At 62.7% G+C, this 112832-nt stretch carries 113 protein-coding genes, 2 tRNA genes and 1 pseudogene; 49 read left to right on the top strand and 67 right to left on the bottom strand.

Annotated features, from left to right (window positions below; translation table 11 throughout):
• Positions 1-449: 449 nt before the first annotated feature.
• Positions 450-1601 carry a hypothetical protein gene (locus tag JQ597_RS15640; RefSeq protein ID WP_212265164.1) on the bottom strand — a complete coding sequence of 384 codons (1152 nt, stop codon included), beginning with the start codon at positions 1599-1601 and terminating at the stop codon, positions 450-452.
• A 237-nt stretch (positions 1602-1838) separates the two neighbouring features.
• Between JQ597_RS15640 and JQ597_RS15645 the strand changes: the two genes are divergently transcribed.
• Together JQ597_RS15645 and JQ597_RS15650 are read left to right on the top strand one after the other, a co-directional pair.
• Entirely contained in the window at positions 1839-2516 is a 678-nt protein-coding gene (locus JQ597_RS15645) for a response regulator transcription factor (protein ID WP_212265165.1), read from the top strand.
• Positions 2513-4444, top strand: a complete 1932-nt coding sequence (locus JQ597_RS15650) for a sensor histidine kinase (RefSeq protein WP_349628835.1) — start codon at positions 2513-2515, stop codon at positions 4442-4444. Before JQ597_RS15645 ends, JQ597_RS15650 begins: the two co-directional genes overlap by 4 nt.
• 185 nt (positions 4445-4629) lie before the next feature.
• On the opposite strand, the gene JQ597_RS15655 is transcribed toward JQ597_RS15650, so the two are convergent.
• Positions 4630-4893, bottom strand: coding sequence for a hypothetical protein (locus JQ597_RS15655; protein WP_212265166.1), 264 nt, complete (start codon positions 4891-4893; stop codon positions 4630-4632).
• Between the two features lie 246 nt (positions 4894-5139).
• On the opposite strand from JQ597_RS15655, the gene JQ597_RS15660 reads away from it, so the two are divergent.
• Positions 5140-5394, top strand: a complete 255-nt coding sequence (locus JQ597_RS15660) for a cysteine rich repeat-containing protein (RefSeq protein WP_212265167.1) — start codon at positions 5140-5142, stop codon at positions 5392-5394.
• 86 nt (positions 5395-5480) lie between these two features.
• Here the strand turns inward: JQ597_RS15660 and JQ597_RS15665 are convergent, their stop codons facing one another.
• From JQ597_RS15665 to JQ597_RS15675, 3 genes are all read right to left on the bottom strand, one after another.
• The gene (locus tag JQ597_RS15665) at positions 5481-6149 is read right to left on the bottom strand and encodes a hypothetical protein (protein WP_212265168.1); all 669 of its coding nucleotides are present in this window, start codon (positions 6147-6149) and stop codon (positions 5481-5483) included.
• A 113-nt stretch (positions 6150-6262) separates the two neighbouring features.
• Positions 6263-6934, bottom strand: a complete 672-nt coding sequence (locus JQ597_RS15670; RefSeq protein WP_212265169.1) for a hypothetical protein — start codon at positions 6932-6934, stop codon at positions 6263-6265.
• A 206-nt stretch (positions 6935-7140) separates the two neighbouring features.
• Positions 7141-7386: a hypothetical protein gene (locus JQ597_RS15675; RefSeq protein WP_212265170.1), complete on the bottom strand. Its 246-nt coding sequence runs from the start codon at positions 7384-7386 to the stop codon at positions 7141-7143.
• Between the two features lie 120 nt (positions 7387-7506).
• Between JQ597_RS15675 and JQ597_RS15680 the strand changes: the two genes are divergently transcribed.
• The gene (locus JQ597_RS15680; protein ID WP_212265171.1) at positions 7507-8160 is read left to right on the top strand and encodes a hypothetical protein; all 654 of its coding nucleotides are present in this window, start codon (positions 7507-7509) and stop codon (positions 8158-8160) included.
• On the opposite strand, the gene JQ597_RS15685 is transcribed toward JQ597_RS15680, so the two are convergent.
• On the bottom strand, positions 8157-9137 hold the full coding sequence (locus JQ597_RS15685) for an NAD(P)H-dependent flavin oxidoreductase (RefSeq protein WP_212265172.1): 981 nt from the start codon (positions 9135-9137) through the stop codon (positions 8157-8159). The genes JQ597_RS15680 and JQ597_RS15685 overlap by 4 nt on opposite strands.
• A gap of 157 nt (positions 9138-9294) precedes the next feature.
• Between JQ597_RS15685 and JQ597_RS15690 the strand changes: the two genes are divergently transcribed.
• Positions 9295-10857, top strand: a complete 1563-nt coding sequence (locus JQ597_RS15690; RefSeq protein ID WP_212265173.1) for an AMP-binding protein — start codon at positions 9295-9297, stop codon at positions 10855-10857.
• A gap of 9 nt (positions 10858-10866) precedes the next feature.
• Here the strand turns inward: JQ597_RS15690 and JQ597_RS15695 are convergent, their stop codons facing one another.
• From JQ597_RS15695 to JQ597_RS15730, 8 genes are all read right to left on the bottom strand, one after another.
• Positions 10867-12858: an ATP-binding protein gene (locus JQ597_RS15695; RefSeq protein WP_349628836.1), complete on the bottom strand. Its 1992-nt coding sequence runs from the start codon at positions 12856-12858 to the stop codon at positions 10867-10869.
• 59 nt (positions 12859-12917) lie between these two features.
• Positions 12918-14435, bottom strand: a complete 1518-nt coding sequence (locus tag JQ597_RS15700) for an ATPase domain-containing protein (protein WP_212265175.1) — start codon at positions 14433-14435, stop codon at positions 12918-12920.
• A 214-nt stretch (positions 14436-14649) separates the two neighbouring features.
• A complete protein-coding gene (gene minE / locus JQ597_RS15705) occupies positions 14650-14949 on the bottom strand; it encodes a cell division topological specificity factor MinE (RefSeq protein ID WP_212036347.1) in 300 nt (99 codons plus the stop codon).
• Positions 14946-15761: a septum site-determining protein MinD gene (gene minD / locus JQ597_RS15710; protein WP_192735279.1), complete on the bottom strand. Its 816-nt coding sequence runs from the start codon at positions 15759-15761 to the stop codon at positions 14946-14948. The genes minE and minD overlap by 4 nt, the downstream gene beginning before the upstream one ends.
• Positions 15762-15780: 19 nt before the next feature.
• A complete protein-coding gene (gene minC, locus JQ597_RS15715) occupies positions 15781-16488 on the bottom strand; it encodes a septum site-determining protein MinC (RefSeq protein ID WP_212265176.1) in 708 nt (235 codons plus the stop codon).
• 218 nt (positions 16489-16706) lie between these two features.
• Positions 16707-17480 (bottom strand): thioesterase family protein, encoded by a 774-nt coding sequence (locus tag JQ597_RS15720; RefSeq protein WP_212265177.1) that lies wholly within the window; start codon positions 17478-17480, stop codon positions 16707-16709.
• Between the two features lie 118 nt (positions 17481-17598).
• Positions 17599-18336 carry an SDR family NAD(P)-dependent oxidoreductase gene (locus tag JQ597_RS15725; protein WP_212265178.1) on the bottom strand — a complete coding sequence of 246 codons (738 nt, stop codon included), beginning with the start codon at positions 18334-18336 and terminating at the stop codon, positions 17599-17601.
• 45 nt (positions 18337-18381) lie between these two features.
• On the bottom strand, positions 18382-19470 hold the full coding sequence (locus JQ597_RS15730; protein WP_212265179.1) for a substrate-binding domain-containing protein: 1089 nt from the start codon (positions 19468-19470) through the stop codon (positions 18382-18384).
• 113 nt (positions 19471-19583) lie between these two features.
• Between JQ597_RS15730 and JQ597_RS15735 the strand changes: the two genes are divergently transcribed.
• The gene (locus JQ597_RS15735) at positions 19584-21068 is read left to right on the top strand and encodes an aldehyde dehydrogenase family protein (RefSeq protein ID WP_212265180.1); all 1485 of its coding nucleotides are present in this window, start codon (positions 19584-19586) and stop codon (positions 21066-21068) included.
• A 237-nt stretch (positions 21069-21305) separates the two neighbouring features.
• On the opposite strand, the gene JQ597_RS15740 is transcribed toward JQ597_RS15735, so the two are convergent.
• The 5 genes from JQ597_RS15740 to JQ597_RS15760 all read right to left on the bottom strand — a co-directional run bounded on the left by JQ597_RS15740 (position 21306) and on the right by JQ597_RS15760 (position 24929).
• Positions 21306-22274: an NAD(P)H-dependent flavin oxidoreductase gene (locus tag JQ597_RS15740; RefSeq protein WP_212265181.1), complete on the bottom strand. Its 969-nt coding sequence runs from the start codon at positions 22272-22274 to the stop codon at positions 21306-21308.
• Between the two features lie 330 nt (positions 22275-22604).
• Positions 22605-23204 (bottom strand): hypothetical protein, encoded by a 600-nt coding sequence (locus tag JQ597_RS15745; protein ID WP_249147897.1) that lies wholly within the window; start codon positions 23202-23204, stop codon positions 22605-22607.
• A 68-nt stretch (positions 23205-23272) separates the two neighbouring features.
• Entirely contained in the window at positions 23273-23872 is a 600-nt protein-coding gene (locus JQ597_RS15750) for a YqaA family protein (protein WP_212265182.1), read from the bottom strand.
• A gap of 45 nt (positions 23873-23917) precedes the next feature.
• Complete coding sequence (hisE, locus tag JQ597_RS15755) at positions 23918-24361, bottom strand: phosphoribosyl-ATP diphosphatase (RefSeq protein ID WP_212265183.1); 444 nt, start codon at positions 24359-24361, stop codon at positions 23918-23920.
• A 139-nt stretch (positions 24362-24500) separates the two neighbouring features.
• On the bottom strand, positions 24501-24929 hold the full coding sequence (locus tag JQ597_RS15760; protein ID WP_212265184.1) for a hypothetical protein: 429 nt from the start codon (positions 24927-24929) through the stop codon (positions 24501-24503).
• A gap of 258 nt (positions 24930-25187) precedes the next feature.
• Between JQ597_RS15760 and JQ597_RS15765 the strand changes: the two genes are divergently transcribed.
• The 6 genes from JQ597_RS15765 (at position 25188) to JQ597_RS15790 (ending at position 32984) form a co-directional block, all read left to right on the top strand.
• Entirely contained in the window at positions 25188-26252 is a 1065-nt protein-coding gene (locus JQ597_RS15765; RefSeq protein WP_212265185.1) for an ABC transporter substrate-binding protein, read from the top strand.
• Positions 26253-26344: 92 nt separating this feature from the next.
• Entirely contained in the window at positions 26345-28114 is a 1770-nt protein-coding gene (locus JQ597_RS15770; RefSeq protein ID WP_212265186.1) for a glucan ABC transporter ATP-binding protein/ permease, read from the top strand.
• Between the two features lie 226 nt (positions 28115-28340).
• Positions 28341-29816, top strand: coding sequence for a D-alanyl-D-alanine carboxypeptidase family protein (locus tag JQ597_RS15775; protein WP_212265187.1), 1476 nt, complete (start codon positions 28341-28343; stop codon positions 29814-29816).
• 183 nt (positions 29817-29999) lie between these two features.
• Entirely contained in the window at positions 30000-31682 is a 1683-nt protein-coding gene (locus tag JQ597_RS15780; protein WP_212265188.1) for a long-chain fatty acid--CoA ligase, read from the top strand.
• A gap of 91 nt (positions 31683-31773) precedes the next feature.
• Positions 31774-32328, top strand: a complete 555-nt coding sequence (locus JQ597_RS15785; protein ID WP_212265189.1) for a DUF924 family protein — start codon at positions 31774-31776, stop codon at positions 32326-32328.
• A 170-nt stretch (positions 32329-32498) separates the two neighbouring features.
• Positions 32499-32984: a peroxiredoxin gene (locus tag JQ597_RS15790; RefSeq protein WP_192735294.1), complete on the top strand. Its 486-nt coding sequence runs from the start codon at positions 32499-32501 to the stop codon at positions 32982-32984.
• 284 nt (positions 32985-33268) lie between these two features.
• On the opposite strand, the gene rnhA is transcribed toward JQ597_RS15790, so the two are convergent.
• From rnhA to ispH, 3 genes are read right to left on the bottom strand one after another with little or no spacing between them, the layout of a single operon-like run.
• Positions 33269-33733: a ribonuclease HI gene (rnhA, locus tag JQ597_RS15795; protein ID WP_212265190.1), complete on the bottom strand. Its 465-nt coding sequence runs from the start codon at positions 33731-33733 to the stop codon at positions 33269-33271.
• Positions 33721-34701, bottom strand: a complete 981-nt coding sequence (locus JQ597_RS15800) for a homoserine kinase (RefSeq protein ID WP_212265191.1) — start codon at positions 34699-34701, stop codon at positions 33721-33723. The genes rnhA and JQ597_RS15800 overlap by 13 nt, the downstream gene beginning before the upstream one ends.
• A gap of 12 nt (positions 34702-34713) precedes the next feature.
• Positions 34714-35691, bottom strand: a complete 978-nt coding sequence (gene ispH, locus JQ597_RS15805) for a 4-hydroxy-3-methylbut-2-enyl diphosphate reductase (RefSeq protein WP_212265192.1) — start codon at positions 35689-35691, stop codon at positions 34714-34716.
• A gap of 219 nt (positions 35692-35910) precedes the next feature.
• Here ispH and JQ597_RS15810 point away from each other — a divergent pair, with 219 nt between their 5' ends.
• On the top strand, positions 35911-36609 hold the full coding sequence (locus tag JQ597_RS15810; RefSeq protein ID WP_212265193.1) for a DUF1013 domain-containing protein: 699 nt from the start codon (positions 35911-35913) through the stop codon (positions 36607-36609).
• A 94-nt stretch (positions 36610-36703) separates the two neighbouring features.
• On the opposite strand, the gene JQ597_RS15815 is transcribed toward JQ597_RS15810, so the two are convergent.
• From JQ597_RS15815 to JQ597_RS15845, 7 genes are all read right to left on the bottom strand, one after another.
• Complete coding sequence (locus tag JQ597_RS15815) at positions 36704-36964, bottom strand: SemiSWEET transporter (RefSeq protein ID WP_192735299.1); 261 nt, start codon at positions 36962-36964, stop codon at positions 36704-36706.
• Positions 36965-37018: 54 nt separating this feature from the next.
• Positions 37019-39508, bottom strand: coding sequence for an ATP-binding protein (locus JQ597_RS15820; protein WP_212265194.1), 2490 nt, complete (start codon positions 39506-39508; stop codon positions 37019-37021).
• A 263-nt stretch (positions 39509-39771) separates the two neighbouring features.
• On the bottom strand, positions 39772-39990 hold the full coding sequence (locus JQ597_RS15825; protein WP_212265195.1) for an alkylphosphonate utilization protein: 219 nt from the start codon (positions 39988-39990) through the stop codon (positions 39772-39774).
• A gap of 185 nt (positions 39991-40175) precedes the next feature.
• Positions 40176-40382, bottom strand: coding sequence for a DUF6494 family protein (locus JQ597_RS15830; protein WP_212265196.1), 207 nt, complete (start codon positions 40380-40382; stop codon positions 40176-40178).
• Between the two features lie 13 nt (positions 40383-40395).
• Complete coding sequence (locus tag JQ597_RS15835) at positions 40396-40665, bottom strand: hypothetical protein (RefSeq protein WP_212265197.1); 270 nt, start codon at positions 40663-40665, stop codon at positions 40396-40398.
• A 199-nt stretch (positions 40666-40864) separates the two neighbouring features.
• A complete protein-coding gene (locus JQ597_RS15840; protein ID WP_212265198.1) occupies positions 40865-42775 on the bottom strand; it encodes a propionyl-CoA synthetase in 1911 nt (636 codons plus the stop codon).
• Positions 42776-42987: 212 nt separating this feature from the next.
• A complete protein-coding gene (locus tag JQ597_RS15845; protein WP_212265199.1) occupies positions 42988-43755 on the bottom strand; it encodes a hypothetical protein in 768 nt (255 codons plus the stop codon).
• 192 nt (positions 43756-43947) lie between these two features.
• Here JQ597_RS15845 and JQ597_RS15850 point away from each other — a divergent pair, with 192 nt between their 5' ends.
• Positions 43948-44718: a hypothetical protein gene (locus JQ597_RS15850; RefSeq protein ID WP_212265200.1), complete on the top strand. Its 771-nt coding sequence runs from the start codon at positions 43948-43950 to the stop codon at positions 44716-44718.
• A 24-nt stretch (positions 44719-44742) separates the two neighbouring features.
• Here the strand turns inward: JQ597_RS15850 and JQ597_RS15855 are convergent, their stop codons facing one another.
• Positions 44743-45546, bottom strand: coding sequence for an SDR family NAD(P)-dependent oxidoreductase (locus tag JQ597_RS15855; protein WP_212265201.1), 804 nt, complete (start codon positions 45544-45546; stop codon positions 44743-44745).
• A gap of 253 nt (positions 45547-45799) precedes the next feature.
• On the opposite strand from JQ597_RS15855, the gene JQ597_RS15860 reads away from it, so the two are divergent.
• The 4 genes from JQ597_RS15860 (at position 45800) to JQ597_RS15875 (ending at position 51600) form a co-directional block, all read left to right on the top strand.
• Entirely contained in the window at positions 45800-47806 is a 2007-nt protein-coding gene (locus JQ597_RS15860; protein ID WP_249147903.1) for a TRAP transporter permease, read from the top strand.
• A 31-nt stretch (positions 47807-47837) separates the two neighbouring features.
• On the top strand, positions 47838-48812 hold the full coding sequence (locus tag JQ597_RS15865; protein ID WP_212265203.1) for a TAXI family TRAP transporter solute-binding subunit: 975 nt from the start codon (positions 47838-47840) through the stop codon (positions 48810-48812).
• Positions 48813-49025: 213 nt separating this feature from the next.
• Positions 49026-50033, top strand: a complete 1008-nt coding sequence (locus tag JQ597_RS15870) for a Bug family tripartite tricarboxylate transporter substrate binding protein (RefSeq protein WP_212265204.1) — start codon at positions 49026-49028, stop codon at positions 50031-50033.
• 358 nt (positions 50034-50391) lie between these two features.
• A complete protein-coding gene (locus JQ597_RS15875; RefSeq protein WP_212265205.1) occupies positions 50392-51600 on the top strand; it encodes an EAL domain-containing response regulator in 1209 nt (402 codons plus the stop codon).
• A gap of 53 nt (positions 51601-51653) precedes the next feature.
• Here the strand turns inward: JQ597_RS15875 and JQ597_RS15880 are convergent, their stop codons facing one another.
• Both JQ597_RS15880 and JQ597_RS15885 read right to left on the bottom strand, forming a co-directional pair.
• Positions 51654-52244 carry a GNAT family N-acetyltransferase gene (locus JQ597_RS15880; protein ID WP_349628838.1) on the bottom strand — a complete coding sequence of 197 codons (591 nt, stop codon included), beginning with the start codon at positions 52242-52244 and terminating at the stop codon, positions 51654-51656.
• Positions 52245-52337: 93 nt separating this feature from the next.
• Positions 52338-52817: a hypothetical protein gene (locus JQ597_RS15885; protein WP_212265207.1), complete on the bottom strand. Its 480-nt coding sequence runs from the start codon at positions 52815-52817 to the stop codon at positions 52338-52340.
• A gap of 201 nt (positions 52818-53018) precedes the next feature.
• Here JQ597_RS15885 and JQ597_RS15890 point away from each other — a divergent pair, with 201 nt between their 5' ends.
• Positions 53019-53324, top strand: coding sequence for a hypothetical protein (locus tag JQ597_RS15890; RefSeq protein ID WP_212265208.1), 306 nt, complete (start codon positions 53019-53021; stop codon positions 53322-53324).
• Between the two features lie 63 nt (positions 53325-53387).
• Here JQ597_RS15890 and JQ597_RS15895 read toward each other — a convergent pair whose 3' ends face one another.
• From JQ597_RS15895 to JQ597_RS15905, 3 genes are all read right to left on the bottom strand, one after another.
• Positions 53388-54572 carry a hypothetical protein gene (locus tag JQ597_RS15895; RefSeq protein ID WP_212265209.1) on the bottom strand — a complete coding sequence of 395 codons (1185 nt, stop codon included), beginning with the start codon at positions 54570-54572 and terminating at the stop codon, positions 53388-53390.
• Positions 54573-54633: 61 nt separating this feature from the next.
• Entirely contained in the window at positions 54634-55605 is a 972-nt protein-coding gene (locus JQ597_RS15900) for a Bug family tripartite tricarboxylate transporter substrate binding protein (RefSeq protein WP_212265210.1), read from the bottom strand.
• 135 nt (positions 55606-55740) lie between these two features.
• Positions 55741-56370: an NUDIX hydrolase gene (locus tag JQ597_RS15905; RefSeq protein WP_212265211.1), complete on the bottom strand. Its 630-nt coding sequence runs from the start codon at positions 56368-56370 to the stop codon at positions 55741-55743.
• Between the two features lie 79 nt (positions 56371-56449).
• Here JQ597_RS15905 and JQ597_RS15910 point away from each other — a divergent pair, with 79 nt between their 5' ends.
• The 6 genes from JQ597_RS15910 to JQ597_RS15935 all read left to right on the top strand — a co-directional run bounded on the left by JQ597_RS15910 (position 56450) and on the right by JQ597_RS15935 (position 62575).
• Positions 56450-56878: a PaaI family thioesterase gene (locus JQ597_RS15910; RefSeq protein ID WP_212265339.1), complete on the top strand. Its 429-nt coding sequence runs from the start codon at positions 56450-56452 to the stop codon at positions 56876-56878.
• 116 nt (positions 56879-56994) lie between these two features.
• Positions 56995-58008 (top strand): aldo/keto reductase, encoded by a 1014-nt coding sequence (locus JQ597_RS15915; protein WP_212265212.1) that lies wholly within the window; start codon positions 56995-56997, stop codon positions 58006-58008.
• A 216-nt stretch (positions 58009-58224) separates the two neighbouring features.
• Positions 58225-59361 carry a TRAP transporter substrate-binding protein gene (locus tag JQ597_RS15920; RefSeq protein ID WP_212265213.1) on the top strand — a complete coding sequence of 379 codons (1137 nt, stop codon included), beginning with the start codon at positions 58225-58227 and terminating at the stop codon, positions 59359-59361.
• Positions 59362-59576: 215 nt separating this feature from the next.
• Positions 59577-60245 carry a TRAP transporter small permease subunit gene (locus tag JQ597_RS15925; protein WP_212265214.1) on the top strand — a complete coding sequence of 223 codons (669 nt, stop codon included), beginning with the start codon at positions 59577-59579 and terminating at the stop codon, positions 60243-60245.
• Positions 60242-62110, top strand: a complete 1869-nt coding sequence (locus JQ597_RS15930) for a TRAP transporter large permease (protein WP_212265215.1) — start codon at positions 60242-60244, stop codon at positions 62108-62110. Before JQ597_RS15925 ends, JQ597_RS15930 begins: the two co-directional genes overlap by 4 nt.
• A gap of 204 nt (positions 62111-62314) precedes the next feature.
• Positions 62315-62575, top strand: a complete 261-nt coding sequence (locus JQ597_RS15935; RefSeq protein WP_212265216.1) for a DUF1488 family protein — start codon at positions 62315-62317, stop codon at positions 62573-62575.
• 14 nt (positions 62576-62589) lie between these two features.
• Here the strand turns inward: JQ597_RS15935 and JQ597_RS15940 are convergent, their stop codons facing one another.
• On the bottom strand, positions 62590-62817 hold the full coding sequence (locus tag JQ597_RS15940; RefSeq protein ID WP_212265217.1) for a hypothetical protein: 228 nt from the start codon (positions 62815-62817) through the stop codon (positions 62590-62592).
• Between the two features lie 199 nt (positions 62818-63016).
• Here JQ597_RS15940 and JQ597_RS15945 point away from each other — a divergent pair.
• Positions 63017-63714: pseudogene (locus JQ597_RS15945) on the top strand (hypothetical protein).
• A 4-nt stretch (positions 63715-63718) separates the two neighbouring features.
• Here JQ597_RS15945 and JQ597_RS15950 read toward each other — a convergent pair.
• The gene (locus JQ597_RS15950; protein WP_212265218.1) at positions 63719-64552 is read right to left on the bottom strand and encodes a tetratricopeptide repeat protein; all 834 of its coding nucleotides are present in this window, start codon (positions 64550-64552) and stop codon (positions 63719-63721) included.
• Positions 64553-65372: 820 nt separating this feature from the next.
• On the opposite strand from JQ597_RS15950, the gene JQ597_RS15955 reads away from it, so the two are divergent.
• Positions 65373-65729 carry a hypothetical protein gene (locus tag JQ597_RS15955; RefSeq protein WP_212265219.1) on the top strand — a complete coding sequence of 119 codons (357 nt, stop codon included), beginning with the start codon at positions 65373-65375 and terminating at the stop codon, positions 65727-65729.
• Between the two features lie 112 nt (positions 65730-65841).
• On the opposite strand, the gene JQ597_RS15960 is transcribed toward JQ597_RS15955, so the two are convergent.
• Positions 65842-66498: an FABP family protein gene (locus tag JQ597_RS15960; protein WP_212265220.1), complete on the bottom strand. Its 657-nt coding sequence runs from the start codon at positions 66496-66498 to the stop codon at positions 65842-65844.
• A gap of 13 nt (positions 66499-66511) precedes the next feature.
• Here JQ597_RS15960 and JQ597_RS15965 point away from each other — a divergent pair, with 13 nt between their 5' ends.
• The gene (locus tag JQ597_RS15965; protein ID WP_212265221.1) at positions 66512-66673 is read left to right on the top strand and encodes a hypothetical protein; all 162 of its coding nucleotides are present in this window, start codon (positions 66512-66514) and stop codon (positions 66671-66673) included.
• Positions 66674-66675: 2 nt separating this feature from the next.
• On the top strand, positions 66676-67011 hold the full coding sequence (locus JQ597_RS15970) for a GrlR family regulatory protein (RefSeq protein ID WP_212265222.1): 336 nt from the start codon (positions 66676-66678) through the stop codon (positions 67009-67011).
• 112 nt (positions 67012-67123) lie between these two features.
• Here JQ597_RS15970 and JQ597_RS38290 read toward each other — a convergent pair whose 3' ends face one another.
• A complete protein-coding gene (locus JQ597_RS38290) occupies positions 67124-67777 on the bottom strand; it encodes a DUF4145 domain-containing protein (RefSeq protein ID WP_349628839.1) in 654 nt (217 codons plus the stop codon).
• A 748-nt stretch (positions 67778-68525) separates the two neighbouring features.
• Between JQ597_RS38290 and JQ597_RS15980 the strand changes: the two genes are divergently transcribed.
• Positions 68526-68987, top strand: a complete 462-nt coding sequence (locus tag JQ597_RS15980; protein WP_212265223.1) for a hypothetical protein — start codon at positions 68526-68528, stop codon at positions 68985-68987.
• Positions 68988-69091: 104 nt separating this feature from the next.
• Here JQ597_RS15980 and JQ597_RS15985 read toward each other — a convergent pair whose 3' ends face one another.
• From JQ597_RS15985 to JQ597_RS16060, 16 genes are all read right to left on the bottom strand, one after another.
• Positions 69092-69694, bottom strand: a complete 603-nt coding sequence (locus tag JQ597_RS15985) for a hypothetical protein (protein ID WP_212265224.1) — start codon at positions 69692-69694, stop codon at positions 69092-69094.
• Positions 69691-70197, bottom strand: coding sequence for a hypothetical protein (locus JQ597_RS15990; RefSeq protein ID WP_212265225.1), 507 nt, complete (start codon positions 70195-70197; stop codon positions 69691-69693). The genes JQ597_RS15985 and JQ597_RS15990 overlap by 4 nt, the downstream gene beginning before the upstream one ends.
• Before the next feature lie 381 nt (positions 70198-70578).
• On the bottom strand, positions 70579-73230 hold the full coding sequence (locus JQ597_RS37650; protein ID WP_212265226.1) for a bifunctional diguanylate cyclase/phosphodiesterase: 2652 nt from the start codon (positions 73228-73230) through the stop codon (positions 70579-70581).
• Positions 73231-73653: 423 nt separating this feature from the next.
• Positions 73654-73729: transfer RNA gene (locus JQ597_RS16000), tRNA-Phe, on the bottom strand.
• 156 nt (positions 73730-73885) lie between these two features.
• Positions 73886-74122: a DNA gyrase inhibitor YacG gene (gene yacG, locus JQ597_RS16005; RefSeq protein WP_212265227.1), complete on the bottom strand. Its 237-nt coding sequence runs from the start codon at positions 74120-74122 to the stop codon at positions 73886-73888.
• Positions 74112-74735, bottom strand: coding sequence for a Maf-like protein (locus tag JQ597_RS16010; RefSeq protein ID WP_192735329.1), 624 nt, complete (start codon positions 74733-74735; stop codon positions 74112-74114). The genes yacG and JQ597_RS16010 overlap by 11 nt, the downstream gene beginning before the upstream one ends.
• Positions 74736-75021: 286 nt before the next feature.
• On the bottom strand, positions 75022-75489 hold the full coding sequence (locus JQ597_RS16015) for an arsenate-mycothiol transferase ArsC (RefSeq protein ID WP_212265228.1): 468 nt from the start codon (positions 75487-75489) through the stop codon (positions 75022-75024).
• Positions 75490-75590: 101 nt separating this feature from the next.
• Positions 75591-76094 (bottom strand): UPF0262 family protein, encoded by a 504-nt coding sequence (locus tag JQ597_RS16020; protein WP_212265229.1) that lies wholly within the window; start codon positions 76092-76094, stop codon positions 75591-75593.
• Positions 76091-77386: a histidinol dehydrogenase gene (gene hisD / locus JQ597_RS16025; protein WP_212265230.1), complete on the bottom strand. Its 1296-nt coding sequence runs from the start codon at positions 77384-77386 to the stop codon at positions 76091-76093. Before hisD ends, JQ597_RS16020 begins: the two co-directional genes overlap by 4 nt.
• A 225-nt stretch (positions 77387-77611) precedes the next feature.
• Positions 77612-78067 (bottom strand): DUF2948 family protein, encoded by a 456-nt coding sequence (locus JQ597_RS16030; protein ID WP_212265231.1) that lies wholly within the window; start codon positions 78065-78067, stop codon positions 77612-77614.
• Between the two features lie 97 nt (positions 78068-78164).
• Positions 78165-79454, bottom strand: coding sequence for a UDP-N-acetylglucosamine 1-carboxyvinyltransferase (gene murA, locus JQ597_RS16035; protein WP_212265232.1), 1290 nt, complete (start codon positions 79452-79454; stop codon positions 78165-78167).
• Between the two features lie 296 nt (positions 79455-79750).
• The gene (locus JQ597_RS16040) at positions 79751-80410 is read right to left on the bottom strand and encodes an NAD-dependent epimerase/dehydratase family protein (protein ID WP_212265233.1); all 660 of its coding nucleotides are present in this window, start codon (positions 80408-80410) and stop codon (positions 79751-79753) included.
• Entirely contained in the window at positions 80407-81231 is an 825-nt protein-coding gene (locus tag JQ597_RS16045; protein ID WP_212265234.1) for an alpha/beta fold hydrolase, read from the bottom strand. Before JQ597_RS16045 ends, JQ597_RS16040 begins: the two co-directional genes overlap by 4 nt.
• A gap of 125 nt (positions 81232-81356) precedes the next feature.
• The gene (locus JQ597_RS16050; RefSeq protein ID WP_192735341.1) at positions 81357-81866 is read right to left on the bottom strand and encodes a hypothetical protein; all 510 of its coding nucleotides are present in this window, start codon (positions 81864-81866) and stop codon (positions 81357-81359) included.
• 125 nt (positions 81867-81991) lie between these two features.
• Complete coding sequence (locus JQ597_RS16055) at positions 81992-83725, bottom strand: FAD-dependent oxidoreductase (RefSeq protein WP_212265235.1); 1734 nt, start codon at positions 83723-83725, stop codon at positions 81992-81994.
• A 77-nt stretch (positions 83726-83802) separates the two neighbouring features.
• The gene (locus JQ597_RS16060; RefSeq protein WP_212265236.1) at positions 83803-84006 is read right to left on the bottom strand and encodes a hypothetical protein; all 204 of its coding nucleotides are present in this window, start codon (positions 84004-84006) and stop codon (positions 83803-83805) included.
• A 321-nt stretch (positions 84007-84327) separates the two neighbouring features.
• Between JQ597_RS16060 and JQ597_RS16065 the strand changes: the two genes are divergently transcribed.
• Positions 84328-84402, top strand: a tRNA-Thr gene (locus JQ597_RS16065).
• Between the two features lie 162 nt (positions 84403-84564).
• Here the strand turns inward: JQ597_RS16065 and JQ597_RS16070 are convergent.
• On the bottom strand, positions 84565-85329 hold the full coding sequence (locus JQ597_RS16070; protein ID WP_212265341.1) for a Crp/Fnr family transcriptional regulator: 765 nt from the start codon (positions 85327-85329) through the stop codon (positions 84565-84567).
• Between the two features lie 146 nt (positions 85330-85475).
• A complete protein-coding gene (locus tag JQ597_RS16075; RefSeq protein WP_212265237.1) occupies positions 85476-85850 on the bottom strand; it encodes a hypothetical protein in 375 nt (124 codons plus the stop codon).
• 86 nt (positions 85851-85936) lie between these two features.
• Here JQ597_RS16075 and JQ597_RS16080 point away from each other — a divergent pair, with 86 nt between their 5' ends.
• From JQ597_RS16080 to JQ597_RS16090, 3 genes are all read left to right on the top strand, one after another.
• Positions 85937-86314, top strand: a complete 378-nt coding sequence (locus JQ597_RS16080) for a hypothetical protein (RefSeq protein WP_212265238.1) — start codon at positions 85937-85939, stop codon at positions 86312-86314.
• A 104-nt stretch (positions 86315-86418) separates the two neighbouring features.
• Positions 86419-87390, top strand: coding sequence for a glycoside hydrolase family 16 protein (locus JQ597_RS16085; protein ID WP_502754470.1), 972 nt, complete (start codon positions 86419-86421; stop codon positions 87388-87390).
• Positions 87391-87447: 57 nt separating this feature from the next.
• Positions 87448-88917: a GH1 family beta-glucosidase gene (locus JQ597_RS16090; RefSeq protein WP_212265239.1), complete on the top strand. Its 1470-nt coding sequence runs from the start codon at positions 87448-87450 to the stop codon at positions 88915-88917.
• A gap of 6 nt (positions 88918-88923) precedes the next feature.
• On the opposite strand, the gene JQ597_RS16095 is transcribed toward JQ597_RS16090, so the two are convergent.
• Positions 88924-89160, bottom strand: coding sequence for a hypothetical protein (locus tag JQ597_RS16095; RefSeq protein ID WP_212265240.1), 237 nt, complete (start codon positions 89158-89160; stop codon positions 88924-88926).
• A gap of 101 nt (positions 89161-89261) precedes the next feature.
• Here JQ597_RS16095 and JQ597_RS16100 point away from each other — a divergent pair, with 101 nt between their 5' ends.
• From JQ597_RS16100 to JQ597_RS16140, 9 genes are all read left to right on the top strand, one after another.
• Positions 89262-89582 carry a helix-turn-helix domain-containing protein gene (locus tag JQ597_RS16100; RefSeq protein WP_212265241.1) on the top strand — a complete coding sequence of 107 codons (321 nt, stop codon included), beginning with the start codon at positions 89262-89264 and terminating at the stop codon, positions 89580-89582.
• A 246-nt stretch (positions 89583-89828) separates the two neighbouring features.
• Positions 89829-90545: an outer membrane protein gene (locus tag JQ597_RS16105; protein ID WP_212265242.1), complete on the top strand. Its 717-nt coding sequence runs from the start codon at positions 89829-89831 to the stop codon at positions 90543-90545.
• A gap of 237 nt (positions 90546-90782) precedes the next feature.
• Positions 90783-92927 (top strand): methyl-accepting chemotaxis protein, encoded by a 2145-nt coding sequence (locus JQ597_RS16110; RefSeq protein ID WP_212265243.1) that lies wholly within the window; start codon positions 90783-90785, stop codon positions 92925-92927.
• A gap of 137 nt (positions 92928-93064) precedes the next feature.
• Positions 93065-94126: an MBL fold metallo-hydrolase gene (locus tag JQ597_RS16115; RefSeq protein WP_212265244.1), complete on the top strand. Its 1062-nt coding sequence runs from the start codon at positions 93065-93067 to the stop codon at positions 94124-94126.
• A 129-nt stretch (positions 94127-94255) separates the two neighbouring features.
• Positions 94256-94504, top strand: a complete 249-nt coding sequence (locus tag JQ597_RS16120; RefSeq protein ID WP_212265245.1) for a hypothetical protein — start codon at positions 94256-94258, stop codon at positions 94502-94504.
• Positions 94505-94571: 67 nt separating this feature from the next.
• Positions 94572-94868, top strand: coding sequence for a hypothetical protein (locus JQ597_RS16125; protein ID WP_212265246.1), 297 nt, complete (start codon positions 94572-94574; stop codon positions 94866-94868).
• Between the two features lie 26 nt (positions 94869-94894).
• Positions 94895-95095, top strand: a complete 201-nt coding sequence (locus JQ597_RS16130; RefSeq protein WP_192735352.1) for a hypothetical protein — start codon at positions 94895-94897, stop codon at positions 95093-95095.
• A gap of 221 nt (positions 95096-95316) precedes the next feature.
• On the top strand, positions 95317-96546 hold the full coding sequence (hemA, locus tag JQ597_RS16135) for a 5-aminolevulinate synthase (RefSeq protein WP_212265247.1): 1230 nt from the start codon (positions 95317-95319) through the stop codon (positions 96544-96546).
• Between the two features lie 139 nt (positions 96547-96685).
• Positions 96686-100195, top strand: a complete 3510-nt coding sequence (locus JQ597_RS16140) for a PAS domain-containing hybrid sensor histidine kinase/response regulator (protein WP_212265248.1) — start codon at positions 96686-96688, stop codon at positions 100193-100195.
• 32 nt (positions 100196-100227) lie between these two features.
• Here JQ597_RS16140 and JQ597_RS16145 read toward each other — a convergent pair whose 3' ends face one another.
• The gene (locus tag JQ597_RS16145; protein ID WP_212265249.1) at positions 100228-100902 is read right to left on the bottom strand and encodes an HAD family hydrolase; all 675 of its coding nucleotides are present in this window, start codon (positions 100900-100902) and stop codon (positions 100228-100230) included.
• Between the two features lie 14 nt (positions 100903-100916).
• On the bottom strand, positions 100917-101591 hold the full coding sequence (locus tag JQ597_RS16150; protein WP_212038440.1) for a response regulator: 675 nt from the start codon (positions 101589-101591) through the stop codon (positions 100917-100919).
• A 367-nt stretch (positions 101592-101958) separates the two neighbouring features.
• On the opposite strand from JQ597_RS16150, the gene JQ597_RS16155 reads away from it, so the two are divergent.
• Positions 101959-103602: an MFS transporter gene (locus JQ597_RS16155; protein ID WP_212265250.1), complete on the top strand. Its 1644-nt coding sequence runs from the start codon at positions 101959-101961 to the stop codon at positions 103600-103602.
• Positions 103603-103695: 93 nt separating this feature from the next.
• On the opposite strand, the gene JQ597_RS16160 is transcribed toward JQ597_RS16155, so the two are convergent.
• From JQ597_RS16160 to JQ597_RS16170, 3 genes are all read right to left on the bottom strand, one after another.
• Positions 103696-104169, bottom strand: a complete 474-nt coding sequence (locus JQ597_RS16160; protein WP_212265251.1) for a secondary thiamine-phosphate synthase enzyme YjbQ — start codon at positions 104167-104169, stop codon at positions 103696-103698.
• Positions 104170-104346: 177 nt separating this feature from the next.
• On the bottom strand, positions 104347-104895 hold the full coding sequence (locus JQ597_RS16165; RefSeq protein WP_249147905.1) for a hypothetical protein: 549 nt from the start codon (positions 104893-104895) through the stop codon (positions 104347-104349).
• A 64-nt stretch (positions 104896-104959) separates the two neighbouring features.
• Positions 104960-105595 (bottom strand): 2-hydroxychromene-2-carboxylate isomerase, encoded by a 636-nt coding sequence (locus tag JQ597_RS16170; RefSeq protein ID WP_212265252.1) that lies wholly within the window; start codon positions 105593-105595, stop codon positions 104960-104962.
• A 339-nt stretch (positions 105596-105934) separates the two neighbouring features.
• Here JQ597_RS16170 and JQ597_RS16175 point away from each other — a divergent pair, with 339 nt between their 5' ends.
• The 5 genes from JQ597_RS16175 (at position 105935) to JQ597_RS16195 (ending at position 108536) form a co-directional block, all read left to right on the top strand.
• Positions 105935-106306, top strand: a complete 372-nt coding sequence (locus tag JQ597_RS16175; protein WP_192735360.1) for an AtpZ/AtpI family protein — start codon at positions 105935-105937, stop codon at positions 106304-106306.
• A 73-nt stretch (positions 106307-106379) separates the two neighbouring features.
• Positions 106380-107129, top strand: a complete 750-nt coding sequence (locus JQ597_RS16180) for a F0F1 ATP synthase subunit A (RefSeq protein ID WP_192735361.1) — start codon at positions 106380-106382, stop codon at positions 107127-107129.
• Between the two features lie 57 nt (positions 107130-107186).
• Entirely contained in the window at positions 107187-107417 is a 231-nt protein-coding gene (locus JQ597_RS16185) for a F0F1 ATP synthase subunit C (protein ID WP_192735362.1), read from the top strand.
• Between the two features lie 57 nt (positions 107418-107474).
• Positions 107475-108047 (top strand): F0F1 ATP synthase subunit B family protein, encoded by a 573-nt coding sequence (locus tag JQ597_RS16190; protein WP_192735363.1) that lies wholly within the window; start codon positions 107475-107477, stop codon positions 108045-108047.
• A 3-nt stretch (positions 108048-108050) separates the two neighbouring features.
• Positions 108051-108536, top strand: coding sequence for a F0F1 ATP synthase subunit B family protein (locus tag JQ597_RS16195; RefSeq protein ID WP_212265253.1), 486 nt, complete (start codon positions 108051-108053; stop codon positions 108534-108536).
• Between the two features lie 52 nt (positions 108537-108588).
• Here JQ597_RS16195 and JQ597_RS16200 read toward each other — a convergent pair whose 3' ends face one another.
• The 4 genes from JQ597_RS16200 to thrC form a co-directional block, all read right to left on the bottom strand.
• The gene (locus tag JQ597_RS16200) at positions 108589-109239 is read right to left on the bottom strand and encodes a hypothetical protein (protein ID WP_212265254.1); all 651 of its coding nucleotides are present in this window, start codon (positions 109237-109239) and stop codon (positions 108589-108591) included.
• Positions 109240-109369: 130 nt separating this feature from the next.
• Positions 109370-109957 (bottom strand): GNAT family N-acetyltransferase, encoded by a 588-nt coding sequence (locus JQ597_RS16205; RefSeq protein WP_192735366.1) that lies wholly within the window; start codon positions 109955-109957, stop codon positions 109370-109372.
• Positions 109958-109982: 25 nt separating this feature from the next.
• Positions 109983-111272 carry a M16 family metallopeptidase gene (locus tag JQ597_RS16210; protein WP_212265255.1) on the bottom strand — a complete coding sequence of 430 codons (1290 nt, stop codon included), beginning with the start codon at positions 111270-111272 and terminating at the stop codon, positions 109983-109985.
• Positions 111269-112687: a threonine synthase gene (gene thrC / locus JQ597_RS16215; protein ID WP_212265256.1), complete on the bottom strand. Its 1419-nt coding sequence runs from the start codon at positions 112685-112687 to the stop codon at positions 111269-111271. The genes JQ597_RS16210 and thrC overlap by 4 nt, the downstream gene beginning before the upstream one ends.
• Positions 112688-112832 lie beyond the last annotated feature (145 nt).

Below are 112832 nucleotides of genomic sequence, written 5' to 3' on the forward strand. Positions count from 1 at the left end.
GCACTAAGTAGGCTGCACACGAGCATACAGGGCAGCGGAGAACACCCGGCCTTCCCTGCGCAATGGCTTTACGGCTTATGCCGTGCTCTCCCCGGAGACGAGTTCTTGGTTGACTCCGTCGCTGCCGTTCAGCTCTCGCCTACCCGACAGCTTGACACCTGCAACGGGTGCCAGGACCACACGGTTTTGCCGTACGCTTAGTCCACGCCGTCGTCTCAGCGTAAACCAGCGTCCACCGCAACCCGTCCAACGTCCGTGACGACGGCCGACGCCCTCTGAGAGGGACGGGATGGCGATATATGTGCACCTGATTTTCCTTCTGGTAAACAGAAATATTTTTTATTTCGGGGCTTGACACGAATTCCGGAAACCAGAATTGATTTGACCGTCGGGTCAGAATGTCGCGGGTGCATCGATGCTGATGGGTCCGCGGGAGGGATCAGCCCATCCTACCTCTGCCCAAGCCCGATCAAATTGCGTCCCTTCTGCACCAGGAACGCCAGTCCCACCGGCTCGGCGTGATGACGATGCAGCGTGTGCGATTCAAGGACGTGGTGGAGATTTCCCGGCAGGGACTGCAGCTCAGCCTTCAAATCGGACGCTACCGCGGCCATCACGGCGTCGAGCTTTCGTCCCCAATCGGTCTGGTCGATGCGATCGATCGAGGTCCGCAGCACGTGTTCGATATCGTAGACGTCGGTGAGAATGTCCCTGGCGATCGAAATGCGGTTGCGCTTCAAAGCGTGGCTCAGCTTTATTCGTTGGTCGTCGAGATGGTCGAGCACCATGGCGATGCTGATCGCATAGCGGGTCGCCGCGATCTCGGCGGCATTCTTGCTGCGCGCCGACCTGGTCGCGAGACGGGCCAGTTGCCATGGCACCTTGAGGTGCTTCGTCACCATGGTCAGGGCAAACGGCATCGCTTCGGGATGTTTCGCCGCGAACGTGTCGAGATGACCGCGTATCCTGGAAAGCGCCTCGCCGTCGAAATCATCCACCTTGGCTGGCAGCGCTTCATTGAAGGCGACGATGGCGTCGCGGAGCCGCAAGGCCAGCAGGATCTTCTTGAGATCGTCAAAGCTGGCGCGGGAGCCGGTATACTGGCCAAGAGCTCTTCGTACGTCGGCAACGCCCTGCTCGGAGCCGAGAAGCCCCTCGATCGTCTTGACTACCTTGGACTGGAAGCCGGCGACGATCAGCTTGGCTTCGTCCGGATTGTCCTTCACGATCAGCTGCTTCATCTGCTCGCAATAATCGCGCGCCATCGACGGCAGCTGATCCTGGTTGATCCATTCCCTGATCGCCGACAGCGACCCGCGCGATATCTGGCCGGAATTGGCGCGCTCGGGCGAGCGGTCGACGAACAACGCTTCGATCGGCTTGAAGAAGTAGCGCGACGGATTGCCGATCCGGTTGTGCGTCTCGCCGCTCTTGCGAAACTCGGCGCGCAGTTCTGCCAGGATGATTTCGAAGCCCGAAATGTCCTCGTCATACATCTGCATCCGCTCGATTTCGACGAGCAGGCTGCTGCGCGCATGCGACGTCAAATGACCGAGGTATTTTCGGATCCGATCGGCCTGGATTTCATTTTTGGGCGTCACGTGGAAAGGATCCCTGATCCGGTCCCTGATGAGCTGCCTCGAAGTGTGGGGCGCGTTCCTTGCAACCGGATTACTTTTTTATCCCGCAACTTAACGGTTTGGCCCCGCAGGTTCACCGGGGAGGGGTATGGTCCCTCCCCTATGTGACCTCCCCCATAAACATGGCTGTCCCAAATCCCCCTCGAACGGTTAAACTGGCGCAGGGCCGCGCGGGGACAGGCGGCCGGAGCCAATTCCATGACGCCGTTGAGCGACGAACCGCTTTCGCAGGCCATTTCCGTTTTGCTGGTCGAAGACGACGCGCCGACGTTGTGGCGGCTGCAGGATGCGCTGACCAAGGCCGGCTATCAGGTGCGCGCGGCGGCGACGCTGGCCGAGGCCAGGGCCGGCCTGGCGCAGGGCGCGCCAAAGGTGCTGCTGACCGATCTGCAATTGCCTGACGGGCATGGCATCGATCTGATCCGAGAGACGCGCCAGCGCTTTCCCGACACCGAAATCATGGTGATATCGATCCTCGGCGACGAGGAGAGCGTGATCTCGGCGATCACCGTCGGCGCCACCGGCTATTTGCTCAAGGACGCGTTTCCGACCGACATCGCGGCCACCGTCCGCGACCTCGTGGCCGGGCATTCGCCGATCTCGGCCTCGATCGCGCGTTTCATCGTGCGCCGGACCCAGAACAATCCGGAGCCGCCGCCCGGCCCGCCACTCAACACCGCCAAATTGACCCCGCGCGAGATCGATATCCTCTGGGGCATCGCCAAGGGTTTTAGCTACGCCGAAATCGCGGGCCATCTCGGCCTGTCGCGGCAGACCGTGCCCGGGCACATCAAGAGCATCTATCGCAAGCTCGAAGTGCACACCCGGGGCGAAGCGGTGTTCGAGGCGGTGCAGCAAGGCCTGATCCGGCTGTGACCGAGGACGCCGCAATCGAGGCGCCTCCCGGCGAGGTGCGCCGGCGGCTGCAGGTCTCCCGCCTGCTGCAATATGTGCTGCTGCAGGTGCTGATCGCCGCCGCCTGCGGCTTCATCCTGCGACAGCCGCTGCCCGCGCCGCCTGAAAATTATGCCGTGACCGAGTTCAGGCTGAGGCAAGGCGACACCGAGCGGTCCGTCACGTCGCCGCACTTCGCCAGCGCGCGGTCGCCCGCCGACGATCAGCCAACCTATTCCGGCCGGTTCACATTTCCGGCCGAGCAACCGCCACGCGCCTGGTCGATCTATCTGCCGCGCTTCACCAATGCCGCCGAAGTCGCCGTCAACGGCGTCGTGGTGCTGGACACGAGGCGCGATCCGGTCGCCAACCGGCCTGACCGCTCCACGCCGCAGATCGCCGTGATTCCGTCAGCGCTGCTGCACGGCGGTTCGAACGAACTCACCATTCGCGTGCTGGTGTGGGGCCCGATCTCGGCGTTTCTCGACACGCCCTACGTTGGACCTGACGATGTCGTTCGTCCCTATTACGACCGGCGGGCGCTGCTGTTCGTCACTTTGCCGATCGTGTTTTCGGCCTGGCAAGCGATCCTCGCGGTGATTCTGACGATCATGTGGGTGATGCGACGGCATGAACCGGCTTACGGCATGCTGGCGGCGGCGATGGCGGTCGGCGTCCTGCAGGCATTCCTGTCGACCCCGCTCGACGAGTCCCGCTACGCCACGCTCAATTCCATCGCGATCGCTTCCGCGCCGCTCGAGAGCGGGCTTGTTCTGGCCTTTGGCATTTTGTTTTTTGGCCGCAAATGGCCGCGCTGGGGCGCGGTCATCTTCGCTCCCAGCGTGATCCTTGCCGCTGCCGGCCTGATCGGCGGCCAGGCCTCGGTCCGGTCGCTGTATCTGTTCATCGGCACGCCGACCGTCGGGCTTTGTCTTGCGATGATGGCGCTGATATCAGGGAATGCGGTGCTGCGGCGGCAGGACGCCGCCAGCATCCTGCTGGGCTGCGCGGTCACCATCGTGCTGACCAGCTGGATCCACGACATGCTCTCCGTGCTGCAGATCGTCGCTGATAGACGCATCTTCTTCTCGCGATTATCCTATTCGGCGATGCTGGTGGCGATCGGCGCGGCGCTGACCTGGCGGTTCGCGCGCGCGCTCAACCAGGTCGACAGTTTTGCCGGCCGGCTCGTCACCCAGGTGCGCGAGGCCGAAGACAAATTGAAGGCCAGTTTCGCCCGCGAGGAAGAACGCGCGCGCGCCGCAGCATTGGCCCGCGAGCGCACCCGTCTTATGCGCGACCTGCACGATGGCCTCGGCGGCCAGCTCGTCAGCATCGTGGCGCTCAGCGAACGCGGCAATGATGCGAGCGCTGGTATCGGCGACGCCGCCCGGGCGGCGCTGAAGGATCTGCGCCTTGTCATCGACTCCATGGACGACATCGGCGGCGACCTCATGCTGGCGCTGGGATCGTGGCGCGAGCGCGCCATGGCGCAGCTGCGCCCGCATGATATCGAACTCGATTGGCTGATCACGCCGCCGGGCCTGCCGGTGCATCCGGAATTGCGGCCCTGGCACGTGATCCAGATCATGCGGCTGTTGGACGAAGCCCTGACCAATGCAGTCAAGCACGCCCGCGCGCGCCGCATCACCGTCAGCATCGAGACGCGACGCGAGCCTGACGGCCTCGATCAGGGCTGCATCACGATTGCGGACGACGGCAGGGGTTTTGCGCTGGCGCCCGATGGCGAAGCACCCGCCGAGGGCGCCAAAACGGGACGCGGCCTGCGCAACATGAGAAGCCGCGCCGCACGCTGCGGCGCCGGGTTGGAAATGACATCCGGCGCCGACGGCACGCGGGTGCGGCTGACCTTGCCGCACCGCTTTCCCGACAGCGACGCGAATGGTTGAATCGACCGAGCATGAGAGCGGCGTACTTCTCCCTCGCCCCGCTCTTGCGGGGAGAGGGTTGGGGTGAGGGGCTCTCTCCTCCATCTCGATCTATCGATGGACCTGTACCCCCTCACCCGGATCGCATCTGCGATGCGATCCGACCTCTCCCCGCAAGCGGGGCGAGGTAAAAAGAACATCATGCCTCAGCGCCGCCCGACGCGGTTGACGGGGCCGCCACGATTCCACGCTGTGCCGGGGCGGACACCGACGCCGCGCGCGCCGACTCCAACCACGCCGACGCGGGGCGTCGCGACCACGGCGGCGGCCACCGGCGTCGGCCGCACCACGCAGCCCTGCGGCACGCCGGCCGTCTTGCAATAGACCACCGCCGCCTGGGCCGAGCCGGTATGAAACGAAAGCGCCGCCACGGTCAGACCGGCGCTCAGCCATCCAGAAATCCTCAACATGTAACCTCTCCTGATTATTTTGCCGTGCAGCCTTGCGATGGACCGACCGGTCACCGCAGCCGACGTGGAGAGGTACTTGGGCCAGACCGGCGTGCGGCAACATCCCATGAAGATGGTGTGTCGACGTCGCGGGGCGCTTGCAGGGGAATTTTCGCTGCCATGAACATGGCATGGACCGCGCAGCCGGCCTCGACGAGTTTCCGCGAACGCTCGTTCAACCCGTCAACGCCCCAGCCAAGGTGATCCATGAAAAAATCAGTTCAACAATCCAAGCCTGCCGCAACCGCCCTCGTCTCGCTGATCTTTCTGATCGCCGGCAGTGCGCTGGTCTCAGCCCAATCCGGGCCGAGCCGCCAAGAGCAGATGGCGTGCCGTTCCGACGCCGGGAAATTCTGCGCCGAGCATATCGGCAAGCCGCCGCAGATGAACGCCTGCCTGCGCGACAACAAGTCGAAACTGTCCGACCCCTGCCGCAAGGTGGTGGAATCGCGTGGCGGATAGGTGAAGCGATCTGGAGCATCGGTTCTGAGTGAATCAGAAGCGAAGCTCAGCGACGTCGCTCGAAAAACGCGTGGGAAGGAGATCGATCAGTCCAGATCGAACAATCTGATCCGGGGCGTCTCGAGTCGCGCCGGCTCGGCCGCAAAGACCTGCCGCGGCTCGGTCTCTTCGCGGACCTTCTCCTCGACCTCGCGAAGCTCCTGATCCTGCCGCGGCCGGCGTCGTTCAACCCAATTCTGACGACGCTCAGCCTTGCGCTTCTCCTCAGTGGCGCGTCTTGCCTCTCGCCTGATATCGGCGTCGCGTGACTTCACGTCGGCATCGCGCGCCCTGATATCGCTATCGCGCGTTTTGGCAAAAGCGGCTTCGGGCGTTCTGATCGGCTCAGGATTTGTCTTTTCGGGCGCAGCTGCCTGCGTCACGGGTGCGGCGGTCGTCGGCTGTGGTGATGCTGCGGGCGGCGTGCTCGCTGCAGCTCCAGCGGGCTGCGCCTGGGTCGAGGTGGTCGTGACGGGTTCGTTCTGCGGTTGGTTCTGCGCTGCATTCGGTGCGACCGCCGCCACGTTCGGTGCCGGTTCCGACGAAGCCTTCGCCGGGATCGGCTTCTCCGACATCCGCAGCTCAAGCTTGCTCGTTTCGATCCTGGGCGCATGCGGGCTGACGATGTTCGAAATCAACATGCCACCGCCAAGGCCCGCGACAACAGCCGCGACCACGGTTCCCACGCCTGCAAAATATGCCGTCGAAATGCGCATGGTTCGGCTCCTTGGATCCACGCGGGAAAACGCGCGGATAGGGCCGATGTTCCGATATGGGAAAATGTGGAAACGATGGAACCGGCGGCGTGCGCTGCGGCCGCCGCAATCGCTCAGATCATGGAGGCTACTTTTTCGAGCCCGATGATGCGGGCGAGCGAGCGCACTTCGCTCTTCTGGTCTTCGCGCAACTGGAACAACAACGGCATCGCCGCCGATTTCAGCTGCTGGACTTCTTCAGCCTCGGGATCGATCGGAATGCCGGCCGCCGCATTGGGATCGGCCTGCCGCTTTGCGTGAATCTTGCGGGCGACAGCCTTCAACGCGGTCTCCACCGGCGGCCAATAAGATTCCTGCGAGGCAGAAAGCTTGAGGCGCTCCTTGATCCCGGCGATCTGGATGTCGCTGAGCAGCGCGTAGTTCTTTTGCGGGGCCGGCTTGGCGGCGGCTTTGGCTTTGGGCGGTGCCGCAGCAGGCGCCATGGCGGGTGCCGCGACTTTCGGAATTCCAAGATCGGCCGGCCCGGTCGAGGCATAGGCCTGGCGCAGCGGCTCGCTCAGTACGGGGGCGGCCTGCGGCGGTTCAAACGCGGCCAGCGCCATCGTCGCGATGGCGAGCTTGTCCTTCTTGCTTTCCTTGTTGGAGACCGGGTTTTGGACCGCGGACGGCACGGAGGCCAGTTCGTAATGCACGGCGAATAGGCTGTCGCGGCCGAGAATTGCGGTGGCGGCGGCGCCCACCACGAGGAAACAGGTCAACGCAACGATCGTAATGACTTTGGTCAACAACGTCTCCATTCCGCCGATCCTAGAGCCTGTCGGCTCCAGTCTTTATATTTTTGACGCGTTTCTTGACGCGAACCGGTATCCACCTCGCTCGAAAACGCTACCGAGGATGCCCGAAAGCTGGATGGTAATTAAGGCTTTACCATGCCGCTCAAGGGGTTAGTGCCCCCGGAAAAGCGCGAGAATCGCGTCGAATCGGCAAAAAATCAGGCCGCCGCGGCCAGATCGTAGGCTTCCTGGATGTCGGCCACGATATCGGAGGCCTCCCAGAGCGCGTCGGGGGCGACCGAACGCAGGCTGATGGTCCAGTTGCTTTTGCCGGTGCGGGGCATGCTGAGGATGTCGAATTCGACGTTGCGGCAGAGCGGGTGCCGGTCCAGCGCGCGGGTCACCCGCCACCTGATTTCGTCGATGGTGGCCGGGGTTTTGGCATAAAACTGATCGAAATCCATCTTGCGCCCCCTTATTTGCGGTCGGTCCGGCCGTGCCGCCGGCTATCCTGTGGTTCTATTGTTGGGGCGGATTTGGTTAACGGCCCGTTAATCCGGGAACGGCACGAGAAACAACCCTGCATGGCGGAAACAACCCAGGAAGCGACGACCGCCACGAACGGGCCGTCGGTCCGCGCCGCATTGCTGGCGGCCGCGGGCATTTCGATCGGCACGCTGCTGCTCGCGACCTTCGAATTGTCGATGGCCGAGTGGCCGTCCGGCTTTGTCCTGCTCGGCATCCTGCCGCTGACGGCGCTGATGTTCTTCGGCTGCTGCCTCTGGACGGCGACGCTGCTGCTTCGCATCCCACGGGGCGGGACAAAATTCGCGATCCCGTTCCTGATGTGCGCGGCGACGCTGGCGCTGCTGGTCTACGCACCACTGCAGAAGGTCGCGCTGCAGCGAAACTTCCACTGGCACCGCGCCGATCGCGAACGGATCGTGGCCCGCGTCGAGGCCGGCGAGCTCAGGCCGAACGTCCCCTACAACAAATACATGATCGCGCTGGGCGCAAACGAGCCCAAGGTTTCCGCCGGCGGAAACGACATCGTCATCGACACGGCCAAAGAAGGCACCTACGTGCTGTTCCTGACCTCGCGCGGCCTGAAACACTATTTCACCGGCTTCCTGCACGTGCCGCCGGGCAGCGATCCCAAAGACTTCTTCGAGTTCGACGACAAACCGCCGAGCCAGCTCGTTCACTACGACAAGAATTGGTATTTTGTGGCGAACTAGGTGAACTGGATTTTCGCCGCCGCGGCGCGATACTCGACTAGCGTCCGTGCAACCAGTTCATCGACGCCAAGCACTTCGGTCACGCCCGAGGTGGAATGGCCGGCGCTCCAGATGTCTTTCCAGCGCTTTGGGCGGTTTTCGCGCGCGCCGATGTCGATGTCCTTGCCAATATCGATGGCGCCGCGCGCCGGCAGATCGTCGGGATCGAGGCCGGCAGCTTCGATTGATGGCCGCAGCATGTTGGTCTGCAAACCTGTGAAAGCCGTGGTCAGCAAAATGTCGTCGGCGCTGCTGGCGACCAGCATATCCTTGTATCTCGGATCCGCCATGCTCTCGCGCGTGGCGATGAACCTGGTGCCCATGTAGGCGAGGTCGCAGCCAAGCGCCTGCGCCGCGCGCAAGGCATGTCCGTCGCTGATGCCGCCCGCGAGCACCAGCGGCCCGTCGAAGAAGCCGCGCACCGCACGCACGAACACGAACGGATTGAGCCAGCCGGTCTGGCCACCCGCGCCTGCGGTCAGCAGTACGAGGCCATCAGCGCCGGCAGCGACCGCGCGTTCGGCGTGGCGGATGCTGGCGACGTCGGCGAAGACAAGCGCGCCGGCATCATGCAACGGCGCCGCGACCTGTGCCGGCGATCCGACCGAGGTGATGACGATCTCGGGCTTGTGCCGCAGCAGCACCGCCAGATCCTGCGCCAGCCGCGCATTGGAGCGATGCACAATCAGGTTCGCGCAGATCGGCGCTGCGGGCTTGCCGCTCTCGTCCGAATAACGCTGCAAACGGCCTTCGATCTCGCTGAGCCATTCTTCGAGCTGTTCGTGGCTGCGGCAATTCACCGTCGGGAACGAGCCGATCACGCCGTTGCGGCATGCGGCGACCACAAGCTCGACGCCGGAAACGAGAAACATCGGCGCCGCGATCAGCGGCAGGCTGAGACGATCCTGAAAGCGCGCGAGAAGATCGGATGTATGCATCATCGCAACTTGAGCCGTGGCCTTGGTGTGCTAGCGGCTTTATTTTTTTGACGCGTTTTCTTCACGCGAACCGGTATCCACTTCGCTTGAAAACGCTATAGGATCAACATTGGCACGATCAAGGGCCAATTACAAAAGTTGCGGGAGGAATTTTGAGATGAACAATCCGCTGTACGCGTCTCCGGTCGCTTGCGAGCAGACGCTGCGGGCGCTGGCGCGTTACCCGGAGCGGACCGCGTTCAGCTGGCCCGGCGGATCGATCACCTATCAAGGCACGACCGATCTGATCGGCCGCATTCAAGCCGTGTTCATGCGGCTGAACTTCGAGCCCGGTACCCGCGTCGCTTTCCTCACCGCCAACCGCGCCGACGCCTGGTGCGCGGGCGTCGCCGCGCAATTGTCGCGGCTTTCGATCACCTGGCTGCATCCGCTGGGCTCGCTCGACGATCAGCTGTTCCAGCTCGAGGACTCCGAAGCGCAGATGCTGGTGGTCGACGGCGTCACCTTTCGCGACCGTGGCGGCGAACTCGCGGCCAGGGCCAACGGTCTGAAGACGGTGTTCACGCTCGGGCCCGCCGATTACGGCGCCGACCTGCTCGCCGCGGTCGAGGCTGCCGGCAGCGCCACGGCACGCTGCTTTGCCGGCCTCGACGATATCGCGACCCTGAACTACACCGGCGGCACGACCGGCAAATCCAAGGGCGCATTGCGCACCCACCGCGAGAATAGCGGCTCCGCCAGCGCAATCCTGGCGGACTTCGAAATCCCGGATCGGCCGAGCTATCTCACGGTGGCCCCGATCAGCCATGTCGCCGGCACCAAAGTGCTGCCGACGCTGATGCGCGGCGGCACCGTGCACATGCTGAAGGGTTTCGATCCCGAAGCCGTGTTCAAGACCATCGAGCGCGAGCGCATCAATTTTACGCTGTTCGTGCCGACGATGATCTACGTGATGCTCGATCATCCATCGCTCGACAGGACCGACCTCTCCTCGCTCGAATTGGTGCTCTATGGCGCATCCGCAATGTCGCCGAGCCGCCTCGTCGAGGGCATCGAGCGGATCGGGCCGGTGTTCTCGCAGCTCTACGGCCAGACCGAGTGCTATCCGGTGTCGGTGCTGCGCAAGGCCGACCACGATCCGAAGACGCCGGAAATGTTTACGTCCTGCGGATTCCCGATCTCGGCGTGCGAGGTCAAGGTGCTCGACGACAACGACCAGGAGGTTGCGACCGGCGAGGCCGGCGAAATCTGCGTGCGCGCGCCGCATGTGATGGCCGAATACTGGAAGCGGCCGGAGCAAACCGCCGAAACGCTCAAGAGCGGCTGGCTGCATACCGGCGATATCGCTCGCAAGGACGAGCGCGGCTATATGTTCATCCTCGACCGCAAGAAGGACATGATCGTCTCCGGCGGCTTCAACATTTTTCCGCGCGAGGTCGAGGACGTCTTGTCGCAGCATGCCGATGTCGCGATGGTCGCCGTGGTCGGCGTTCCCGACGATAAATGGGGCGAGGCCGTCACCGCGGTGGTGGTGGCGCGCGAAGGTGCGAAGCCGAATGCGGATGAGTTGATCAATCTCGTGAAAACGAAAAAAGGCTCGGCGCACGCGCCAAAGCACATCAAATTCGTCACCGAGTTGCCGATGACCGGCGTCGGCAAGGTCGACAAGAAGGTGCTGAAGGCAGGCTTCTGGACCGGCCGCGACCGGATGGTGGGGTAAATTTCCGGCTCACGCCAGCAACTGATCGAGCCGTTCGCGCAACTGGTCCTGGTGATAAGGTTTTGCAAGCCGCGGCAGATCGAGCTGCGCGCCTTCGGGCAATTCGGCATAACCTGTTGCCAGCAGGATGGGCAGCGACGGGCGCACCTGGCGCGTCGCAGCCGCGAGTTCAATGCCGGTCATCCCGGGCATCACGTGATCGGTCATCATCAAATCGATCGGCTGCTCGCTCCTGAGAATGTCGAGCGCATGCAGGCCCGAATTGGCGCCGATCACGTGGTGACCGAGGTCTTCCAGCATCTCCATGGTCGACATGGCAATCAGCGGATCGTCGTCGACAAACAGGATCACCGCCGAGCGTTTGGTGCCTTGCGTCGCCGGCGCCGGAGCCTCGACCTCCGGTGCAGCGGTAGCTATCGGGAGTATCAGCGTCGCGGTGGTGCCTTTTCCGACCGCGCTTGCAAGCCGCAAGGCGCCACCGAGTTGCACCGCCAGGCCGTGCACCATCGACAGGCCAAGGCCGGTGCCCTTGCCGAGTGGCTTGGACGAAAAGAAGGGTTCAATCGCCCGCTCCAGTGTCTCTGATGTCATGCCAGTGCCGGTATCGACGACGGACAGCCTGAGATAACGGCCAGGCTTCAACACCGCATCCCTGGTGATCTTCTGCTCGTCCAGCCTGATGTCGATCGGACCGCCGTCGGGCATCGCGTCACGCGCGTTGATCGCCAGATTGAGGATCGCAAGCTCAAGCTGGTTGGGATCGATACGCGCCGGAGGCAGGCCGTCCTTGATGTCCAACCGCACCGCGACGCGCGGGCCGAGCGAGCGTTCCAGCAGGTTGGTCATATCCTGAATCAGCGAACGGAGGTCGACCGAGACCGTGCGCAAATCCTGCTGACGCGCAAAGGCCAGAAGGCGCTGGGTCAATGACGCACCCCGTTCCGCGCCCTGCATGGCGCCATCGACCAGGCGGTGAAGCCGGGGATCGTCGGGCATGCGCTTGCGCAGCAGATCAAGGTTACCCATCACGGCCATCAGCAAATTGTTGAAATCATGCGCCACGCCGCCGGTAAGCTGTCCGATCGTCTCCATCTTCTGCGCCTGGCGTAACTGTTCCTGCGCCTTTTCACGCGCGGCGACTTCCTTCATCAGATCGGCGGTGCGCTGCTCGACGCGCTGCTCCAGTGTCGCCGTCAGTTCCGCCAGCGCGGTGCGTTCGGCGGCGAGTTGCGCGAGCAGGGCCTCGCGCTCGATTTCCGCAACCTTGCGCGCGGTGATATCGGAGCAGACGCCGACCAGCGACTTGATGCTGCCGTCCGGCCACCGTACCGCGCGGGCGCGGGTGTCCACCCAGTGCTGCGAGCCGTCGGGCCAGATAATCCGATATTCGATGCGGTAATCCCCACCGGTCTTGATCGCCTGATCGATGGCTTCAAGACGGCGCTCCCGGTCGTCGGGATGAACCGCAGCCGACAAATCCTGAAAAGTAAAAGACTCGCCCGGCTTGCGGCCGAAAAAGCGCGCGCAGGTTTCCGATGCTTCGAGTTTGTATTCCGGCAAATGCAGTTCAAGCGCCCCGAGATGACCGGCATTCAGCGCGGTCTGCAGCAGGCCTTCGCTTTCGGTCAGATCGGCGAGGATCGAGCGCGTCTGGTACTGGCGGCGCCTGGCCCGGACCGCAGAACCGACAATGCTGACAAGCGTCGTCGGATGGAAAGGGCGCTCGATGAAGGTGACATTGCCCAGGATTTGCCCGAGCCGCATCGCATCCGGATTGCGCTCGGGACCGCCACCCTGTCGCGTCAGCAGCACGATCGGGAAATCCGACCACGGCGGCTGGCTGCCCAGCCAATCTACCAATCCCCGGAGATCCGCGGTCTTGATCGCCTCGTCAGCGACGACCGCAAGGCCAGCCCCGCTTTCGATCTCATGGATCAAGCCGGCAAGATCGCTGCAGGTATTGGCGTAATACCCCGCTTCCCTGATGAGCGTAGTGGCCACGGACGAATCGCGCCCGGTCGGTGCGAGAATGACGGCGCGCTCAGACGATGCGCCCGGTTTCACGGCTGCTGCTCCTCGAACAAGCGGCGTTCCTGCAGCAAGGGCTGCCCTTCGCCGACATAAACCGGAACGCCACGCAGAACGCCATGGAAACCGTCCAGCGGTTCACCAATCGTCAGTCCGCGATTGCCGATGCGATATTCGCGAATCGTCGATTCGTGCATGCCGGTACGCTTCTTGATGACCGACATCGCACGCCGCACGCTGCCCAGCGCTTCGAAATAGCGTAGCAGCACAACCGTATCGGCAAGGTACGTGACATCCACCGGCGCCTTCATATCTCCGATCAGTCCATGCTGTGCCACCGTCATGAATGTCGCAGCACCCTGGCGGTTCAGATACTGCAGCAATTCATGCACGTGCAGGATCAGGGAATTTTCTTCGGGCATGGCGGCCTGATAGCCGTTGAGGCTGTCGATCACGACCGTCTTGATCCGGTCGTCATCGACCCGCTTGCGGACGCGATGGGCGAATTCACCGGGCGACAGCTCCGCGGCATCGACCTGCTCGATGAACAGGCTGCCGCTGCGCTGCATTTCCTCGAGATTGATGCCGAGCCCGATCATGCGCGAAAACAACAGCCCGAGTTCTTCGTCGAACACGAACAACGCCGCCCTTTCACCCCGCGCGACCGCCGCGACAATGAAGGTAATCGCGGCCAGCGACTTGCCGGTTCCCGCGGGCCCGAGGATCAGGGTGCTCGATCCTGACTCGACGCCGCCACCCAGCAGCCTGTCGAGCTCCGCGATGCCGCTGGACATCGTGGTTCGCTCAACCGCCCTGCGAAACTCCGAGGCCACCAGCCGCGGAAAGATATTCATCCCGCCGGTCGTGATGGTGGCGTCATGATAGCCGCCGCGAAACTTCACGCCACGATATTTGACGACGCGCGCCCGCCGTCGCTCTGCGCCGTAGGCCGGCGCCAGCTCCTCCAGCCGCACCACGCCGTGTGCCACACTGTGAACGGTCTTGTCCGCAGCCTCGGCGGTCAGATCGTCGAGCAGCACGACAGTGGTATTGAACTTCGCGAAATAATGCTTGAGCGCCAGGATCTGACGCCGATACCGCAGCGAACTTTGCGCCAGGAGCCGGATTTCGGAAAGACTGTCCAGAACCACCCGGGCCGGCCGCGTGCGTTCCACGGCTTCGAATATCTGCTTGGTGGTCTCGCCGAGTTCGAGATCGGACGAATAGAGCAGGCTCTGCTGCTGTTCGGAATCGAGCAGGCTCTCCGGCGGCAACAATTCGAAGATGTCGATACGCTCGTCGAGCGCCCAGCCATGGGACGCCGCGCCCTCGCGCAGCTCACGTTCGGTTTCAGACAGCGTGACGTAGAGGCACTTTTCGCCGGCGCGCGCGCCTTCCATCAGGAATTGCAGCGCAATGGTGGTTTTGCCCGTGCCGGGCTCACCTTCGAGCAGAAACAGATGGCCACGCGTAAAGCCGCCGGACAGGATGTCGTCCAGGCCCCACACGCCCGATTTTGCCTTGTCCGTGGGTATTCCGACTGCGTTCATGAGGCCCCCTAACGGAGGGCAACTCCGGCGATATCAGGGGGTTCCCCGGAGATGGAACCAGGAGGAGAAAATTCGGATCACATCGCGCCGTTTCCGGCCAGCAGCCGGAAATTCGTTGGTGACATGGCCAGCGTTGGACGGCCGGCTTCACGGCAAGCGGGGAACGGCGCTCCCCGCCGCAGCGCCATTGCCCGGCCCCGGCCTCATCGCGGTATCAAGCCGCCCCTGCTCGCCTTTCAGCGTGAGCCTTGGTCTTCTCGAAATTATTCGGCACTTCGATATCGACTTCGAGCGTCGACACGGCCGGGCCGCGGTCAAGCTTGACCGTGACCTTGTCAGGATCGAGCTGGATGTGCCGGGAGACCACGGCGAGGATCTCCTCGCGCAGCGTCGCCAGCAGGTCCGGTTGACCGCGCAGGCCGCGCTCGTGCGCCAGCAGAATCTGCAGCCGCTCCCGCGCCACCGGGGCGGTTGCCTTGCGGCCGCTGAACAGGCGAAGCAGATTCATACTCATGCCGCCCTCCGTCCGAGCAATCGGTTCATAAATCCCCTGCGTTCGGCCGGCACGACCATGTCGACGGTTTCGCCCATCAGGCGGCGGACCGCGTCGGTATAGGCGCGAGCCGGTGCACTGGCCACATTGTTCAGGGTGACGGGAGAGCCGACATTCGAGGCGCGAAGCACATCCTGGCTCTCGGGGATGATGCCGAGCAGCGGGGTTGCGAGAATTTCGAGGATGTCATCGATGCTGAGCATCTCGCCGCGCGCCGCGCGCACCGGATCGAACCTTGTGATCAGGATGTGCTTGGTCACCCGCTCGCCCTGCTCCGCCTTGACGGTCTTCGAATCGAGCATCCCGATGATGCGGTCGGAGTCGCGCACCGAGGAGACTTCCGGGTTGGTGACGATCACGGCTTCGTCCGCATAACGCATCGCCAGCATCGCGCCGCGTTCGATGCCTGCGGGACTGTCGCACAGGATCCAGTCGAACTTGGTCCGCAGCTCAGCGATGACCCGGCCGACGCCTTCGTCGGTCAGCGCGTCCTTGTCCCTGGTCTGGGAAGCTGGCAGTAACCACAGATTCTCCAGGCGCTTGTCGCGGATCAGCGCCTGCTGAAGCTTGGCGACGCCCTGCACCACGTTGATGAGGTCGAACACCACGCGCCGTTCCGCGCCCATCACCAGATCGAGGTTGCGCAGGCCGACGTCGAAGTCGATGACGACGACCTTCTCGCCGGCCTGGGCCAGCGCCGCACCGAGCGCGGCCGTGGACGTCGTCTTTCCAACGCCGCCCTTGCCTGATGTAACGACCAGGACCTTTGCCATAATTGATCTCCGTAGCCGATTAATTCAGCGGTGTAATTTTCATGGTGTCGCCTTGCAGCCAGGCCTGGGCCGGGCGATTCCGCAGCGAGGCGTCGATTTCTTCAGCAGTCTGGTAGTAGCCGTCGATGGCGAGCAGTTCCGCCTCGATCTTCTGGCAGTAAATCCTGGCCGACGAATTGCCGTTGACGCCGGCCATCGCCCGGCCGCGCAGCGTGCCGTAAACATGGATCGATCCGCCGGCGACGATTTCCGCGCCTGAGCCTACCGAGCCCAGCACGGTGACGTCGCCATCGGTGAAGACGATCGACTGGCCTGAGCGGACCGGGCTGTCGAGCAGCAGCGAGTTCGGCTTCGGCTTGGCCTCGACCTTTTCCTCGGGCTTTTCCGCAGGCTCGGTTCGCGTGATGACGCAGGAACGACCGCCGGTCAGCAGCGGCGGCATGCTGGTGGTGAGCTTCTCGGCATCCACGCCCTCGATCCCCAGCACGCGGATGTTGCGTTCTTCCAGATTATTGACGAGGTGGGTGATGGCCGCGCGGCTGAGGTCCAGCGCCGCCAGGTCGAGCACGACAGGCTTGCCGACGAAGAAGCCCGGCGAACGCGCCAGTGTCGCATCGATCTCCGCGAGCCAGCCAAGAATCGGAATCTCCGGCGTGAACACGAAGGCGACATACGAGCGGCCCCGCATGCGAACCAATTGTCGCGTTGCCCCCGCTGTTGCCTGCATGGTGGATCCACCCATTCCTGGTTACTGAATAATTAAGGATGGGACTGATTTGGTTAATGGTTGATTAATTATGACAACTCATTCAGCGACCGCGTGGCGCCCGGAGAGCGACACGAGAGCTACCCGAAGTTACAGGCGAGCGGTTGCGATCAGCAAAAGTGGTGGCAATTTGATCGGTTTGCCAAGCCGGATCGGCTGACCACCCGATCGCCCTCGCGTCAACGCCGCTCGATCACCAGGCTCTGGACGGCGCGGCCGAAATAGCCGCGTTCATCGGCCAGCCGCGCCATCGCGAGGCCCGCGCCGTCGGGGCCGATCCAGGATTCGGCGTCGAGCAGCATCCAGTCGCCGACAGGCTGGCGCGCGAAATTCACCGTGAGGTCGGCGTTGAGAAACGTCCATTGCCGGAAATCCAGCACCGCCGAGGTGCCGTTGCAGAAATCCGCCGCCACCATCGCGCGCATTGCCTGAGAGACCGCCGCCCCTTCGACGATCGGGCGATCGACGCGATACCAGATCGCGCCGGGACCGGGGACGCCGAACCGGCCGCGCGCGGCGCGCAGCGACATGCCGGTTACGAACGGGCTGGAAGAAAAATCCGCGGGCTCGGCCCGCGATTGTTCTGGTCCCGGCAGCGTGACCTGTTCGATTTCGGCCTCGGGCGGCAATTCGTTGGCCTGCAGCTTGATCTTCAAGATCGTGGCTGCGACCACGACGACGCCGTTGGCGCGAAGTTTTACCGCGCAGAGCTGGATCTTGCGGCCTTCGCGCAGAATCTCGGTCTCGATCGTCAGCGGCGCGACCGGCACCGGGCGCATCAAATCCACCGTCACCCGCGCGATCCGCATCGGTACCGGCGTCGGCAAGGCCTCTGCTGCCCAGACCACCAATGCCGCCGGCGGTGAGCCGTGCTGCATGCTCGGATCCCACGGCCCCGCCGCGTGGGGGCTGGTGAGGACGCTGTTGCCGTCCACGCGAAAGATAGCGTCCATCAATCAATGATCCCTTGAGAAGGAAAGCGCTTTTCTGCCCGCTCCGCTCGCGCGAGTCGAGAGCTCGGCGGCACAGACCCCTGTGCGCCATTCGCACGCAACGCACTCACGCCTCGTGTCAAATGAAGGCCATGCCGCCGTTGAGGATGATGGTCTGGCCGGTCATGTAGTCGTTGCCGAGCACCATCGCGACGGCCTGAGCCACTTCCTCGGGTTGCCCCATCCGGCCCAGCGGAATATTGCGCGCAAGATCAGTGCGGCCGCGCATCATGTCGGTTTCGATCAGCGACGGCGCCACATTGTTGACCGTGATCCCCTCCTTCACCAGCCGCGCCGCGTACCCTCGCGTCAGTCCCTCCATGCCGGCCTTGGAGGCGTTGTAGTGCGGGCCGATGGCGCCGGCGCCGCGCGCGGCACCCGAGGAGATGTTGACGATGCGGCCCCATTGGCGCGCCCGCATCATGGGAAGCACGGCCTGGGTGCACAGGAAGACCGACTTCAGATTGACTGTGATGGTGCGGTCGAAATCCGCCTCGGAAAGTTCGTCGACGCTGCGCACGATCGCGATGCCGGCATTGTTGACGAGGATGTCGATCGGACCGAGGTCGCGTCCGACCTGTTCGACCATTTTAGCGACGGCAGCGGCCTGCGACACGTCGGCGGCAACGGCGATGGCGCGGCCACCACCGGCCTTGATTTTGGCAACAACGGCTTCGGCGTCATCCGCTCGCTCGCGATAATTGACCGCGACCGTGGCACCGAGTTCGGCCAGCGTCATTGCAATCGCAGCGCCGATGCCGCGCGAGCCACCCGTCACCAGCGCGACACGCGCACTCAGATCCTGTTTGGTCGTCATCGATCCCGTCCGTCGCAAGCGTGGATGGGCGTAACGATACCATTCTCAACCCACACCGCTACCCACGCTCTCCAAAAACGCCTTGACGTTGCTGACCACACCCGTGTTGGTCGCGACATAACCGGGCAGGCTCGCCACCTCGCGCTGGAACTCGCGGCCCTTCATGATGTCGATGACGCGCCGCATCGGCTCGGTCTCCAGAAACGCGCGCTTGCAGACAAAGAAATAATCCTCGGTCAGCAATCGGATGAAATCGAGTCCGAACTGACGTGCGGCCGCCTCGACGCCAAAGCTCACATCGGCCATGCCGCTGGCGACGTAGGCGGCGACCGCCGCGTGGGTGAATTCCATCTGCTGGGCGCCGTTGATTTTCGCTTCGTCGATCCTGTGCAGGATAAGCAACTGATCGAACAGCAGCCGCGTTCCGGAATCATGATCGCGGTTCACGAAGCGCGCCTTGCTATCAACGATATCCTTGATGGATGCAATTTTGAGCGGGTTGCCCGGCTTGACCATCAATCCCATTTCGCGCGTCACGAAACTGATGACGCGGTCTTCGCGCGGATCGAGCCATTCCTTACAGGCCCGGATGCCCTGCGCCCGCAACTCGCCGCGCGGCAAATGCACGCCGGAGAGATCGCAGGCGCCCTGCGCCAGCGACAGCAGCGAATTCTGGTTGCTGACATAGCGCAGGTCGACGCCAATACCGGGTTCGCGGTCGAGCAGTTCGCGCAGCTTCGAGACCGCAAAGCCATGGCTGGCGTGAACGCGGATCACGGACGGACGCTGGTGCAGGAAGGGCTTGATCTCGGTCGCGAGCTCCTGCGCCAGGTTTTCAAGCTGGGGGCCGAGACGCGCCTGCATCCGCTCGCCGGCCCAGACCAGCTTTTCGCCGAACGCGGTCAGCGTCGTGCCCTTGCCGCGCTGGGTCTCGACCAGCGGCACGCCAAAGAAATCCGACCATTGCTCGACCAGATTCCAGACATGGCGATAGGACAGTTGGGCGTGCGTGGCCGCACTGGTGAGTTTTCCGGTTTTACGGATCTCGTTGAGAATTCCGAGCATCACCACGGCTGTCTGCGGGCTGCCCTCCTTGTGAAATCGCCAGACGGTTTCGATCTCGATGTGGTGCATTGCTCCCAACCTATGAAGTCGATTGCATATATTTGCGGTCCATAGGCAGATCATATCATATTTACTGCATCGAATTTTCTCCTAGTTTGAGATACAGAAACGGAGGAAATATGATGTCCATTGCATATGATTACACCGCGACGGCGCCTGCGATCGCGGCCGCCAGGCCCCGGTTGCTGCTGATCGACGGCCAGCACGTGCCTTCGATCTCCGGGCGCACCTTCAAGACGCTCAATCCAGCCACCGAACAGGTCATTGCCACCGTGGCCGAAGGCAACGAGGCCGACGTCGATCGCGCCGTCGCCGCGGCCCGCCGGGCCTTCGAAGGCCCCTGGCGCAGCATGCGCGCCTCCGAGCGCGGGCAGATCCTGCTCCGTCTTGCAGAACTGATGAAGAAGCATTCGGACGAAATCGCAGCACTCGAAAGCCTGGATGCCGGCAAGCCGATCTCAGGCGTGCTGCGGCAGGACCTTCCGGCCGCCATCGACACGCTGACCTACTACGCGGGCTGGGCCGACAAGATCCACGGCGAGGTGGTCTCGACGCGGGACGATGCGCTGACCTACACGGTGCGCGAGCCGGTCGGCGTGGTCGCGGCGATCGTTCCCTGGAATTTTCCGCTGATGATCGGGATGTGGAAACTGGCGCCCGCGCTCGCCTGCGGCTGCACCATCGTGATGAAGCCCGCCGAACTGACCTCGCTGTCGGCGCTGCGGATCGGCGAACTGGCGCTGGAAGCCGGCCTGCCGCCGGGCGTGCTCAACATCGTGACCGGCCCCGGCCGTGTCGTCGGCGACGCCTTGGTCAATCATCCTGATGTCGACAAGGTCACGTTCACGGGCTCGCCAGGCGTCGGCCGCGGCATCCTGCGCGGTGCGGCCGGCAACTTCAAACGGGTATCGCTCGAACTCGGCGGCAAGTCCGCCAACGTGATCTTCGACGACGCCGATATCGAGGCCGCCAGCAAGGCGGCGGCTTCAGGAATCTTCTTCAACGCCGGGCAGGTGTGCTCGGCAGGCTCCCGCGTGCTGGTCCATGAGAAAGTCTACGATGAAGTGGTCGAACGGCTGACGCAACGCGCCCAGTCGATCCGCATCGGCGATCCCGGTGATCGCGCCACGGCGCTGGGTCCGGTGATTTCCGAAAAGCAGATGAAGAGCATCCTCGATTATGTCGATATCGGCCAGCAGGAAGGCGCGCTGCTGACCACCGGCGGGACACGCGTCGGCACCAGCGGCTATTTCATCAGCCCCGCCGTGTTCGCCAATGTCGAACACGAGATGCGCATCTCGCAGGAGGAAATTTTTGGTCCGGTGGTCAGCGTTATCAAGTTCAGAGATGAAGCCGATGCGCTGCGGATCGCCAACGGCACCGCCTACAGCCTCGCGGCCGGGGTGTGGAGCCGCGACATCGGGCGGGTGCAGCGTTTCGCGAAGAATGCAAAGGCCGGAACGGTCTGGATCAACACCTATGGCTATACCGACGTGCGCTTGCCATGGGGCGGCGTGCGCGATTCCGGTTTCGGCCGGGAACACGGCTCAGCCGCGATCGAGAATTTTACCGAGCCGAAGGCGGTGTGGATGAATCTGAACGTGTGATGGTCGCGCGTCGGCGATAGCGCGTCGCCTTCTTCCCTCTCCCCTTGTGGGAGAGGGTGGAGGCGATGCGCAGCATCGCGGACGGGTGAGGGGTTCTTTCCTCGCCGTAGGGTTCGAAGATGAGGATAGAGACCCCTCATCCGGCGCCATAGCCGATGCAGGGCATCGGCGTTCTAAGAACGGCGGCCGAAGGCCGCCTATGCCACCTTCTCCCACAAGGGGAGAAGGGAGAAGTCATCACAGCGGCGGATCGATTGCTTCGGCGTATTCCTTCTTGAACCTTGCGATCAGTTCGGCCGCTGGCAGAATTTTTTCCACGCTGCCGACGCCCTGGCCGCTGCCCCAGATTTCCTTCCAGGCCTTCGGCTTGGCGCGCTCACCCGAAGCATCCGTGCCGAAACTCATCTTGGACGGATCCGAGGTCGGCAGATTGTCGGGATCCATGCCGGCGGCGACGATCGACGGCTTCAGATAGTTGCCGTGCACGCCGGTGAACAGGTTGGAATAGACGATGTCTTCCGCGCCTGAGGCCGTGATCATCTGCTTGTAGCCTTCCACCGCATTGGCCTCCGCCGTGGCGATGAAGGCCGAGCCGATATAGGCGAAGTCGGCACCCAGTATGCGTGCCGCACGAATGGCCCGGCCGTTGGCAATCGCGCCCGACAACGCGATCGGACCGTCGAACCATTGCCTGGTCTCGGCCACGAATGCCAATGGCGAGATCTCGCCGGCATGGCCGCCGGCGCCCGCCGACACCAAGACCAGGCCATCGGCGCCCTTCTCAACCGCCTTGTGCGCGAATTTCTGGTTGATGACGTCGTGGAACACGATGCAGCCCCAGCCATGCGCGGCCTGGTTGAGCTCTTCGCGCGCACCGAGCGAGGTGATCATCATCGGCACCTTGTGCTTTTCGCAAAGCGCCAGATCCTGATCGAGCCGGTTGTTCGACTTGTGCACGATCTGATTCACCGCGAACGGCGCCGAGGGCGCTTCCGGGTGCGCCTTGTCGTGCGCCGCGAGTTCTTCCTTGATCCGCGCCAGCCATTCGTCGAGCAGCGCCGGCGGCCGCGCGTTCAGCGCCGGAAACGATCCGACCACACCCGCCTTGCACTGCGCGATCACGAGATCAGGCACGGAAATGATGAACAGCGGCGCAGCGATGACGGGGATCGACAGACGGCCCTTGAACAAGGCAGGCATGGACATTCGAAGCAATCCTTATGCGTGTTCCGGAACTGGCTTGGGCATAACCCGAGAGGTGTCTCAAGAGATGCCAGACGTCATACCAACAAGGCAATCTTTCCAGTGTCAAATATTGCGTTTTGGCGCTATTTTTTTGCGCATGATCTCCGGGCAAACGCTCCCGAGTTTGTCCCGAGGGAAAACCGGCGCCCGCTTTGCGCTAGAGCCTTTTCCGTTCCGATGGAATCGGAACGGGGCTCTAGATTCTTGTTTTGACGCGTTTTCTTCACGCGAACCGATGTCCACTTCGCTGGAAAACGCTCTAGACGCGGCCCTGCGGGTCCGCATCATACGCTATTGGCATATCGCGCGCGTCACGTAATTTTCGGTCTTGCAGTCGCCCGGTTCGCGCTTGCGGCCCGGGATGAACACTTTCGGCGAGCATTTCTCGGCCGCGTCGGTGTCGAGGCTCTTGCCTTCCCTGTAACCCTTGGTCTGGCACAGCTTGTCGGCCCCCGCCTTGCAGTCCGGCGCGCCATTGGCCGACACCAGGCAGGCCGCGCGTCCTGTGACCATGATCGACGGAAGCGCCAGGTTCGACCGGCTGTCGCCGGTATCCTTTGCAACATCCTTTTCAGTATCCTTGGCGCGGCTGTTGGGGTCGGACTCGCCCGGGCTCTTCAGGCTCGGCAGGATCGATTTGGATTTCTCGAGCAGCTTGCCGATTTCGTTGATCAGGCCGGGATTTTCCGGCTGCGGCGGCGGTTCGATCTGCTGCGGCGCCGGTCCTTGCGGCACCGGCTGCTGGGCCGGTGACTGCACGCCGAGCGAGGGCTGAGGCGCGCCTTGCGACCAGCCGGCGTCCGAGGCGAGCGCCAGCATCGACAGCGCGAGGCAAGCGACCGCGAACGCCGTCCCGAATGACTTGAAAAGATGGCCGATTCGATCAGGCATGGAGCGAGCGTAGCCCGAAGCGGGCGTGTTCTGAAGCCTTTGGGCCGGCACAGCGCCCCGCGCGCGGGTCAGACCAATTTGACCGCAATGACGAACCCGAGCACCAGCACCGCGGCGCCGATCGCAACCCAGAGGCCGAGGCGCTTTTCCAGCTCGCTGCGAATGAGGTCGCCGTAACGGTTGAGCAGGATCGCGACCACGAAGAACCGGCCGCCCCGCGCGATGATCGAGCACAGGATGAACAGCCAGATATTGTAGCCGGCGAACCCTGACGTGATCGTGACAAGCTTGTAGGGGATCGGGGTCAGCCCCTTGCCGATAATGATCAGCGCGCCCCATTCGGCATAGGACTGCCGGAACGCTTCGACCTTGCCGCTGAGACCATAGACGTTGATCAGCCACTGCCCGACCGAGTCGTAGAGCAACGCGCCGATCGCATATCCGACCACGCCGCCGGCCACCGAGGCGATCGTGCACACGGTCGCGAACCACCATGCCCGCTTCGGCCGCGCCAGCGACATCGGCAGCAGCATGACATCGGGAGGGATCGGGAAGAAGGAGCTTTCAGCGAACGATACCGCCGCCAAAATCCAGAGCGCGTAGGGCTTGTCGGCGGCGCCGATGAACCAGTCGTAAGATCGTTTAAGCATGGCCGCATGAACCATCATGGAGCGGATTTGTCCATGCCGGCAAACGACTGAATTTTGGAAGATTTAGTGCCGCTTTCGCAGGCTGCGGCCTTCCAGCGCGACAATTCGCCGCCGAACCGCAGGTGGTGTCACCGCTTTGGGTAACGCCTTGGCGGAGGCCTCCTTGTCAGGAATCGCTTTGGGCGCCTTGACCGTCGATTTCGGCAGCTTCTCGGCGATGCCGAGCATCAGCTCGCGCCGCGCCATCTCGCGCCAGACATCCTCGGGCTTGACGCCGGCGGCCGCCCACAGAACGGTCAGGTTGTAGAGAAGATCAGCACTCTCGCGGACCACCGCATCGGTATCGCCGTTGACGGCGTCGATCACGACTTCGATGGCTTCCTCGGCCAGCTTCTTGGCCATCTTGGCCGGGCCGCGCTGAAACAGCCGCGCCGTTCGCGAAATTGCCGGATCGAGATCCCTGGCCGCGAGCACCGCCTGATAGAGCCGTTCGAGCGAATCACTCATCCCTCAAACCTAATCGAAAGCCGTGGCCAGCGTGTTAACGGCCGGCTTGACAACCAAAAAAATCCACCGGCCGGATGCGGCCGGTGGATTCGTGTTTAACAGCGGCCTTAGCAACGCGCGCAATTACAAGGCGTTGGAATTACCAGGCGTTGGGATTCTTGTAGCCGCCATAGTACTGGTTACCGCCGCCGTAATAGCCACCGCCGTAGTACGGGCCGCCGCCGTAATAGGCCGGGGGAGCAGCGTAATAGGCCGGGCCGCCATCGTAATAACCGTAGCTGTCACCGTAATAAGCCCGGCGGTTCTGGGTGGCCGCAATCGCGATACCGGTGCCGACGATGCCGGCGAAGGCCGCAGCCGCCGCAGCGCCACCGCCGCCATAATATCTCCTGCCGCGCGAGCTGAAGTCGGTCGCGTCGCTGGTGCCGGTCGTGGCCGTTACGCCCTTGGCGGGCGCGGAGCCGGCGAAAGCTGCCGACGGCTGGTAGGCCGTCAGGGCTACCGCGACAACCGTCGCCACCGCGCCGGCGCGGCCGATCGATGAAAACACTCCTGATCGTGCAAACATCTCAATATCCTCCGTGGGAGCTTGGCCTGACAGGCCTCGAATTGCTAACCACCGAGCGGATATTAGGTTCCCCAAACCAAATGCAAGCTGAACGATCTCTGGCCAAATCGTGGCAGTCATCGCCCGTTCACGTTGGATGCGACAGAATGCCTGCGTTTAAGGCTTGTAATGCCGGTGTTCTTGTCCTGAAACAGACCTGCGATCCAACAATCTTGGCCCACGCGGCAACGTGTCCCATCTCCCAGTGACGTAAGCTCTATGCGTGCACGCCGAACCAACGCCCTTCGCTCGATGCTGGCCTCGCTTGCAGGCCTTTGCGGAGTGGCCTGCTTTGGTGCGGGGCTGAGCCTTGCCGCGGACGAACCACGGCCGCCGCTCGCGATCCAGTTCTCGCTCGACCGGCCGATCGATGCGACGGACGCGCCGTTCGTGATGGCGGCCACCGGCGGCCTGTTCACCGCCGAGGGGCTCGCCGTCACCATCAACATCGCCAGCGGATCGCCGGATGCGATCGCGCGCGTCGCAGCGGGCACCAGCGATTTCGCGCTGGTCGACATCAACGCGCTGGTGCGCTTTCGCGACAAGGACAAGCAGGGCGTCCCGCCGGTCAAGGCGGTGTTCGTGCTGTTCAACAAGGCACCCTACGCCATCATCGCCCGCAAGAGCCGCGGCGTCCGGGCGCTGTCGGACATCGAAGGCAAGAATCTCGGCGTCGCCGAGGGCGATCTTTCGATCCGGCTATGGCCGGCGGTGGCGAAGCAGAACGGCATCAAGATCGCGAGCGTCAAACAAAGCAATATCAGCGCCGCGGTGCGCGAGCCGATGCTGTCGGCGGGCCAGATCGATGCCGTCACCGGATTTTCCTATCTGTCGGCGATCAACCTGAAAGACCGTGGCGTGCCGGCCGACGATCTGGCGGTATTGAAATTCGCCGACTATGGCTGCGACGCCTATGGTTTCGCCATTGTCGTCAACCCGGCGCTGGCGGCGGCCAAGCCGGATGCCGTGAAGGGATTTGTGCGGGCGGTGATCGGCGGCACGCACCTGGCCGTCAAGGACCCCGCGGCCGCAGTGACCGAGATCGTCAACCGCATGGACGGCGGCTCGCGCGATCTGGAGCTCGAACGGCTGAGCGCCATCCTGCGCGACAATATCCTGACCGGCGAGGTCAGGCGCAACGGCATCGGCGGCATCGATATTGCGAGGTTCGAGCGGTCGATCGATCAGCTCGCGGAAGGCTTCAAATTCCAGAAGCGGCCGGTAGCAGCTGATATTTTCGACGACCAGTTCCTGCCCCCCGTCAACGGCCGGCTGATCAATTGAGTAAAAGTCGCGCGGACGCTGGTTCTCGGCGGCGATCCCTGATTAGAATGCGGCTCGACTGATCGCCCCGTTGCCCCTCCAGTGCTTGCGGCATGTCCATGATTCGCCTTTACACCCGCGTGCTCGAGCTGCTCGGCAAAGAGGCGCGGCTGGGCTGGATTCTGGCCGGCGCCAATCTGTTGCTGGCCGGCGCGCAATTCGCCGAGCCCGTGCTGTTCGGCAAGATCATCGACGTGCTCTCCGGCAAGGGTCCGCTGTCGTCGTCAGGGGCCTGGCCGCTGCTGGCGGCCTGGGTGGCGTTCGGACTGTTCACCATCGGCTGCAGCGCCGCGGTGGCGCTGCACGCCGACAAGCTGGCGCACCGCCAGCGCCAGGCGGTGCTGACCGACTATTTCGAACACATCATGCAGCTGCCACTGACCTTCCACACCGGCACCCATTCCGGGCGGTTGATGAAGGTGATGCTGAACGGTACCGACTCGCTGTGGCGGCTCTGGCTCGGATTTTTCCGCGAACATTTTGCCGCGATCATGTCGCTGGTGGTGCTGCTGCCGTTGTCGCTCTACATCAACTGGCGGCTGGCGATCCTGTTGTTCCTGCTGTGCGTGGTGTTCACGGTGCTGACCACGCTGGTGGTGCGCAAGACCTATGGCATGCAGAGCGAGGTCGAGGAGCATTACTCGGACCTCTCCGCGCGCGCTTCCGACGCGCTCGGCAACGTCGCGCTGGTGCAGAGCTTCGTGCGCATCGATGCCGAGGTGCAGGGCCTGCGCTATGTCGCCGACAAGCTGCTCGCGGTGCAGATGCCGGTGCTCGGCTGGTGGGCGCTGGTCACCGTGATCACCCGTGCCTCCACCACCATCACCGTGCTCGCGATCTTCACCGTCGGCATCGTGCTGCACGGGCAGGGGCTGACGACCGTCGGCGAGATCGTGATGTTCGTGAGCTTCGCGACCATGCTGATCCAGAAGCTCGAACAGGTGGTGAGCTTCATCAACAGCGTGTTCATGGAAGCGCCGCGCTTGCAGGAATTCTTCGACGTGCTGGACGCCGTGCCCGCGGTGCGCGACCGGCCCGGCGCAATGGACACCGGGCGGCTCTCCGGCCTGATCGAATTCAACGACGTCTCGTTCTCCTATGACGGCAAGCGGCCCGCGATCGAGGATCTTTCCTTCACCGCTTTGCCCGGCCAGACCATCGCGCTGGTCGGTCCGACCGGCGCCGGCAAATCGACCGCGATCGCGCTGTTGCATCGCGCGTTCGATCCGCAGTCCGGCATCATCAAAATTGACGGCATGGATATCCGCGGCCTGAAGCTGACCGCGCTGCGGCGGAATATCGGCGTGGTGTTCCAGGAGGCCCTGCTGTTCAACCGCTCGCTCGCCGACAATCTGCGCGTCGGCAAACCGGACGCCACCGAAGAGGAAATGCGCATCGCGGCGTCGCGGGCGCAGGCGCTCGAATTCATCGAACGCAGCGACAAGAAATTCGAGACCCATGCCGGCGAGCGCGGCCGCATGCTGTCCGGCGGCGAACGGCAACGGCTGTCGATCGCGCGCGCGCTGTTGAAGGACCCGCCGATCCTGATCCTCGACGAGGCCACCAGCGCGCTCGACGCGGTCACCGAGGCAAAAGTCAACGCCGCTCTCGACGAAGTGATGAAGGGCCGCACGACCTTCGTGATCGCGCACCGGCTTTCGACCATCCGCAACGCGACGCGCATCCTGGTGTTCGACAACGGCCACGTGATCGAAAGTGGAACTTTCGATGAACTGGTGGCCAACGGCGGCCGCTTTGCGGAACTCGCGCGGGCGCAGTTCATGGTGCAGGCCGACGCGCGGGCCAGCATTGAGACACAATAGCCCGCCCCTGCGCCGCCATCCCGCATTGAATTATCGGCGAAATTGCGCCTTTTCGTCCACGATTTAATTGCCCGGCCTCTGTTCTCGATCAACAAGCCGGTATAGGTTTGCAGCCGCCGTGAGCGACGGCGCAAATTTGGTTTCAAGATCGCACGCTTGAAACCCGAACGTCAGATTTCAGGACCTCCTTTTTCGAAGGCGGGTCTCAAAGGACCGGAACGCAAAAGTGCATTTTCTTCGCCCGCTGCTTCGCCATCCATTGTTGAACCTGATCCTGCTCGTCGCCGCGCTTGCGGTGGCAACGCCCCGCGCCGCGCATGCCGAGGCGTTGCTGGTGGTCGAAGCCGAAACCGGCAAGGTGTTGCAGGCCGAAAATGCGACGATGCCCTGGTATCCGGCCTCGGTGACCAAGATCATGACGGCTTACGTCACGCTCAAAGCCGTCAAGGAAGGACGCCTGCGCCTAGACAGCGTGCTGACGGTTTCGCCGGTGGCGGCATCGCAGTCGCCGTCGAAGATGGGCTTCAAGCCGGGCACGCAAGTCACCGTCGAAAACGCGCTGGCGATGGTGATGGTGAAGTCGGCCAACGACATGGCCGTGGTGCTCGCCGAAGGCGTCGGCGGCTCCGTCGACGGCTTCTCGGGGATGATGAACGCGACCGCACAGCGGCTCGGCATGACGCAGACGAGCTACGTCAATCCGAACGGCCTGCCCGCCGATGGCCAGATCACCTCGGCGCGCGATCTTGCGATTTTGGCGCGTGCCGTGATTCGCGATCTGCCCGAATACGAATATTTCATGCACATCCCGGCGATCCGTTTCGGCCGCCGCACCACCAACAATTTCAACAAGCTGATCGGCCGGTATGCCGGCGCCGACGGCTTCAAGACCGGCTTCATCTGCGCGTCCGGATACAATCTGGTGGCCTCGGCGACACGCGACGGCAAGCGGCTGATCGCGGTCGTGCTCGGCTCGACCTCCGGCCAGGCGCGCGCGGTGCGCGCCGCCCAGCTCTTGGAGCGCGGCTTTGCCAGCAACGGGCTGGGATGGTTGCGACCCTCGCTCGGCACCGTCGACAATCTGGTGCCGATCGACGCCACGCCGCCGAACCTGCGCGAGGAGATGTGCAACGGCAAGCGCAAGCGGCCCGCCACCGATGAGGATGCGGACACGACGCTGGCCGCCGCCAGTGGTGAAAGCCCGGCGCTGGCGTTCTTTTCCGCCGGACTGCAGGCGCCGACGGCAAAGCCATCGGAATTGCTCGCGACGGCGTACACGGCTGGCGAGCCCATGGTGGTCTATACCGGCCCGAAGAAGACCGGTCCGGAGCTGATTGCCGCAGTGGCCGCGGATGATCAAAAGCAGACCACGCGGCGCGGCAAGAAATCGAAGGTCGCGGTCGCTGCGAAGAAGCCGGACGCGGATAAGCCCAAGACTGATGCCAAGACCGCCGCCAAATCCGACGCAAAACCCGCGCCCAAGCCGGCCGCGACCCGGCACGCGAATGTCAAACCGGACACCGCCGCCGCAAAGCCTGCTGCCGCCGCAAAGCCTGCCGCAGCTGTAAAGCCTGCCGCAGCTGCCAAGCCCGCCGCCAGGCCTGCCGAGAAGCCTGCCGCTTCGGGCGATAAGCCGGCCGCGAAGCCCGCCAAGCCCAAGGCCGCCGCAAAACCTAAGAGCGAATCCAAACCGGCTGGTTAACGGGCCCGCAAGACCCCGCAATCAGGCGGTTTTCGCCCGTTCCGGACGTGGACTTGTCGATTCCCAATGCGTCGATAGCGCGCAGCCGCTTGCCATCGGCGGCGGCATTCTCAATACTGCCCAAAACAAGGCATCCCGGCCCAAGAATTCGAGAAATCGGGAACTAACCAGAGGGGAAATACCATGGAGCGGATCTGGCTCAAGCAATATCCGGCCGGCGTGCCCGCCGATATCGACGTCAATCAGTACTCGTCGCTCGTCGAGTTGCTGGAAGAGAGCTTCAAGAAGTTCGCCGACCGCAAGGCGTTCATCTGCATGGACAAGTCGATCAGCTACCGCGACCTCGACCAGATGTCGGCTGCCCTTGGCGCCTATCTGCAGAGCAAGGGCCTGCAAAAGGGCGCCCGCGTCGCGCTGATGATGCCGAACGTGCTGCAGTATCCGGTCTCGACCGCCGCCGTGCTGCGCGCCGGCTATGCGGTGGTGAACGTCAACCCGCTCTACACCCCGCGCGAGCTCGAACATCAGCTCAAGGATTCCGGCGCCGAGGCGATCGTGGTGCTGGAGAATTTCGCCACCACGGTGCAGCAGGTGATCGCCAGGACCGCGGTCAAGCATGTGATCGTCGGCAGCATGGGCGACCTGCTCGGCTTCAAGGGCGTGATCGTCAATCTGGTGGTCCGCAAGGTGAAGAAGATGGTGCCGGCCTGGTCGATCCCAGGCTCCATCTCCTTCAACGACGCGCTGGCCGCCGGCCGCGGCATGAAGCTCAACAAGCCGCAGCTCAGCCGCGATGATGTCGCCTTCCTGCAATATACCGGCGGCACCACCGGCGTTTCCAAGGGCGCGACGCTGCTCCACCGCAACATCCTCGCCAACGTGCTGCAGAACGACGCCTGGCTGCAGCCGGCGCTGAAGAAGCCACCGCATGTCGACGAACTGTTCATCGTCTGCGCGCTGCCGCTCTATCACATCTTCGCGCTGACGGCGTGCTTCCTGCTCGGGGTGCGGGCCGGCGGCGTCAATCTGTTGATCCCGAACCCGCGCGACATGCAGGGCTTCATCAAGGAGCTGATGAAATACCAGGTCAACAGCTTCCCGGCGGTCAACACGCTGTATAACGGCCTGTTGAACTCGCCCGGTTTCGAGAAGGTCGACTTCTCCAAGCTGAAGACCTCGTTCGGCGGCGGCATGGCGACGCAAAAGGCCGTGGCCGAGAAATGGCTCAAGGTCACCGGCTGCGCACTGTCGGAAGGCTACGGCCTGTCGGAAACCTCGCCGACGCTGACCTGCAACCCGGCCGACACCGACAAGTTCTCCGGTTCGATCGGCATTCCCGTGCCCTCGACCTACCTCTCGATCCGCGACGACGACGGCAATGAAGTGCCGCTCGGCGAAGCCGGCGAGATCTGCGCCAAGGGTCCGCAGGTGATGGCCGGCTACTGGAACCGGCCGGAAGAGACCGCGAACGTCATGACGGCGGACGGTTTCTTCCGCACCGGCGACATCGGCGTGATGACGCCGGACGGCTACACCAAGATCGTCGACCGCAAGAAGGACATGATCCTGGTCTCCGGCTTCAACGTCTACCCGAACGAGATCGAGGAAGTGATCGCCAGCCATCCGGGCGTGCTGGAATGCGCCGTGATCGGCGTCCAAGACGCAAAATCGGGCGAAGCGGTCAAGGCCTTCATCGTCAAGAAGGACCCGAACCTCACGGCCGACGACGTCATCAAGTTCTGCGGCACGCAGCTGACCGCCTACAAGGTCCCCAAGCAGATCGAGTTCAGGGCCGACCTGCCCAAGACCAATGTCGGCAAGATCCTGCGCCGCGAGCTGCGCGACGAAAAGAAGGCCGCGGCCTGAAGGCCAATGCTATCTTTTTATTTTGACGCGTTTTCTTCACGCGAACCGGTACCCACTTCGCTTGAAAACGCTCTAGCGCGAGCGTCCGATCATGTCTGACGCTCGCGAGCCTGTGCCGGCTGACATCCTCGGATTCTGGCGCGAAGCCGGCCACGACCGCTGGTACAAGCGCGACGACGCGTTCGACGCCGAAGTGCGTCAGCGGTATCTCGAGCTGTGGCGGAAGGCGGCCGCGGGCGAGTTGTCGGCCTGGGAAGCCAGCGATGACGGCGCGCTGGCGCTCACCATCGTGCTCGACCAGTTTCCCCGCAACATGTTTCGTGGTGACGCCCTGACCTATGCGAGCGACAGGCTGGCGCGCGACGTCGCCGCCCGCGCCATCGACCGGGGCACCGACAAGCGCATCGACCCGGCGTTGCTCGAATTCCTCTATCTGCCGTTCATGCACTCGGAACATTTGCCCGACCAGCTGCGCTGCATCGAATTGTTCGGCGGCACGGCCAATACCGAAAACAGGGAATACGCCGAGCATCACGCCGACATCATCCGCCGGTTTGGGCGCTTTCCGCACCGTAACCGCATCCTGGGGCGCGAAACGACGCCTGAAGAACAGGCATTCCTCGACGCCGGCGGCTTTACCGGCTGATGACAGAACAGTGAAGGCACGGCGGCATTGCCGTTTCCGGGACACCGAATATTGTGCCGGCCAGCCGCACAGGTTAGTCTTGTCTTGACGCGTTTTCTTCACGCGAAGCCGGTACCCACTTCGCCCGAAAACGCTATAAGACCCATCCGCACATTCAGGGAGAATTCACGATGACGATCCAAGTTGGCGACAAGCTGCCGGAAGCCAAGTTTCGCGTGATGACGGCGGAAGGGCCGCAGGTCAAAACCACCGACGATATTTTCAAGGGCAAGAAGGTCGCGCTGTTCGCGGTGCCCGGCGCCTATACCGGCACCTGCCACAAGATGCATCTGCCGAGCATCTTCCTCAACGCCTACGCCATCAAGGACAAGGGCGTGAACACCATCGCGATCGTCTCCGTCAACGACGCCTTCGTGATGAACGCCTGGAAGCGCGACACCGACCAGCGCGACGAAGCCACATTCCTCGCCGACGGCAATGCCGACTTCACCAAGGCGATCGGCATGGAGCTCGACGCGTCCGGCAACGGCCTCGGCATCCGCTCCAAGCGATATTCGATGCTGGTAGAAGACGGCGTGGTCAAGAAGCTCAACCTCGAGCCGGCGCCCGGCAAGGTCGAGGTTTCCGGCGGCGATACGCTGTTGGGGCAGCTGTAAGTTATTCGTCATTGCCTGCGACAAACGCAAAGCGTTTGCGCAAGGAAGCAAAGCGACGAAGCAATCCATACTTGCTTTACCGCTCTATGGATTGCCTTCGCTTTGCTCGCAATGACGGGTTGATGGTGTAGCCACACATACAACTGTCATCGCCCGGCTTTGACCGGGCGACCCAGTACGCCGCGGCCTCTCGGCTTTATCTCAATCGTCTCTGGAATACTGGATCACCCGCTTTCGCGGGTGATGACAGCTGTGGTTATCGCGGCATCGCGTGGCGCGTCAGCCTACGCCTTCAACCGTGCCATCGCGACGCCGTCGCGGGCCAGCTGATCGGCGCGTTCGTTCTCGTCGTGACCGGCGTGGCCCTTGATCCAGTGCCAGCGCACCTCATGCGCCTTCAGCGCCGCGTCGAGGCGCTGCCACAGGTCGACATTCTTGACCGGCTTCTTGTCGGACGTGCGCCAGCCGTTGCGCTTCCAGCCGTGGATCCACTCCGTGATCCCCTTGCGCACATATTGGCTGTCGGTGGTGAGGTCGACGACGCAGGCTTTCTTCAGCGCTTCCAGCGCCGAGATCGCCGCCATCAATTCCATGCGGTTGTTGGTGGTGTGCGCTTCGCCGCCCTTCAATTCCTTTTCGGTGTCGCCGAATTTCAGGATCGCACCCCAGCCGCCGGGGCCGGGATTGCCCGAGCAGGCGCCGTCGGTGAATACCGTGACATGCGGCTTGGAATCGCTCACGCGGCGCATCCCGCCTGCATCAGGCCGTAATCGCGCGCGGACTGGACGCTCTGGTGGAAGCGCAGCTTGCGGACATATTCGAGCGGGTCTTTCGGCTTCACCAGCGCGCCTGGCGGCACGTCGAGGAAATCGACCAGACGCGTCAGCAAAAAGCGCAGCGCGGAGCCGCGCGCCAATAGCGGCAGCGCATCCTGCTCGGCATCGGACAATTTCCGTTCGCGGCCATAAGCGCCGAGCAGCGCCCGCGCCTTGGTGACGTTGAAGGAATGATCCGGCTCGAAGCACCACGCGTTGAGGCAGATCGCGACGTCGTAGGCCAGGATATCGTTGCAGGAAAACGGGAAGTCGATCAGCCCGGACAGCTTGTCGCCGAGGAAGAAGACGTTGTCATTGAAGAGATCGCCATGGATGACGCCGAGCGGCAGATCTTTTGGCCAGTTCGCCTCGAGGTGATCGAGTTCGCGGGCGATGAAATCGCCCAAGCCCGGCTGCACGGTGTCGGCACGCGGCGCCGACAGGTCGAACAGCGGCCGCCATCCCTCGACCGACAGCGGATTTTTCCGGAACATCGGAAAGTCGCCGCCCGCCAGATGCATTTTGGCGAGCGCCCCGCCGACGCCGCTGCAATGCGCGGCGTTGGGCCGCCGCGGCCACATGCCTTCGAGAAAATTGATGATCGCAGCAGGCCGCCCGACGAGATGGCTGTAGACTTCGCCCTGGCGGTTTTTCGCCGGCTGCGGGCAATGCACGCCGCGCTCGGCCAGATGCGCCATCAGCGACAGGAAGTAAGGCAGATCGTCCACCGCCACGCGCTTTTCATACAGCGTGAGGATATAGGCGCCCTTGCTGGTGTGCATCAGGAAGTTGGAATTCTCGACGCCTTCGGCGATGCCCTTGTAGGAGAGCAATTCGCCGATATCGTAACTCTTGAGGAACTCCGCGAGGTCTTCGGCGGCAACGTCCGTGTAAACCGCCATGGCAGACGCGCCCTAAGCTGCGTCGGGCCGCAGCGAACGCGGCAGCGGGAAGAATTCGTTTTCTTCCGCGGCCGAGACCGTCTCCACATGCAGCGTATAGCGCTCCGCGAACGCGCCCATGATCTCCTCGACGATCACTTCCGGCGCGGAGGCGCCCGCCGTGATGCCGAGGCTCTTGATGCCTTCGAACCGCGACCAGTCGAGATCGCTGGCGCGCTGCGCCAGCACCGAGACCGGGCAGCCCTCGCGCTCGGCGACTTCGCGCAGGCGCTGCGAGTTCGACGAGTTCGGCGCACCGACCACGATCAGGGCGTCAACCACCGGCGCCACCTTCTTCACCGCAAGCTGGCGGTTGGTGGTGGCGTAGCAGATGTCTTCCTTGTGCGGGCCGGAGATGTTCGGGAAACGCTCCTTCAGCATCGCGACGATCTCGGCGGTGTCGTCGATCGACAGCGTCGTCTGGGTCACGAAGGCAAGGTTGTCCGGGTTCTTCGGCGTGAACGTCTTGGCGTCTTCGTTGGTCTCGATCAGCGTCACCGCGCCCGGCGGCAACTGGCCGAGCGTGCCGACCACTTCCGGATGATGGGAATGCCCGATCAGCAGGATTTCACGGCCGCGCTTGAAATGGATCGCGGCCTCGCGGTGCACCTTGGTGACCAGCGGGCAGGTGGCATCCAGCGAGAAAAAATTGCGCGCGCGGGCGTCCGCCGGAACCGACTTCGGCACGCCGTGGGCGGAGAACACCACCGGTGCATTGGTATTGTCGGGAATTTCGGCCAGTTCCTCGACAAAGATCGCGCCCTTGGTCCTCAGGCTGTCCACGACGTAGCGGTTATGCACGATCTCGTGGCGGACATAGACGGGGGCGCCATAGATCGCGAGCGCCCGCTCGACGGTGTCGATTGCCCGTACCACGCCGGCACAGAAGCCGCGGGGGGAACAAAGCACGATTTTCAGGTCGGGTTTGGCTGACGCTGACAAGGAAGACATGGGGGCTATCTCAGGGACCGAATCACCCCTCGCCAGTGGGCGGGGAACGGCCAATTCGTATAAGGACTTGGGGCTGCTTTTGGGCGCTGTCAAGGCACTTTAGCAGGCCATTGCGCCAATAGGCCCTCAAGGGGTATATAGGCCCGGAATTCCCGTCATCCCCGATGACCGCAGACTTCGCCTCCAAAAGAGGTGGGCGAGGCACAAAGGAGATTTGCCATGAGCAATGCACCGCTGATGCCAAAGGCGACTGCCGTGTGGCTGGTTGATAATACCGCGCTGACCTTCGACCAGGTGGCCGATTTCACCAAAATGCACCCCCTGGAGGTCCGCGCCATCGCCGACGGCGACGCGGCGCAGGGCATCAAGGGCATGGACCCGATTTCGACCGGCCAATTGAGCCGCGACGAGATCGAAAGGGGCGAAAAGGACCCGAATTACCGCCTCAAGCTCGGCGAGAGCAAGGTTACCCTGCCCCCGGCGGCCAAGAAAAAGGGCCCGCGCTACACCCCGGTGTCGCGCCGCCATGAGCGGCCGAGCGCGATCCTCTGGCTGGTGCGCAACCATCCCGAGCTGAAGGACGCCCAGATCATGCGCCTGGTCGGCACCACCAAGACCACCATTGCCTCAGTCCGCGACCGCACCCACTGGAACGCCTCGACCCTGACCCCGATGGACCCGGTGACATTGGGCCTGTGCTCGCAGATCGAGCTCGATTTCGAGGTGCAGCGCGCCGCCAAGGAAAAGCCGGTCCCCGCGGCCTACGGCGGCGCCACCCTGCTGCCGGCCTCCGAGACCACCAAGAAGGAGCCGGAATTCGAGCCGACCGAAAAGCAGCGCGACGACCTCAACGTGGATGCGGTGTTTGCGAAGTTGAAGGGGATCGGCGGCAAGAAGCAGGACGACGAAGAGGAATAGGTTTCCCGTATTCCGGTTACGGGATTTCAAACGCGGCGGGGCAACCTGCCGCGTTTTTGTATTGGCAGGCTTTTGTATTTCAATGCCTAGGTGCTCAACCGTATTTCAGTTTCATGAACAAAACTCCGCCGGCCAGCACGATCGTGATGGCATTGGCGACGATCAACGGCCCATCTCCGGAAAGCAGGCCGTACACCAGCCACAGCAGGATGCCGACCACCATGACGAGAAACATTCCGAGCGAAATGTCCTCCGTCGAGCGGGTTCGCCAGACTTTTACGAATTGCGGGACGTAAGCCAGCGTCGTGCACGTCGCGGCCGCAAACCCCAGCAGTTTGATGACAATCGGTTCCATGGGCTTCTTATAGCATCGATTCGAAGGTGTAATGAACGGCACCGGTATACGCGATCACACTCCAGCCAGACTGGTCGGATTGCTGGAAGCCGATCCCTGATGAAGCCGCTTAATGTGCTGCAGCAGTTCGCTCGTCAGGAACGGCTTGGTCAGGATCGGAATGCCATGCGCAGCAACCGAGTCGACGACTTCCGACCGGATGTCACCCGTCATGACAATGGCCGGGACACTCCAGCCAAGTGCCGCGCGCAGGATCTTAACGGTGTCCACACCGTTCGCCGATCCGCGAAGATTGTAGTCACATATCAGCAAGTCGGGACGAACCTCCTGCCGGCTGATCCGAACCAGCGCCTCGTCCGCCGTTGCAACCATGATCGCCTCTATACCGCGCGCTTTCAGCAGGTGGTGCAGCGAGGAGCGCACACTCGTCTCGTCTTCGACGACGAGTATCATGCCGGGGAGGTCCGCCCCTTCCAACCCTGGCGTCTGCGCGCTTTCGGCAGCATCGCGGCTTAAGTCTCCACGCGGAACCTCAATCGAAATCCCGGTGCCCGTGCCGGGCGTAGACCGCACATCGATCCTGTGGTCCAGCACCTTCCCCATACGCCTGACGATGGCCAGACCCAATCCAAAACCACCGCGCTCGGTGCCATGCGCACCCTGATAATACTCCTGAAATATGTGAGGCAACTGATCTTGCGCGATGCCGACGCCGCTATCCCAGACCTCGATCCGAACCTTGTCACCCGCGCGCCGGCAACCCAGCAGGATTGTCCCTCGATCGGTGTATCTCACCGCATTCGACAGCAAATTGCGCAACATCGCTTCGAGCATCCCCTTGTCGCTGCGGACCGTGAGTTCGGACCGGACCAGGCGCAACCGCAGCCCCTTGTCAGCGACGGAATTGAGGAAATCGGCTGCCAGAGAATCAAACACGTCATTGATCGCGAAGTCGCTCTTCGACGGACGGAGATCTCCGGCCTCCAGGCGATTGACATCCAGCAGACTCGACAGAATGCTGGACATGGTGTCGAGGGATCGCGCTATTCCGCCGACGAGAGTGCGCGCCTCCCCGTGCGGCAGGTGCGGTTCAAGCGCCGATTGCAGGAATCGAAGCGTTTGCAACGGTTGTCGCAAATCATGGCTGGCGGCGGACAGAAAGCTGGTCTTTGCCTGGTCTGCCGATGCCGCCGATTTCCAGGCGCGGGAAACCTCTTGTTCAAACTGCTTCCGCGTCGTGACGTCGGTCGTCAGCCCGTTGATACGTGCGGGGCTTCCCTCCGCATCAAAATGCGTAACCGCAACCTGCTCCAACCACACTTCGCCGCCTGCATCCGGCCGCAGAAACCGGAATGTCAGCGAATGCGAGCGTTCGTCCGGTGAGGCGATGTTCAAGCGAGCGGTGACGGACCGGCGATCATCGGGATGGATCTGTCGCAGCCATTCATCGCTGCTGAGCGATTGCTTCGGGCCAAGCCCCAGGATTTCCACCGCGTTCTGGCTGAGCCGTATCAGTCCTGTACGAAGATCCCAATCAAAGGTTATTACGCCGCCGGCCCGAAGCGCTTCTTCCAGCCGCTGTTCTCTTTCGACGATCACGGTTTCGTGTATCCGCCGCTCGCTGAACAGCGCCGCCAGAACCAGCGCGCCGAACGAGATGGCCAAAATGGTCGCCTGGGCGGACAGGATACGCTCCTCAAGCGGCAACCGCGCATCGCCGAAGAGGCCGACGGCAAATATTGTCGTCCATACGACCGTGATCGCGCACATGAATGTTGCGACGGCCGTAAAGGCGGGGCGAACGCGGGCGGCGATCCACACGAACAGCGGACAGAGCGAGGCAATCGCCAGTTCGAGCGTCCAGGGCGCATAGGGAAGAGAGACCAGGAGCAAACATAGTGTACCGACGATCGCGAGCGCGAAGGCGCCCTCCACGATTTCGCGCCTTGGCGGAGCGTCACGCAGGAATGAAGCCAGCCCGATCACAAGCGGCGCGACTGTAATACTCCCCAGCGTCTCGGAAGCTACCCAGTTGCGCCATATAGTCACGGCGGATGAGCTAGACGGGTGAAAGAACACGAAGCCGAGCGTGCCGACGATACCGCTAACGAGGGATGCAGCTATCGTGGCGCCGAACAATCCGAAGACACGACGCAGCCTGTTGAGCTCAAATGGCGCGTCATAAAATCGCTGGATGAGCCCTGCGACAATGAGTCCTCCACCCGCATTGGCCACCGCGAAAAACGCCGTGCTGGCAAGATTGCGATCGCCGAGCAGATTGGCGGCGAAGGTGGCCGCGACCACGCCGACGACGACCGGCCACCGCGCGGTCGAACCGAGCGCCACCATGAATCCAGCCGCTATGCCCGCTGCCGGCCAGAACACCGCGACGCCGTCCGCCTTGTCGGTCAGAGCGAGGCTAAGACGCGCTGCAAGGAAATAAGCGACCGCGACCGCGATTGAGACGGCCCATGGTGGCCATGCGACCGACAAGGAACCCGAGGGTGCATCCGTTTGTGCAGTTTGTGCCAACTCCGAACGCATGGTGCAAACCCGGGCGGCATACGCAATTAAGTTTAAATTGCTGCTCGAATCTCTTCCGATGATTCTTCAATGAAATCAGTCGCCCTCTCAGTATCTAGTCTCTGAGGAGGTCTGACAAGCGCAATCCGGTTCCCTGTGCAGCTCACCCGCGCACAGCCTTCAATGCCAGCCTTGTCGCGATGGAATACACGCCTTGCGTCGCCGATCGCCGTTGATGCCGAGCCGTCGCGGGATTGCATCCGCGAGGGTATCGGCAAAACTCCTCACGCCTTCTTCAAAAACTCCGTGCGCAGCACCAGGTCCTTGACCTTGTCGGTGCGGCCTTCGATCTCGTCTTCGTTGTCGGTGAGGCGGATGTTCTTGATCACGGTGCCGCGCTTGAGCACGGTGGATGAGCCTTTCAGCTTCAGGTCCTTGATCAGCGTGACGGTGTCACCCTCGGCAAGCAGCGCGCCGTTGGAATCTCTGACCTTGATGTCCATGAATTACGTCTTTCCAAAAAGGCTGAAGTGCTTCTTTCTTCCTTCTCCCCTTGTGGGAAAAGGTGGCGCGCGAAGCGCGCCGGATGAGGGGTTTCTATCCGCGGAGACAACCCCTCACCCGTCTGCGATGCTGCGCATCGCAGCCACCCTCTCCCCCAAGGGGAGAGGGGAAGGAAGGCGTTCGCTCAGCCCAATTCGATCTCGTCGTTAATCTCGTGCGTGAGGCTGATGCCGCCAATGGTGAGAACCATTTTGGCCGGCAGTTTTTCATTGCCCTTGAGGCGGCCGCTGGCGACGGCGTCGCGGACCGCTTTTTCGATTTCGCGCTGCGAGGTGATGCCGACCTTCTTGAGAAAGCCGCGCAGGCTGGTGTTGAAAACGTCTTCGTTCATGATGACCTCCTGATCACGGCCTGGTCGGATTGTTCAGCATTTGCTCGGCGAGGTTTCGCTGGGCACGGTCGGTGCGGGCGTTGGCATTGCCGCGCTGCACGTCGCGGTTCTTGCGGCAGATGACGTAGTCGTTCGACCCGGGCGCCACATTGTTGGCGCGGCAGAACGCATCGTCGTCGGCGCTGGTATCGGCCATGGTCGGCTGGCCCTTCTCCAGGCAGCCGGCGAGCAGCGGGGCGGTGAGTAGCAGCGCGATGAGAAGTCGAGCGGGGTTATGTCGCATGACTGATCCATGGGTCCGGTTTCGTCATTGCCGGGCTTGACCCGGCAATCCATCGAAATCAAGGCATTTTGCTGGAATGAAACCCGTCATTCCGGGGCGATGCGCAGCATCGAACCCGGAATCTCGAGATTCCCCGGTGCGCAATTGCGCACCTGAGGTCTGGTGCTAACGCACCATCCCGGAATGACGGTGCTAGCAGCTACACCCTGCCCTTCAGCGCGTCGCCGATTTCGTCGAGCACCTTGGGATCCTCGATGGTCGCCGGCATGGTCCAGGCATCGCCGTCGGCGATTTTCTTGATGGTGCCGCGCAGGATCTTTCCGGAGCGGGTTTTGGGCAGGCGGCCGACCGTGATCGCAAGCTTGAAGGCGGCGACCGGGCCGAGCTTGTCGCGCACCAGCGCCACGACTTCTTTCTCGACCTCCGCCGGGCTCTTCGAAACCCCGGCCTTCAGCACCAGAAAACCGCAGGGCACCTCGCCCTTGATCGCATCCTTGATGCCGAGCACGGCGCATTCGGCGACGTCGGGATGCGAGGCCAGGATTTCCTCCATGCCGCCGGTGGAGAGCCGGTGGCCGGCGACGTTGATGATGTCGTCGGTGCGGCCCATCACGAACACGTAGCCGTCTTCGTCCTTGTAGCCGGCGTCGGAGGTTTTGTAATAGCCGGGAAACTCAGTGAGATAGGCTTCCCTGAAACGCGCCTCCTGCTCCCACAGCGTCGGCAGGCAGGCCGGCGGCATCGGCAGTTTGATGACGATCGAGCCCATTGTGCCCGCGGGCACCGGTCTTGCCGCCTCATCGACCACATCGACCTGATAGCCGGGCATCGGCACCGTCGGCGACCCGTGCTTGACCGGCAGCATGCCGAGCCCCACCGGATTGCCGGCGATGCACCAGCCGGTTTCGGTCTGCCACCAGTGATCGATGACAGGCACCTTCAGCTGCTGCTCCGCCCATTCCACCGTCGACGGATCGGCGCGTTCACCGGCGAGAAAAAGCGTTCGAAATTTCGACAGATCATATTTCCGGATGAACTTTCCGTCCGGGTCTTCCTTCTTGATGGCGCGGAAGGCGGTCGGCGCGGTGAAGAACGCCACCGCCTGGTGCTCGGAGATCACGCGCCAGAACGCGCCGGCGTCCGGCGTGCCGACCGGCTTGCCCTCGTACATGATCGAGGTCGCGCCATGGATCAGCGGTCCGTAAATGATGTAGCTGTGGCCGACCACCCAGCCGATGTCGGAGCCGCACCACCAGACCTCGCCGGGCTTGACGCCGTAGAGGTTGAACATCGACCATTTCAGCGCGACCAGATGCCCGCCATTGTCGCGCACCACGCCCTTTGGAATCCCCGTGGTGCCTGAAGTGTAGAGGATGTACAGCGGATCGATCGCCTTGACCGGCACGCATGGCGCGGCCTTGCCGGCATCGAGCGCGGCGCTGCGTAATTGCGCCCAGTCGTGGTCGCGGCCCTCGTTAAGTTCGCAGGCCTGTTGCGGCCGCTGCAGGATGATGCAGGTTTGCGGCTTGACGCTCGACAGTCGGATCGCCTCGTCGAGCAGCGGCTTGTATTGCACGATGCGGCCGGGCTCGATACCGCAGCTCGCCGAGAAGATCAGTTTTGGTTTTGCATCTTCAATCCGGCTCGCGAGCTCCTTGGCTGCAAAACCGCCGAACACCACCGAGTGAACAGCGCCGATCCGCGCGCAGGCCAGCATCGCGAACACGGCCTCCGCCACCATCGGCATATAGAGGATGACGCGATCGCCCTTGGTGACGCCAAAATCCTGCATGACGGCCGCGAGCGTCTGCACCTCCTGCAGCATCTGCGCATATGTAAATTTGGTGACCGTGCTGGTCAGCGGCGAGTCGTGGATCAACGCCACCTGATCGGCGCGGCCGCTCGCGACATGGCGGTCCAGCGCGTTGTAGCAGGTGTTGACGACGCCATCTGTGAACCAGCGGCCGTAGGGTCCCATCGTGGAATCGAAGATTTTCCTTGGGACGTCGATCCAGTCGATTTCACGCGCCGCCTCGGCCCAAAATCCTTCGGGATCCCGAAGCGAGCGCGCGTGGATTTCGTGATACCTGCTCTTTCCGTGGATGTTCATGGCGTTTCTCCCGTGGCCCACCCACTCGTCATGCCCGGGCTTGTCCCGGGCATCCACGTCTTTGCTGCCAGTTGGATAAGCAAGACGTGGATGGCCGGGACAAGCCCGGCCATGACGACGGGGCGGCAATCATATTTGCCACGCATTGTCACGGGAAGCGGCGCGAGATCAAGCCGGAACAACTTGGCGATCGGCTAAAGCCCGACCACCATTCACCGCGACTCAATCGCCAGCAATTGGTCTAGCCGTTCCTTCATGGCCCTCCGCAAATCGTAACCCGGCTGGCCGAAGGCGGCGCTGCGGCGGACGACGAAATCATCCTGCTCACGCTGCAGGGCACGGGCGCGCGGGCTGTCGGCACTCGCATCGCGGACCACCTTGGTATTCACGGCACTGATCTCGCGGTCAAACTTGGCAAGGTCCGGACTGGCGCAGATCGCCTTCTCCACCGGCTGCTTCGTGGTGGCGCAGTTGAAGCTCGGCTTGTTGTAGACCGCCATCAGCGCGCCGAGACGCTCGAGTTCCTGCGCCAGCGATTTGTAATTGCCGCGCGCGGTGGGATGCTCCGGGTTGAGCTTGATCGCCACGCCGAAGTCCTGCAATGCCCTCGGCCGGTCGCCCTTCTTGCGCCAGAGTTCGCCGCGCGCGTTGAAGATATCGGCCAGCGCCGGATCGAGCCGCAGCACGCCGTCATAATCGGCAATGGCGCGGTCGATCAGATCCTTGCGATCGTTGGCGCCGCCACGCGCGATCAATGCCTTGATGCGGTCGGACCTCGCGGTCTTTTCGTTGCCGATCAACGCGCCGCAAATGCTGATGGTCTTGTCGTCGTCATTGGCCGCCGCCGCCGCAATGCAAGGCGCGGGATCGACTTGCGGATCCCTGGCTGGCTCGGCGCCGGTTGCAAAGGCGGCTTGCACGAACGCCGTCCACAGCAGGGAAGCGACGACAATATTGCGGATGATAGGACAACCTCGCATCAACAGACCCGGAAAAACGCTCTCGACGACGGACAATCCTAGCAAGCGAGGTGCGCTTCCGACAGCGGCCAACGCGAATTTCGATTTTGGCTGAAGCATGACGTCCGGGAAGCCGCGCTTTTCGCGTGCAAGTGTATCTATCCATTGAAGAATTTTCGTTGAACCTTTCCCCTTCCCGGTCGACTCAAATCCATGACCATCCTGACCGACACGACTCCGCCGCGCGCGATCGCGTATTCCCAAACCGGCTATTTTTACTTCTACATGGCGCTGGCCTGCACGGCCGTCGCGTTTCTCGGCTTTGCCCCGACCTATTGGCTCCCGATGATGTCGCGATCGCTGTCAGCCTCGCCCGTCGTCCATTTTCACGGCCTGCTGTTTTTTGCCTGGTCGCTCTACTTTGCGTTCCAGACCTGGCTCGCCGCATCGGGAAATGTCACCCGGCACCGCGCAATCGGAATGATCGGCGTGTCGCTGGCGACCGCGATGACGATTTTCGGCTTCCTGGTTGCGGTCAACGCGATGAAGCGATCGGCGGCGGCGGGGCTGACCAGTGAAGGCATCGCGTTTGCGATCGTCCCGCTCAGCGGCATTGTTTTCTTTGCGGTGGTGTTCGCGCTGGCCATTGCGAACATCCGCCGGGGCGAAACCCACAAGCGGCTGATGCTGCTGGCCGGCATTTCGCTGCTGGATGCAGCCGTGGCGCGCTGGTTTCTCACCTTCCTGGCGCCTCCCGCGCCGCTCGGCCCGCCGCCGGTGCCGGTCACCATCCCGCCGGCCTTCGTCGCCTATCTGCTGCTCGTAGTTGCCATCGTGCACGACTGGCGCACGCGTGGCCGCCCGCATCCGGTCTATATCTATGGCGGCGCCGCGCTGATCGCCGTGAAGCTGCTGAACTGGCCGATCAGCATGACGCCGATGTGGCACTCCTTTGCCGGCGGCATATTGGCGATGGCGCAGTAGCGGAAGCCCGAACCCGCGCTTGGCTTATGCGGACCTCGCCGTCATCCCGCCATCGACCACGAGTTCGAGCCCGGTGACGTAGCGGGATTCGTCGGAAGCCAAAAACAGCGCCGCATTGGCGACATCCCAGGCGTCGCCCATGTGCCCCATCGGCACTTGCGAATCCCTAGCCCGCCACATCGCCTCGACATCGCCCTTGGCATAACTCGCCGCAAGCCCTGCGGAGTGCTCGACCATCGGCGTTTTCATCAAGCCCGGCAGAATGCAGTTCACCCGGACATGATCGGCTGCGAACTGCACCGCCGTGGTGCGCGTCATCTGGTTCATCGCCGCCTTCGACGCCCCATAGGAGACGTAGGAAATGCCGACGTGACGGATCGAGGCGATCGACGAAATATTGATGATCGAGCCGCCGCCCTGCTTCTGCATCACGGGAATAACGTGCTTCATGGCGAGGAAGGCGCTCTTGAGGTTGACCGCGAACACGCGGTCCCATTCGGATTCCGTCGTCTCGACCACGCTGCCCATCTCGGCAATGCCGACATTGTTGTCGAGCACATCGATACGGCCATAGGTCTTCAGGCACGCCGCCACCATCGCCTCGACTTCGGCGGCGCGCGAGACGTCGGCGGTGAAGGCCGCCGCCTTGCCGCCCTCGCCCGTGATGATCTTCACGGTCTCTTCGGCCGCCGCCGCGTTGCGATCGACGCAGAACACCTGCGCACCCTCGCGAGCAAAAGTCACCGCGGTCGCCTTGCCGTTGCCCCAGCCGGGCCCGATCGAACCCGCGCCGACCACCATCGCCGTCTTGCCCTTGAGCCGTTCCATCGACTTCTCTCCCCTTGATTTGGACGGGAAGTTGAACGGGCATGTGCCCGCGGTCAACCCATCCAGCGCGTGGCGGCCGATGCAACCCTCGCATGGATGTAACCATCCCAAAATCTCTCGATTTATGCCCTTGCAACGCCTCCCCAAACCGGCATGAATGCGCCGCCGTTAAAGGCCCCGGCGATCCAGCCGGGAGATATCAATGCGCTCCGGGGGAAGCATGGCCGCACAGGGTCAACCACCAGGCAATTCTTTGCCCAATGACGACGTCATCGCCGTTTCCGACGAAGCGTTGCATAAGGCTGAATTGTTCATCGAGGCCGAGGAAGGCGCGGCCAACCGCCTGATGGGATGGGCGGGGCGGATCTCGACCACCATTGCGGTGGTGATGAGTCTGTTCCACCTCTATGCGGCCTACGCGATCGTTCCGACCCAGGAGCTCCGCTACACCCACGTCGCCTTCACGCTGGTGCTGAGCTTCCTGCTGTTTCCGCTGGCGACGCGGTTTCGCAACCGGGTGCGTTGGTGGGACGTGGTGCCGGGCATCTTTGCGGTCGCGACCATCGTCTATGCGCTCTGGGGCGGCGAGGACTTTACCGACCGCGCCACCTCGCCCGACCGCTGGGACGTCGTCGTCGGCGTCGTCTTCATCGTGCTCGTGCTGGAGGCGACGCGGCGCACCACCGGGCTGATCATGCCCGTCGTGGCCGTATTGTTCATCGCCTATGCGATGCTTGGACCGCATCTGCCGGCGCCATGGACCCATCGCGGCTACGATCTGCCCCGGCTGGTCGGTCATCTCTTCATCACCCTGGAAGGTATTTTCGGTGTCGCGGTCGACGTGTCGGCGACCCTGATCATCCTGTTCACGATCTATGGCGCGTTCCTGGCGCAATCCGGTGCCGGCAAGTTCTTCATCGATTTCTCGCTGGCGCTGATGGGCGGCAAGGCGAACAGCGCCGGCAGAACCGTCGTGCTGTCCTCGTTCCTGCTCGGCGGCCCCTCCGGATCGGGCGTCGCCACCACCGTGATGATCGGCACCGTGGCCTCCCCGATGCTGGCCAAGGCCGGCTTTGAGAAAAACGCCGCCGGCGGTTTGCTGGCGGCCGGCGGCCTCGGCGCCATCCTGTCGCCGCCGGTGCTCGGCGCCGCGGCGTTCCTGATCGCCGAGTTTCTCAAGATCAGCTATCTCGACGTGATCTGGATGGCGACGATTCCGACCTGTCTCTATTACATGTCGCTGCTGTTCATGGTCGAACTGGACGCGAAGAAGTTCGGCGCCAAGGACGTCAACTTCACGCCGGAGATGTCGCTCGGGCAGATGACCCGGCGTTACGGCTTTCATTTCATCTCGCTGCTCGCCGTGGTCGTATTCATGGTGATCGGCTATTCGCCGTCGCTGTCGGTGTTCTACGCCATCGTCGTGACCTTCGCGCTGAGCTTCCTGCGCAAGGAAACCGCGCTGGTGCCGAGCAAACTGGTCAAGGCGCTGGCGGAAGGCTCTACCGGCGCGCTGAACGCAGCGACCACCTGCGCCTGCGCCGGCATCGTGGTCGGCATCGTCACGCTGACCGGTCTCGGTCTCAAATTCTCGGCGATCGTGATCAGCTATGCCGGCGGCAGCCTGCTGCTGACGGCGATCTACACTTCGCTGATCGTGTGGATCATCGGGCTCGCGGTGCCGGTGACCGCCTCCTACATCATCTGCGCCGTGATCGCCGCACCGGCACTGATCAAACTCGGCGTGCCCGATTACGCCGCGCACATGTTCATCTTCTATTACGCCGTGCTGTCGGAGGTGTCGCCGCCGACCGCGCTGTCGCCGTTTGCGGCCGCCGCCATCACCGGCGGCGATCCCTACAAGACCACGCTGCAGTCCTGGAAATACACCTTGCCTGCGTTCCTGGTGCCGTTCGTGTTCGTGCTCGATCCGCAGGGCGTCGGATTGCTGCTCTCGATCCCCAAGGGCGGATCATGGCTCGACATCCTCGAAATCACGATCAAGACCACTCTGGGACTGCTGGCGCTGGCCTCAGTTGCCCAGAACTGGGCGCTGCGACAAAATACGCGGGTCGAGGGAGGCCTGCTTCTGCTATCCGGATTGCTGCTGGTATTTCCGAGTTTGATCGAGGCGATCGTCGAATGGATGATCGGCCGCGATATCAGCTACACTTACGTGCCCGGGCTGATCATCGGCTTCGGCGTGTTGCTGTGGCAGTCGAGAACGCGGTCGCCGAAACGACCGGCGCTTACAACTTAAGTCCAAGAATAAGGTCAAGGGAGTAATTGAGATGAAAATAATGAAAAAGACCGTGGCCGTGCTGGCTGTGACTGTTGCGGCCGGACTCGCCTTCGCCGGCATCGTCCACGCCCAGCAGAAAACGATGTCGATCGGCACCGGCGGAACCGGCGGCGTCTACTATCCGCTTGGCGGCGCCGTCGCCAACGTGCTGTCAAAGACCCTTCCCAACGTGCAGGCCACGGCCGAGGTCACCGGCGGCTCGATCGACAATCTCAAGCTGATCGGCACCGGGCAGAGCGAGATGGGCTTCACCATGGCCGATGCCGCGCTCGACGCGCTGCAGGGCCAGGACAAGTTCAAGAGCGGCAAGCTGCCGCTGCAGGCGCTGCTCGTGGTCTATCCGAACCGCATGCATGTGGTGACCGTCGAAGGTACCGGCATCACGACCATGGCCGATCTCAAGGGCAAGCGCGTCTCGACGGGTTCTCCGGGCGGCGCGACCGAAGTGATGGCGTTCCGCGTCATCGAAGCCGCCGGTCTCGACAAGGACAAGGACATGAAGCGCGAGCGGCTCGGCGTTGCCGAATCCGTTAACGCCATCAAGGACCGCAAGATCGACGCGTTCTTCTGGGTCGGCGGCATCCCGACCGCGGCGGTGACCGATCTCGCGGCAACGCCAGGCTTGAAGATGAAGCTGGTCGACCACGGCGATCTCGCCGAGAAGATGAATGCCAAGTACGGCAAGCTCTACACGTCAAGCAAGATCAAGGCGGGCTCCTATCCCGGCTACGACAAGGACAATTCCATCACCGAGGTCTGGAACCTGATCGTGACCGGCGACAAGATGAGCAACGACGACGCGTACACGATCGTCAAGACGCTGGTGGAGAAGAAGGCCGACATCGTTGCCGTGCACAAGGAAGCCGAGAGCTTCTCGCTCGACAACCAGGTGCAGGACCGCTCGCCGATCCCGTTCCATCCCGGTGCGCTGAAGTATTTCAAGGAAAAAGGCATCGGCGGCTAAGCCGGCTGCCTGCAATTGCTTGATTGCATTTGACCGCGGCCTGCCAAGGGCCGCGGTCATTTCTTTGAGCTTGCTGCCTCTCGCTGCGGTCGCTGACGTCGCCCTGATCGGGTTTTGCGCCATGATGCCGGAGACCCCGAGGCATGACGCCGACGGGGGTGGTGGTCGCGCCGATTAACAAATACGGTCCGCCGAAATTTTGGAGGGACCGACATGACTTCGAAGATTATTCATCCGCACCGCCCCAACCGCCGCGCTGTGCTGACCGGCGCGGCTGCCTTTGGCGGTATGTCGCTGTTGCCGCGCCGGGCGGGCGCCGATCAATGGCCGACACGGCCGGTCAAACTGGTCGTGCCGTTCGCGGCCGGCGGCACCACCGACATCCTGGCGCGCGTGGTCGCGGCAAAAGTCTCGGAGGAATTCGGCCAGCAATTCATCGTCGAAAACAAGACCGGCGCCGGCGGCAACATCGCGGCTGAATTCGTCGCGAAGGCCGAGCCCGACGGTTACACCTTCGTGGTGGGAACACCCGGCACGCACGCCATCAACCAGTTCGTGTTCAAGAACATGAACTACGACCAGGCCAGGGATATCGCTCCGGTCATCATCATCGCGCGGGTACCCAATCTTTGTTCGCTCACCAATTCGCTGCCGGTGAAATCGGTTGCGGAGCTGATCGCCTATGCCAAATCGAAGCCGGGAGAGTTGTTCTACGGCACGCCGGGGCTCGGCAGCACCGCGCATGTCTCGACCGAATTGTTCAAGTCGATGACCGGCGTCGAGATGACCCATGTGCCGTACAAGGGCAGCGCACCGGCGCTGACCGACCTGATCGCCGGCCGCGTGCAACTGACGATCGACAATTTGCCGGCCTCGCAGCCGTTCGCCGAATCCAACTCGATCCGCCCACTGGCGGTCTCCTCTGCCAGGCGCTGGCCGGGCCTGCCGGATCTGCCGACGATCGCGGAAGCCGGCGTACCCGGTTACGAGGCGGCATCCTGGTTCACCATCGGTGCGCCGGCCAAGACGTCGAAGGAGATCATCGACAGGCTCAACGCCAGCGTCGACAAGTTTCTCAAGACCGACGACGGCATCGCGCGGCTGCGCAAACTCGGCGCCGAGCCGGCCGGCGGGTCGCCCGCGGACATGCAGGCTTACGTGCTGGCGGAAACCGAGAAGTGGGGCAAGGTGGCCAAGTTCGCCGGCATCAAGCCGGAGTGACTATCGCGTTCAGCTGACGCCGCGCGTCGAAGCGATTCTTGTGTTCGGCGCGAACATAAACTGTGGTCGCGCCGACAAGCGACCACAGGCGTTAACGCGCGTCCAGCAATGAAACAGCGCACAAATGCACGCCTCCGTTCATAGCGCACGCCACGACGGCAACGACAAACGGATGGGTCTCCATCGGGCTTCCGAGTTGCCATGTTACAGCCAGATGACTTGCCGCTTTCGTTACAATTCTAGTTTCATTGGCGGCTTTAACCTTACCCGCGCATTCATCACCGCGTCCCTAAAACTCCATGATTAGCGCCGCTGCGCGGATGTACGACTAGCGTCGATATCTGTGCAGGGGGACGGAATGAATCTGATCAATGCTAACGCGCATGCGCGCACCGGTGGCTTCGGACTGCGAAGGGTGATGCCCCGCGCCTGCGTGGCCGACGCCAAGAAACACCTGCGGCTGTTCCTCTCTGACGCGCTCGAGGAGCTCGGCTTCATCACCAGCGCATGCGCTTGTGCAAGCGAATTGTCGGGAGTGCTTGACGCACAACAGCCTGACCTCGTCGTGCTCGGCGTGTCCGTCAACGGGACCGAGGTCGGCGAAATTCTCGAAGTTCTCGTCCGGAAGAATTTCGGCGGCAAGGTGCTCATCATCGGCCTACCGGACTCGATTATGGTAAAGGCGGTTCGGCAAATTGCCGAGGAATACGATATCGCGATGCTGCCCTCGCTGCCGACGCCCTTCAGCGCCGGAACGTTGCGGGCCAGCGTCGCGTCGCTGCTGCCCACCGAACCGGCGCCAAGCCCGGCGGTGGACGTGGCCGAGGCGCTGAAGGCCGGGTGGCTCGAATTGTGGTATCAGCAAAAGATCAATGCGCGCACGCTGGTTCCGAGCGGCGCGGAGGCGCTGGTGCGGATGCGACACCCCGCCTGGGGGGTCGTGCCACCGGCGTATTTCATTCCGGACGACAAGGATCCGCATTATCGCGCGCTGTCCGAGTTCGTGATCGGTCGCGCGATCGAGGATTGGCATTACCTTCTGGAGCAGCATGGTCCGGTGGATCTCTCGATCAACCTGCCGGTTTCGTTTTTAAGGGGCCGCGAAACGGTGCGCGACCTGTGTCTCGGAATGCCCGACCATCCCGCATTCGGCGGTTTGATCATCGAGATCGACAGCGCCGAGGTGATGGACAATCTGGATCTCGTGATCGACGTCGCCAGGCAGGTGCGCCTGCATAACATCGCGATTGCCGTCGACAATGTCGGCCCGGAATGGCCCGCGCTCATGGGGCTCCGGAACTTTCCATTCGTCGAGCTGAAAGTCGATCATCAGTTTGTCACCGGCTGCGCGGATGACCGCTTGAAGCAGACCGTATGCCGCCACATCGTCGAGCTGGCGCAGGACCATGGTGCGCGCGCCATCGCCCAGGGGGTCGAAACCCGCACCGATTTTCTCACCGCGCATGACATGGGCTTCGATCTGGTCCAAGGCTATCTGTTCAGCAAGCCGCTCGGGGTCAAGAAATTTGCCCGCTCGCCCCCGGTGCTGCCATCCCCCGCCGGGTAAAAGCCGTGAGGGGGCGCTCGGTCCGGCTCAGCCGAACTTGATCAAGCACTGCCTCACGGATGAACCAGCCGCGTGCGCGCGCGGCCATGTTCATCGAAATTCCCGTCCGCAAGCCACGCGGCGATGGCGGCGCGGCGCGCCGGCCATTCGGCGGCGATGATCGAGTGCCACGCCACGTCGCAGCGACGCCCCTTGCTGAGGGCCGAGCCACGCCAGGTACCCTCTGGCGTAAAACCGTAGCGCGCGGCCGCGTTCAGCGACGCCTGGTTTGCCGCGTTGCAGCGCCAGACCAGCCGCTGGTACTGCAATTCCTCCATCGCATACTGCATCAGGAGAAAGATCGCTTCGGTCGCGGCCCGGGTTCGCTGCAGCCGCGGCGAAAACCAGATCGCTCCGATTTCGATCGCCCCCTCGGCCGGATAGATATCGCACAGCGATAGCCAGCCTTGTGCCACGCCGCTGCTGTTCGGCCGCACCACCCAGAACGGCTGATCCGCCCGCCCGGCCAGTTCGGTGACCAGCGCCAGCAAGTCGCACTGCTGCGCGAACGGCCCGTAACGCAAATAGGCAAAGGACGCGTCGGCGCCCTGCGCGGCGTGCCAGAGTTCGTCCGCGTGTCCGACGCGAAGCGGTTCGAGGGACACCTCGCGCCCCTCAAACGGAAGCCGTTCAGGAAACGGCCAAGGCGGTGGTGGCGAGCCCGGCGCGGAGGGGGCGGCTGTCACGCCCGCCGCCCATCAATCGAACTTCATGTCGAGACATTTCGAGATGTCGGAGCCGAGGCCGGACGAGATGATGATGCAGCCGCGCACCTTGCGCGCATTGTTGTCGCTGGCCCACACCGCATAGCCGCCGGGTCCGAAGAACGAGTTGGTGTTCGGCGGTTCGGTTTCGGTGGCGTCGAACGAATAGTTCGAATCGGTCTCGAAGATGCGGGGCTTCTTGGCGCAGTTGCCGTCAGCCTGCACGTTGATGACTTCCTTGTTGTCGCGCGTCAGCGCCAGCGTGACCTGGCAGCGGAAATATTCCGAGGTCTTGATGTTGAAGACATACGCGTACGATCTGCAGGTCGCGGTGTTGAGCTTGCCGGGGCTCAGGCCGCGGCTGCAGGCAATCCGCTGGTTGTTGCTGAGCTTGAATTCGTCGGCCTGGACCGCGGAGGCCAGCGTCATGAACGACAGCGCAACACCAAAACCGATCTTCACGACGAGGTTCATCCGAATCATCCCTATAAACGTTTCTGGCAATAGCGCGTGTGTAACCGGAAACCGGAACATAGTCGCGAAGTCGAAGGCGGGAAATCACAAAGTCGCAGAGAAGGCGTGATGCGGCAAAGGTACCATTGACGGAATAATGACGTTCGTGATTTGTTCAATGAGATGGGACGGAAGCCAATTTGGCCGCTGGGAGGGATGACGATGACGAGAATTTCAACCAAAACCTTTTTGATCGCGGCCGCGCTCAGCGTGCTGACGTCGTCAGCATTCGCACAGGCCGCCGCACCGACGCCTTGGGAGCTGAAGTCCGACATGGGCTATGCCTACGGCAAGGACGGCAAGACGCTTGCGTACAAGTTGGGCACCAGCAATGCCGGCACGCTGCTGAAGGGCGCCAAGAAAGTGCCGAAGGGCACGCTGTTCTTCGTCGGCGAGAACGGCCAGCTTTACATGCGGACCGGCCCCTACCTCGAAGACGACGGCAAGTTCAAGTTCGGCGCGAATTGAGGGGCGTGTTTAGCCACCGCTGTCGTCCCGGCGTTCGCCGGGACGACGACACCGCAAGCTTTACTAAAACGCCGCCGCCAGTTCCTTCGCACCTGGCTTGCTGCTGTTGACGTCCATCCGCTCGTCGGTGATCGCAAGCAGTTTTGCCACCGTGTTGTGGCGGATCGCGACCGGGTTGCGCTCGTAGCCACCGCGCTGGAAGAAATTCGAGGTCGGCACCTGCTCGCGCATCGCCTGCGGCATCGTCACCATGTCGAGACCGGTGCTGTCGCCGGTCAGGTTCATCATCTCGAGTTCGGCGGCGCTGAGCGGTCTGGTATAGCCCTTGGCGCGCGCGAACAGCACCGAGGTCAGCAGCTTGTGGGTCTGCAGCAGCGGGCCGACGTCGATGTCCAGCACCATGGCGTGGACCCCCCAGCCCTGCGGCGTGTTGGCGAGCTTTTCGTGCTCCGACCATTGCACCGGCACCGAGCGCGTGAACGCCACCATCCGCTTCAATACCGCCAGCTTGTGGTCCATCGCCTTGCGCGCCGGTCCTGACAGGCCGGAGGCCTTTTCCGTCAACGCCTTGACGATGTCATGCCCCTGTTCGGCGAGCAGCGAGACGGTGTTGGTGGTGAGCAACTGGTTGTAGCCAACCGCCGTCGAGATCGCGCGCGAGCCCGGGCGCGAGGAACTCAATCCGGATTGCATGTCGTGATTGCCGTTGCCGCCGGTCTCGAACGAATAGACCCGCACGATCTGCTCGCGCGTCAGGCCGGAAGCCAATGCGACGCGGCCATAGGCGCGCTTGAACTCGACCTCGCTGGCCGGCCGCTGCGGCGTAAACTGGAAATGCGCCGCGGCGGCTTGCAGGAAATCGGCGACCACCGGAAGCGGCTTGCGCTCGGGCCTGTCTTGCGGTTCCGGATCCACCGGCCGCTTCGGCCCGTCGTAAAGCGGCGGCTGCGTCAGCACATAATCATCGAGCGTGATGGCCTGGCGCTCGCGCCGCTTGGCGTTGCGGCCGCGCCGTTTTTCGGCAATCGCGCTCCAGTAAGGTTCGGCTTCCTGCTCGAACGCGGCGCGCGCGGCCTGATATTCTTTCAGCTTGCGGCGATATTCCGCGATCGCCTGCGGCGAGGCCGCCTGCGCCATCGCATCCGCCGTTGAGGCCGGCAGCGCGTCCATGGCCAACGCCGGCGGCGCGCCCGCGGGAAGCGCGAGCGCGACAAGGCAAAAATAGAGGCGAATCAATTGCAGGCGCATCGCCTTGTTGTAGCAAGTGTCGGGCTCAAGTCAGCCCCGAAACGGCGCAGCGCCGTGCCGCTCACTCCTGCTCGACGCCGCTGGTCTTGATCAGTTGCGACCACTTCTTTTCATCCTTGTCGATGAAATCGGCGTAATCCTCCGGCGTGCCCGGCGTGATCTCGGTGCCGTCATTGGCCAATTGCCTTTTGACCTCGTCGGAGCCAAGGGCGTCCCGCAGCACCTTGTTGAGCTTGTCGATGATGGGCCGCGGCGTGCCGGCAGGCGCCGCGAGGCCGTAATACAGCGACGCATCAAAGCCGGCCAGGCCCGCTTCCGCCATCGTCGGCACGTCCGGCAACAGGCTGGAGCGGGTCGTGCTGGTCACCGCGAGGGCGCGCAGTTTGCCGGCCGAGACGTTGGGGTGCGAGGCCGGGATCGGCGCGAATGCCATCGGGATATGGCCGCCCAACAGATCGGTCAGGGCCGGACCGGTTCCCTTGTAGGGAATATGCACCAGCGTGATCCCGGCGGTGCGGGCGAAATATTCGCCTGTGATGTGACTGACCGTGCCGGCGCCGGCCGAGCCGAAATTGACCTTGCCGGGATTGGCCTTGGCGTGCGCGATCAGTTCGGCGACGGTCTTGGCCGGGAACGACGGATGCACCACCAGCGAATTCGGCGCATTGCCGATCAGGCCGATCGGCGCGAAATCCTTGCGCGGATCGTAGCCGGCGCTCTTGTAGAGCGACGGCCCGATCGCCAGCGTGCCGGTATAGCCCAGCACCAGCGTGTAGCCATCGGGATCGCTCTTGGCGACGGCCTTGGTGCCGATCGTGCCGCCGGCGCCGGGACGATTGTCGACCACGACCTTCTCGCCGAGCAGTTCGCTCATCTTGTCAGCGATGCCACGGCCGACGATCGAGGTCGAACCACCAGGCGCGAACGGAATCACCAGCGTGATCGCTCGCGTCGGATAGTTTTGAGCTTGCGCGCTGTTGAGGCTGGCGGCGAAACCGACGGCGATGATGACGGCCAAAGCGTTACCGCGCATTCAGCACTCCCTTGGGATCATTGTTCTTGTTGGCGTATGGTCGCTGAAACAGCCGACATCCGCAACCCGCGTTCCGGACGACCCTACCCATCGTCATTGCGAGCCAACGGGTCGCAATGACGGACTCAAGGAGCCCTATTTCCAGGCGAACACCGGCTGTTCCAGTTCGGCCACGCGGGTATTGCGGCCCGCCAGCACTTCACGGAATTGATAGATCAGCGCCGCCGTCGGCGCGTGGATGTGTTGGCCGGCGAGGCGAAAGCGGATCACGCGGCGCGTGCTTTCGGGAATTCTGGTGAAGCTGAACGCGTCTTGCTGCTCGATCTCATCAAGCGCGATGCGATGCACGGAAGCCACCTCCGCCGGGTTCGGCATCGGCGCGGCCTTTGTGCTTACCCACACCACGACCGGCGTGATCAGATAGCCGGACCTCGTCGGATAGTCGTCGAGCAGGCCCAGCACATCGCCCTCTCCGAGCTCCAGGCCGAGCTCTTCATGAAGCTCGCGCAACGCCGACTGGACTTGCGTCTCGCCGGGATCGCAGCGTCCGCCCGGCAGCGCCCATTGGGCCGAATGCGAGCGCAGGCCCTCGGCACGCCGCGTCAGCAGAAACGCCGTTTCCGCACCATTCTCGCTTTCGGTGAGCGCGATGACCACGGCGGCCCGCTTCAGCGCAGGCTCTGGCTCATCCGCCGTCGCCCGCGAGAAAGTTGCAACGAGCTCCGCGATATTTCGCCGGGTGGCATCATCAAATGAACGGGCCATGACGCTTGACTACAATACTCCCGCGTTTGATGAAATGACTGTCGAGACATGACCGCCTGCAGGAAACGGAATGCATCAGATGACGACCAGGGCCGCCACGGAGAAGCTAAAATCCGATGGCTGGAAAATCGTCGAAACGACCGGCTTCATGCATCTGATCGGGCCGTTATGGGAAAGGCTCGTCGACGGCGAGCTTGAATTCGCGCTGATCACCGAGGACAAGCACCACAACCGCCGCGGCCTGGTGCAGGGCGGCGTGCTGATGACCTTCGCCGACCGCACCTGCGGCATCACCGCGCGACACGTCTCTGGCAAGCCGACGCTGGCAACCGTGCAGCTCGACACGCATTTCGTCGAATCCGGCAAGATCGGCGAGGTGTTGATCTCCAAACCGCACGTGGTGCGCGCGACCCGCAGCCTGATTTTCATCACCACCGAAGTCACCGTCGACAAGCGCTGTATCGCGATGGCGTCGGGCGTGTTTAAGATATTGAAGAATGATACGTAGCCCATTCTGTCATTGCGAGGAACGAAGCGACGAAGCAATCCACCTTTCTTGTCTGCGGCTATGGATTGCTTCGCTGCGCTCGCAATGACGACGGCCACCAGAAGGAGCCCCGCCCGATGCAATATCGTCAACTCGGCCGCAGCGGCCTGAAGATTTCGCCGATCTGCCTGGGCACCATGATGTTCGGCGGGCCGACCGACGAGGCGACGTCGTCGCGGATCGTGGCGAAGGCACGCGAGGCCGGGATCAATTTCATCGACAGCGCCGACGCCTATAATGGCGGCAAGTCCGAGCAAGTGGTCGGCCGCGCCATTGCCAACGTCAGGCACAGTTGGGTGCTCGCAACAAAGCTCGCCAATCAGATCGGCGACGATCCCAATTGCGGCGGGCTGTCGCGGCGCTGGGTGTTGCGGGCGGCGGAAGAGAGTTTGAAGCGGCTCGGCACCGACTATATCGACATCTACTATCTGCATAAGGAAGATCACGCGACGCCGCTGGAAGAGACCGTGCGCGCGATGGGTGACCTGATGCGGCAGGGCAAGATCCGCTATTTCGGCGTTTCGAACTACCGCGCCTGGCGCGTCGCCGAGATCTGCAACATCTGCGATCGCAACGGCATCGACCGCCCGATCGTCAGCCAGCCCTATTACAACGCCATGAACCGGACGCCGGAGGTCGAGCACTTCCCGGCCTGCGGCTATTACGGCCTCGGCATCGTGCCCTATAGCCCCTTGGCGCGCGGCGTGCTGACCGGCAAGTACCGTCCCGATACGGCGCCCGACAAGGACAGCCGCGCCGGCCGCAACGACAAGCGCATGATGCAGACCGAATGGCGGCCGGAATCCTTGCAGCTCGCGCAGCAAATCAAGGAGCACGCCGAAGGGCGCGGCATCACCGCCGGGCAGTTCGCGGTGTCATGGGTGCTGAACTCGTCATTCGTGTCCGCCGTGATCGCCGGTCCCCGCACCGAGGAGCAGTGGGACGATTACCTGAAGGCGCTCGACTATCGCTTCACCGCGGAGGACGAGGCGCTGATCGACCGGCTGGTCGCGAGCGGGCATCCATCCACACCGGGGTTCAACGATCCCGCCTATCCGATCGAGGGACGGCGCGCGCGCACGGCGACTTAAACGAAAGTCGCATACGGCATCGTCGCCTGCAAAAATTTAATTCAGCGCCTTCGGAATAAATCCGGAAGCCGCCATCGACGTTGTTCACCATCTGCCGCGTCGAAGCGTCGCATCTTCCCGAACATTCTTGCCAAACACCTGCGCAAGCCTTTGTCTCCCTTCCAATAATAAGGGGCGCATCCTTGGTTGGATCGCCGTCAAAACGGGGAGGAAATCATGACGACATCCAAAAAAGACACCACTTCCAGCCGCCGCCGCTTCCTGAAAGTGGCCGCCGCGGGCGCTGCAGCAACGGTCGCAGCCCCCAGCGTCGTAAGCGCGCAAGGCGCGACCAGCATGCGCTTCCAGAGCACCTGGCCGGCCAAGGACATTTTCCACGAATATGCGCTCGACTACGCCAAGAAGGTCAACGACATGACGGGCGGCGACCTCAAGATCGAGGTTCTGCCGGCCGGCGCCGTGGTGCCCGCCTTCGGCCTGCTCGAGGCGGTCTCGAAGGGTACGCTCGACGGTGGACACGGCGTGCTCGCCTATCATTACGGCAAGCAGAACGCGCTCGCGCTGTGGGGCTCCGGTCCCGGCTATGCGATGGACGCCAACATGCTGCTGGCCTGGCACAAGTACGGCGGCGGCAAGGAGCTCCTGGCCAAGCTGTACAGCTCGATCGGCGCCAACGTCGTCTCATTCCCTTATGGGCCGATGCCGACCCAGCCGCTCGGCTGGTTCAAGAAGCCGGTCACCAAGGCCGACGACCTGAAGGGTATCAAGTTCCGGACCGTCGGCATTTCGATCGACGTGTTCAGCGGCATGGGCGCTGCGGTCAACGCCTTGCCCGGCGGTGAAATCGTCGCCGCGCTCGACCGCGGCCTGCTCGATGCCGCCGAATTCAACAACGCCACGTCGGACCGCGTCCTCGGCTTCCCCGACGTGTCCAAGATCTGCATGCTGCAGAGCTTCCACCAGAATGCCGAGCAGTTCGAGATCATGTTCAACAAGGACAAGTACGACGCGCTGCCGGCGAAGATCCGCGCGATCCTCGACAACGCCGCCGAAGCGGCCGGACAGGACATGGCCTGGAAGGCGATCGACCGGTACTCGAAAGACTACGCCGAGATGCAGACCAAGGATAACGTCAAGTTCTACAAGACCCCCGACTCGGTGCTGCAGGCGCAGCTCGATGTCTACGATCAGGTCGTCGAGAAAAAGTCGGCGGAAAATCCGCTGTTCAAGGAGATCGTGGCGTCCCAGCTGGCGTTCGCCAAGCGCGCGACGCAGTGGGAGCAGGACACCGTGGTGAACCGCCGGATGGCGTATAACCACTACTTCGGACCCAACGCCAAGAAGCGGACCTGAGGCAATAGAATCGACCAACAGACCCCGTCCGGGATGGCAATCCCGGGCGGGGTCTTGTATCGTCGGCTGGCCATCGCCTGCGCATTCACGACGCGAACGCGCTCCGACGCGGCGCCGGATCTCAGGTCGGCCATTACGCCCGGCTTCGCCCGGATCATTCCTGTGCCAAGTAGCAGCCCTTTATTGAGCAGCCCGTACCAAGCAGTCCAGATTTCATGAACAGCGACCGTTTTCTGCATACCATCGACGGTATCAGCACCTTTGCCGGCAAGGCGGCCGCCTGGCTGGTGATGGCCTTGATGCTTCTCGTCTGCGCCGAGGTTTTCAAGCGCTACATTCTGAACATGCCGACCGCCTGGATCTTCGATGCGTCGAACATGATGTACGGCGCGGCGTTCATGCTCGGCGGCGCTTATACGCTGGCGCAGAACGCCCATGTCCGCGGCGACTTTCTCTACTCTTCGATGCGGCCGCGCACCCAGGCCGGGCTCGATCTGGTGCTTTACATCGTGTTTTTCCTGCCCGGGATCGCGGCGCTGGCCTATGCGGGCTGGGACTATGCCGCGCTGTCGTGGCGCATCAACGAGCACTCCAACGTGACCGCGGACGGACCGCCGGTCTATCATTTCAAGGCGATGATCCCGCTGGCGGGCATATTGCTGTTGCTGCAAGGGTCCGCTGAAATCGCGCGCTGCGTCATCTGCCTCAAGACCGGCGTGTGGCCGAGCCGCCTCAAGGATGTCAGCGAAATCGACGTCGTCGAGGAGCAACTGGCGCTGAGCGAGCATGTCGACGACGAAGCGCGCCGAAGCGCGATCGAGCATGCGCAGAACATCGAGGAGAGCGCGCGCCAGCGCGGCTTGGGCGGGGACGTGCAGCGATGAGCGATCCGGCACTCGGGCTTTTGATGCTCGGACTCATCGTCGTCGTCATCATCATGGGTTTCCCCACGGCGTTCACGCTGATGGGGCTCGGCATGTTCTTCGGTTTCTTCGCCTATTACCGCGCCGGCGAATCCTGGGCCGACAACCACATCTTCGACCTGATGGTCCAGCGCACCTATGGCGCGATGACCAACGACGTCCTGATTTCCATCCCGCTGTTCGTCCTGATGGGCTACGTGATGGAACGCGGCGCGCTGGTGGACAAGATGTTCTACGCGATCCAGCTGGCGTTCCGGCGCGTGCCGGCAGCGCTCGCGGTCGCCTCGTTGATCGTCTGCACCTTCTGGGGCATTGCCTCCGGCCTCGTCGGCGCCGTCGTGGTGCTGATGGGCGTCATCGCCTTCAACCCGATGCTCAAGGCCGGCTATGACGTGAAACTCGCCTCCGGCGTCATCACCGCCGGCGGCACGCTCGGTATCCTGATCCCGCCCTCGGTCATGATCATCGTCTATGCGGCGGTCGCCGGGCAGTCGGTGGTGAAGCTGTACGCCGCGGCGATGTTTCCGAGTTTCTTCCTGGCGTTCCTCTACCTCGTCTACATCATCGGCTGGGCGCTGATTAACCCCAAAATCGCGCCGAAGCTGCCGGAGAGCGAAACCCGGGTGCCGGTGCGGCCGTGGGTGACGCAGATCCAGCAGCTCTATTCCCGCAAGATGCTGCCGGCATTGCTGGCCGCGACTGTGGCCCCGTCGCGGGCCCTTGCCATCACGGTGGATGGCGCGCGGCTCGGCTACGGCACGATCCTCAAGAGCCTGTCGTTCGTGCTGGTGCCGCTGGTAATGACGCTCGGCACCCTGTGGGGCATCTGGTGGTACGTCGTGATCCACCAGCAGCCGGACGCACCCACCGCCATCGAGCGCAGTGAGGCTCCGACCCCGCTCGGACAGGGCGCGCCGAGCAGCGAGCCGGTCGAGGAAAAGCTTCAGGAACTGGGCAGTTCGGTCCAGCAGTCCGGCGCGGCCAAAAAGGGCGAACCGGAGGTGCTGCAGCAGATGGGTAATCTGCAGAGCGAAACCGCCGCTCCGCCGTCGGCGTCCGGTCCGCCGGAAGGCTTCTATCTGTACTTCGGGTTCACGGCCGCCGTCCTGCTGCTGCTGCTGTTCTACTATTACGCGATCATGGAGGCCGAACAGTTCGAGGTGCTGCGGCTGTTGATCACCTCGGTGATGCCGCTTGGCCTGCTGACCGTGGTCGTGCTCGCCGTAATCCTGTTCGGCATCACGACCGCCACGGAATCGGCGGCGGTGGGCGCCGCCGGCGCCTTCCTGCTGGCGTTCCATGCCCGCACGCTGAACTGGAAAAAGACCAAGGAGGCGGTGTTCCTCACCCTCAAGACCACGTCGATGGTGTGCTGGCTGTTCGTCGGCTCGGCGCTGTTCTCGGCGGTGTTCGCTATACTCGGCGGCCAGGCGCTGCTGGAGAGCTGGGTGCTGTCGCTCAACCTGACACCGGTCCAGTTCATGATCCTGTCGCAGGCGATCATCTTCGTGCTGGGCTGGCCGCTGGAATGGACCGAGATCATCGTGATCTTCGTGCCGATCTTCCTGCCGATGCTGAAGCACTTCAGCGTCGATCCGATCCTGTGGGGCGTGCTGGTGTTCGTGAACCTGCAGGCCGCCTTCCTGTCGCCGCCGGTGGCGATGTCGGCGTTCTACCTGAAAGGCGTCGCGCCCAAGCACGTCACGCTGAACCAGATCTTTTCCGGCATGATGCCTTACATGTTCATCGTGATCATCTGCATGGTCATCATGTATATGTGGCCGGGAATGACGCTGTGGCTGCCGAAATATCTGTACGGCGGCTAGGCCGGGGGACGCGGGTTCCAGGGTTAGCGGGAACAACGGCCTCAATGGGCCGTTGTCTCCTGCGGTGACCGCAGCCGCAAACCAGCGGAGGATTCCGATGGAACCGATCCTGGGTTTTGAACCGGTCCTGTTTGTTATCGTCGTGGTGCTGCTGTTTGGTGGCGGGAGCTATTGGGGCCGGCGTCACGGCCATTGGTGAGCACGATGATCGATTTTCCGAACCATAGCCGAAGCTATGACCACACAAGGCGCGCCGTGCGGTTTTGGGGCTACGACAGCGCGATCGAGGCCTCGTTCTACGTGAACGAGGAGGCGCTGGCGCGAATCCAGCCGGACGTGCCGCTCGATGAATCGGGCTTTCTGAACGCGTTCGACGCCAACCGCGACAAGATCTGCGCCGCAGCCGCCCGCGTTTACGTGCGCGGCAGCCGCGGCTCTTACGATCTCGGGGTGGCAAACTTCTAAAGGAAGGTGCGGCCTCAATCCGCCGGGCACAGCCCTTCCTCGATCGCGGCCGACTGCAATTGGCCGGCGTCGGTGACGCCTGCTGCGGCGGTCGCCAGGATGCGCGACGCCATCTTCACCTTGATTGCCGGCGTGGCTGGCTTGCCCGACGTGCTGTCGACATGGGCGGAAGCCAGTTCCAGCACCGATCTCATCATTGAAACCAGTTCCGGATTGAAGTTGTTCGGCGAAATCTTGGTCATGCGCACTCCCGTTGGCGCTCATGTAGCGCAGCAACGTGACTCCAATACGACCCTGGTGTGAAGGATCGCCATAGAGGTTAAGGATTGCGCGGCCTCGGGTCTCAATCGTTGGACGAACAGTCATTCGCGGTCCGGATCTGAAACTTCAATTGACGGCAATTTCTACCTAATCAATCATAGGTTTGGACTGGAGGGCCCAATGTCTACCAATAAGCTGACGCTTAGATTCCGCTGTCCGGCAGAGCTTGAAGGAGAGCTGCCACGGCCCGTGCCGGCGAACCAGGGTGTTCCCGACTGGCTCAAGATGATGCCGGCAAAAGCTTTCAGCGACATCAACTTGCGCGACGAGGAAACGATAAAGCGGTGTCCGCCTTTCGTCGATGCGATGACCTGCGGCTTTCTGATCCCGCTGGTCTGCGACCTGAGGATCGAGAACGGCCAGATCACCTGGGACAACGAACTCCCCCCGGGATCTCTGGATTTTCCCCGTTCACCGATCGGATTTCACGACAAGGGACAGGTTACCGGTACGCCGCTTTTCGATTCCGATCGCTTCATCATCAAATTCCACAATCTGTGGACCATCGAGGCCCCGGAAGGCTATGCGCTGTTCTTCACACATCCCGTCAATCGTTTTGATCTGCCATTCACCACGCTAAGCGGGCTGGTCGATTGCGACCGTTATACCGACACCTGGATACATTTTCCGGCGCACTGGCATGACACAAATTTCCGGGGCATCCTCCCGAAGGGAACGCCCAGTGCATTCCAGTCAAGCGGGAAAGCTGGGTTTGCGAAACTTCGTCGTTCACGCCGGAAGAGACGCAACAGGCTCGCGAATTCCGGGACACGATGCGAGGGGAGTCCGGATTGTACAGGCGGCAATTCAGGGCGTAGCCGCTCAGTTCGATTCTCCCCCCAGGAATTTCGCCGCCGCGCTGGGGCGGAAGAAGAAGCGGCCGTGAGACGAAGCGGCAAGCACGTAGGCGGCGCGGCCAAGCAGGTGGGGTCTTCCGCGCATTACGGCACGTAAGGCCGTCTCGGCGCCATCACGGTCGCCCATCTCCAGCAGGCACGCGGCGAGGTTGGCGCGGGCCAAAGCGTCCTCTGGACGCAGACCGAGCGCGTGACGGAATTTATCGGCGGCTGCGGCGTAGTCTCGCTCATAGAGCAGGGCCAGCGCGAGTTCTGTCAAAATGTCCGGGCGTCCCGGAGCCGCGTCATGAGCGACCATCAGGATGGTGCGAGCCTTTGAGGACTCATGGTTTTGCAGAAACAGGCGCCCCAGATCGACTTTCAAGTCGATGCTCTCGGGCGCCAGCGAAAGGCCTTCCTCGACGATCCTGATGGCCTCGTTGAGTTTGCCGGCCTTGGCAAGCTGACCTGCGAGCTCCTGAAAGGCAGGTAAATACGGTGGACGCCGCGCGGCGGTGCGCCGCAATTGCTCGATCCCATCCGCCGGGCGTTCCGAACTACACAAGGCTGCGCCAAGCAGTGTTTCAACTTCCGCATCGCTGCCGCGACGAGCGGCTTTTTCGAGCGGCACAATCGCCTCACCCGCACGATTCTGATTGATCAGGGCATGAGCCAGAATGAGCACCGCGCTCCTGTCGGTGCGGTTCGATTTCAGGATTTCGGCAGCAAGTTGCTGTGCCCGGCCGAACTGCCGCATCTGCAGCGCCAGTGAGGCTTGCTGAAGCGCCTGCACACGGGAATTGTTGTGGCCGCCACTCACGGCATCGCCTGTGCGAGGTGCGAACACCGCATCGCGGTTTTGCCCGGCCTCACGCCGAGCGCGCAGTAATGGAAGTTCAGCATTGCCCGGTTCCAGGTCCGTCGTCTTGCCCGCGGCGACACTGCCATTTCTGATTCAATTGTCAAACAACGATGAGGTTGCAGATTCGCGTTCTCGCGGCGCGATGCGCCCGAGTTTTGCGTCACGCTCCGCCCTCGAATCCAGAGGGCGCAGGGAAGACCGGATGCGCGCTGCACCCGCGGTCTCGTGTGCGATTGTGCTAAGAATGCTGCACACGAGCATACAGGGCAGCGGTGAACACCCGGCCTTCCCTGCGCAATGGCTTTACGGCTTATAACGCGCTCTCCCCGGTGAGACGGCCTCTATTGCCACCGTCGCCCCTCGGAAGCGTTGCTCCCGCAGGACTTGACGCCGTTACGGGCGCCAGGACCACACGCCTTCGCCGTACGCTCCAGCCGCGACCGTCAATCGCAACCTCAGCGTCCACCGCAACCCGCCCCTCGTCGTGACGACGGCCGACGCCCTCTGAGTGGGACGGGATGGCGATAGATGCGCACTGATTTGGGTCGGACGGCAACAGGAATATTTTTGATTTTCGGAAATTTTGGGCTTGACATGATTTCCGTAAATCGGAATTGAGTTGCCCCGGCTTCGCCCAAGACTACGCCGGGCGCGGCCGTCGGGTTGTTTTGTCGCAGTCCCGGCCGTCATTCCCCAATGCGCAATTGCGCATCGGGGAATGACGGGATCCCCCGCGGCCCATCTTTCGAAACATTAATTTCACCGCCAGCGTCCCGTAATGGCGGGGCTGGTAATCCTGCGGCCGACCAACAAAGCGCGAGGTTTCGTTGTGGGACGTGCGTTGGAGTACAATTTTACAACGCTGCGAATTTCCCGAGCCTATGTCAGCCTGGTGTCCCGCCCCGAGGGTGAGGCGATTTCCCTGGCGTGGATCGGCGACTATGAAATTCGCATGCACGCAGCCTCAGCGGCTTACGCCGCAAGGCAGCCCCTTTTTATCGTCGAGATCTTCGACCATGACGCGCAAATCTTTATTGACAGTCGCGCGTGCCACACCCTCGCGGAAGGCGCCGTCGCGTTCGACGAATTCCTGCATCTGGCGGAGCCGGTAGCAGGCGGACCGCACGACAAGTAGATCGCAGGATGGGTAGAGCCAATGGCCTTCGGCCGGCCCGATGATAAACGCCGCGAAGCCCGTCGATGCTTGCACGGAGAGAGATGATGGGTTTCGCTTCGCTCTACCCATCCTACGAGTTCTCCGCGCGATCCTTCAGGATGACAGCCAGCGGATTGGGTCCCGCCGCCCCAACAAGCTTCAAGGTGTTGGTGTCGTGATGATTGAAGGGCTGGTCTCGCCCCTTCACAAGAAGCTCGGTTTCAAGGAGATAGGTCCAGCTTCCGTCGTCGTTGAAGGTGATGTCGCATCGGTAGCTTTCGGTGCGGAAAGCTTCGTCCAAAAATTCCGTCGAGCAGATTCCGTACCGCGTATCGCCGCGCTTCGCCGTGACTGAGATTCGCCTGTCGTCCGGCTTGGCGTGGCCCGCTGCGAGCAAGACCTGGCCCCGCGGAATGGTCACGCTTTGCAGGATCAGGCCGGTTGCGGGCTCCCAGAGCCAATAGCCGACCTGATCGTGGAAGGTAATGTCTTCCTCCGGCGTGTTGATGTGGATGTGATAGCGCAGACCATAAAACAGCTGCGGTCCGTTGGCCTGCGGATCGATCGGGTCCATCCGGATATGCTCGCGAAACACCCGACGCTCCGGGCCGTCGGCTTTGGGGTTGACGTCCACGCCCTTGTCCGCCTGCCAGATACCCGCCAGATGACGGAGCGGTCCGAGATTGGCGAGGCTATCAGGCGATACGTTGTCAGGCTCGGTAAAGATGTCGGCGGGAATGGGCAGCATAGGAAAACCTCGCGTGATCGCGGTTTCGGCAATATCAGGCTTCCCGGGCGATTACGTCGCCATTTCGGTGTCCGCCAGCTATAAGCTTAAATTGAGCATCCCAGAGCGACAAGTCGCGCAGGAAAGCAGCTTGTATGCGCCGGCAATGTTTGCCGGTGATCCGGCGTGGAAATAATCATGATCAAGAACGGGCTCTATTCGCTCTCTGCCAAATCCCGCGATGGCGTGGCCGATGACGTTGGCGGCATCCTGATCCTGCGCGACGGCCAGATCCATGGCGGTGACGCGTATGTCTATTACACCGGCACCTATGAGTGCTCCGCCGGAAGCTGGAAAGGCAAGATGACCAGCAACGAACATACCCCGACAAACCGACCGATGGTGGCCCGCGTCCAATACATCGGATTTTTCGGCACCTACAACGACGCCGGCGCCAAGGTCGATGCCATGGCCCTCGTTGGGGATCAGGGTATTCGGTATGATGCGGTGTTGCGGTTGTTGGTGGAGGGGTGAGTTGATTGGCCGTGCTGCACGTGCCGCACTCGAGAATGTTTAGCTCACTGTCACGTAACTAGCTCACAACGGCGGATTACGGCTTCGCCTCCAATCCGTACTACGAGATCTACTAGTTTGTCCTGCTCGCCAGTATCCGCTGAACGTCTTTTATCATGCTGGCCACATCCTCCTTAGAGAACTGGTCATAATGACCGTGTGCGGCGTTGTTTCTAATGTCTGCTAATGCAGTAACCTGCTTTTGCACAAGCTTGTTGAATACGCCCGCCTTCGCGAGATCCGCATTCATCTTATTCAAATTGCCGATCGGTATACCTTTGTCGACACACATTTCGCGTAAGCCGGCCTCGAGGACAACACCAGCGGTTACAGCAGCGGCCGGAACGTAGCCGGAAGTAAGAAGCTCACTCGCCATTTCAAGTTCGTTGTCGAAGACCTCAGCCTGAACAAGCAGCTTCAGCGAATTGAGGTAACCGCCTTCGTAATCTTCCTTTGCAGCTTCTAATACTGCGCGAAGCTTTTGAAAGATCTCGTAGTTGGTCACGTACATACCCGGCTCTTCAGCAGCAACGAACTGTGTGAAATGCTGTGAATCCGGCCCGCATACTGATGAAAGAAGGTGGCGCACCTTCACTACCCAACCGAGAAGGTCGTTCACTGCTACGGAGTACCCGGACGAGTACTGCGAGTTATTCATCTTCTTGGAGGCCTCAAGCACGTCCGCTTGCTTGCAAAGGTCTTGAAATCGACGTCCGAAGTCAGCCACTGGATCCTCCCCTAAGGGCCTGCCGCCTGAATATCATCATGGCTCGTAGGCGTAATCCGCCGCGAGAAACACACACACAACGGCGGACTACGGCTTCGGCTACTATCCGTTTTCTCGGCACCAAGTAGCCCGCGTGAACAAAGCGGTACGCCGGGATGAGCCAACCAAAACCCGGATGTTGCTTCGCTCATCCGGGCTGCGCTCTGTCACCGTAACTATTAGTACCCCTCATCGGGCGTCGCCGGACGCTGTAAACGAAGTCTCTGCATCTCTCTTTCGTGCTCCGCCACTCGATACTTCTCGCGATCTGCCTGCGGTATGCGCTCCCGTTCAAACTCAATTCGCCCCTTCTCTATTTGCTGTTCAACAAGCAACCCCTCCATCCCGTACTTGGTCAGGGGGATACCAAATATTCCCTTACCGGGAGCTACGGCAAGCAGTGTGCCCGCTACCACGCACACAACGAAGATTGGTCCATACTTCGTGCTTAGCATCTGAGCCTCCGAGTTTGCGGTCTAGCGACCACGAAGAAGGCTAATCATTTTCTCATAATAGTCACTTGATTCGAAATTTCGGCAACGGGCATCAACACTTGCGACCACTTGCGGCTTAGCAAAACCGAGAGTTGAAATATGTCAAATGATTCGATGGCAAGAGCGGTAGGGCGGATTAGCCGAAGGCGTAATCCGCCGCTTTAGTCTGGCACACTGGATCGCTATCCCTACCCACACGGATGCTATGAGGTGCCATGAGTCAAAATTCGGAGGATCGTAGGGTGATTGATTGGCCGCTGGCATTCTCGACTGCTTCGCAAGCCATAAAGCTAGCGAATGAGTTGCGCTCAATTGATAAAGGGATGAGTCAGGCTGAGCTAAAGTTGAAGATCGCCGATCTTACGGGCGCATTGGCCGAGTTGAAGATTACTTTGACAGAAGCAAACGGCGACGCTGCGGAAAAAGAGGCTGAGATAGCCAGACTGAGAAAGCTACAGCGCCGCATGGAAGACGAGACAGTAGAGTTGTACGGATACAGGTACCGCAAGCGCAAAGACGGAAAAGAAGGAGGGGCTGGAAACCCCTTCTGTGATGTCTGCCTTCAGAAAGATGGCTTGTTGATTGAGACGACTTGTCTGCCTGGAAAAGGTATCCTGGCTCTTCAGTGTCCAAATTGCAAGGCACCGTACGGAGGCCTTCGAACCTACACTGATTGATCTAACGGCCCGAGTTACGGGTTGTCACCGTAATTCCTCGGACTGGCAACGTCTCCCAAAAAACCAAGCAGACATGAACGGTAACGAGAGGATCAGGATAGCGCCTATAATTTGCAAGGAACCACCTGTGTCTGCCCTGCCGCAATAGGCCCCTTCCATTCACAGGCAGGCATTGCGGGCCGAGAGACATTAACTGAAGACTCTCCGGGCATAACTTTATATTCGCTCTTCTCAGTGGCTTGGCAAGCTTCACCATTGATGACGATTTTGTAGTCGCGAGGCGGTGCCGGTTGGACCTCAATTTTGATTGTTGAAAACTTTTGGAGGTAAACGCCAACTTTCTCGGGGCTCGCAAATGAAAGTAAGTAAGTAACCAGAGGAGTCGCGTTTCCGGGAATTGAAGTTGGACCTGTTGCACGACCATCGTCGGCAACATAGAAACCAGCAACACCACCTGATACTACACGAATGTTGCCGATTGCGATTGAGTTAGTAAACTTAGAGCTTTGATCGGGTGTAAAGCCTGCCTTTTCAGCCCCTAGCGCAAAATCTGCGGCAACTAGTTGCCTGAATTGGCTCTTGGCGGTTGCTGTCATGTATACCCCGGATTTCTGCAACTCTCTTTCTAAGACGTTGGGGTCCGGCACTTGAGCGTTCGCTACGGCGGTGAATGCAATTAGGCCCAAGCCTGCCAACGGGAATTTCATGATTCTTCCCCACCCCTATCTTTTGGCCACGTCAGAGCCGCGTTTGCCACGAGTAAGCCCATGCACATCAGACCCGCCATAAAAAACAGAAAATGCGCCTGGTAGCGGTATGTGAGCCGAGGAGCAGACACAAGCTCCAGGCTATTGTTTACCCATAGCTCAGCAATCCGCAGTCGCCACAGTACCGCGTAGAGAGCCGATTGGAGAAAACACGCAGTAGCAAGGAGTACGAATATTCGAATTGGAGTCGTCAGCTTCAATCCGGATTTGAAACCCAAAAGGACGGCGGCGCCGACGCCGACAAGAGTCGTCGCGACTTTAATTCCAACATCCGCCACGCCATCCATGGCTTTGATCGCCTGCTCATGCTGAGTGGTAGCGTCCCCCTCGGTTGGGACCGTAACTTTGAACGCGGAGCCACTTTCGACCCACAAATAGATCGCGACTGAAGCAAGTGAATAGACAACGATGACGATCCAGATCGAGCGCTTGTCAACTTCCATTTGAGTCCCACGCATTAGACGCATTGCCTAGGATAGATAGATGACGTAGACTACAGCAACTATGAGTTGGTTTCTACTAGCTGTTGTGTGAGCCCCGTTTACTGGACTGTCCGCGAGCCCCAGGCGCGCTGCACGACCTTGTGAGTTAAGCTCGTAGGGCGGATTGGAGCCGCAGGCGTAATCCGTCGCTTTAGGGATACACACAACGGCGGACTACGGCTTCGCCTACAATCGTTTTCTCGGCATCAAGTAGCCCGCAAGAGCAAAGCGATACGCGGGGATGGGCCAACCAATTCCCGGATGTCGCTTCGCTCATCCGGGCTACGCTCGCCGGCCGCTTACCTTCGTGAACCGGCCGGGCGCAAGGTCCCCACCGACCTGTCACGCCACCGCCTGCCGCTCGCTCTCGGGAAGGACCTGCAGCAACAGTTCGCCGAACGGCACGGGCTTGCTGAAGAGATATCCCTGGCCCAGGGCAATTCCGAGCGCGCGGATCTTTTCGACCTGGTCGTAGGTCTCGACGCCTTCGGCGACGATCGAAAGGTTCAACGTCTTCGCGAGCTGAACGATCGATCCGAGGACGGCAACGGTCTCGGCGCGACCGATCCTGTCGATGAACGACTTGTCGATCTTGACCTTGTTGAACGGAAAAGCGGTCAGATAGGACAGTGACGAATAGCCGACGCCGAAATCGTCGAGCGCGATGGAAACGCCAAGCCGCTTCAGGCGTTCGAGCGTCTTGAGATTTTCCTGGCTGTTGGCCAGAAAGACGCTCTCGGTGATCTCGAGCTCCAGCCGTGTCTCGGCAAGTCCGCTGTCCGCCAGCGCGGCCATTACGGAATCGACGAGAGTGCCGCCCGCAAATTGCAGAGCCGAGAGGTTGACGGCAACCTTGATATCATGCGGCAGCATCACGGCATGGCGACACGCCTTGGCGAGCACCAGATCGCCGAGCTCGCCGATCAGTCCCCCCCGTTCCGCAACCGGAATGAATTCAGCGGGAGGGATCAAGCCCCTGGTCTTGTGGCGCCAGCGCGCCAGAGCCTCGACCGACGTCGCGCGGCCCGTCGAGAGTTCGAAGATGGGCTGATAGAAGACCTCGATCTCTTCGCGCCAGATCGCCTCGCGAAGCTCGATTTCGAGGATGTCGCGCTGGTCGGCTTCGGCCTTGAGCTCCGGCGAGTAGAGATGGAAACAGTTTCGACCGGCATTCTTCGACTTGTAGAGCGCAAGATCGGCATTGCGAAGAATTTCATCGGTGCGCGTGCCATGCTCGGGCACCACGGCGCCACCGATGCTGCATCCGATCACGACCGGGTGGCCGTCTATTTCATAGGGTTCGGCAATGGCCTGGACCAGGCGCGCGGCGAGCGTTGCGGCGTCGTCCTGCAGCGCGGACGGCCCCGGCGCCACGATCAGCGCAAACTCGTCGCCGCCGATCCGGGCCGCCGTATCGACGGTTCGGGCCTGCGCCTTGATTCGACCGGCGACCTGCCTGAGAAGCGCATCGCCGCAGTGGTGGCCGAGCGCGTCGTTGACGGACTTGAACTTGTCGAGATCCAGCAGGAGCACGGCGAACGGCGTATGGTGCAGGAGATACTTGTCCAGCGCTTCGTCAAGGGAACCCCTGAACAGGTTACGATTCGCAAGGCCGGTCAGGCTGTCATAGTGCGCCAGCCTCTCGATGCGGTCCTCGGAAGCCTTGCGTTCGGTGATGTCCTCATGCGTCGCAACCCAGCCACCGCTCTCGCGCCGGCCATAGGAAATATGGATGACGCGCCCATCCGGAAACTGCACCGTGTTCGAAGTGTGCTCCGATTTGGCGAGCCGGTCCTTGAGGTCAACCAGATAGGCGTCGAGATCACGCACGGCCTCCTGGTTTGCAAACACCTCGCGGAAATTCATGCCGACCCTGATGTTGTCAGGCGAAAGCTCATAGGCATCGAGCCATTGTCGGTTGAACGCGATCAGGCGATCGTCGCCATCAAACATGCTCAACCCCTGCGGAAGATTTCGCAGCGCGTCCTCGAACTTGCTCAGGGAGTCGCGCAGTTCGCGCTGCGCCCCGTCGAGCGCCTTCTGTCTTCGCCAGTGCAGCGCGGTCGCCATCAGAATGATGAAAGTGAGCAGAAGCGCTCCACCGAGATAGATTTGCTGCCTGGCTTGAGAGCGCGAATAGATCTCCTGCTCTGAAATGCCGGCGGTAAAGATCAGCGGAAAAACGCGCGATCTGCGCGCCGTGACCAACCTGTTGCTCCGGTTCGCGCGGCCTTCGCTCCCGCTCCAGTTCCAATATTGGCTATAGGAGCTGTCCCGTAACGCGCCTTCAACGTGGCCGGGATTGCGCTGTCCCAGCACCGTGCCCTGGTCTATTCCCCGCGCGGCGAGCACGATGTAGTCGGCATTCCTGAGGACAAGGGTTCCTCCGATACCGAGCTTTGCCGTGTCGTAGAACCTGCCGACCAGATCCACGCTGATCGAGCCTACGACGACGCCCGCCGGACCTTTGCCGTGGTCGAACAGCTTTCTGGCGATCTGGATGGTCCATTTGTTCGACGCCCGCCCGAACACCGGCTTTGCGACATAGAGCCGATCTTCGGCCAACTCCATCACCTTGGCGAAGTGCTCCCGGTCCCCGAGATAGAGCGGCGGGCCGGAGTAGCCGGTCGTGGTATCGGACAAATAGCCGTTTGCTCCGATCAGCGAGAACTGCACCACGTCGCCGCTCGCCATCTGCGCTTTGCCGGCCCAGAATTTCAGGCTGAAGGCGGCCGGATCCTGGGCGTAAAGCGCACGCACGACCAGCAGTGACTGATCTACACGTTCGAATATCCGCTCGGTATTTTCCTCAAACAATTGGGCGACACTGTTTCCGTGCGCCCGCGCCTGTTGCAGCGCCTCCGCCCGTTCCGAAGACGTGATCGCGAAGTAGCCGATCCACACCAGCGGCAAAAAGAACAGCGCGATTTGCAGCGGGGCATTTCGCAGGATTCCCTTTGCAGCTTTGCGGACCAATCTGCGGGCGTGAATCACAGCACGCAATCCCGCGCGAGCCGGAAACCCACGGTTGCGCTCTCAGAGCATAGCAACGCCTTCAAATATGACATCGACTATCTTCGCCTGAACCGCCCGGGGATCCGCATCGCCGCGGCCGGGCACCGCCGAGATCTTGCAATCCCCGAACGTAGCGTCGGCAGCCTTAAGTTTTCGTGTTCGCGCAGGTTCAATGTTTATGTCAAAACCCCCCGTAACATCACGGAGATAGCTGCGATCCTGCGCTTCGCCTGACGGCTACGCCGCGGCAAGCCTTTACGCGGCGGCTTCTTCAGGATGCGGCGTTACTGAGGTTAATGGTGCCCAGGGCGGGATCGAACCATCCGGCTTCGCCCAAGCGGGCTACGCCGGGACAAGCCTTTACTCGGCGGCTTCTTCAGGATGCGGCGTTACTGAGATTAATGGTGCCCAGGGGCGGGATCGAACCACCGACACTGCGATTTTCAGTCGCATGCTCTACCAACTGAGCTACCTGGGCATGTCCCGGCGCGGAGCAGGGAGCGCCGGTTTATAGTCAGGCCGGACGGCTGTGTCCACCCAGCTTCGCCGTTGGCTTCGCTTGGCGCGGCTCGGCGTCGGTATCGTCCACAAACTATTGGAAATTAACTGGTATTTCGTATCCGGCATGCCCGCCCTACTCCTCGTCTTCTGCCTCATTCTCCTTGCCGGGGATGACGTAGCGGCCGGAGAGCCAGCGGTTCAGGTCGACGTCGCGGCAGCGCGGGGAACAGAACGGCAGGGTTTTGGGGTTCTCGGCGGGCCTGCCGCATTCCGGGCAAGGCTTCGATGAAGGCTTCGATGCCGGTTTCGACACGCCAGATCCGGCCTGGCCCGTATCCTTGCCCGCATCTTTGGGCGGGTCAGCTGGCATTCAACCAGCCGAAGCGGATCGGAAAACCTTCGCCGCCGAGCAGCGTGACCGTTTCATAGAGCGGCAGGCCGACGATGTTGGTGTAGGAGCCGACCATTTTGACCACGAACGATCCGGCGATGCCCTGCACCGCATAGCCGCCGGCTTTGCCGCGCCATTCGCCGGAACCGATATAGGCCTGGATGTCGTCCTCGTTGAGCCGCTTGAAGCGCACGCGGGTCTCGATCAGGCGCTGGCGAAAGGCTTCCTTCGGCGTCACCAGGCAGATCGCCGTGTAGACGCGATGGTTGCGGCCCGACAGCAGCCGCAGGCACTGCGAGGCTTCGTCGACCAGATTGGCCTTCGGCAGGATGCGGCGGCCGACCGCGACCACGGTGTCGGCGGCGAGGATGAAGGAACCGCGGAGCTCGTCGTCGAGCTGCACGGATTTCAGCGCGGCATCGGCCTTGGCGCGCGCCAGGCGATTGGCGCAGGCGCGCGGCAGCTCACCCCGCTTCGGGGTCTCGTCGACGTCAGCGGGACGCAACGCGTCGGGCTCGATGCCGGCCTGGTTGAGCAGGCTGAGCCGTCGCGGCGAACCGGAGGCAAGAACGAATTTGGGACGGCCAAGCATGCTGATTTTTGGGAGGCAGAGGAATCGAGGGGGCGAATGCGCGCGGAACCTATCGGAAGGGCGTGGTTTTCACAACCGGGTGGCAAGTGGTTGTGGCTGCGTGGAAAAATCCTATCGCCGCACGCGCAGTGCGCCCGCTCTCCCGCGCTTGCGGGGGAGGGTTGGGGTGGGGGCTCTCTCGGCGACGGGACTCGCGGAGAGAGCCCCCACCCGCCTCGCTTTGCTCGGCACCCTAAGAGCGAGCTTCGCTCGTCTCGACCCCGCAAAGCGCGGGAGAGGGAAGAAGCTACCCGCTCGCCGCGCCCGCCTTCGAAAACCTCCGGCGGATGCGCAGCGAGAGGCCGTCGCAGACGTCGCGATAGGCTTGCAGCTTCTGCTCGCGGCTGCCTTCGGTGTCGGTCGGATCCGGCGTCGGCCAGTATTCGACGTCGGCGGCCAGCGTGTGCGTCAGGGCCAGCGCCTTGTGATGCGCTTCGGGCGACAGCGTGATGATGAGGTCGAAATTGAGCCCTTCCCAATCCTCGAGTTCCTCGAACGTCTGCGGCTTGTGGCCGGAAATATCCTGGCCGAGTTCGGCCATCACGGCGACCGCGAACGGATCGAGCTCGCCCTTCTTGACGCCGGCGGATTTCACATAGAGCGCCTGCGGGAACATCTGCTGCAGCAGGCTTTCGGCCATCGGCGAACGCACGCTGTTCAGGCCGCATGAGAACAATACGGCCTGCGGATTGCGCGCGCGGGGCGGCGCGTCCATTCACGCTTCTCTTGTTTGGAGCGTGAGCCTTTCAGAATGCCAGATCACACGCTCTATTTGACGCATGACCTGATCCGAAAACCGCTTCGCACTTTTCGGGGTCATGCGTCCTGCCCCTTCCAGTGCAGCACGCAGATCAGCGTGAACAGCCGCCGCGCGGTTTCGAAATCGATCCGTACCTTGCCCTTCAGCCGTTCCTGCAGCGTGCGCGAGCCCTCGTCATGGATGCCGCGGCGGCCCATGTCGATGGCCTCGATCTTGTCGGTGGTCGCGGTGCGGATCGCCTGATAGTAGCTGTCGCAGATCATGAAATAGTCCTTCACGATCCGCCGGAACGGCGTCAGCGACAACAGATGCGCCACCACAGGCGTGCCGTCCTCGCGGCGGATGTCGAACATCAGCCGGTTGCCGGTGATGGCAAGGTGCAGCGTGAACGGGCCGCTCTCCGCCCCGTCAGGCGCGAACAGATTCTGCTCGATCAGATCGTAGATCGCGATCGCGCGCTCGTGCTCGATGTCAGGCCCCGAACGCCCGATCGATTCCTCGTCCAGCGTCACCGCGACAATGCGGTTCTGCGGATCCTCTTCTGCGGGCGGCTTGGTCATGACAGGTTGAGACGCAATCCGATCGAGCGTGAATGGGCATCCAAACCTTCGGCCTTGCCCAGGGTCATCGCGGCGGGTCCCAGCGCGCGCAACTGGTCCGGCCCGCATTTGAGAATCGAGGTGCGCTTCATGAAGTCTAGCACGCCGAGGCCCGACGAGAACCGCGCCGAGCGCGCGGTCGGCAGCACGTGGTTGGAGCCGCCGACATAGTCGCCGATCGCCTCGGGCGTATGGGCCCCCAGAAAGATCGCGCCGGCGTTGCGGACTTTTGCCGACAAGGCTTCGGCGTCCGCGGTCATGATTTCCAAATGCTCGGCGGCGATGGCGTTCGCCAGCTCCACGGCGTCGTCGAGCTTTTTCACCATGATGATGGCGCCGAAATCCTTCCACGAGGCGCGGGCGATTTCCGCGCGCGGCAGGGTGACGAGTTGCGCTTCGACCGCCTGTTCGACCTCGGCGGCGAGACGCTCGCTGTCGGTGATCAGGATCGACTGCGCGCTGGCATCGTGCTCGGCCTGCGCCAAAAGATCAGCCGCGATCCAGCCGGCATTGCCGGTGTCGTCGGCGATGACGAGCACTTCGGAGGGGCCGGCGATCATGTCGATACCGACTTTGCCGAACACCTGCCGCTTGGCGGCGGCGACATAGGCGTTGCCGGGGCCGACGATTTTCGCAACCGGCGCGATCGTGGCGGTGCCGTAGGCGAGCGCGGCCACCGCCTGAGCACCGCCGACGCGGTAGATTTCCGAGACGCCGCCGAGTTCAGCTGCCGCCAGCACCAGCGGGTTGAGCTTGCCGTCCGGCGACGGCACCACCATCACCACGCGCGGCACGCCGGCAACCGCGGCCGGCACCGCATTCATCAGCACCGAGGACGGATACGCCGCCGTGCCACCGGGCACGTAAAGGCCGACCGCGTCGATCGCGCTCCAGCGCCAGCCGAGCTCGACGCCGAGCGCATCGGTAAAGCGCTCGTCCTTGGGCAGTTGGCGGCGATGGAACATCTCGATCCGGTCGCGCGCGAATTTCAGCGCATCCAACGTGGCGCTGTCGCAGGCTTTGGTCGCAGCCCCGATCTCATCACCGGTGACGCGCAGGCCGCTGGCTGCGATATCCAGCCGGTCGAATTTACGGGTCGCCTCGAGCAGGGCGGCGTCGCCGCGCGCGGCCACGTCATCGACGATGGCGCGGGTCGCCCGCTCGACATCGGCGGATGCTTCGCGCTTGGCGCCGAGAAAGGCGCCAAAGCGCTGGTCGAAATCGGCGCTGCTTCTGTCCAGGCGAATGGGCATGGTGGCTTTCTGTGGAGGCTTGCGGGCCTATGCTCAATGGCGCGGCGGCCCATGGCCGTCAACCCTTTGAGTCCGCCATGGCAGGATGGTTCAAAGGGTCAGGCCGGTCCCGTAGGGTGGGCAAAGCGAAGCGTGCCCACCTAACTCGGGGAAAGGCTGAAAATCTGCCCCTATTGTGGTGGGCACGGCGAAGAGCGCCTTTGCCCACCCTACGCAGCGGGCTTTTCAGGCCTCCTGCCCAGACGGCGCGATGCCGATATCGCTGGTGCCGAGATCGTCGGCGCCGAGGTCGGTCAGCTCGCATTCCAGGCATTCGACGTCCAGCCGCAGCGCCCCGCCATGGCTGAACAACAGCAAGGCGCTGCCGCCGGGGGCCTCGCCGGGGTGGAATTCGATCCCGACCAGTTCCAGCACGGCGTCCGGCGCATCCAGATCGATATTGCGCGACTTGCAGGCCAGCACCCGGTCGAAGCGCAATGCTGCGATCGTCCGGCGCGGGGTGGTGCCGCCGGACAGCGTCTGCTCCCAGTCGAGCCTGAACATGCCGACCACCAGGCGCTTTTCGTCCTGTCGCCAGACGATGTCGGAGGCCTGCACCCGGGCGTCCTGGACATGCGCCGAGATCACCGAGAGATCATCGGAATCGAGCGCGATCAGTTTGAGCTGTTCAGGCGAACCCATGCGCCAACTTTACCTTTAATTTGTGCGTAGCCTAGCCGCAAAACCGGTTCCCATCCCCGGATCAAGCCCGGAGACATGCTTTGGCGGGATACGCGCGTCAGTCGCTGATACGCTGGATCGAGGCGCCGCAGGCCGACAGTTTTTCCTCCAGCCGCTCAAAACCGCGGTCGAGATGATAGATCCGGTTGACCATGGTCTCGCCTTCGGCGGCAAGGCCGGCGATGACCAGCGACACCGACGCGCGCAGATCGGTCGCCATGACCGGCGCGCCGCGCAAGCTCGCGGTGCCGTCGATGGTGGCGGTTTCGCCGTCGAGCGAAATTTTCGCGCCGAACCGCGCCAGCTCCTGCACATGCATGAAGCGGTTCTCAAAAATGGTTTCGGTGATCTGCGAGGAGCCGCCGGCGCAGGCCATCAGCGCCATCAGCTGCGCCTGCAGATCGGTCGGGAAGCCCGGGAACGGCGCGGTCGACACGTTGACCGGCTTGATCCCCGCACCGTTGCGGGAAACCTTTATGCCATCCTTGTTCACGGTGATGACGGCGCCCGCTTCGGTCAGCACGTCGAGCGCCGATTGCAGCAGCTCCGGCCGTGCGCCCGCCAGTTGCACCTCGCCGCCGGTCATCGCCACCGCCATCGCATAGGTGCCGGCCTCGATGCGGTCGGGCAGCACGGTATGCCGCGCGCCGTGCAGTTTTTCGACGCCCTCGACCACGATGCGCGGCGTGCCGGCGCCGGTGATCCGCGCACCCATCTTGTTCAGGCAATCGGCGACGTCTGATATCTCGGGCTCGCAGGCCGCGTTGTCGATGATGGTCGTGCCCCTGGCCAGCGTCGCCGCCATCAGCGCGACATGGGTGCCGCTGACCGTCACCTTGGGGAAATCGATCGACGCGCCGCGCAGGCCGCCGGGCGCTTTGGCGACCACATAGCCGGCGTCGATGGTGATCTCGGCGCCGAGTTTCTCCAGCGCCATGATCAGCAGGTCAACCGGCCGCGTGCCGATCGCGCAGCCGCCCGGCAGCGAGACCTTCGCCTCGTGCATCCGCGCCAGCAGCGGCGCGATCACCCAGAAACTGGCGCGCATCCGTGACACCAGCTCATAGGGTGCGGTCGTGTCGATGATATCAGCCGCCGAAATATGCAGGGTCTGTCCCTGATATTCGCGGTCGCCGGGCCGCTTGCCCGCGGACATGATGTCGACGCCGTGATTGCCGAGGATACGCTGCAGCTGCGCGACATCGGCAAGCCGCGGCACGTTGTCGAGAACAAGGGTTTCGTCGGTGAGCAGCCCCGCGATCATCAGCGGCAGCGCGGCATTCTTCGCGCCCGAAATCGCGATGGTGCCGTTGAGCGGGCTTCCGCCGACAATCCGAATGCGGTCCATGCCACCCCCCTTTTTTGTTACGCTCAAAGTACGGGGCTTGTGGACCCCCGATGGCAAAAGCCTTGAAATTTGCGGCTATTTGATGGGGTGGGCTCGACGATCCGCCGTCATTCCGGGATAACACGATCCGTCGTCCCTGCGAACGCAGGGACCCCTAACCCCGGTCATCTATTGTTGAAGCGAAGCCGTCGATCAGCGTGCAAAAAACATTGGCGCCGCGGCGTATGGGTCCCTGCGTGCCGCCTTCGCTAAAGCTTCGGCGAAACCTTGGCGGAGACGTGTCGCAGGGACGACAGCTAGACCGCGTTGATATCCTCGCTCTCCAGCACCGGCTTCGGATAGCCATCGCGGGCGACCTTGATCATGGCGCGGCCGAGCTGCTCGCTTGTTGTCATGAACTTCGGAGAGGTCCGTGCCAGATAGGACAGCAGCGGTGCGGCGACGACATAGATCGCGTTCACCCAGCCTGTCTTCGAGCGCACGCCGTGCAGCGGCTGGATGCCGGCGGGCCGGAACATGTAGGCGGCCTTGAACGGCAGCTTGAGCAGATCGTTCTCGGTCTTGCCCTTGACGCGCGCCCAGCGCACCGGGCCCTGTTCGGTTGAATCCGTGCTGCGGCCGGTGACGTAGGTGAACACGATGCCGGGGTTGAGCCGAACCAGCGTGTTCGCCGCGGCCATCGTGACGTCATAGGTCAGATGCCGGTAGCGCTCGGCGTCCATGCCGACAGAGGAAACGCCGAGGCAGAAGAAGCAGGCGTCGTATCCGGCAAGATCGGACTCGATTGCGGAGAAGTCCGTGAAGTCCTTATGCAGGACTTCACGAAGCTTGGCGTGCTGCTGCCCGGTCGGGCTGCGCCCGACCACCAGCACGCGCTCGACACTGGCGTCGAGCAGGCATTCGCGGAGCACGCCCTGCCCGACCATGCCGGTGGCGCCGAACAGGATAACTTTCATGACTTGATGAAGGCGAGCAGGTCCGCGTTGATCGTCGCCGCTTCCGTGGTCGGCATGCCGTGCGGAAAGCCCTTGTAGGTTTTCAGTATCCCGTTCTTCAGCAGCTTGGCCGACAACGGCGCGGAGTCGGCATAGGGCACGATCTGGTCGTCGTCGCCATGCATGACAAGCACGGGCACATTGATCTTCTTCAGGTCCTCGGTGAAATCGGTCTGCGAGAAGGCGACGATGCCATCGTAATGCGCCTTGGCGCCGCCCGTCATGCCCTGGCGCCACCAATTCTCGATCACGGCCTCCGATGGTTTGGCGCCGGGCCGGTTGTAGCCATAGAAGGGACCGGCCGCGACGTCGCGATAGAATTGCGAACGGCCGGCGGCGAGCGCGGCCTGGAATCCGTCGAAGACATCCTTCGGCAGGCCGCCCGGATTGGCCGCCGTCTTCACCATCAGCGGCGGCACCGCGCTGAGGATCGCGGCCTTCGCCACCCGGCTCTCGCCGTGGCGGGCAATGTAATGCACCACCTCGCCGCCGCCGGTGGAATGGCCGACGTGAACGGCGTTCTTCAGATCGAGATGTGCCGTCACCGCCGCGAGGTCATCGGCATAATGGTCCATGTCGTGGCCGTCGCCGACTTGGGCAGAGCGACCGTGGCCGCGGCGATCATGGGCGATGACGCGAAAGCCGTTGTGGAGGAAGAACAGCATCTGCGCGTCCCAGTCGTCCGATGACAGCGGCCAGCCGTGGCTGAACACGATGGGCTGACCGGAGCCCCAGTCCTTGTAGAAAATCTCGACGCCGTCTTTTGTGGTGACCGTGGGCATGGGGAAACTCCTCTTATTGTTCTTACGCCGTCATTCCGGGACACGCGTCAGCGTGGACCCGGAATCCAGAAGTAATAGAGCGAGATTCCGGGTTCGACGCTACGCGTCGCCCCGGAATGACGAAATCAAACAGCCATCGCCGGCCGATAGCGCCGGATCACGCCGATGATCACGATCACGAAGAACACCAGCACGATGCCCTGCGCGACCGCAAAGGGCGGCTCGGCCGGCGGTACGCTCGGCGCCAGCGCGTGCAGCGCCGGCACCTTCAGGAATGACTGGACCACCAGCACGAACACATTGAGATAAAGCGCCACCAGCGCCGTCAGCGCGTAGATCCAGCGCCAGGCCCCACGCAGGTTCATGATGTAGAGCGCGAAACAGGCGATCGCCAGCAGCACCAGCGAGAGCAGGCCGAACAGGTGCGACGGCAACATTTTTTCGAACAGCAGCGGTGGAATCACAAAGCCGGTGGCGCTGGTCAGGATCGTCGTCAGCAGGAAGATCGCGGTCAGCCCCGGCTGCCGCTTCGAGCCGAGCATTCCGAACATCACGATGAGGCCTGAGACGATTGCGATCAAACTGATGACGACATGCACCAGAACAAATGTCGCCGTACTCATACCGAGTATCATGAAGCGCCCCCTTCGTTGGAAACCCGCCGAACGTTACGATGCAGCGCAGGAAATTGCCACACGCGCCCATTGCACAACCGTCATGCGCGGCAACACGCGAGGCATCGACGAAAGTCGCACGCGGATCAGAGCGCCGGCTTCGAACCGTCGGCGAGAAAGCCGTGCAATGCCGCCACCACCTGCGCGCCCTCGCCGATCGCGCCGCCGACGCGTTTGACCGAGCCGGAGCGGACGTCGCCGACCGCGAACACGCCGGGCACCGTGGTTTCCAAAAAGGGCACCGCACGCTCGCTATTTTGGCCGCCTTGGACGATTCCTTGGACGCCGTCTTGGACGCCGGTGAGAACAAAACCGGCGCGATCGACCTTGACGCCGCAGCCCTCGAGCCAGCCGGTCGCGGGATCGGCGCCGACGAACAGAAAGAGATTGCGAATGTCGAGGCTCTGCACCTCGTCCGGCGCCAGACGGCTGCGCCAGCGCACGCGCCGCAGCGAGGCGTCCTCGCCCTCGAGGCCGACGACCTCGGCGTTGAAGATCAATTCGATATTGTCAGTCGCTTCGATGCGCTCAATGAGATAGTGCGACATGCTGGCGCCGAGGCCGCCGCCGCGGATGATCATGTAAACTTTTCGCGCATGGCTGGACAAAAACACCGCGGCCTGTCCGGCGGAGTTGCCGCCGCCGACCAGCACGACGTCCTGATCGACGCACAGCTTGGCCTCGATCGGCGAGGCCCAGTACCAGACGCCACGGCCCTCATAGGCATCGAGATTTTCGATATCGGGCCGGCGGTAGCGCGCGCCGCTCGCGACCACGACCGATTTGGCTTTCAGCGACTGCCCGCATTCGGTCGCCAGCGCGAACAGACCATCGGGCTTCGTGCAATCCAGCGAGCGGATGGAGACCGGGATCAGCATCTCGGCGCCGAACTTTTGCGCTTGGTTGTAGGCGCGCCCGGCCAACGCCTGGCCGGAAATGCCGGTGGGGAATCCCAGATAGTTCTCAATCCGCGCACTGGCGCCGGCCTGTCCGCCAAAGGCGCGCGAATCGAACACCGCGACCGACAGCCCTTCCGACGCCGCATAGACCGCGGTGGCAAGCCCCGCCGGACCGCTGCCGACCACGGCGACATCGTAGAGCTTGTCATGCGCATGGTTGGTGATCATGCCCATCGCGAGCGCCAGCGAGGTTTCCGAGGGATTGCGCAGCACGGTGCCGTCAGGACACACCACCAGCGGCAGATCGCTGCGCGCGGCCGAATAACGCTCGACGAGATCGGCGGCGTCCTTGTCGTTCTCGGGATCGAGCAGATGATGCGGCTGGCCGTTGCGCGTCAAAAAATTCTGTAAGCGCGCCATGTCGCCGAGCGAGGCCGGCCCGATCAGCACCGGGCCGCCGACGCCGCCCTGGATCAGGCTGACCCGGCGCAGCACCAGCGCGCGCATGATGCGCTCGCCAAGATCGGCCTCGGCCATCAGCAGCGCCCGCAACCGGTCCGGCGGAATCAGCAGCGTCTCGACGTCGCCCTCGGCATGGCCGTCGACCAGCGCGACGCGGCCGGAGAGCTGGCCGATCTCGGCCACGAATTGTCCAACGCACTGATCGATGACGGGCGTGACATGGCCGAGGCCGTCGCGCAGCGTGATGGCAACATGGCCCGACAGCACCACGAACATGCCGGGCCCGGGCTTGCCGGTCTCGAACAGCGCCTCGCCGTGCCCATAGCTGCGCAACTCCCCGAACCGGCGCATGCGCTCGATCTCTTGCGACGTCAGCGTCGGGAAGGTCTGCTCGTGGCGCGGAAACGCGAAGGAATTTTGGCCGGCCGCCGGACCGGCTGTCGTGGTGTCTGCACTCATCTCGCCACCCAAAAAAGAACCCAGCGTTTTGCGGAGAGGCTGGCCACCCGGCGAGCGGTCGGGAATTTCCCTGTCCGCTACTGGCCCGGCTTTACTCCGCCTGCGTCATCTAGGGAGACATCGGTGTTTTCGGAAGGTGCGGCACCTTCATCGCTGCGCCCGCGCGCCTGCGACTTCCGCCGCTTGAGATTTTCGCGCAGCGCCAGCTTCAAGCGCTGCTGTCGCGAATCCTTCACGTCAGGCTTGGCCGTTCCCGCGCGTTTGTCCTGATCGTCCTGCATCCTGGACCTGTTGCGTGTGCCGTGGCGGCGCTCTCTACCGTCCGAACATATTGGGTTTCGTCCGCCTGTAGCGCAATCGCGTCCTCCCGGTCGCAGTCCAATGATTCGCCCGAACCGGCTTCTCAGGCCGTGGGCCTGCGAAATGGAACCGGATCGGCCCGGAGTTGGCCCGGTTGTGGCAGGAAGCGCGACCTCGCGTTGATTTTTGGCCGTTTTAGGCCCTTTCCAGCCCCGCCGCGTGCTTGCGCCGGAGGGGTCCTTGTGGCAAGAACCGGCCGCCTGCAGGGGCCCTTTGGGCCGATTCCTTCGGATACCGGGCATGCTGCCGTAGCTCAGTGGTAGAGCACTCCATTGGTAATGGAGAGGTCGACAGTTCAATCCTGTCTGGCAGCACCAGTTTTTCCCTATCAGCGTCATGTTCTGCAACCCGCGTCCACCGCGCGGGGTGATGACCGGCTCGTCCGGGTCTACGAAGGTCGTCGCCGATCCCCGAAAACACTACGATTTCTTGAGCCTCGTCGTGGCGGTCTGCAGGCGGCTAAGTGAGATTGAAAACGATCATACACCGTGGAGTTTGTCGGCCGACGCAAAATGCGGGTGCGACCCCACGACTTCATGCGGGACGATCCGATCGGTTGCACCGCATATGATGTCGTAGCATTCACAGGTTGCTTCCTCGAGCCGCGCCCTGTCGATTTCGACCAGGCCTCGCCGAACGGATTTGATGGCACCCAAGGCGCGGAGTTTGGCAATCACCTGCGTCACGGTCGTTCGTCGCACCCCGAGCAGCTGCGAAAGCGTCTCCTGCGTTAATGGCAGGATGTTGTTGTCCTCGGTTCGATCGTGCAGGTGAAGCAGCCACCGGGCCATGCGGGCCTCGACCGAGTGCAGTCCGTTGCACGCTGAGACGTGCTGGAACTGCATGAGTATCGACCTCGTATGCGCCTCGACCACATGTCTGATGGCGCCGCTCTTCATGTAGGCTGCATGAAACCGCGACACGGAGATTTGCGATGCGGTGCCGCCCACCCGCACGACCGCCGTCACGGACGACATGAAAGAGGGTCCCAGCACCGATAATGCGCCGATCGCTCCCTCGCGCCCGATTACCGCAGTTGCGATCGTTTCTCCGCGCGGAAGGCCGAGCATGAAGGAGATGGCACCGCTATGGGGAAAGTAAACATGGTCGCGTCGATCTCCCGCCCGTATCACCACGGCGTCCTGTTCAAGCGACACCTTCTGGAGATGGGGGGCGAGCAACGCGAGGTCTGCCAGCGGCAACGCGGCGAGAAGACGATTACCGGCGCTCGCCGAACGGCCCATCACGAGAGACTTCCTCCCTCAGAAGAACACGCAGCTCTCCTGGAATGTCTTTGGCAGGAATGTCTTCTGCGCTGCGCCGACACTAACTCCACTTTCATCGTGCCGGCTTCGAACGGCCGTCATGGATACGACATTTGCTGAGTACCTTAACGCGCCATGCCAGTAAAGCTGAGGCGAACCTTGAGGAACCGCAGACGTTCCATCTTTGTTCCGCAAGGATTAGCCAAAGACACCGTCAGTTCAATCCTGTCTGGCAGCACCATTCCTGGCACTGCCTCACTCGAGACATCGCCGCGCTCAAAGATCTGCGCGCACTCACCCTCTATTCTGTCTCGAATGCCATCTCGATCAGCTTCGAGCGATCTTGTCCGATGCCTTGATAAGATCGACCAGCGTGTGGCCGAAAACGGTTTTGAGTTGCGATCGGCTAGCGACGCCCGAGGATCAGGCTCGGTGATTGTTGCGCGGTTTGCTTGACCGCCCGTCGCGATGCCCATCAATTCGGCATCGTTGCTCCACACGCCACGCGCGCGTCCAAATCCGGATTATGATAGCCCTCATTTGGGGAGACCTTGATCGGGTTTGCATGAAAATGAGGAAGTTGACTATGCGCTTTTCCAAAGTCGCGGCCCTGGCGCTGATCGTTGCAGCCACGAGCGTGGCGCCGGCATCTTCGGCGCCGGCCGCTTCTGATTGTTCGGCATCAACGACACTGGCGAATTGGGGCGAGAACTCGACCGGCGACATTGACATCGCGGCCGGGGAAAGCTGCGTGTTTCCGATCAAGATCCGCGGCACGGTGACCAGCTCTGAAATTTCGCAAAAGCCGGCACGCGGCAAGCTGAAGAAGCTCGACGCGTCCACTTACGAATACAGGGCGAAGGCGAAATACAAGGGGAGCGACACGTTTGTGATCAAGGCAACGGGCAAGGGGCCGACGGCGTCAGGCACGTCGATCATTACCGTGAACGCGACGATCAAATAGCCGCATCCTTTTCGATTCCGCGATCTGCTATGTGTTTCGCCCGTCGACTTCAGCGCATGCGCGAACCCCGGGATTCGTATGCGCGAACCCTGGGGATCAAGAGGTTGAGGCCGCACGCTCTCGCATTGATCGGCTGTCTTTTCACGGCCATGCCGGCTTATCCGCAAAGCGATCCCACGCTGGCGCTAGCCGAGCTCACCTTGCAGGTGCCGACCCGCGCGCTCGGCGATCAGTGCCGCAAGATCGAAGCGGGCGATCCGCTCATGCCGGTGTCGCTGCATCGGACCTTCCACGATGATTTCGACGTGCATCCGCTGGTCGAGGCACGGTGGGTACCGCACTACGCCGGTGGCGCCGCCTGGCCGCAGTCGCGCTACTGGGGCGGCGAAGGCTCCGATTTCAAGCGCAAGACCAGCTATAATGGCGAACAGCAGATCTATGTCGATTCGGTGTATGGCGGGCGGGGCACGGTGCCGCTCGGGCTCGATCCGTTCCGCGTACGGGGCGGCATTCTCTCGATCATCGCCAGCAGGACTCCGCCCGACTTGCGGTCCCTGCTGTTCAACAATGAATATATCTCGGGCATCCTGACCACGCAGAGCAAGTTCACGCAGAAGTACGGCTATTTCGAAATGCGCTCCAAGATACCGGCAGGCGTCGGCGTGTGGCCGGCGTTCTGGATGCTCGCCGATGACGGCGGCTGGCCGCCGGAAATCGACATCATGGAGGGCCGCGGACAGCAGCACGACAACATCGTGATGACCACGCATTGGCGGATCCCGGCCACCGGGCGGGTCGAGCGCTGTGGGTTCGACTTCATGGTTGCCGATACTAGGAGCGAATTCCACAATTATGGTGTGCTGTGGCAGCGCGATCGCATCATCTATTTCATCGACCGCCAGCCGGTGTCGGAGATCAAGGTCCCGGTCGGTTTCGACGCTCCCATGTACATGATCGTCAACCTTGCGATGGGCTCGAAAACGATGGAGGGCGTCGGATTCGTCGACGGCCTGTCTCCCAATGTCGTGGAATTCGAAATCGACCGGATTTCGGCTTATCAAATTGATACATACTGATCATTGCAATCGGCCGGGACGCGCACGCCGGCAGCACCGAAGCTGACGGAGAACGTAATGTCCGGGAAATTCTCGCGCCGGCAATTTGCCAAGCTGGCGGGCCTCTCCGCGCTTGGTCTGGCGGCGACATCGGCGAATGCGGCCCCAAAACAAAGAACGGCCGCCGACCCGCACGCCCCTGCCCGTTTCCCGAAAGACTTTCGCTGGGGCACCGCGACATCGGCCTATCAGATCGAGGGCGCCGTCAACGAGGACGGCCGCGGCCGCTCGATCTGGGACACCTTCGCCCACACCCCGGGCAAGATCGAGGACAAGACCACCGGGGACCGCGCCAACGAACACTATCATCGCTACAAGGAAGACGTCGGCCTGATGCGCGATCTCGGCGTCAAGCACTACCGCTTCTCGATCGCGTGGCCGCGGGTGTTTCCGGAAGGCACCGGCAAACCCAATCCCAAGGGCCTCGATTTCTATAACCGCCTGCTCGACGAACTCCTGGCCAAAGGCATCGAACCCTACGCGACGCTGTATCATTGGGACTTGCCGCAGGCGTTGCAGGACCGTGTCGGCGGCTGGCAGTCCACCGACACCTCAAAAGCGTTCGCGGATTACGCCGGCTATGTCGCGGAGCGTTTGACCGACCGCGTCAAATACATCTTCACGCTGAACGAAGCCGGACGTTTCCTGAATTTCGGCTACGGATGGGGCATCGACGCGCCCGGCCTCAAACTGCCGGCGGCGGAATTGAACCAGGCACGGCATAACGTCGTATTGGGCCACGGCCTTGCGGTGCAGGCGATCCGCGCCCGCGGGCGCGCCGGCACCAAGGTCGGCCCGGCCGAGAACATCGCGACCTGCGTGCCGGCCTTCGACACGCCCGAAAACGTCCGCGCCGCCGAGATCGCGACCCGCGAACTGAACTCAGGCCTGCTCGGCGTGATGCTGGAAGGCAAATACACCGACGGCTTCCTCGAATATGCCGGCAAGGACGCGCCGAAGTTCACCGCCGAGGAATTGAAGATCATCGGCTCGCCCAATGATTTCGTCGGCCTCAACATCTACGCGCCGCAATTCTACATCGCAGCGTCCGACAAGAAGCCGGGTTGGTCGGTGCTGCCCTTCCCCGCCTCGTTTCCGCACATGAGTGCCGACTGGCTGCATATCGGTCCCGAAACGATCTATTGGGCGCCGCGGCTCGCGGCCAAGGTCTGGAACATCAAGACGATCTACATTACCGAGAACGGCACCTCGTCGGAGGACAAGGTGCATGCCGACGGCAAGATCTACGATCTCGACCGCATCATGTACCTGCGCAATTATTTGCGGCAGCTGCAGCGCGCCGTGGCCGAGGGCGTGCCGGTCCGCGGCTATTTCCTGTGGACGCTGATGGACAATTTCGAATGGATCTACGGCTACGAAAAGCGCTTCGGGCTCATCCACGTCGATTTTGAAACCCAGCGCCGGACGCCGAAGCTCAGTGCGTCGTTTTATCGCGACGTGGTGACGCGCAACGCGATCGGCGCCTGAAGCCGCTCAATGATAGCGCACCAGCTGCGGCTGGGGCATCGAAGTCTCGTGTGATGGCGCGCGATCACCTTTGACTGCCACAGTCACGGCGCGTTCATGCCGCACGGTCCGCGACGATTCGTGGCTGATAAACATGCTGGCGGCGCCGACCATCAAGACGACATAAAGGCCGAAGATGCCACCGACCCAGCGCCAGTAGATCCGGCGGCTGTCGGGGGTCAGGCTTTCGATCAAGCTGCGCATGACTGCCTCCTCCTCGAGGAACTGATGGCGCTGCGTATAGCTTGCACTCCGGCCCCGGTGTGTGACGTACTTCACAGAAGCCGCTTTAAAATGGAGAACCCGTGACCGGTCCGGAACTGAAGAAACTGCGCGAAGACCTCGGTGAGGCGATCGGCCAACCCCTTGGCGTGGCCGACATGGCCAAGCTCTGCGGGTTGCCGCCTGAAGACGGCGCCAACACGATTCGGAAATGGGAAGTCACCGGCCCGACCGGCCCCGTCGCCGAACTGCTGCGCATCCTGGCGATGGCCAGCGACTGCTATCCCATCCTCGACATGTTCAACGTGTTTGACCGCCATGACGTCGCCGAAAAGGACCGGCCGGCACGGCGGCAGGCGTTCCGCGAGCAGATGCGCGGCGACGTGCGGCGGCGCATTGCCTAAGGCAAGCTTTCGCGCCGCGCCCGAGAGACCCGATTTTAAGGCTTCATTAAGCTGGCCTTAGGACGCCGTTAAGCACAGAAAATAGGACTTCATTAAGCACAAAAAACGTTTGCTCTCCAATGGGTTGGGTAATCGACCGGTGTGCCCGGCAAGTGACAGCATTTTATTCAAAAGCTGTCTAACTGCACGCCATGGACGGCGCCCGGCATGTGGCGCCTCCCAACGATTTTCCGGAGACCCACGACCATGAAGAAGTTCCTGCTCGCTATCGTCGCTCTTGCAGCCCTCGGCGCGGCGTCCCCGGCGCTCGGCGCCGACATGGGCGCACGGCCCTACTACAACAAGGCGCCGGCCTATGCCGCGCCGCTCTACAACTGGACCGGGTTCTATCTCGGCGCCCATATCGGCGGCGCGTTCGCGAGTAGCAACACTTTCAACGGTCTCGTGCTCAGCGACCACAGCGCCCGCCTGCTCGGCGGCGTGCAGGCCGGCGCCGATTATCAGTTCGCGCCGAACTGGGTCGTCGGCGCCGAGGGGCAGTACAGCTGGCTCGGCGACAACAACCTCAATGCGATTTTCCCCAACGGCTTGGTCTATAACCACGATCGGCGCGCGATCGCGTCGATCACCGGCCGGGTCGGCTACACCTGGGGTCCGGGCATGCTCTACGTCAAAGGCGGCTACGCCTATTCGAACAATCGCGACACCCTGACCTTTGCCGGCGTGCCGGTCGCGTTCACGCTCGATAAGAATCACAGCAATGGCTACACCGTCGGCGCCGGCGTCGAATACATGTTTGCCCCGAACTGGTCGGCCAAGGCCGAATACATGTACTACGATTTCGGCACTACCCGCTTCGTGACCCCGGTCGCGCTGGTCCCCTTTGGCACCTTCCATAACGACGAGCATACGTTGAAGGTTGGCGTCAATTATCGCTTCAACTTCGCAGGCGCGCGCTACTGATCGCTTCTACAGGGAGGCGCGAAAAGGCCGGCTTGAACGCCGGCCTTTTTGTTTGCGGCATGTTGTTTACGCCATGGCGTTTTCCAGCGAAGCGGCTTCCTATTTTCAAACATTGTTCGATGGCGGGCCGGCGCTCAAATCGCGAAAAGCGTCCGCATTTTCCCGACTTGTTAACCGGGTACCACGATACTGCCGCGCGGGGAATCATCCAGGGATAGCGGGACGGGGCGGCGGCAAATGGCGTTACGATTCGGCATCGGCAAGATCAGGCTCAAGGGTTTCAGCTTTCCGAAATTCGGCGTCAGGGGCAGCCTGTTTGCCGCCTTCGCCGTCATCGCCGGCATGGCGATCGTGATCAGCGCCGGCGCCGGCCTGGTGCTCGGACATCTCGGCGGCGCCATGGTCGACCTGAGCGGACGGGACATCCCCCGCCTCGCGGCCAGCCTGCAATTGTCGGCGGAAAGCGCCAGTCTTGCCAGCCAGGGCCCGGGGCTGCTCGCCTCCCGCAGCGAGGAGATGCTGAACGAACGCTCCAAAAAAATGCAGGAGACCCAGCGCATCACCCTGCAAAGGCTTGCCGAGATCACCAAGCTCGGCACCAACAAGGATACCGTCGCAGCCCTCACCGAGACGGTGAAGAACATCGAGGACATGATCAAGAGTCTCGGCGGCGCGGCACGCGAACGGCTGGAAACCGGCGCCCAGCACGAAAAACTGTATGAAGCGCTGCGCACGGCCCAGGCCGCGTTCGTCAAGGCCGCCGCGCCCGCGATGGTCGACGCCCAGACCCAGCTCAGCAGCATCTTCGGCGCCGCCAGCTTCAATCAGGACGAAGCCACCAAGGCGGAGATAACGGTCGAGCAGATCAGCGACATCATCGCCGCCGGCAATCTGACCGCATTCAACATGATGGCCGCGCTTTCATCCGAGAGCAGCGACACGCTCGAGACCATCGAGAAGCAAACCCGCACTGCGCAGCAGCGCGTGAAATCGAACCTCGACCAGCTTCCCAAGGGTTCGCTGACGACGGCACTGAGCAACGCCTCGAAAGCCCTGCTGGGGCTCGGCGAAGGCAAGACCGGCGTCTTCAAGGTTCGCCAGAAGGAACTGGACGCCACGGATTACGGCCAGACCATTTTGGAAGAAACCCGCAAGCTCAATGTCGGCCTCGGCATCAGCGTGCAGCAACTGGTGGACGGGGTGCGCGGCGAGACCGACGCCTCGACCCAGCAGGCGGGCAAGGAGATTTCACTGGCGACCACGGTCATGCTCGCGCTCGGTGCGGCCACCCTGATCGGATCGGTGCTGTTCGTCTGGCTCTATGTCGGCCGCAACATTCTGCGGCGCATCGGCAATCTGCAGCGTTCGATGCAGCTGCTCTCCAGCGGCGACCTCGAATCGGAAATCTATCAGTCCAGCCAGAAGGACGAGATCGCGGCGATGGCCAATTCGCTGCACGTGTTCCGCGAGAGCATGATCCAGAGCCGGGCGCTCACCGCCGACCAGGACCAGGATCGCATCGCCAAGGCCGAGCGCGCCTCCCGCATGGAAGCCCGCATCGTCGAGTTCGAAACCACGGTGCGCACGGCGCTGGACAGTTTGCAGGAAGCGGCCGGCTCGATGCAGACCACCGCGCAGAGCATGTCGGCGACCGCCGATCAGTCCAGCGCGCTGGTGAGCGCGGTGGCCTCCGCCGCCGAGGAAACCTCGGTCAACGTGCAGACCGTGTCGTCGGGCACCGAGGAACTGTCGTCGTCGATCGAGGAAATCGGCCGCCAGGTCGTCACCTCGGCGGAGATTGCCCGCAAGGCGGTCGAGGAAGCCGGCGCCACCGATGCCACCATGCAGGGCCTGGCCGACAACGCCGCCCGCATCAGCGTGGTGGTCGATTTGATCCAGACCATCGCCTCGCAGACCAATTTGCTGGCGCTGAACGCCACCATCGAAGCCGCGCGCGCCGGTGAAGCGGGCCGCGGATTCGCCGTGGTCGCCTCCGAGGTCAAGAGCCTCGCCACCCAGACCGCGAAGGCCACCGACGAGATCCGCCAGCAGATCGTCAGCATGCAGACGGTGACGACATCGGCGGTGTCAGCGATCCGCAGCATCTCTACCACGATCGGCGAGATCAACGACGTCACGACAGCGATCGCGGCGGCGGTAGAGGAGCAGGGCGCGGCGACGCGCGAGATCGCGCGCAACATTTCGCATGCCGCCGGCGGCACCAGCGAGGTTTCCAGCAACATCGTCGGCGTCTCCAGCGCCTCGACCGAAGCCGGCTCCGCCGCCAGCGAAGTCTTGACCGCCTCCGGCGCGCTCCGCCGCGAAGCCGACGTGCTGCGCGCGGAGATCGACGCGTTTTTGGGGAATATCCGGGCGGCTTAGATGGCTGTCGTCATTCCGGGATGGTGCGTTAGCACCAGACCCGGAATGACGGTGCAAATAATACCCATGCCTTTTATCCCACCGGGCACCTGCTTTTTCGGCTAGCGCCGCACCAATTGTGCGGGTAAGTCGGTGGGATGCACTCGAAAACCGACCCCGTTCAGTCCTCCGCCGAGGCCCTGCGATACCCCTGGGAACATCACCCCGGCCAGGATCAGGTCGTCGAGGTGCTGCCGGGCGTGTTGTGGGTCCGGCTCAAGCTGCCGTTCCGGCTCAATCATGTGAACATCTACCTGCTCGCCGACGGCGACGGCTGGGCGATGATCGATTCCGGGTTCGGCAATGAGGAAACCATCGAAGCCTGGACCACGCTGTTCGAGGGCCCGCTCCGGAACGTGAAAATCTCCCGCCTGATCGTGACCCATTCGCACCCCGATCACGTCGGTCTGGCAGGCTGGGTCACGGAGCGCTTCGACTGTCCCTTGCAGATGTCGCAGGTCGAATACCTGCAGTCGGTCTATCACCAGAACCGCGGCACCGAGGAGCGCCGCAACGCGCAGCGGCTGTTTTTCCGCCGTCACGGCATGGACGAGAGCCTGACCGATACGCTGCTGAGCCGCGGCCAGGATTATCTGAAGCAGGTGTCGATCCTGCCGCCGTCCTATCGCCGCATCGCGCATGGCGACGAGATTTCCATCGGCACGCGGCGCTTCAAGGTCATCACCGGCGGCGGCCACGCGCTCGACCAGGTGATGCTGTATTGCGCCGCCGACAAACTGTTCCTTTCCGCCGACCAGGTGCTGAGCAAGATCTCGCCCAATGTCAGCGTCTGGGCGGTCGAGCCTAACCAGAACTCGCTCGGGGAATATCTGGCCTCGCTGGCGAGCCTCACCACCACGCTGCCCTATGACGTGATGGTGCTGCCCGGCCATGGCGTGCCGTTCTACGGCCTCAAGACCCGAATCAAGCAGCTGGCCGATCATCACGAGGACCGCTGCCGCCTGATCGCCGAAGCCTGCCGGACCGTGCCGCAGACCTCGAAGGAACTGGTGCCGGTCGTGTTCCACAAGCACGTGCTGGACGCTCACCAGATGGGCTTTGCCGCCGGCGAACTGATCGCCCACGTCAACTACATGCTGGTCGAGGGACGTCTGACCTCAGAGGTCACCGACGGCGTGCTGTATTTCCGGACCACCTGACACGCCCAACTAATCCATAGCTATTGGGCCTAAAAGGGCGCACGGTCGCGCCATGCTATCCCGGCTGTCGTGCCAGACGAACTTCCACATTGAAGCCTTTCCCAGCGGCGGCATTGATTTGACGCCGTCATGCTGACGCGCGCGGCGCTGCTTTTTGAGAACGGACTGCCTGATCTTCCGGCGCTGCTGATCGAGCCGCATCGCAATCCCGGCGGAATTTGGCGCATCAAATTCAGCTATGAGGCGAGCGAGCCGCTTTCGATGAGCGCGGTGCAGGCATCGAATATGGCAGCGGCGCTTCAGGAGATCGGAGAGGCCGAACTGGCTGACGAGATCGACGGCGCGCTGAAGAGCGCGGTTCGCTATTCGTCGATGTGACTTTCTGATGTGACCTTCCGAAATGTAACTTTTTGTCCCGGGTGATTACGCCCGCAAAGGAAAATAGATGAAAATAATTGTCGCCGTCCTGGCGCTGTGCGCCTTCGCACAGAACGCGTTCGCTGCAAGCCCGGAATGCCGCGCGGTCGAAGGCAACAGCGCACGGCTCGCCTGCTACGACGCAGCGCAGCCTCCGAAAATCGCAACGCCCAAGGAAATATCCAAGGAAATATCCAGCGAAAAATCCAAGGAAAAACCCAGGGCGATCGAGAGCGACGCCTCACGACCCGAATACAAGGATCCCTTCCTCGCGGAGAACGCCCGCACCACGTCCAAACTGAACAATATCTGTCGCGGCTGCTGAGCCACGGCCGACGAAGAAGGACGACAATGGCCAAAGTGTCGGACTATCGAATCATTACCTTTCAGCGGCAGCCCGGACTTTGGCGGGCCAATATGACGCCTATCGTCCAGCCCCCGACGATCACGCGGGGCGCGGCGATCCGGGGCTTTGTGACGGCCGAAGACAGCAAGTCCGAAGACGACGCCTTGATCGCGGCCAATCGCGCCATCAGGGAACTCGATTCCTGAACCGGCTCGGCCGCCCCTTGGATTACTCGTGGTTTCAGCCGCACCGCCAAAATACCAGGACCGCAAATCGCGCCTAGCGCGTTGATCGATATCAATATTTGCCCTGCCTCGGGTGCATCCCGGAGGCCCGCTGAAATGTGGGATTTCACATAGACACCAAACCTGGAAAAGCTCTAAAAAGAGCCCACGCCGCTCCGGCCGGTTCCGTTTCAGGTCTTGTGATGGATTACAGCAAATTCTTCTCCGCCGCCCTCAACCGCCTGCATGACGAGCGGCGCTACCGGGTTTTCGCCGACCTCGAGCGGATCGCAGGCCGCTTCCCGCATGCGGTCTGGCACTCGCCGAAGGGCCAGCGCAACGTCGTGATCTGGTGCTCCAACGACTATCTCGGCATGGGCCAGCACCCGAAAGTGGTCGGCGCCATGGTCGAGACCGCGACCCGTGTCGGCACCGGCGCCGGCGGCACCCGCAACATCGCCGGAACCCATCACCCGCTGGTGCAGCTGGAGGCCGAACTGGCCGATCTGCACGGCAAGGAAGCCTCGCTGCTGTTCACCTCGGGCTATGTCTCCAACCAGACCGGCATCGCGACCATCGCCAAGCTGATTCCGAACTGCCTCATTCTGTCCGACGCGCTCAACCACAATTCGATGATCGAAGGCGTGCGCCAGGCCGGCTGCGATCGCCAGATCTTCCGCCACAGCGACATGGCGCATCTGGAAGAGCTGTTGATTGCCGCAGGCCCCGACCGGCCCAAGCTGATCGCCTGCGAGAGCCTTTATTCGATGGACGGCGACATCGCGCCGCTCGCCAAAATCTGCGATCTCGCCGAAAAATACGGCGCGATGACCTATGTGGACGAAGTGCACGCGGTGGGCATGTACGGCCCGCGCGGCGGCGGCATCGCCGAGCGTGACGGCGTCATGCACCGCATCGACGTGCTCGAAGGCACGCTGGCCAAAGCGTTCGGTTGCCTCGGCGGCTATATCGCAGGGAAGGCCGACATCATCGATGCCGTCCGTTCCTACGCGCCGGGCTTCATCTTCACCACAGCGCTGCCGCCGGCGATCTGCTCGGCCGCGACAGCGGCAATCCGCCACCTGAAAACCTCGACCTGGGAGCGCGAGCGCCACCAGGACCGCGCCGCCCGCGTCAAGGCGATCCTCAACGCCGCGGGCCTGCCCGTGATGTCGAGCGAGACCCACATCGTGCCGCTGTTCGTCGGCGACCCCGAGAACTGCAAGAAGGCGTCCGACATCCTGCTCGAAGAGCACGGCATCTACATCCAGCCGATCAACTATCCGACCGTCGCCAAGGGAACCGAGCGCTTGAGGATCACGCCCTCGCCCTACCATGATGACGGCCTGATCGATCACCTGGCCGACGCGCTGCTGCAGGTCTGGGAGCGCCTTGGCCTGCCGCTGAAGCAGAAATCGCTGGCGGCCGAGTAACCCTACCAATCCGAACTCCGGGAAATTGAGCCGGTAGCGCGGTGCGCTGCCGGCTCAATGCGTTTATACTGGTGCTTCCGGTCCGGCGCGGCGGAACAAGAGGCGCCCGAACAGAGGCCGGGAAGGGAGACAGGCAGCAATGCTGCACGACTGGGGCGTGATCGCCGCCGCATTCGCCTATATCGGACTGCTGTTCTTCGTCGCCAGCTATGGCGACCGCCTGTCGCCGAGCCAACGCGGCCGCGCCAGCATGATGATCTATCCGCTGTCGCTGGCGATCTACTGCACCTCCTGGACCTTCTTCGGCTCGGTCGGCTTCGCCAGCCGCACCAGCGTCGAGTTCCTCGCGATCTATGTCGGCCCGATCCTGATGATCGGATTGTGCACGCCGCTGCTCCGCCGCGTGATCCAGCTGGCCAAATCGCAGAACATCACCTCGATCGCCGACTTTATCGCCGCCCGCTACGGCAAGAGCCAGGCGGTGGCCGCGACCGTGGCCGTCATCGCGATTATCGGATCGGTGCCCTACATCGCGCTCCAGCTCAAGGCGATGTCTTCCTCGCTGGAGACGATCCTGAGCGAAGACAAGCTGTTCTCCTCGATCCCGCTGATAGGCGACATCGCACTGGTGGTGACGCTGGCGATGGCCGTGTTCGCCGTGCTGTTCGGAACCCGCCAGACCGACGCCACCGAACACCAGCACGGGTTGATGCTGGCGATCGCCACCGAATCCCTCGTCAAGCTGGTGGCGTTTCTCGCCGTCGGCCTCTTCGTCACCTTCTGGATGTTCTCGCCGGTCGAACTGATCGAACGCGCGATGAAGACACCGGAAGCGATGCGCGCGATCAACTATTCGCCTTCAATCGGCAATTTCCTGACCATGACGCTGCTGTCGTTCTGCGCGATCATGCTGCTGCCGCGGCAATTTCACGTCAGCGTGGTCGAGAATTCCAGCATCGACGAGGTCAATCGCGCACGCTGGCTGTTTCCGCTTTACCTGGTCGCCATCAATCTCTTCGTGATCCCGATCGCGATCGCCGGCCTCGTCACCTTCCCGTTCGGCGCCGTCGACAGCGACATGTTCGTGCTGGCGTTGCCGATTGAGGGAAACGCTCCCTTGCTCAGCATCGCCGTCTTTGTCGGCGGCCTGTCGGCCGCGACCGCGATGGTGATCGTGGAATGCGTGGCGCTTTCCATCATGGTTTCGAACGACATCGTCTTGCCGCTGGTGCTGCAGCGGAGCCCGCGAACGCGCGTGGGCCAGCAGGATTTCGGCGACTTCCTGCTCAAGGTGCGGCGCTTTGCGATCTTCGCCATCATGGTGATGGCCTATTTCTACTATCGCGCGCTCGGCAGCACCCAACTGGCGGCGATCGGGCTGTTGTCGTTCGCGGCCCTCGCCCAGCTCGCACCGGCCTTCTTCGGCGGCCTGTTCTGGCGGCGGGCCACCGCGCACGGCGCCATGGGCGGCATGCTGGTCGGCGTCGCCGTGTGGACCTATACGCTGTTCCTGCCGAGTTTCCTCGAAACCACCACGGCGGGTTTGCAGTTCCTGCAGCACGGACCGTTCGGCATCGAGGCGCTGCGCCCACGGGCGCTGTTCGGCGCCGATCTGCCGCCGCTGATGCATGGCGTGCTGTGGTCGCTCGGGCTCAACATCCTGACCTACGTCGCGATGTCGATGGCGCGCCAGCCGTCGTCGATCGAACGGTTGCAGGCCGACCTGTTCGTGCCGAGCACGCTGACGCCGATCACGCCGACCTTCCGGCGCTGGCGCACCACGGTCACGGTGCAGGATATCCAGAGCACGGTGGCGCAATATCTCGGCCCCGACCGCGCCCGCCAAGCGTTCGAGACGTTTACCGCCGACCATCCCGGTCATCTCGATCCGGCCGCGCCTGCCGATTTCGAGTTGCTGCAGCACGCCGAACGCCTGATCGCGTCCTCGATCGGGGCGGCCTCCTCGCGCCTCGTGATGTCGCTGTTGCTGCGCAAGCGCACCGTCTCCGCCAAGGCGGCGCTGAAGCTGCTCGACGATTCCCATGCCGCGCTGCATTTCAACCGCGAGATCCTGCAAACCGCGCTGAACCATGTGCGCCAGGGCATTGCGGTATTCGACGCCGATCTGCAGCTGATCTGCTCGAACGCGCAGTTCGGCGAAATCCTCGCGCTGCCGCCGCATCTGGTCCAGCTCGGGATTCCCTTGCAGGAAATCCTCGAATTCATGGACGCCGTCAGCCCGCCCGGCTCCGGCAACAGCGACGCCCTGCTGGCGCTGCGGCTGAAAGCCTACACCACCGAGGGCGAGCCCTATCTGGAACGCCTGCCCGACCGCCACATGGTGATCGAGGTCCGCTCCAACCGGATGCCGGGCGGCGGGCTCGTGATCACCTTCTCCGACGTCACGCCGAGCTTCGAGGCGGCGGAAGCGCTGGAGCGCGCCAATGCGACGCTGGAAAAGCGGGTGCGGGACCGCACCGAGGAACTCACCCGGCTGAATTCCGAACTGGCGCTGGCCAAGAGCACCGCCGAGGACGCCAACATCTCGAAGACCCGGTTTCTCGCGGCCGCCAGCCACGACATCCTGCAGCCGCTGAACGCGGCGCGGCTTTATGTCACGAGCCTTGTCGAGCGCCAGAGCGGCGGCGAGGATTCGCGCCTGGTCGAGAACATCGACGACTCGCTGGAAGCGATCGAGGAAATCCTCGGCGCGCTGCTGGACATCTCGCGGCTCGACGCCGGCGCGATGACCACCTCGATCACCAGCTTCAAGATGGCCGATTTGATGCGGTCGCTGGAAATCGAATTCGCCCCGATCGCCCGCGCCAAGGGGCTGAAGCTGACCTTCGTGCCGTGCTCGCTGCCGGTCGAATCCGACCGCGCGCTGCTGCGCCGGCTGCTGCAGAACTTCATATCCAACGCCATCAAATACACCCCGCGCGGACGGGTGCTGGTCGGCTGTCGCCGCCGCGGGCAAACCCTGCAGATCGGCATCTATGATACCGGCGTCGGAATTCCCGTGCAGAAGCGCGGCGAGATCTTCAAGGAATTCCACCGTCTCGAACAGGGCGCGCGGATCGCGCGCGGGCTCGGCCTCGGGCTCTCGATCGTCGAGCGGCTGGCGCGGGTGCTCAACCACGGCATCGCGCTGGGCGCCAATGCCGGCGGCGGCTCGGTCTTCTCGGTGACGGTGCCGGTCGCCAAGGCGGTCAACTATACCGCCGCGGTCACCAGCGCGACGCCGCTCTCGAAAACGCCGATGAGCGGCGCATTGATCGTCTGCATCGAAAACGATCCGGCGATCCTCGATGGCATGAAGACGCTGCTCACGGCGTGGGACGCAGAGGTGATCGCGGTGGCTGACCCCGAGGCTGCGATCGCCGCGATCGAGACGTCAGGCGGAAGCGTCACCGGCCTTCTGGTCGACTATCACCTCGACCGCGGCAACGGCGTCGCCGCGATCCGCGAGATCCGCCGCCGTTTCGGCGAGAATATTCCGGCCATCCTGATCACGGCGGACCGCAGTCCGAACGTGCGGGCGGCCGCGCGCGAGGAAAATATCGCGGTGCTGAACAAGCCGGTCAAACCGGCATCGCTGCGGGCGCTACTCGGCCAGTGGCGCGCCCAGCAGCTGGTCGCGGCGGAGTAGGCGCGAGCCGTAGCGCGAGATCGTAGCAACCATTACCAATCCATCGTCGCCCCGACCATCCGAGCCAATTCCGGATCGTCGAAGTTCGCGGCCGTCGTGACGGCGCCTGCCGCGACCATGTCAGCATGAGCAAGGCTCGTTCGAATCCCAATCGTCGCGATACCTGCCGCCGACGCCGACTGGATGCCGGAACGAGAATCCTCGAACGCAACGGACAGAGCGGCTGCGGCACCCACCGCGCGCAAGCCTTCCAGATACGGCATTGGATGCGGCTTGCCGTGGGCAAGTTCATCACCGATGACGAGCGCCTTGAACCGATCCGTGATCCCAAGTCCGGAGAGCAACATCTCGGCATTCAGCCGCGGCGCGTTGGTCACCGCGACCATGGGGATGCCAGCGCGATCCGCGCGCGCAAGCAGCGCCAGCAGGCCGGGCAATGGCTGGACTTTCCCGGCAACGAGCTTGCGGAAGGTTGCCTCCTTCTCGCCGATGATCGCGGTCTGGCGCGTCGGCGGCTCCTCGGCCAGAAACCGCGCGCTGATCGAGGCGTTGGAGAAGCCCTGAAGCTCTTTGGTGAACCGCGCGTGATCAAAGGTGTGACCGCGGGGACCGAGGACCCGATTGAACGCTTCCAGATGAAGCGCATCGGTGTCGGCCAGCGTGCCGTCAATGTCGAACAGCAGCGCTTTCCCTGATGCTGGCGGCATTCGGATTTTTGCCGTTACGCCGTCGGCGTACCCTGGCGCCACTGGCCGCCGGAGATTTTCGCGGCTGCGATCACGGCCTGGGTACGGCTTTCGACGCCGAGCTTCTGCAGGATCGCCGAGACATGCGCCTTGATGGTCGCTTCCGAGACGCCGAGTTCATAGGCGATCTGCTTGTTGAGCAGCCCCTCCGACAGCATCATCAGCACCCTCACCTGCTGCGGGGTCAGCGTCACCAGCCGGTCGCGCAGCCGCGTCATGTCCGGGTCGGCGGCGGAAGACAGGTCGGTGTCCTGCGGAACCCAGACGTCGCCTTCCATCACCTTCATGATGGCGTCGCGCAGCGTCTCGACCCCGAAGCGCTTGGGAATGAAACCGGAGGCGCCGAAATCGAGCGACCGTCGGATGGTTCCGGCGTCGTCGCTGGCGGAGACGATCACGACCGGAATCGCCGGATATTGCGCGCGAAGGTAAATCAGGCCGGAGAAGCCGGAGATCCCCGGCATGGTCAGATCGAGCAGGATCAGATCGACGTCGGAGTCCCGCTCCAGCAGCGCCGTGAGGTCGTCGAACGAGCCCGCCTCGCTGATCACGGCCGAGCTGACGACACTCGCGACCGCTTGCCGCAGGGCATCGCGGAACAGCGGGTGGTCATCGGCGATGACGAGATGGGTGCTGGCAACGGTCGTCATGATGTCTCGCAATCGGCTTGCGGTAAGCCCGTAATCGCTTTGTCTCCCGGCAGGCGGCCACGTGCAAGAGCGCAATCCTATCACGTCTGAAAGCAGTTAATCCGACCGCTTGTGCGCCGCAATAGTGCGGGCTGACCGACCCGATCCGGGTCAGGATCGACGGTGCCGGGATGCCCGACGCCACTGTTGCAGCCGTGCAAAGGGCCAAAAGTCGTATTGGGGCAGGTTTCACGGGGATGTTACCGTAAGACGAAGCCCACAGCTCAATCCGGCCAAGTTCGGCGACGGGCGGACTTTGCATCAATAGATATTCAGGGGAGCGATCGAGATGTCCACAATGGCTGCAACATCCACGCGAACGGGGGGAATGACGAAGGACGAACGTTTCGTCATTCTGGCTTCGTCACTCGGCACGGTTTTCGAATGGTATGATTTCTACCTGTTCGGTTCGCTTGCCAGCGTGATCGGCGCGCAATTCTTCGGCGTCATTGATCCCGCAACCAATCAGCCGATGTTCAACCAGGCCACCCGCGACATCTTCGCGCTGCTGGCGTTCGCCGCGGGCTTCATCGTCCGCCCGTTCGGCGCCATCGTGTTCGGCCGGGTCGGCGACATCGTCGGCCGCAAATACACCTTCCTCGTCACCATCCTGATCATGGGCCTGTCGACCTTCATCGTCGGCATCCTGCCCAATGCGGCGACCATCGGCATTGCAGCGCCGATCATCCTGATCGGGTTGCGCCTGCTGCAGGGCCTCGCGCTCGGCGGCGAATATGGCGGAGCGGCGACCTACGTGGCCGAACATGCCCCGATGGGCAAACGCGGCTATTACACCTCGTTCATCCAGACCACGGCAACGCTCGGCCTGTTCCTGTCGCTGCTGGTGATCCTGTTCACCCGTACCGCGCTGGGCGAGCCTGATTTCGCCGCATGGGGTTGGCGTATTCCGTTCCTGGTGTCGGTCTTGCTGCTCGGCATCTCGGTCTGGATCCGGCTTCGCCTGAACGAATCGCCGGTGTTCCAGAAGATGAAGGACGAGGGCAAGAGCTCAAAGGCTCCGCTGACCGAAGCCTTCGCCAACTGGAGCAATGCCAAGATCGTCATTATCGCGCTGGTCGGCGGCGTGATGGGCCAGGGCGTGGTCTGGTACACGGGCCAGTTCTACGCGCTGTTCTTCATGCAATCGATCCTCAAGGTCGACGGTTACACCGCCAACCTGCTGATCGCCTGGTCGTTGCTGTTCGGCACCGGCTTCTTCATCGTGTTCGGCGCGCTGTCCGACAAGATCGGCCGCAAGCCGATCATTCTGGCAGGCTGCCTGATCGCGGCGCTGACCTTCTTCCCGATCTTCAAGATGATCACCACCAACGCCAACCCGGCGCTGGAGAAAGCCATCGAGACGGTCAAGGTCGAGGTGGTCGCCGATCCCAAGGCCTGCGGCGACCTGTTCAACCCGGTCGGCACCCGCGTCTTCACCGCGCCTTGCGACACCGCCCGCGCCTATCTCGCACAGCAGTCGGTCAAGTATTCGACCCGCTATGAAGGCACCGGCGTAAAGGTCGTCGTCAACGGCAAGGACGTGGCTTACACGGATGCCAAGACCTCGAACCCGGCGGTGCTGGCGGCGGTGCAGGGCGCAGGCTATCCGAAGGCCGGCGACGCCCAGATCGTGAAGATGGCGCACCCGTTCGACATCTTCAAACCGCGGGTCGCGGCGGTGATCGGGCTGTTGTTCATCCTGGTGATCTTCGTCACCATGGTGTACGGGCCGATCGCGGCGATGCTGGTCGAACTGTTCCCGACCAAGATCCGCTACACCTCGATGTCGCTGCCCTACCACATCGGCAACGGCTGGTTCGGCGGTCTCTTGCCCGCGACCTCGTTCGCGATCGTGGCTTCGACCGGCGATATCTACGCAGGTCTCTGGTACCCGATCATCTTCGCATCGATCACCGCGGTCGTCGGCTTCTTCTTCCTGCCGGAAACCAAGGACGTCGACATCACGAAGTAACCCGGTTTCGTCCGTCGGGAAGCCGGCGGACGATCACTACACGAACCGGCCGCGGAGCGATCCGCGGCCGGTTTTACTTTTGGCTGGCGCGAATCAAGCCGTGACGCCGATAAACTGCAGCACGATCTCGCGCCGATGCGGCCGCGCCCGATGCTCGATCAGATAGATCCCCTGCCATGTTCCGAGCGCCAGCGCGCCGCGCAGCACCGGGACCTGCAGCGAGGTCGCGGTCAGCATGGTCTTGATGTGCGCGGGCATGTCATCGGGACCTTCGGTGTCGTGGCGCCAACCGGCGTTTTCGGGCGCGGCCCGGTTCAGCGCCGTCAAGAGATCGCCCAGCACCGTCGGGTCGGCATTTTCCTGGATCGTCAGCGACGCCGAGGTGTGACGGATGAACAGCGTCACCGCCCCTTCGCGCGCGCTGGCCTCGCGCACGAATTTTGCGATCTCGGCCGTGAGGTCGGTAAAGCCCGGTCCCGGGGTTTGTACAGTCAGCAGCGAGGAGGCGACGCTCGTCGCGGTGACGCTGGAGGATGGCGTGCGGGACAGCGATTTGGATGATGTCATGAGAACCAATCTCTCCGTCGTCCCGGCCTTGAGCTCAGATGCGCAATTGCGCATCGGGGGACCTATACGCCGCGGCCGTGCTGATGAAAGGCAGTGGTCGACGACTTCCTCGAACAACAGCGCCCTGTGGTTATGGGTCCCGGCCTACGCCGGGACGACATATGGAAAGAGCACGGCTCAAATCCTGCCGTTGACGTCCTTCTGCACGCGGTTGGCCATCTCGATCAACCGCCGCCAGGCCCGCTCCAGGAACGACATCATGCGATCCATGTCGCGATCGCTCGGCAGTGGAATTTCGATCTTGCGTTCGCCCTCGGCGATCTTTGGGTCGTTCTTGGGCTCGTTCTTCTTCAGCGAGTCGGATTTCGGCATCGGCTCTTCGATCTTGCCGGCAACGGTTGGTTCGCGCGAAGCAAGGTCCTTCCTGAGTTTTTCGTTGTCGGCCTGCAGCCGGCCGATCTCCGTATCCAGCGCCGCACGCTCGTCGGGCACTGCGTAACAGGCCCAGCCCGCGCCCGAGTTGCTGCAGGTCGAAATCGCGCCAGTTCGGGTATCGAGCCGCAGCACGCCATCCGGCGTCGAGGACAGCGCATAACGGCCGTTCTCGGTATCCGGCATTGCCTTCGGAGGCGCGGCGCTGGCGCCGGCAACACCCAGCGCCAGCACGGCAACAACGGAGAGAAACAATCTGCAATGAGACATTCTGGAGGACGACGCTCTGCTCATGGGCTTGCTCCGCCTTAAAGACAGTACCGGTTTCCCCAACCGCCAGGACACACACAGAGGCGCATCACACGACGCCCTGGACCTTTGAGCTATAGGCCGCGCGGCCGGACTTCAACGCGTCTCCCAGCAATTCTATCCGGTCCTGTCCCCAGAACACTTCGCCATCCAGCACATAGACCGGCGAGCCGAACACGTCGGCCGCCAGCGCATCCTGGCGATTCTGCTCATAGGCCGTGCTGATCGCCTCGGCGGCGGATCGCTCCACCAATTGCTTGCCGGGCAGCCCGGATTCGTCGGCCAGTTGCGCTATCGTCGCGGGATCGGCCAGATTGAGCTGATCCTCCCACACGCCGGCAAAGCCCCGCCGCAGAAACCGTTCGGGATCGAGCCCGGCCTCGATCGCCGCGATCACGACGCCGTCGGCGAGCCGTGCGTTGAACGGCCAATTCGCGGGTTGAAGATGGAATTTCAGGCCGCGCTTGTCGCGCCAGCGCTGCAGCTCGACCATCCGGTAGCGCTGCCGTACCGGATGGCGTTTCATCAGTGGCAACCCGCCGGTTTCCGAGAACAGATCGACCAGCACCACGGGCTTGTGATTTACCTTGAGATCGTAGGTACTTACGAGATCGCTAAACGGCCCATGGCCGATATAGGCCCACGGCGATTGAAACGAGAAATAGTAATCGACCTGGCGCGGCATGCGGGCTCCGGGAACGGCTGATGATAGGCGCTAGCGGCATCCCAACAGGTCAGCCGAATCGGCGCAAGATCGCCCCTTGCCGCGCCATGGCCTTTTGTTCGAGCGGATTTTCTTGACGCGAACCAGCCTCTGCTTCGCTTCAAAACGCTTTTGCTGCTGCACTGCGATGACGGGTCCACAGGCTCGTGGAATATCTCTAAATAAATCCAGCGAAATCAAAGCACTAACTGGTTACGGCGCAATCTTGACTTGATTAGACGCGGTAAGTATGGTCCGCGCGGCTTTTAAGGGTGACGGGCGTAATTTCCATCAACCGCAGCATCGTTTAATGTCTTGGGCATGGCCGAAGACAAAAGCGACAACGCAGGTGGAAATCGCGATCAATCGTCGTCCGATGAAGCTGCGCTTTCCGCAAGGCTCGGAAGTCTCGATCACCGGTTGTCCGAAATTCGTGACAGCCGAAAAATCAGGACTGATCAACCCGGTACTGAAAGCGGCGACAGGGCGGCCAGAGCTTCGGCGATGGCGCTTGGTTTCCGTCTTTCCTCGGAGTTGGTTGCGGGCGTTGCCGTCGGGGCAGGGATTGGCTGGGGTTTCGACTGGTTGTTGTCGACATCGCCGTTCGGTTTCATCGTGTTTTTGCTGCTCGGCTTCGTCGCCGGCGTGGTCAACGTGGTGAGATACGCGGGCGTAGCCTCGGGCAAACGCTGAGCGCCGACGGGAAGTCACGACATTTGAAATTCGATTGCCGGCAAGCTAGGCCGGCGGACCAAGGCCCGCGCGGATGAAAATCGACCCGATTCATCAGTTCAACATCGAGCCCCTCTTCACGATCGGCCATATCGGCAATCAGACGATCGCCTTCACCAACTCGTCGCTCTACATGTTCATCGCGGTGGCGCTGACGGCGGTGCTGATGCTGGGTGGCGGGCGGCAGCTGGTTCCCGGCCGTTTCCAGTCGGTCGCCGAAATCTCCTACGAGTTCGTCGCCAGCACCATTCGCAGCACTGCCGGCTCGGAAGGCATGAAGTTCTTCCCGCTGATCTTCACGCTGTTCATGTTCATCTGCGTCTCGAACCTCGTCGGCATCATTCCCTACACGTTCACGATTTCGAGCCACATCATCGTGACCGCCGCGCTGGCGTTCCTGGTGTTCTTCACCGTGCTGTTCTACGGCATCTACAAGAACGGCCTCAAGTTCTTCAAGATTTTCGTACCCTCCGGCGTTCCGATCTACATCCTGCCGCTGGTCATGTTCATCGAAATCCTGTCGTTCTTCCTGCGGCCTGTTTCGCACAGCGTGCGTCTGTTCGCCAACATGCTGGCCGGGCACATCGCGCTGAAGGTGTTCGCGGGCTTCGTCGCGATGCTCGGCGTCTCGCTGGGCGCGGTCGGCTGGATCGGCGGCATCCTGCCGCTGGCGCTCACCGTCGCATTGACCGCGCTGGAACTGCTGGTCGCGTTCCTGCAGGCCTACGTGTTCGCGATCCTCACCTGCATCTACCTCAACGACGCCATTCATCCGGGACACTAAGCGGTCCGGAGAATTCCCACCCACAACTTCGTCTATCCCTCTAAGGAGCTCAAGAAAATGGAAGCATCAGCAGCAAAACTCATCGGCGCGGGCATCGCATGCATCGGCATGGGCGGCGCGGGCGTCGGCGTGGGCATCATCTTCGGCAACTACCTCGCCGCAGCGGTGCGCAATCCTTCCGCAGCCCAGGGCCAGTTCGGCAACCTGATCTTCGGCTTCGCCGTGACCGAAGCGCTCGGCATTTTCTCGCTGCTGATCGCGCTGCTGCTGCTGTTCGTTCCGCTCTGAGCTGCACCTTCCCGCGCCGCCCTCCGGCGGCGCGCATGACAGCAACAGGAGTACCCCGTGGCTGAAAAAAGTCAGGGCGCCCCCGCCAAGGGCCAGAAGACCGGCGCCCACACCGAAGCCGATGGTGGCCATCACGGCGGAGGATTTCCTCCGTTCGAGTCGAGCACCTTCGCTTCGCAGCTGGTGTCGCTGGTCATCGCGTTCGTCGCGCTTTATCTGATCGTGTCGCGCATTGCGCTGCCGCGCGTCGGCGGCGTGATCGATGCACGTCAGAACGCGATCGAAGGCGATCTGGCCGCAGCGCAGAAGCTGAAGGACGAGTCGGCCGCGGCGCTGAAGGCGTATGAAGCCGACCTGGCTTCGGCGCGTTCCCGCGCCCAGGCCATCGGCGCCGAGACCCGCGAGAAACTGAACGCGGCCTCGGAAGCCGAGCGCAAGACGCTGGAAGACCAGCTCTCCGCCAAGCTCGCCCAGGCCGAGAAAACCATCGCGGCAACGCGCGAGACCGCCATGAGCAACGTCCGTGGCATTGCCGCGGATGCGGCCGGCGCGATCGTGCAGCGGCTGACCGGCGTGCTGCCCGACGGCGGCGCGTTGAACAGCGCCGTCGATGCTTCGTTGAAGGGATAGATGATGTTCGCCCTGCCAGAAACCTGGGTTGCCATTGCGTTCGTCATCCTGATGGCGCTGTTTGCCTATCTCGGCATCCATCGCACGGTGTTCAAGGCGCTCGACCATCGCGCCGAACGCATCAAGGCCGAACTCGACGACGCCCGCCGCCTGAAGGACGAGGCCGCCGCATTGCTCGCGGAATACAAGACCAAGCGCAGCAGCGCCGAGCGTGAGGCCGAGGAAATCATCTCCAACGCCAAGGCCGAAGCCGAGCGGATCGCGGTCGAAGCCAAGGCCAAGATGGAAGACTTCGTCGCCCGCCGCACCAAGACCGCCGAGAGCAAGATCGCCCTCGCCGAAGCACAGGCGCTCGCCGACGTCCGTTCCGCCGCGGCCAATGCCGCAGTCGCCGCAGCGTCGACCATCCTGTCGCAGTCAGTGAAGGGCTCGGTGGCCGATGACCTGATGGCCAAGGGTATCGCCGAGGTTCGCGCCAAGCTGAACTGAGCGGTTTCAAATCAAGAGACGGAAGCCGGCGCGATCATTTCGCGCCGGTTTTTTATTGCGTGGGCGCCGCCTTCTTGCGCGGCGCCGGCCGCTCCGGCTTCAGGGCCTGCGGGTCGAAGCCGATGTAGAAGATGTAGTTGTCGCTGGTCCCGGGCGCAGGCACCGGATAGACTAGATCTTCGGCCACCAGCGTAAAGGGCTCGCTCCCGGTCTCGGTCATGGTGACCGTGGTCTGATAGGCCTTGGTGGCGATGGTCTTTTCGCTGATCCCGCCCTGCACCACCGCGACGCGAAGCGGAACCTGCACCGACGGCGGCGCGCCGGCAGGACCTGCAATGACGCGCCCCTGAATCCCGATCCGCGCGGTGATGACGCCGCCATTGAGGCTGCATTCCCGCGCCGTCTTGCCGATGGTCGCCTGGAAGCGCAAATCATTGCCGACCGGCTGCTTGCCGGGCGCGGCCACGGCATAGGTCGACGCGCCGGCCCTGACCCTCACCTCCGGACAGGTGAGGTCGCCGATATCCTGTTCAGCTTTCGGCGCTGCGCCTGGGGCCGGGGCCGGCTCGTCCGACTTGCCGCCGAACAGGCCCTTGAAGCGGTCGGTCAGCGACTGCGCCGACGCAGGCTGCGCGAGGCCGCAGCCGAGCCCGGCCACGACCGTGGCCGCGAGCGCTACCCTGAACAACCGATCATTACCCATGCGACGTCCCCGGTATCCACGTCATCTCGAAGTTATCTTCCCCCGGCGGGGCCTTATAGCAGGCCAATGGCGGCGAACCCAAGGCCACCTGAAGGCGCGTGAGGCACCCGGCAAGGCCTGAAATCATGGGTTAACCGCGGAAATCCTCATGCAGCATGCCGAACAGCAGATGGTCCTGCCAGACGCCGTTGATGCACAGATAGCGCCGCGCCAGCCCCTCGCGGGTAAAGCCGCATTTCTCGAGCACCCGGATCGAGGGCGTATTGGTGGGAATGCAGGCGGCCTCGATACGGTGCAAATTGAGCTCGCCGAACAGCGACGGCAGCAGCACCCGCAGCGCCGTCGTCATGTAACCGCGATGGGCATGGGGCTGGCCGACCCAATAGCCGATGGTGCCGGCCTGCACGATGCCGCGGCGGACATTGGCCAGCGTGATGCCGCCGATCATGGTGCCATCAGATTCGCGGAAAATGATGAACGGATAGGACCGGTCGGCCGCGATATCCTCGGCATAGCGCCGCAGCCGCCGCCGGAAGCCGGCCCGGGTGAGGTCATCCGACGGCCAGATCGGCTCCCACGGCGTCAGATAGGCCCGGCTCGATTCGCGCAATTGCGCCCATTGCAGGAAATCCGCCATCTGCGGGGCGCGCAGCAACAGGCCGTGGCCGCGCGGCACGAGTGCGGCCGGTCCGCTGGATGGCAACCGAAACAGGGCCATGCCCTAACTCCCAGAACGCTCTCCTTCAGTGGAGCAGCGTCTTTGCCTTCACCTTGGTCAATCCTTCCGCAAAAGTCACCGCCGTGTCCAGACCCCTTCCGCTGCCGAGCGCCACGACCGCCGGCCGGCTGCGCGAAAGCAGGCCCCGTGCGGCATTGCGGGTCGATTCCACGCTGACCGCGTCGATCCGGGCGACCAGCTCCTCCGCCGTCAGCGGCCGGCCGTAAGCGAGCATATGGCGGGCCAGCTGCTCGGCGCGGGAGGAGCAGCTTTCCAGCGCCATCAAGAGCCCCGCCTTCATCTGCGCCTTGGCGCGGGCGATCTCGGCCTCGGTCAGGGTTTCCACCGCGTCATTGATGACGTCGACGATCACTTCCATCATTTCCGGCGCATCGTTCGGATCGGTGCCGGTATAGAGGCCGAAAAACCCGGTGTCGCTATAGGGCGCATGGAAGGTGTAGATCGAGTAGCACAGCCCGCGCTTCTCGCGCACTTCCTGGAACAGCCGCGACGACATCCCGCCGCCGAGCGTGTTGGTGAACACCTGCAGCGAGAACAGCGACAGGTCGGTCTGCGGCACGCCCTCGAGCGCCAGCGTCATATGCGCCTGTTCGAGGTCGCGATGCACCACGCGTGAGCCGCCCTTGCCGAACATCGCTGCTTGCGGTTTCGGCGCCGGCGTTGCTTCAAAACTCGCAAAGCGCTGCGTCACTTCCTCGACGACGCGCTTGTGATCGACGGCGCCCGCCGCCGCCACCACCATGTCGGGCCCGCGATAATGCCGGGTGAGATAGCCGCGCAGCATGTCGCGATCGAATTTCTTCAGCGTCTTGGTGGTGCCGAGCAGCGACCGCCCCATCGGCTGGTCCGGATAGCAGAGCTCGTTGAGATGCTCGAACACGACGTCATCGGGCGTATCCTGCGCCGCGCCGATTTCCTGGGCGATGACGCCCTTCTCGCGCTCGAGTTCATCTGGCACGAAGGACGGATTGGCGAGGATGTCGGAGAGCACGTCGAGCGCCAGCGGCACGTCGGCCTTCAGCACCCGTGCATAATAGGCGGTGGTCTCGGTCGAGGTCCCCGCATTGAGGTCGCCGCCAACCGCTTCGATCTCTTCCACGATCTCGCGCGAGGAGCGCCGCGTGGTGCCTTTGAATGCCATGTGTTCGAGCAGATGCGAGATGCCGTGCTCGTCGGGCTTTTCGTCGCGACCGCCGACGCCGGCCCACACGCCAAGTGCGGCGGTCTCCAGATGGGGCATGCTATCGGTAATGACGGTAAGGCCGGATGCTAGCTTGGTGACGTCAACACTCATCCGGCAACTCCCTGCTTCGCGGCACGGCTCACCGAGCGCACGAATCGCTCCACTTCGGCTGAATCGTTTTTCATCACCGTGATGTGTTCAGATTTGGTCATCAGGCCGTCGAGCCAGGCCGGCAATTGCGGTCGCACGCCGCAGGCCGCCTCGACCGCATCGGGGAATTTGGCCGGATGCGCGGTCGACAGCACGATATTGGGGATCTTCGAATCCGAGGTGTCGCGGTCGGCCACCGCCAGCGCCACCGCGGTATGGGGATCGACGAGGTCGCCGGCCTCGCGCCAGGCGGCGCGGATCGTGGCCGCGGTTTCGGTCTCGTCGGCGCGGCCGGCGTCGAACTCCTCGCGGATCGCGGCCAGCGTCGCATCCGGCAGCACGAAGCGCCCGGACTGTTTTAGCGAACCCATCAGCCGCCGCACGCTGGCGGCATCGCGTTGACCAGCCTCGAACAGCAGCCGCTCGAAATTCGAGGACACCTGGATATCCATCGAGGGCGACGCGGACGCATGGACCTCGCGCACCTCGTAGATGCCGGTCTTCAGCGTGCGCGGCAGGATGTCGTTGATGTTCGACGCGATGCGCAACCAGCGGATCGGCAGGCCCATTTTCTTGGCGGCGTAGCCGGCAAAGATATCGCCGAAATTCCCGGTCGGCACCGTGAAATCGACCGTCCGCGCGGGCGCGCCGAGCGCCACCGCCGAGGTGAAATAATAAACCACCTGCGCAACCACCCGCGCCCAGTTGATCGAATTGACACCCGACAGCGAGACCGCATCGCGAAAGCCGTGATGATTGAACATCTCCTTCACGATCGCCTGGCAGTCGTCGAAATTGCCTTCGATCGCCAGCGCGTGCACGTTGGCCGCGCCCGTCGTCGTCATCATCCGCCGCTGCACGTCGGAAATCCGGCCATGCGGAAACAGCACGATCAGATCGACATTGTCGAGACCGGCAAAGGCGTCGACTGCGGCGCCGCCGGTATCGCCCGAGGTCGCCACGACGATGGTGGTGCGCTGCGCGCGCTTGGCCAGCACGTGATCCATCAGCCGCGAGATCAACTGCATCGCGACGTCCTTGAACGCGAGCGTCGGGCCATGGAAAAGTTCGAGCACGAACTGGCTGGAGCCGGTCTGCCGCAACGGCACCACCGCGGGATGGCGGAACGTGGCGTAGGCTTCATTGGCCATGCGGCCGAGATCGGCGTCGGAGATCTCGCCGCCGGCGAACGGCCGGATCACCTCGACCGCGACTTCCCAATAGGGCCGTCCGAAAAATCCGGCGATGGTCTCGGGCGAAAGCTGCGGCCAGGTTTCAGGCACATAGAGACCGCCGTCGCGGGCAAGCCCGGTCAGCATCACATCGCAAAAACCCAGGGTGGGAGCTTCCCCCCGCGTCGAAATATACCGCGTCAAACCGCCCTCCAAAGGCGTTAGCTTCCGCTAACCCTTTGATATCTATGAATTATTACCCTTCGCCAACGACAAAGCGCGCGGCACCTTAAAGCGTTTTCGCTCCTTGTGAAATGCCGCAATGGCGAAAAGGTGAGTGCGGGGTAAG

It is taken from the genome of Bradyrhizobium sp. AUGA SZCCT0177, from assembly GCF_018130125.1.
Taxonomy (GTDB): Bacteria; Pseudomonadota; Alphaproteobacteria; order Rhizobiales; family Xanthobacteraceae; genus Bradyrhizobium.

Bases quoted from the DNA above. Each gene is read 5' to 3' on its own strand.
- JQ597_RS15855 (WP_212265201.1), bottom strand. From the start codon at position 45,546: ATGGAACGGCTCAAGGGCAAGACGGCGATGGTGGTCGGCGCGGGTTCG.
- JQ597_RS16080 (WP_212265238.1), top strand. From the start codon at position 85,937: ATGCGCTTTTCCAAAGTCGCGGCCCTGGCGCTGATCGTTGCAGCCACG.
- JQ597_RS15920 (WP_212265213.1), top strand. From the start codon at position 58,225: ATGACGACATCCAAAAAAGACACCACTTCCAGCCGCCGCCGCTTCCTG.
- JQ597_RS16180 (WP_192735361.1), top strand. From the start codon at position 106,380: ATGAAAATCGACCCGATTCATCAGTTCAACATCGAGCCCCTCTTCACG.
- JQ597_RS15730 (WP_212265179.1), bottom strand. From the start codon at position 19,470: ATGCACCACATCGAGATCGAAACCGTCTGGCGATTTCACAAGGAGGGC.
- JQ597_RS15915 (WP_212265212.1), top strand. From the start codon at position 56,995: ATGCAATATCGTCAACTCGGCCGCAGCGGCCTGAAGATTTCGCCGATC.
- JQ597_RS16115 (WP_212265244.1), top strand. From the start codon at position 93,065: ATGCACTCGAAAACCGACCCCGTTCAGTCCTCCGCCGAGGCCCTGCGA.
- JQ597_RS15840 (WP_212265198.1), bottom strand. From the start codon at position 42,775: ATGAACATCCACGGAAAGAGCAGGTATCACGAAATCCACGCGCGCTCG.
- JQ597_RS15865 (WP_212265203.1), top strand. From the start codon at position 47,838: ATGAAAATAATGAAAAAGACCGTGGCCGTGCTGGCTGTGACTGTTGCG.
- JQ597_RS16150 (WP_212038440.1), bottom strand. From the start codon at position 101,591: ATGACGACCGTTGCCAGCACCCATCTCGTCATCGCCGATGACCACCCG.
- JQ597_RS16105 (WP_212265242.1), top strand. From the start codon at position 89,829: ATGAAGAAGTTCCTGCTCGCTATCGTCGCTCTTGCAGCCCTCGGCGCG.
- hisD (WP_212265230.1), bottom strand. From the start codon at position 77,386: ATGCCCATTCGCCTGGACAGAAGCAGCGCCGATTTCGACCAGCGCTTT.
- JQ597_RS15745 (WP_249147897.1), bottom strand. From the start codon at position 23,204: ATGCCTGATCGAATCGGCCATCTTTTCAAGTCATTCGGGACGGCGTTC.
- JQ597_RS15815 (WP_192735299.1), bottom strand. From the start codon at position 36,964: ATGGAACCGATTGTCATCAAACTGCTGGGGTTTGCGGCCGCGACGTGC.
- JQ597_RS15785 (WP_212265189.1), top strand. From the start codon at position 31,774: ATGTCTGACGCTCGCGAGCCTGTGCCGGCTGACATCCTCGGATTCTGG.
- JQ597_RS15955 (WP_212265219.1), top strand. From the start codon at position 65,373: ATGGCGGGGCTGGTAATCCTGCGGCCGACCAACAAAGCGCGAGGTTTC.
- JQ597_RS15870 (WP_212265204.1), top strand. From the start codon at position 49,026: ATGACTTCGAAGATTATTCATCCGCACCGCCCCAACCGCCGCGCTGTG.
- JQ597_RS15895 (WP_212265209.1), bottom strand. From the start codon at position 54,572: ATGCGCCTGCAATTGATTCGCCTCTATTTTTGCCTTGTCGCGCTCGCG.
- JQ597_RS16170 (WP_212265252.1), bottom strand. From the start codon at position 105,595: ATGCCGCGCCAGGTCGATTACTATTTCTCGTTTCAATCGCCGTGGGCC.
- hisE (WP_212265183.1), bottom strand. From the start codon at position 24,361: ATGAGTGATTCGCTCGAACGGCTCTATCAGGCGGTGCTCGCGGCCAGG.
- JQ597_RS15725 (WP_212265178.1), bottom strand. From the start codon at position 18,336: ATGACGACCAAACAGGATCTGAGTGCGCGTGTCGCGCTGGTGACGGGT.
- JQ597_RS16165 (WP_249147905.1), bottom strand. From the start codon at position 104,895: ATGAGCAGAGCGTCGTCCTCCAGAATGTCTCATTGCAGATTGTTTCTC.
- JQ597_RS16120 (WP_212265245.1), top strand. From the start codon at position 94,256: ATGCTGACGCGCGCGGCGCTGCTTTTTGAGAACGGACTGCCTGATCTT.
- JQ597_RS15680 (WP_212265171.1), top strand. From the start codon at position 7,507: ATGGCGGAAACAACCCAGGAAGCGACGACCGCCACGAACGGGCCGTCG.
- JQ597_RS15790 (WP_192735294.1), top strand. From the start codon at position 32,499: ATGACGATCCAAGTTGGCGACAAGCTGCCGGAAGCCAAGTTTCGCGTG.
- JQ597_RS15800 (WP_212265191.1), bottom strand. From the start codon at position 34,701: ATGGCGGTTTACACGGACGTTGCCGCCGAAGACCTCGCGGAGTTCCTC.
- JQ597_RS15660 (WP_212265167.1), top strand. From the start codon at position 5,140: ATGAAAAAATCAGTTCAACAATCCAAGCCTGCCGCAACCGCCCTCGTC.
- JQ597_RS15810 (WP_212265193.1), top strand. From the start codon at position 35,911: ATGAGCAATGCACCGCTGATGCCAAAGGCGACTGCCGTGTGGCTGGTT.
- JQ597_RS16010 (WP_192735329.1), bottom strand. From the start codon at position 74,735: ATGCTTGGCCGTCCCAAATTCGTTCTTGCCTCCGGTTCGCCGCGACGG.
- JQ597_RS16110 (WP_212265243.1), top strand. From the start codon at position 90,783: ATGGCGTTACGATTCGGCATCGGCAAGATCAGGCTCAAGGGTTTCAGC.
- JQ597_RS15690 (WP_212265173.1), top strand. From the start codon at position 9,295: ATGAACAATCCGCTGTACGCGTCTCCGGTCGCTTGCGAGCAGACGCTG.
- JQ597_RS15935 (WP_212265216.1), top strand. From the start codon at position 62,315: ATGATCGATTTTCCGAACCATAGCCGAAGCTATGACCACACAAGGCGC.
- JQ597_RS16140 (WP_212265248.1), top strand. From the start codon at position 96,686: ATGCTGCACGACTGGGGCGTGATCGCCGCCGCATTCGCCTATATCGGA.
- rnhA (WP_212265190.1), bottom strand. From the start codon at position 33,733: ATGCGCCGCGTGAGCGATTCCAAGCCGCATGTCACGGTATTCACCGAC.
- JQ597_RS16195 (WP_212265253.1), top strand. From the start codon at position 108,051: ATGTTCGCCCTGCCAGAAACCTGGGTTGCCATTGCGTTCGTCATCCTG.
- JQ597_RS15875 (WP_212265205.1), top strand. From the start codon at position 50,392: ATGAATCTGATCAATGCTAACGCGCATGCGCGCACCGGTGGCTTCGGA.
- JQ597_RS15850 (WP_212265200.1), top strand. From the start codon at position 43,948: ATGACCATCCTGACCGACACGACTCCGCCGCGCGCGATCGCGTATTCC.
- JQ597_RS16160 (WP_212265251.1), bottom strand. From the start codon at position 104,169: ATGACATCATCCAAATCGCTGTCCCGCACGCCATCCTCCAGCGTCACC.
- JQ597_RS15830 (WP_212265196.1), bottom strand. From the start codon at position 40,382: ATGAACGAAGACGTTTTCAACACCAGCCTGCGCGGCTTTCTCAAGAAG.
- JQ597_RS15930 (WP_212265215.1), top strand. From the start codon at position 60,242: ATGAGCGATCCGGCACTCGGGCTTTTGATGCTCGGACTCATCGTCGTC.
- JQ597_RS15910 (WP_212265339.1), top strand. From the start codon at position 56,450: ATGACGACCAGGGCCGCCACGGAGAAGCTAAAATCCGATGGCTGGAAA.
- JQ597_RS15970 (WP_212265222.1), top strand. From the start codon at position 66,676: ATGATCAAGAACGGGCTCTATTCGCTCTCTGCCAAATCCCGCGATGGC.
- hemA (WP_212265247.1), top strand. From the start codon at position 95,317: ATGGATTACAGCAAATTCTTCTCCGCCGCCCTCAACCGCCTGCATGAC.
- JQ597_RS16090 (WP_212265239.1), top strand. From the start codon at position 87,448: ATGTCCGGGAAATTCTCGCGCCGGCAATTTGCCAAGCTGGCGGGCCTC.
- JQ597_RS15765 (WP_212265185.1), top strand. From the start codon at position 25,188: ATGCGTGCACGCCGAACCAACGCCCTTCGCTCGATGCTGGCCTCGCTT.
- JQ597_RS15740 (WP_212265181.1), bottom strand. From the start codon at position 22,274: ATGTCCATGCCTGCCTTGTTCAAGGGCCGTCTGTCGATCCCCGTCATC.
- JQ597_RS15750 (WP_212265182.1), bottom strand. From the start codon at position 23,872: ATGATGGTTCATGCGGCCATGCTTAAACGATCTTACGACTGGTTCATC.
- JQ597_RS15820 (WP_212265194.1), bottom strand. From the start codon at position 39,508: ATGCGTTCGGAGTTGGCACAAACTGCACAAACGGATGCACCCTCGGGT.
- JQ597_RS15985 (WP_212265224.1), bottom strand. From the start codon at position 69,694: ATGAAATTCCCGTTGGCAGGCTTGGGCCTAATTGCATTCACCGCCGTA.
- JQ597_RS16030 (WP_212265231.1), bottom strand. From the start codon at position 78,067: ATGGGTTCGCCTGAACAGCTCAAACTGATCGCGCTCGATTCCGATGAT.
- JQ597_RS16200 (WP_212265254.1), bottom strand. From the start codon at position 109,239: ATGGGTAATGATCGGTTGTTCAGGGTAGCGCTCGCGGCCACGGTCGTG.
- JQ597_RS16145 (WP_212265249.1), bottom strand. From the start codon at position 100,902: ATGCCGCCAGCATCAGGGAAAGCGCTGCTGTTCGACATTGACGGCACG.
- JQ597_RS16060 (WP_212265236.1), bottom strand. From the start codon at position 84,006: ATGCAGGACGATCAGGACAAACGCGCGGGAACGGCCAAGCCTGACGTG.
- JQ597_RS16045 (WP_212265234.1), bottom strand. From the start codon at position 81,231: ATGCCCACGGTCACCACAAAAGACGGCGTCGAGATTTTCTACAAGGAC.
- JQ597_RS16015 (WP_212265228.1), bottom strand. From the start codon at position 75,489: ATGGACGCGCCGCCCCGCGCGCGCAATCCGCAGGCCGTATTGTTCTCA.
- JQ597_RS15990 (WP_212265225.1), bottom strand. From the start codon at position 70,197: ATGGAAGTTGACAAGCGCTCGATCTGGATCGTCATCGTTGTCTATTCA.
- JQ597_RS15980 (WP_212265223.1), top strand. From the start codon at position 68,526: ATGAGTCAAAATTCGGAGGATCGTAGGGTGATTGATTGGCCGCTGGCA.
- minE (WP_212036347.1), bottom strand. From the start codon at position 14,949: ATGAGTATGAATCTGCTTCGCCTGTTCAGCGGCCGCAAGGCAACCGCC.
- JQ597_RS15890 (WP_212265208.1), top strand. From the start codon at position 53,019: ATGACGAGAATTTCAACCAAAACCTTTTTGATCGCGGCCGCGCTCAGC.
- JQ597_RS16125 (WP_212265246.1), top strand. From the start codon at position 94,572: ATGAAAATAATTGTCGCCGTCCTGGCGCTGTGCGCCTTCGCACAGAAC.
- JQ597_RS16055 (WP_212265235.1), bottom strand. From the start codon at position 83,725: ATGAGTGCAGACACCACGACAGCCGGTCCGGCGGCCGGCCAAAATTCC.
- JQ597_RS16070 (WP_212265341.1), bottom strand. From the start codon at position 85,329: ATGGGCCGTTCGGCGAGCGCCGGTAATCGTCTTCTCGCCGCGTTGCCG.
- JQ597_RS15885 (WP_212265207.1), bottom strand. From the start codon at position 52,817: ATGAACCTCGTCGTGAAGATCGGTTTTGGTGTTGCGCTGTCGTTCATG.
- JQ597_RS15735 (WP_212265180.1), top strand. From the start codon at position 19,584: ATGTCCATTGCATATGATTACACCGCGACGGCGCCTGCGATCGCGGCC.
- JQ597_RS15835 (WP_212265197.1), bottom strand. From the start codon at position 40,665: ATGCGACATAACCCCGCTCGACTTCTCATCGCGCTGCTACTCACCGCC.
- JQ597_RS15825 (WP_212265195.1), bottom strand. From the start codon at position 39,990: ATGGACATCAAGGTCAGAGATTCCAACGGCGCGCTGCTTGCCGAGGGT.
- JQ597_RS15925 (WP_212265214.1), top strand. From the start codon at position 59,577: ATGAACAGCGACCGTTTTCTGCATACCATCGACGGTATCAGCACCTTT.
- JQ597_RS15685 (WP_212265172.1), bottom strand. From the start codon at position 9,137: ATGCATACATCCGATCTTCTCGCGCGCTTTCAGGATCGTCTCAGCCTG.
- JQ597_RS15655 (WP_212265166.1), bottom strand. From the start codon at position 4,893: ATGTTGAGGATTTCTGGATGGCTGAGCGCCGGTCTGACCGTGGCGGCG.
- JQ597_RS15770 (WP_212265186.1), top strand. From the start codon at position 26,345: ATGTCCATGATTCGCCTTTACACCCGCGTGCTCGAGCTGCTCGGCAAA.
- JQ597_RS15645 (WP_212265165.1), top strand. From the start codon at position 1,839: ATGACGCCGTTGAGCGACGAACCGCTTTCGCAGGCCATTTCCGTTTTG.
- JQ597_RS15845 (WP_212265199.1), bottom strand. From the start codon at position 43,755: ATGCGAGGTTGTCCTATCATCCGCAATATTGTCGTCGCTTCCCTGCTG.
- JQ597_RS15665 (WP_212265168.1), bottom strand. From the start codon at position 6,149: ATGCGCATTTCGACGGCATATTTTGCAGGCGTGGGAACCGTGGTCGCG.
- minC (WP_212265176.1), bottom strand. From the start codon at position 16,488: ATGCAGGCAACAGCGGGGGCAACGCGACAATTGGTTCGCATGCGGGGC.
- JQ597_RS15900 (WP_212265210.1), bottom strand. From the start codon at position 55,605: ATGCGCGGTAACGCTTTGGCCGTCATCATCGCCGTCGGTTTCGCCGCC.
- minD (WP_192735279.1), bottom strand. From the start codon at position 15,761: ATGGCAAAGGTCCTGGTCGTTACATCAGGCAAGGGCGGCGTTGGAAAG.
- JQ597_RS16130 (WP_192735352.1), top strand. From the start codon at position 94,895: ATGGCCAAAGTGTCGGACTATCGAATCATTACCTTTCAGCGGCAGCCC.
- JQ597_RS16050 (WP_192735341.1), bottom strand. From the start codon at position 81,866: ATGATACTCGGTATGAGTACGGCGACATTTGTTCTGGTGCATGTCGTC.
- JQ597_RS15720 (WP_212265177.1), bottom strand. From the start codon at position 17,480: ATGGACGCTATCTTTCGCGTGGACGGCAACAGCGTCCTCACCAGCCCC.
- murA (WP_212265232.1), bottom strand. From the start codon at position 79,454: ATGGACCGCATTCGGATTGTCGGCGGAAGCCCGCTCAACGGCACCATC.
- JQ597_RS15905 (WP_212265211.1), bottom strand. From the start codon at position 56,370: ATGGCCCGTTCATTTGATGATGCCACCCGGCGAAATATCGCGGAGCTC.
- JQ597_RS16155 (WP_212265250.1), top strand. From the start codon at position 101,959: ATGACGAAGGACGAACGTTTCGTCATTCTGGCTTCGTCACTCGGCACG.
- JQ597_RS15940 (WP_212265217.1), bottom strand. From the start codon at position 62,817: ATGACCAAGATTTCGCCGAACAACTTCAATCCGGAACTGGTTTCAATG.
- JQ597_RS16175 (WP_192735360.1), top strand. From the start codon at position 105,935: ATGGCCGAAGACAAAAGCGACAACGCAGGTGGAAATCGCGATCAATCG.
- JQ597_RS16020 (WP_212265229.1), bottom strand. From the start codon at position 76,094: ATGACCAAGCCGCCCGCAGAAGAGGATCCGCAGAACCGCATTGTCGCG.
- JQ597_RS15700 (WP_212265175.1), bottom strand. From the start codon at position 14,435: ATGAACGCAGTCGGAATACCCACGGACAAGGCAAAATCGGGCGTGTGG.
- JQ597_RS16210 (WP_212265255.1), bottom strand. From the start codon at position 111,272: ATGAGTGTTGACGTCACCAAGCTAGCATCCGGCCTTACCGTCATTACC.
- JQ597_RS15780 (WP_212265188.1), top strand. From the start codon at position 30,000: ATGGAGCGGATCTGGCTCAAGCAATATCCGGCCGGCGTGCCCGCCGAT.
- JQ597_RS15960 (WP_212265220.1), bottom strand. From the start codon at position 66,498: ATGCTGCCCATTCCCGCCGACATCTTTACCGAGCCTGACAACGTATCG.
- JQ597_RS16185 (WP_192735362.1), top strand. From the start codon at position 107,187: ATGGAAGCATCAGCAGCAAAACTCATCGGCGCGGGCATCGCATGCATC.
- JQ597_RS16095 (WP_212265240.1), bottom strand. From the start codon at position 89,160: ATGCGCAGCTTGATCGAAAGCCTGACCCCCGACAGCCGCCGGATCTAC.
- JQ597_RS15675 (WP_212265170.1), bottom strand. From the start codon at position 7,386: ATGGATTTCGATCAGTTTTATGCCAAAACCCCGGCCACCATCGACGAA.
- JQ597_RS16205 (WP_192735366.1), bottom strand. From the start codon at position 109,957: ATGGCCCTGTTTCGGTTGCCATCCAGCGGACCGGCCGCACTCGTGCCG.
- ispH (WP_212265192.1), bottom strand. From the start codon at position 35,691: ATGTCTTCCTTGTCAGCGTCAGCCAAACCCGACCTGAAAATCGTGCTT.
- JQ597_RS15760 (WP_212265184.1), bottom strand. From the start codon at position 24,929: ATGTTTGCACGATCAGGAGTGTTTTCATCGATCGGCCGCGCCGGCGCG.
- JQ597_RS16040 (WP_212265233.1), bottom strand. From the start codon at position 80,410: ATGAAAGTTATCCTGTTCGGCGCCACCGGCATGGTCGGGCAGGGCGTG.
- yacG (WP_212265227.1), bottom strand. From the start codon at position 74,122: ATGCCAGCTGACCCGCCCAAAGATGCGGGCAAGGATACGGGCCAGGCC.